Raw genomic sequence first — 115,343 nt, 5'->3', positions numbered from 1 at the left:
TGTAGCCGCCGGTGCAGCAGGGTCAGCTCCCCGGAGGGGTCGGCGAGAATGCCGCCGCGGGCCAAGTCGGCCAGCGGCTGGAAGTCGGGCAGCAGATGCACGTGGCCGGGATCGAACTCGAAATGGTGCTGTCCGTTGGTGACCTGGAGGGCCAGCCGATGCATCTGATCCAGGTCTCGGTACGCCCAGTCCAACGGTGCGGGACGGGTCACCGGCCGCAGCCGCCGAGGCTCACCGGGAATGGTGCGGTCGCGGCCTCCGTGCTCGAGCAGAATCTGACAGATCGCCAAGTGGCTGTCGGAGCCGACCGGTCCGCGGTGGTAGACGATCAGGTCGAGGCCGTCGACTGGGTCGGTGTTCACGTGGACGCCGAGGATTCGGTCGAGCTGGGTGAGCCGGGTACCGAGGTCGGAGGGAGGCTTTCGGCCGCGAGTCATGGTTGGCTCCGTTCGGTCGGTGGGGTGACGGTTGGCAGGTGGAGGCGGCGGGCGAGCAGAACTGCGACGACGGCGACGATGGCGAAGCCGGCGACATCAGTGAGGGCGTCGGCCCAGGAGAGGCTGCGGACCGCGCGGAGGTCGGCGATCGAGGAGGTGAACGCCGCAAGGGTGTAGGCGCCGACGTTGTTGACGATGTGCGCGGCGATCCCGGCTTCCAGGCCGCCGGTGGCCAAGACCAGGGTGGCAGCGAGCAGCCCGAACGCGAGCCGGTTGACGAACAGGGGCAGGTTCTGGCTGCCGTGCAACGCGGCGAACAGCAGGGACGAGAAGATCACCCCGACCCACGGGCTGGGAAAGAAGCTGCCCATCGTCTGCAGCAGGTAGCCGCGGAACAGGTACTCCTCCGCCGCTGACTGCAGTGGGGTGACCAGGGCCACCACCAGCAACACGGCGACGATCCCGGGTTGCGGACGCCATACGATGGGAACACCCGCCGTGAGCGCGGTGACCGCGACGATGCCGTACAGCACCACCGCGGCCATCAGCAGGCAGAGCCCAAAGTAGCGCCAACGCAACCGAGGCCGGACCGAGGACAGCCATCCCAGCGGCAGCCGGTGAAGCCACCGCATCAACGCCCAGCACATCAGCAGCAGGGCTGCGATGCTCAGACTCTGCGCGAGAAATCCGACCGGGTTCTGGTAGCTGGCCGCAGCTGCACGGTCGTCCGCGAGGGGCAGATTGGGCCGCTGGATGAGGTAGCCGAGGCCGACGACTGAGGCTGTCACGATCGAGGTGATCAGCACATATCCGCTGAGCGCCAGCGCGATCCCGAGCCCTGCCTGCCAGCCCGGCTGGGCCGACAGCACTCTTGGGTAGCTGACCTCGGGTGGCACTGCCGCCCATCCCGGCTGCCTGTGATGGGCGGGACTGTGGTCGGCGGCCGGGGCCGGTGCGCGGCGGCGGCCCGTCTGTCGGCGGCTCATGTGGCGAACAGCAGCCACAGGCCGCCGAGGGTGTAGCCGATCATGATCGCCAGCATCGGGATCTGCCCTACCACCGCCTTGGTTGGTGGGGCGATGGCCAAAGCCCGGTCGTGGGCGGCGATGACGCCGAGGATGTGACCGACCACAACAGCGCCGGCCTGCAACATAGCGATCAGCGTGGTGTAGGCGAAGAACCCCATGCCGACCTGCCAGTGCGCGGTGCCGAGCACGTTCCAGCCAGCGTTGATCGGGTCACTGAACAAGATCAGCGTCCGCTGTCCCTCGAAGACGATCAGCGTGAGGTAATGCGCCGTCACGTAGCCGAGCACGATCGGCACCAGCGAGTGGATGTAGGTGCCGAGCTGGCCGGCCGGGTCGACCCCGGTCAGCCGGCACGACAGGTACACCGCCACCTGGTAGCTGACCACCACTAGCGTGATCATCCCGACCATGGCAACGGTGGCGATCCACACCGCGGGCTTGTCGCCCGCCTGGATCCAACGGATCCAGCTAGTGGAGTTGGAGAATCCGTCGAAGGCTGTGGAGCCGAGCAGCACGGCGACGATTCCGACTGTGCCCGGCACCGGGTTCAATGTGGCCAGGTTCGCCAACGGTGACCGGGCCACGATGAGCCGGTCTTGACCGCGGCCCCACACCGACAGCTTCGCCATCAGCAGCGCGTACACCTCGAACGGGTCAGCGGCGGCGTACCAGCCGGAGCCGAACAGCAGCCCGCCAACGGCCTGCACGGCGACGTAGACCGCGATCCACATCATGATCATCGCGATCGTGGTGCGGTTGGGCGCCACCAGCTCCAGCCACACGAAGCTGACCAGCAGCACGACGGCCGGCCACACTCCGCCCGCCGCGGGGAACCGGCCCCACGCACCGACATCGTGCGGGATCTTGGTCAGGCGGGCGAGGACGAGATGCACGGTCCGGAACGGGTTCAGCGTTCGCCACACTGGCCCGAACAGCAGTGAGATCGGCACCAGCCCGACCCACACCCACACGTACACGTATCCGAAAATGGGGTTGATCAGCTCGTCGGGCCCGGCCAGCAGAGCCAACAGCGCCCACCCGGCCAGGCCGAGACCGATGGCCCGGACCAGCCACCGCAGCGCCGGGGAATCCAGCGCAGCGGTGAGTCGGGGCAACGGGACGCCACCGACCGTGGCGTAGCGTGCGGCCGGCCATCGCCACCACAGCACGAGGAACGAGATGATCAAGGTCGCGGCGGCCGCGATCAGCACTACCGAGAACGGCAACGGCAGGTCTTGGCGGCCACCCAGGCCGTGGAGCGGGATCATCGCCGATCCGCCGGGGCGGGCCGCGTACGGGCATTGGCCACGTCAGGACACGATCAGCTTGGCGGCCAGCTTGGCCGACTCGTGAGTCTCGATCTCGAAGACGCCTTTGACGTCGGCGGTGAACGTCACTTCACCGGGTTCGCCGGGGCTGGCTTTGGCCGTCTTGTCGTAGCCGTGCACATGGATTGACTCGTCGACATCGCTGCGGATCGTGACCCGCACCGTTTGACCCTGCTTGACCTTGACATCCTCAGCGTTCGGGCGCACCTTCCCGTCGGCGATTGTCACCGCGATCGTCGCGTCCGCCGCCGGCGATGCTGCCTTGCTGCGCGCCGTGGCCGCTGACGGCCGAGGCGACGATGGCGCCGACGGCGCCGACGGTGGGGTGGCCGCCGGGTCCGGGGTGGCGGCCGCGGTTGTGGTGGCGGTGGCGGGCGGCGGAGGCACGGTCGGGGAACCGGCGGTGCTGTCGGCCTGGCAGCCGGTCAGCAGGACCGCGGCCACTGCCGTGGCAGCTACCGCGGTGGGCAGGCTGAACCGCCTCAAGGCGACACCGGTGGACGGCGGGATGCGGCGTGGCGGCGCAGGGCACATCGGGGTGGAAGGGTCCTCTCGCGGAAAGTGTGCTGGTGGTGCGGTTCAGGCGTGTTGGCTGTGCTCGTGGGCGCTGTGACCCTCGGGTTCGAGCTGAAAGGTGCAGTGGTCGACGTCGAAGTGCTCGTCGAGGCATTCGCCGAGCCGGTCAAGCACCTCTCCGGCGCGTCCGTTGCTGAGCGCGGCGCTGTCGACGACAACATGGGCCGACAGCACCGGGACGCCGCTGGTGATGGTCCAGGCGTGCAGGTCGTGGACGTCGATCACGCCGTCGACGTTGATGATGTGTTGTCGGATCTGGTCCAGGTCGATGCCGCGGGGGGTGGCCTCCAGCAGCACGTCTACCACGTCGCGGAGCAGCGAGAAGGCACGCGGGATGATCATGACGAAGATCAGCAGCGAGGCGATCGAGTCGGCGCGGGTGTAGCCGGTGAAGGTGATCACGATCGCGGCGGCGATCACGGTCAGCGAGCCGAGGAGGTCGCCGAGTACCTCCAGGTAGGCGCCGCGCAGGTTGAGACTCTCGTCCTTACCGCCGCGCAGGATCAGCAGTCCGATGGCGTTGGCGACCGCACCCACCACGGCCACCACCAGCATCAGGCCGCTGGCGATCTCCACCGGCTGGTTCCAGCGTTCAATGGCGCGGACCAGCACCCACACTGCGATGCCGGTCAGCAGAAGTCCGTTGATCATCGCGGCCAGCACCTCGACCCGTTGGAGACCGAAGGTGCGGGCCGGTGTCGCTGGACGGGTCGCGAGGGTTGCCGCGATCAGAGCGATGATCAGCCCGGTCGAGTCGGTCAGCATGTGCCCGGCGTCAGCGAGCAGCGCCAACGACCCGGAGATCAGTCCACCGATGACCTGAACGACGAAGATTGATCCAGTGATCGCCACCACCAGCACAAGCCGGCGACGGTGCTTTCCGGTCGCGGTGACCGGGGCATGGGAGTGGGCGTGGCCGCCGGTCATGCTTCACCACCAGCTGTGCGGTGCGGCGCTGGCACCGGCCCGAGCGGCCGGAGGCGTCCGCACCCGGGAACGAACCGGCCCGTCTGGGCGCCGTAGCCGCGGTAGCTATCTTCGTGGTGACGCAGCAGGTACGGCTCCTCAACCAGTCGGGTCTGGACCTGACAGGCGGCAAACATCAGTGCCGCCCCGAGCAGTGACAACCACGTCAGCGCCATGGCCGCAGTCCCGGCTTGCAGCATCATCAAAGCGGTGAAGATCGGGTTGCGGACCAGCCGGAACGGCCCGTCGACCACCAGGTTGGTGGATTCGTTCTGGTCGACCCCGATTCGCCAGGAGCGGCCCATCGCACGCTGCGCGGCGACCCCGAGTTGCAGTCCAGCGGCTGCGACGACGATGCCGAAGGCGCCCACCATGATCGGCAGAGGCCACGCGGGCAGCGTTCCGGTCGCGGTGAGCCACGGCGCGCCCAAGCCAATCAGCACCGCCATGACGAAACCGATCCCGGCGAGCCGGGCAGCCAGATCCTGAGTCGCCCCGCGGAAGCCGTTGAAACCGGTCGATCCTGTCGCCCGATGCTGCCGCCAGGTCTGCACCACCAGCAGCACCAGCACTGCCGCCGCGTAGACCAGCCCGGCCGCAGCCCCGGCAAGATCATTCATGGCGCGCGGCCGCGATGTCAGAGCCGGTCGTCTGCGGCGCATCGTCAGCGTCGTCGTCGGGACCATGGTTGGCAGGACACAGGGTCACCGCGTCACCGGTCACAGCCAGCAGCCGCTCGGCTGACGCAAGGAGCCCCATCAGCTCCTGCGGCACGGCCAGCGAGTACACCGAGGCGCGGCCGACCGTGCGGGATGACACCAGCCCGCAGTCGCGCAGGCACGCCAGATGAGCTGAGGTCGTGCTTTGCGCCAGCCCGAGGTGCGCGGTCAGATCCACCACCCGATGCTCACCGAGTGCGAGGTGCCGCAAGATCGTCAACCGTGCCGGATCGGCCAGGCTGCGAAACAGATACACAGCCGCCGCCGAACCGGACTCGGCACACGCGTCAGCCTGCTCGGCCAGTCCTTCGGCGACCAACCCACCCTCATCCATCGTCATGGACCGATAACATCGGATCTGATAGCTTGTTGTCAAGAGGTGGGATTTGAACCATGGAACGTGCCACCTGATCTAACAGTTCCCAGCCGCCGCGTTTACGCCACGGAGGTCCACGATGGTCGAGCAGCCGCCGCCCGACGACCGTGCTGCCGCCAGGTCGCACGATCCGGCGGTCGTCGGATCGAGTTGGCGACCTCGGGGATCGTGGGCTCGATGGGCGATGGTGGCCGTGGCGGTGCTGCTCGTCGGTCTTGCCGGCGCCGGCGCCTACCAGTCGCGCGGTACCGCCGGATCGCCGCTGGCGGAGTCGCCCGTGCTGCGGCCGGACTCGTATCGGCTGTCGGTCGCCGCCGACGGGAAGGTGACCCTGGTGGCGTTCGTCGACTTCGAATGCGACGACTGCGCGGACCGTTCCACCGGCCTGGAGGAGGTGCTCGCCGCCTACGACGGCCGGGTCACATTCGCGGTCCGCTACTTTCCGTCCGAGTCCCATGTCAACGCTCAGCGCGCCGCCCGGGCGGTGGAGGCGGCTGCGCAGCAGGGTCAGTTCTCTGCCATGTACAACCGGATGCTCGACACCCAGTCCGACTGGTCCGGGACGCAAACACCGCAAGACGACCGGTTCCGCGGTTTCGCTGCCGACCTCGGCCTCGACCTGGCGGCCTGGGACGCCGCGTACGCCTCCGACGCCACCTGGGAACGCATCCAGACCGACATCGACGACGGTCTCGCCCTCGCTGTGACCTCCACCCCCGGCTTCTTCCTCAACGGCAACCAGATCAAACCCAAGTCCCAGGCCGAGCTGACGGCCGCCCTCGACGAAGCCCTGTCCCGATGACCACCCCGGCAGCTCGAATCCCACCGTCGACAACCCAGGCACAAACCAACCCGCCAAGACAGCAACGGACAGCCATGGAAGGACCGAAGGTCTGAGATGGGAAAGAGCCGCAAGCCCAAGCCTGAAGACACCAACCCGCCGGGCCGACCAGAAAGTCGACGAGCCCGGCTGGCCGCGCAGCAGGCCGCTGCCGCCAAAGCCCGCAAACGCAACCGGATCATCACCCTGGTCGCGGTCGGGGTCGTGGTGATCATGGCGGCGATCGGCGCCACCCTGCAGATCCGGTCGCAGCCCACCGCCGCCCCGACCCAGGCGTCGACCGCGGGCGCGGACATGGTGGTACGGGACAACTCGCACCGGCTGTCGCAGGCACCCGACGGGAAGGTCACGTTTGTGGAGTTCCTCGACTTCGAATGCGAGGCCTGCGGTGCCGCGTTCCCCCTGATCGAGGAGCTTCGGGCGACCTTCGGCGACCGGGTCACCTTCGTGGCACGCTATTTCCCACTCGAAGGTCACTTCAACGCGCAGCGCGCCGCCCGAGCCGTCGAAGCTGCCGCCCAGCAAGGCCAGTTCGAGGCCATGTACAAGAAGATGTACGAAACCCAGACCCAATGGTCGGAGCAGCAAGTTCCCAAGGACGACCTGTTCCGTCAATACGCGCAAGAGCTTGGCTTGGACATGGCCCGCTGGGACGCCGACTATGCCTCCGACGCCACCTGGGCGCGGATCAAGGCCGACATCGACGACGGCACAGCCCTCGGCGTGACCGGGACCCCAACGTTCTTCCTCAACGGGCAGCGGCTCGAACCGAAGTCGGCCAACGACATCACCACCGCCATCGAGCAGGCACTCGGCCAATGACGGGCACTGATCGTCTGCAGATCAGCGACGAGATGACCGAATCCGGCGCAGCGGCGGCATCGGTGTTGGCGTCTCGGACCGTGGGCTGGGTGTTGCTGGTGGCGGGCCTGGTCGGTTTCGCGGCAGCATTCGTGCTGGCAGTGGAGAAGTACTGGTTGTTGACCAACCCGTTCTACACGCCGTCGTGCAGCATCAACGCCACCGTCTCCTGCGGGCCGGTGATGACCTCACCTCAAGCGGCAGTGTTCGGTTTCCCCAACCCGTACCTCGGCATCGCCGGGTTCGCGGTGGTCGCCGCGATCGGCGCCATGCTGCTGGCCGGGGGCCGGCTCGCCGGCTGGTACGCGGTCGGCCTGCAGCTGGGCGCGGTGGCCGGCACCGTTTTCGTTGGCTGGCTGATGGTGCAAAGCCTGACGGTCATCCATGCCCTCTGCCCCTACTGCATGGCGGTGTGGGCGGCGACCTTCGCGACCGTCTGGTATGTGACCTTGGACAATCTGGGACGCGTCAGGGATCGGCTGCCAGCGCGTGCCGCTGGTGCCGTGGAAGTCGCTCACCGCAACCACAGCGCCCTCCTGGCTGGCTGGCTGGCCCTCGTCGCGGTGCTGGTCATCATCGCCGCGTGGCGGTTCTGACGCATGGCCGGGCAATCAGCAGCACCGGCGGGCCGTCGTTCTGCGGCCGCCATCCCCGCTGTCTTGGTGGTATTGGTGGTCGCCGCAGTGTTTGCCGGCGGCTGCGCGCCAGCGGATGGTGAGTCGGTGACCCGCACCGGCGACCGCAATCCAGGCAACAGCGCCTCCGCCGAGCAGGTGGCCAAGTCGCTGACCTGGATTCCGCCCAGCGAGCGGGAACCCGCGCCGGTCGCCTCCGGTCCGGCGCTGGACGGCAAAGGCACCGTGTCCAGCGAGGACTACCCGGGCAAGGTGGTGGTGATCAACGTCTGGGGGTCGTGGTGTGGACCCTGTCGTGCGGAGGCGCGCGACCTGGCCGACGCCAGCCGCGCCACCATCAAGAAGGCTGCCTTCGTCGGCATCAACATCAAAGACAACAACCCTGACACCGCCCGCGCGTTCGTCCGGGCCTTCGACGTGCCCTACCGCCACATCTACGACCCGGACGGCAAACAGCTGGTCCGATTCGCCGGCACCCTGCCACCCAACGGGATCCCGGCCACCTTGATCATCGACCGCGAAGGCCGCATCGCCGGCCGGGTCGTCGGTGTGGTGGACAAGAACACGCTGCTCGGGCTCATCGACGACGCCTACACGGGCCGGTAGCCATGGTGCCGCTGGAGATCGCCGACTGGGCACAGAACGCCGTGGCCGGGTCGATGCTGGTCGCGTTGCCCGTGGCCCTGCTGGCCGGACTGGTGTCGTTCTTCAGCCCATGCGTAGTGCCGCTGCTGCCCGGCTACCTCGCCTACGCCAGCGGGATGGGCGCCGCCGATCTCGTCGCCGGCCATCACCGTCCCGGACGGGCTCTGGCGGGCACCGCGCTGTTCGTTCTCGGGTTCGCCGCCGTCTTCGTCGCCGCTGGTGTCGTGTTCGGCAGCCTCGGACAGGCCCTGCTCACCTATCAGACGCAAATCAGCCGAGTCGTGGGGATCCTCACCATCGTGATGGGGCTGATCTTCACCGGGCTGCTGCCCATCGGACGTCGTGAGATCCGGCTGCAACGGCTGCCGGCCGTCGGCATCGCCGGCGCGCCGTTGCTGGGTGTGGTGTTCGGTCTCGGCTGGACCCCGTGCATCGGACCCACCCTCAGCGTCGTGCTGTCCCTCGCCCTCACCGAAGGCAGTGCCACCCGGGGCGGGCTGTTGGCGTTCACCTACGCCCTCGGCCTCGGCATTCCGTTCCTCGTAGCGGCCGCTGCCTTCGCCACCATGGGCCGCGCTGTCGACCTGCTGCGCCGACACCAGCAGGCGGTGCTCCGCGTCGGCGGTGCCGCCATGATCATCCTCGGTCTGCTGCTGGTCAGCGGATGGTGGGATCAGGCCACCGCCGTCCTGCGCCAGTGGGCAGCCCAGTTCACCACAGCGCTATGACCTCCGGTGCACCCCAGGCCGCCGCGGAGCAGGCGACTCCCGCCGGTTCGACCCACCCCGGCCATCAGCTCACCGGCAGCCCTCAGCTCACCGACTGTCTTCCTCGGCGGCCTGGATCGATGCTGCGTCTGGGCTGGGCTGTGCCCGTAGCAGCGGCCGCTGGGTGGTTGCTGGACGCCGCGTTTCCCACGATCGGTTGGTGGCCGTTGGCCTGGGTCAGCGTGATCGTGATCTTGGTCTGTCTGGTCGGCCGCAGCATCGGCGGTGCTTTGCTGGTCGGAGCCAGCTACGGGGCCGTCTTCTACCTCGCACACCTGCAGTGGGTGGCGTCGTTCCTCGGTCCGCTGCCATGGCTGGCCCTGGTCAGCGCGCAGACCGCTTTGGTCGCGGCCGGCTCGATCGTCATCACCCTGCTGTACCGATGGAGCACGCAGGTGCTGCCCGGTCGCCGACCGCAGCTGCTGCTGGTCCCGGTCCTGGTTGCAGGAGCGTGGACGCTGCGGGAGATCGTCATGGGCTCCTGGCCATACGGCGGGTTCCCGTGGGCGCGGCTGGCCGTCAGCCAGGTCGACGGTCCAGTCGCCGAGTCGGTCTCTTGGACCGGGGCCAGCGGGCTGTCCTTTCTGATGGTGGTGGTGTGCGCCGCCGTCGTCCAAGCCGTCCGGGCCGCCGCCATCACCATCCCTGCCGTTCTGCTGCCGTCAACAGCACTGATCGTGTTGCTGGTCGTGCCGGCGTTCCCCACCGCCACGGCCGGCGGCCTGAGGGTCGGCTGGGCGCAAGGCAACGGGCCGACCGGCTACTTCGACGACCGGTCGCCGGGTGACGTGCTGGTCGCGCAGACCGCTGCCAGCGAACCGATCCTGGGCCAAACCATGGATCTGTTGGTGTGGCCCGAGGGTGGGGTGGACTCCGATCCGCTGAACCGGCCGACGACGGCGGCGGCGCTGCATGACCTGGTGCGACGGGCCAGGGCGCCGCTGCTGGTCAACGCCGCCACGGCACGCGGCGGGCAGAGTTTCAACACGTCGCTGTTGTGGACACAAGCCGGCGCCAGCCAGTTGTACGACAAGGTCAACCCGGTCCCGTTCGGCGAGTACGTCCCAGATCGCTGGCTGTATGAGCGACTGGTCCCCGACCTGGTCGGTTTGATCAAGCGCGACTACATCCCCGGCACTCGTCCGCCGGTCGTGACCGTGAACGGCACTGTGCTCGGCCTGGCGATCTGTTTCGACGTGATCTATGACGACGTGATCTGGGACGGGGCACGACGCGGCACCCAGGCATACCTGTTCCAGACCAACAACGCCGACTTCCGAGGAACCGACGAGAACATGCAGCAGCTCGCCTTCGCCCGCCTGCGCGCCATCGAGACCGGACGATCCGTGGTGAACATCTCCACCGTCGGGACCAGCCAAGTCATCAGCGCCGACGGATCGGTCACCGACCAGGCCGGTGTCGACCAGGTCGCGGCACGAGTGACCAACGTGCCGCTACGCACCGGTCTCACTCCCGCCGTCGTCGTTGGTCCCGCCCTGACCCAGACCCTCGGCTGGGGTACCTTGCTCGCCTTCGCGGTCCTCGGAGTGGCCGCCCGGCGCCATCGTCGGGCCGGCACCTCAGGTGTTGGGCGATGACGATGAGCCACTCCGACACCGGGCAGCAGGCCCCCATCGCCGCCACCGATTCTGTCGGCGACGGCAGACCGCCGCGCCTCGGGGCCGCCGGCTGGCTGCGTTGGCTGTGGGCACAGCTCACCTCGATGCGGACGGCGCTGCTGCTCCTGTTCGCCTTGGCCGTTGCCGCGATCCCGGGATCGTTGCTTCCGCAGCGTGACGTGGGACCGATCAGGGTGAGCGACTTCATCGCCGAGAATCCGAACCTGGGCCCGATCTACGACAAGCTCGGACTGTTCGGCGTCTACACCTCGCCCTGGTTCTCCGCGATCTACCTTCTGCTGTTCGTGTCACTGATCGGCTGCATCCTGCCCCGCGCGGCTGTGTATGCCCGCGCCCTGAGGCGGCCGCCGCCCCGGACTCCGCGAAACCTGTCCCGGCTGCCCGTCTACACCGTCAGTGAGCTGCAGTCGGACACGTCCGGACCGGTGGTGCTGCGTAAGGCTGCGGCTGAGTTGCGTCGCCGCCGGTATCGGGTTGTCGAACACGAAGGCTCGGTCGCCGCCGAGCGCGGCTACCTTCGGGAGGCCGGCAACCTGGTCTTCCACTCCAGCCTGGTGGTGCTGTTGATCGCGGTGGCGGTCGGCGGCCTGTACGGATTCCGGGGATCCGCCGTCGTGGTCGTCGGGCAAGGCTTCGCCAACAGTCTCACCCAATACGACGACCTGACCACCGGAGGATGGTTCACCGAGCGACAGCTACGCCCGTTCTCCATCGACATCACGGACTTCCGCGTCGCCTTCGAGACTGGGCCGGTGCAGACTGGGGCTGCGCGATTGTTCGAACTGGACACCATGGTCACCGACCAACCCGGCTCGACCCCGTACCCGAAGACGGTGGAAGTCAACAGGCCGATCCGCGTCCAAGGCACCACGGTCCACCTCATCGGCCACGGCTACGCGCCGGTCGTCACCGTCCGCGACGGCACCGGGGAGACCGCGTTCGCCGGGCCGGTCGTCTTCCTCCCGCAAGACGGCACCTTCACCTCCCTCGGCGTGGTCAAAGTGCCCGACGGCCGTCCTGAGCGGCTCGCCTTCGAGGGGATCTTCGCCCCCACCGCCAAGGTCGACGAAAAGGGCCCACGGTCAGTCTTCCCGGACCTGATCGACCCGGCCCTGTACGTCAACGTCTGGTATGGGCCGCCGAAGACCGAGACCGGGCGACCAGAGAACGTGTACTCCCTCGACACCACCGGACTCACCCAGCTGAAGGAAGCCGACGGTGAGCCGATACGCGTCCTACTGCGGCCCGGCACCAGGTACACCTTGCCGGACGGCAAGGGCAGCATCGAGATGACCGGGGTGGTGCGCTGGGTGAAACTGCAGATGAGCGACACCCCCGGCTTGCGGCTGGTATTGGGAGCGATCGCGGCCGCAGTTCTCGGGTTGTGCCTGTCGTTGTTCGTGAGACCGCGCCGGATCTGGGTCCGCGTCGTCGACACCACCGACGGTGCCCATCAGTTGGAGGTGGGTGGCCTCGATCGAGCAGACGCACGGGCCGGGCTAGACACCGACATCGCCGACCTATCCACCCAATTGACCACATCGAACAGGACGACGATGTCATGAACCTCGAATACGCTTCCAACGCTGCACTGGTCACCTCAGTCGTGGTCTACCTCCTGGCGGTGACAGCGCACGCGGCCGAATGGGCTGCGGCACGAAGAACCCCCCTCGAAGAGACCGTCGCTGAGCGCGAGTTGGCACGCGCCCACATCGGCTCGGGCGCCGTACAGCTGCCTGCAGCGTTACCGGCGCCAACGGCCGCCGATGCGGCTCTCGACCAGCGCATGAGTGAGATGAGAGTTGAGCTGTGGGGCCGGATCGGCGTTGCGCTGACAGTGGTCGGGCTCCTGCTCAGTTTCGTCGGAACAGTGCTGCGAGGGCTGGCAGCCGGGCGACCGCCCTGGGGCAACATGTACGAGTTCACCATCACCGCGATGACGCTGATCGTCACTGCATATCTGGTGATGGTCTGGCGTACCGGTAGCCGTTGGCTGGGCTTGCCCGTGACGATGCTGGCCGCAGTCGGGAACGGGTTGGCGGTGACCGTCTTCTACGTGGCCGTTGCGCCGCTGGTGCCAGCGCTGCACTCCGTCTGGTTCGTCATCCACATCGTGGCCGCCGCGATCGCCGGGGCCGCCTTCAACATCGGTGCCCTGCTGTCGATCCTGTTCCTGATCCGGCAGCGTGCCGAGCGGAAGAGCACGCTCAACGGATACCTGGGCCGGATTCCCGACTCACGCAAGCTCGACCTGTATGCGTACCGCTTCCACGCCTTCGCGTTCCCGCTGTGGACCTTCACCGTCGCCGCGGGCGCGATCTGGGCCGAGTACGCCTGGGGCCGCTACTGGGGTTGGGACCCCAAAGAGACCTGGGCACTGGTCACCTGGATCGTCTATGCCTGCTACCTGCACGCCCGCTCCACCGCCGGCTGGCGCGGCACCCGAGCCGCAGTGATCGCCCTGATCGGGGTGGCGTCCTTCTGGTTCAACTTCGTCGGCATCAACCTCCTCGTCTCCGGGCTCCACTCCTACGCCGGTGTCTAGCCGCAGCGGTCACGTCGGAGTTCCTTGTCGTGGCCAGGTCACGAGACCTGCGTCACGGCGGCAGACACGAGTGGACGCGCACCCGTGATTGTCGCTGCCTGCATGACTCGGCCTGAATCTGGCTCGATCACTGACAGTCCGACAACACCCAGCGGAACACAGACCCCCGTCAGGCGGCGACCTCTCCGAGAACGTAGATCAGGAGGAACCCGATGAAAAACATTGCACCAAGGACCGGCGTCTCCCGCTCCTCGTGGGCTTCGACCAGCAGTTCCTCGACAGCCAGGTAGAGAAGGGCGGCCGACCCGAAAGCCAACACCCCCGCCAAGACCGCAGCAGAGGCATCCCCGAGAAGAGCTGCGCCACCGATCGCGCCGACAGCGGTCGCTAATCCCAGCACGATGCAGATGATCGCTGCCCGCGACCTGGGCACTCCCTCGTCGACGAGTTCACCCACCACCGACAGTGACAAGAACAAGATCTCGATCGTCAACGCGATCGTCAAGATCAGCCCCTCGCTGGAACCGAGGGTGACCCCCAGGCCGACCAACAGACCCATCCAGAACCAAATCGATGCCGACCGCAACCAGTAATCCAACCGGCAGCACATACCCGACCGTTCGCGCTACTGACCGTTCCCCACTCTCCAGCCGTCGGCCCCACGCACCCAGTGACAGGACGACCGCGACACCGATCACGAACCCCCCGACAGCCCACGGCAACTGCCCCTCGCGGCGAAGGTCCGGCATCACTTCCCCAACTAACGCCGCCATCACCACACCGGCCGCGAAATGCTGAATGCCGCTGATCAGACGCGGCCCTGGACGTCTGATCAGGGCAAAGAGTGACCCGACAATCGCGGCCGACACCGGGAAGCTGACCAAGACCGCAGCACGGGCAACAAGTGTCATCCACGATTCCGTTCGACTCTCAGCTGACGCACTGAATCGTACAGGTTCGATATCATCGTGGCTAGACGATTGGTTGCTGGAGGTGCCTGCGACTGGCAGGGAATGCCAAGCACCCGGCGTCATCGTTGCCGGTATCGTCCCAAGAGAGAATCAAGATCGTGCCTGTCGATCCAGACCGCCGCCGAAACCCACCAGCCAACACCCGCGCCGAGGTAGCCAAACAGGTGCGGCTTTGGCTGTTGTCGCTCATCTGCGCCACCGCGGGCGCTGCTGTTGTGTGGCGCACGGGCGCCGTGCTCCCAGGGGTCAGCGCATTCCTGATCACGCTCGCCGTGCTCGGACCGTGCCTGTGGGCCTACGAGCGGCGGAAGCGCTGACGACGAATCGTGAGGATGCTGCTTCCCTGGAACAGGTGTCGAGACTGGCATCAGGCCGTGCGATATGCGAGATTCTCTCGTTCGGCAGGGTTCTAGGCGTTGAACGCGTCCCCGTTGGTGAGGGTAAGGGGGCGCGGGTCAATGCGTCAGCCACACCTTCGCGACAACGAGCAATGCTGTCATTGCGACGATCAGCAGCGTGATCAACACCAGTCTCCATCCGCGCAGCCCGTGCAGATAGGCGCCGGGAAGCGCGACGACGACCAGCAGCCCTGCGGCGGTGAAGACGCCAATATTCGTTGCTTGGTCGTGCTGAACGCCAAGAGCTTCGAGCACCAAGGCCACGATGAGCGGGAGGAACGCTGCGCTGATCATCGGTGCGGCAACGCGCGCGTGGCGGGCAGCGATCCGATGGAGGTGCTGGCGCTCCAGGTCGGGGTCGCCGATCGAGTAGGCCAGGACGTGGGTCCCGAAGTAGACCAAGTTGGTGGCAACGACCAGCAACGTCAACTTGCCGGTCGGCAACTCGGCCGTGCCCGCCAGCGTCGACGCGGCCACAATCGCTCCATAGCATCCTGCGCTTACCCGTTCAGCAGCTTCCCTGCCAAGTTCCCTTTGGCTACGCCGCTCAAGCCAGTTCACTTCGCAGACCTTCTCAGACGCGGACTGTGGCAAGAACCTGTCATTGTCTGACCCCCAGCTGTCCTGAGCGTGCACGAAGCTGTTCGTAACGGTCGCGGGGTTCAGCGGTTATCGGGTTGATGCCATGCCGCAGACACCAGGCGAGATGGAAGACCCCACCTACGGTTGGCAGCCCGATCACCCAGACCAGCGTCCAGGGGCGCCCGACCGTGGCCCCGAGGAGACCCGTGACGCCCAGGTAGGCCAACCAGCGCAAGATCCGCACCCAGGTAGGTCGAACGGTTTCAAAGTGCCCGAACAGTGGTGTGGCGATCGCGATGACCACCGCCGACAACAGCCATTCCAGCGCCATCGTTCAGCCCCGTCGCTCAGCTGCGGGCTGGCTGACGCAGCCGCCGAGCCTCTCCTCAGACGCACCAGCTTTCATCGTCGCAACACGATGTTAGCGAGCACGCGGATCGCCCGTTTCGAACATCCGCTCGGTGACACCCGTGGGCACATAGAGTCGCCGACGTTCGGCCCAACCGTGCTCGAGCGGGTATGCGCAGAGGCCATCCGGGCGGGCAAGGCCCGCCATCAGTGGCCGTTGGCAGTGCGTATCTTGCTTGCCGTGAGGCCACCGACCACGGCCGCGTCCTCAACGGGCTCGCGTTCCTCGCAGGAGGGTGAGACGCGCCAATCGACCGTCAAGCGGAGGTGAGGTAGCAGGTGAGCACCACGCCGCGGTGATTGTCCTGCTGGGGCCGCGTTGTTCTGGGACATTCGGTCAGGATTGGCCTGGACTCGGGGCCGCACTCCGGGGTTGGGGCACAGTTCTGTGGACAGCGCTGACTGAATTCAGCAGCTTCTGTATCATCTGGGCTATGGATGACGAGATGACCGCGGCGCCCAGGGTGGTAGTAGATGCGGAGGCGTTGGGCAGGGTGGGAAAGGCGCTGGCTGATCCGACACGCCGGCGGCTGCTGCTGAGCTTGGTGCAGGGTCCGACCTTCCCGTCGGACATGGCCGACGATCTGGGTCTGACACGGGCCAACGTGTCGAACCATCTGACGTGTTTGCGGGGTTGTGGTCTGGTGTCCACGGTGCCGGTGGGCCGGCGGGTGCGGTATGAGTTGGCGGATCCACGGCTGGCGGGGGCGTTGGCGCAGCTGGCGTCGCTGGTGCTGGTGGTCGCCGATGGTGACGAGCCAGGTGAGCCGTGCGGCCCGGAAGACTACGACTGCGACGACGAGTTGGATGTCCTGACGGCCGATCCGTCAGCGGTCGTGGTGGGGGTGTCTTATGGCTGACGCGTGCTGCGGGCCGGACGAGGTCGACGAAGAGCACACCGGAGTGTCGGAGCCGGTCACGGTGACGCCGGTGTGGCGGATCCGTGAGTTGCAGGCTGCCGCCTTGGCGGGTCTGCTGCTGCTGGCCGGGCTGATCACCCCGGCGGACACGCTGGTCGAGACGGTGCTGTTCGCGGTCGCCGCCCTGGTGGGCGGGTCGACGTTCGTGCCTGGCGCGTTGCGTGGCCTGGTCAAGGGCCGGCTCGGGGTCGGGTTGTTGATGACGATCGCCGCGGTTGGCGCGATCCTGCTGGGCGAGGTCGCGGAGGCAGCCACGCTGGCGTTCCTGTTCTCCATCGCCGAGGGGTTGGAGGGCTACGCGCTGGCCCGGACCCGCAACAGTCTGCGGGCCTTGTTGGATCTGGTGCCGCCGACGGCGACAGTGCTGCGGTCAGGAACTGCCGAGACAGTCCCAGCCGGCGATCTGCGGGTGGGTGACCTGCTGCTGGTCCGCCCGGGCGACAAGGTCGCCACCGACGGGGTGGTCCGCAGCGGCCGGTCAGCGATCGACACGTCGGTCGTGACCGGGGAGTCGGTGCCGGTGGAGGTTGGGCCGGGCGCGGAGGTGTTCGCCGGGACAGTGAACGGCACCGGTGCGGTCGAGGTCGAGGTGACAGCCACGACGGCGGACAACTCGCTGGCGAGGCTGGTACACGTCGTGCAGGAAGCGCAGGAACGCAAGGGCGCCAGCCAACGGCTCGCCGAACGCATCGCACGTCCGCTCGTGCCGGGAGTGTTGATCCTCGCTGGTCTGGTTGCCTTGATCGGCAGCCTGGTCGACGACCCGGCCGTTTGGATCCCACGGGCCCTGGTGGTGCTGGTCGCCGCGGCGCCGTGTGCGTTCGCGTTGAGTGTCCCGATCGCTGTGGTCGCCGCGATCGGCGCTGCCTCGAAGGGTGGGGTGCTGATCAAGGGCGGCGCCGCGGTCGAGCAGCTCGGCTCGGTGAAAGTCGTCGCCGTCGACAAGACCGGCACCTTGACCCGCAACGAGCCGTCGGTGATCGAGATCGTGCCCGCCGGCTCCATCCCTGCTGACCAGGTGTTGGCCGTGGCTGCCGCCTTGGAGGCCCGCAGCGAGCATCCGCTGGCGGCGGCGATTACCGCCGCAGCCGCTGATCTTCCGGGTCTAGACGGCCGGGAGGTGGAGGCCGTCCCGGGGCAGGGCTTGACCGGGATCGTTGCTGGTCGGCCGGCGCGGCTCGGCAAGCCCGGGTTCGTCGCGGTCGGCGATCTCACCGCTGACGTAGTTCGGCTGCAGGACGCCGGCGCCACTGTGGTGCTGGTCGAGCACGATGGCGAATTGTTGGGTGCGGTGGCTGTCCGGGACGAGATTCGCCCGGAGGCGGCGGAGGCAGTCGCACTGCTGCGTCGTCAGGGGGTGTCGGTGGTGATGCTGACCGGCGACAACGCCCGCACCGCCGCCGCCATCGCCGCCCAGGCCGGAGTCACCGAGGTCCGGGCGGGGCTGTCGCCGGAGGACAAGGCTCAGATCGTAACCGAGCTGCAGGCCCGCGGTCCGGTGGCGATGGTCGGCGACGGCATCAACGATGCCCCGGCGCTGGCCACCGCAGACGCCGGGATTGCGATGGGTGCGATGGGCAGCGACGTCGCCATCGAGGCCGCCGATGTCGCGTTGATGGGAGAGGATCTCCGCCGGCTCCCGGATGCGATCGCTCACACTCGGCACGCCCGGACGATCTTTACGCAGAACCTGGTCCTGTCCGGTTTGATCATCGTCGTGTTGATCCCTCTGGCCGGGTTGGGGATCCTCGGTCTGGCCGCCGTGGTCGCTACCCATGAGCTCGCTGAGGTCCTGGTCATCTTGAACGGCATCCGCGCCGGCCGCCGTCGTCTGTTGCCGAGCCGGCCCGCCAGCGGCCCTCCGCGGCCGGCGGCGGTCCGCGAACACGATCAACTGAAGGCAACCCGCACAGCATCTCCGTCGCCCGAGCCGCTGAGCGTGATGCCCCGCGGCGAGGTCCAGACCCTGACCCTGGCAGCGCCGCCGTCGGCGACCCCGGCCACCGCTCAGGGGGCAGACCGTCCCGGCTGCGACTGCGAACCCGGCTGCAGTTGCTGCGCCGACGACGGGCACAGAAAGTGAGGATCATCCTGACGGAGGGTTCAGCCTGTTGCCGGCGCCGCGCACCACAGCGCCAGAGGACGCGGCGAGTCGGGCGAACGTGAGATCGACGTCCACCACTACAGGACGCCGGCGGTAGCTGGCCGCGCAGCGGGAGGTCGCAACGTTCCAATCCCGTCGCCCCGGCCAGTGTCGCCCCGGCCAGTGGTGATGTCTCTGGACATCGGAATGGGCTGAACCTACGAGTTGTGGGCTCAGCCCTTCTTGGTTGGTCCGGGGTGGCCGGCCGGTGGGTTGGTAGTCGCGGCGTGGATCGATGGTGTGGTCGCGGAGGATCTCGTCGATGGCGGCATCGATGGCGGTGACGTGGAGGTCTTGGACGAGCAGGATGACGTCGGTTAGGTGTAGGTACGGCCGACGCCGACGTGTCGTAGGCGCCCGGGCGTCGCGGAGGCTGCTGGGCGTGGCCTTGGGGCAGCGCGGTGAGATCGTGGCGGGGTGGCGCGCTGCGCGAGGGACCGGTGTGGGCGATGCAGTTGTACTCGGTGGCGAAGTCCACGAGGTGGCGTACTGGCTGGAAGACCTCGACCTGGAAGATCGCCTCGCGCACGACGCGGCTGCTGTACGAGCGGAACACTGCGATGTGATGTCCTGCACGTGAAGAACTGCGACTAGACCGCTGGGTCACGGTTGATTTCGACGCGATTCGACGGCGGCAAGCCGCGGGAGATCTGCTCAGCCGAGTGCGGCTGCGACCAGGAACAGGACGAACGCGAGAGTTGCCGTTCCAGCGCGGAAGGTGTCGATCTGCTCCCAGCGAACGACCACTTTTCGCCAGTCCGCGGGCGGGTTGTCGGGCGACCAAGTGTCGTTGACCGTGATGTTGATAGGGACCGTGCCGAGGAACGACAGGAGGAGGAAGGCAACGAGACTGGCGACACCGGCGCATCGGAGGGCGAAGCCCGCGCCGGTGCCGCTGAACACGAGCACGGCCGCCCCCACTAGCGCGGTCGGGATCATGAGTGCAGGCACGACGATCATGAGTCGTCGGACCAAGGACACGCGCGCCTCGATGTGTGCGTGATCCTCGAGGCGACGGAGTGCCGGTTGCACGCCCCAGCGTACGACCAACTCTTCGCCCGCGAGGAGTCCGCCGAGGAACAGCCCCAGAAGCTCCAGCACGGAGATGGCCACCTGGCGAGCGTAGGCCGCGATCGCGAGCGACCAACGGAATGACGGGTGCTGACGTGCGTTCCCTGCTCCTTAGCAAAGCTAGCTATTGCAGGGTGCTGGGCGACTCATCGCGGCGCTGGGCACATCATCCGGCCGGCCGAGTCTGGAAGTTGCCCATCATGTCTTCGTGTTCGAGGTTGTGGCAGTGGAAGACGACCCTCCCGCCCAATCCTCGAGCAGACAAGGATCGCGGCCTCTTCGGCAGGTCGTAGATCGATCGTGTCCTTCCAGCCGTGATCGCCGGGACCGGAACCGCGGGTGCCGCGGGAAAGCACTTGGAGAAGGGGCGCAGGTGGAGGTGGATCGGGTGGTGGAAGTCGCTGACCAGCCGCCTCGGCGGCCGACCCCCTGCTCCACCCGGCAAGAAGTTCGCCGCCGCATCGGCATCAATCAGTCCAAATGGGCCGACCAAATGCAAGGCAGCGTCGTCGACAAGCCGATCTGCGAAGGTCACTCACGCCGGGGCCTGGGGCATCATCGCAGCGCCGGTAACGTCCCTGAACTTGGCGGGTCGCGGATCACCAGCCTGTCCAGCCGGGTGGGCTGCCACCCGATGGGACCTCACGTTAATGATTATGCTCAGAACTGACCCTAGTCAGATGTAGTTCCCGGGAGGAGACCACCATGTCGATCACGCCCTCGCCGATGTCCTCTTTCGCCTCGACCGGTCGCCGCGAGCGCAACAAACAGGCCAAGCTGCAGCGGATCATCGCTGCCGCCGGAGAGTTGTTCACAGAGCACGGCGTCGACGACGTCACCACGCAGCAGATCGCTGATCGGGCCGACATCGGCGCCGGGACCTTGTTCCTGTACGCCAAGACCAAAGGTGAGCTGCTGCTGCTGGTCCAGAACGCCCACTACGCCGACGCCTTGCGGCGAGGGCAGGCTGCGGCGCAGGCCCAGACCGACCCGCTCGAAGCTGTCATGGCCGTTGTGACACCGATCGTGGAGTGCAACCGGTCCCAGATCGACAACGGTCGCACCTACCTGCGCGAGATGGTGTTCGGCGACCCCGCCGAGCCGCACCACGCCGCCGCGCTGGCCATCGTCGCCCAGACCGAGGACGCCCTGGCCGGCATCTTCGGCCGCGACCCGCGCCTGACCGCCGCGGATGCGGCGACCCTCGCGAGGGTTGCATCCGCGGTCATGTTCTTGACCATGGCGGCCAGCACGAGCCTGGCCCGCGGTGTGAACGAGATCACCGCCGACATCGGTCACCAACTGGCGCTGCTGCTGCGCTGACGACCCTCCCCGGCTCCTGGTTGGAGTCGGCTCACCCGAGAAGACAACAGATGCGCTACCTGCGCAAAGCACGGAAGGTCGGCTCAGTGACTGGGGCCGGCTCGTGCACCGGGAGCCCCAGGAGCAGGGGACCGGATCGTGGATGCGAGCATCCAGATCGCCGACGAGGTCGAACGCGCTGAAGCCAAGTCGGCACCGCCTGAGCGAGCGAACGCTCCCATGGGTTGGCGACCTCTGGGCTACCGCTCATCGGCCCGCGACGTCTGTCTCAGCTCGATGACTCTCGCCGCCTTGGACTTGCATCTGACCGACGGGCGGTACGACCTACCGGACGACCTGAGCCCGGCTCGATCTGGGCCGTCCCGCACGACGCCAACGCACGATCGCTGGACGGACTCCCGGGCGGCAAGGCGGCCTCGTTCGGCAGCCTGGCCCGTACCTGTCACCTGACCCCATCCCACGCTCCCGCTGTCGGAAAGTGGTGTACATCACCTCGACAATATTACTGAGTATACTCATGATTGAGTACAGTCGGTTACGTCGGTTGTTGAGGCTCCCGTGGACCGCGACGGGAGGGAAGAGTCGTGATGACGTCGGAGCATGAGACAGGGCCGGTAGACGAACACCGCCCCGGCGGTCACCGTCTGGGTCGGCGCCTCCATGAACCGTGCCGGCGCCGGAGCTGGGCGTCGGCCGCGTTCACGGTATCGATGGTCGAGATGCCCCGCTGGTGCGTTAACGAATCTGGACAGCGGTGTGGGCGGCTCCAGCGGGGCGGTGCCCGATCGGTTCGAAGACATGGCCTCCGACGCGGTCGCGGTGATCGGTGCCCGCGGATGTCTCACGTGGACCTGTTCGGGCTGTCGATAGGCGGCATGGTCGCCCAAGAGACAACCCGACAGGCCCCTGACCTGATCGACCGGCTGATCCTGGCCGGGACCGGCCCGCAGGGCGGACCGGGGGAGGCGGCGATGACAGGGGTCACGGTCCGCGCGATCCTGCGCGGGCTCGCCACGTTCACGAACCCGACCACCCTGCTGTTCTTCACCCGTACACCCACCGGCAGCCAGGCCGCGAAGAGCTACCAGGCGCGGCTGAAGCGGCGCAGCGCCGGCCCGGACAAACCCGTCACGGCGGCGGTGATCCGCGCCCAGCTGCGCGCCGTGAACCGGTGGGGTCACCAGCAGCCGGGACCGAACAAGTTCACCGGACCGGTCCTCATCCCGCACGGTGACAGCGACCGGATGGTCCCGGCCGGCAACGCCGACGCCTTGCTGACCCGACTACCCGACGCGGAGGTGCGGATCTTCGCCGACTCCGGCCACGGTGTCGTGCCCCAGAACCATCGAAGCGTCACCGAACTCACTAGCGGATTCCTGCGCCGCTGAGCCTCGGCCGGCGTCTCTCGGACTCATTCAACTAGACCCTAGGAGGAACACCCGTGCGAGCGTTCGTGTTCGACAACTACAAGCAGCCCATCCACCAGGCGAACGTGCCCGAACCCATCGTCGGTGCACATGACGTCTTGGTCAACGTGGCCGCAGCGGGTCTCAATCAGCTGGACGAGAAGGTCCGGGAGGGCGAGTTCAAGGCCATCCTTCCCTACCGAACCCCGCTGATCTTGGGTCACGACCTGGCCGGCACCGTCATCCGCACCGGCGCACGAGTGCAGGGCTTTCAGCCAGGAGACCAGGTCTACGCCCGCCCGCGGGACCACCGGATCGGGACGTTTGCCGAGCGCATCGCGGTCGATCAGGCCGACCTCGCCCCCGCCCCGACCACGATCAGCCTGGGCGAGGCCGCCTCGATGCCGCTGGTCGCACTGACCGCATGGCAGGCGCTGGTGGAGAAGGGTCACGTGCAGGCCCGTCAGAAGGTCCTCATCCATGCCGGCGCCGGCGGAGTCGGCACCATCGCCATCCAACTCGCCAAGCATCTCGGCGCGCACGTCGCCACCACTGTCTCCGCGGGCAACGCCGAGTTTGTCACCGGCCTCGGCGCGGACACGGTTATCGACTACCGCAGCCAGGACTTCGAAACGGAGCTGACCGGGTACGACTTCGTGCTGGACAGCTTGGGCGGGGAGAACCTCGCCAAGTCGCTGCAGGTACTGAAGCCCGGCGGCAAGACTGTCGGGATCTACGGCGTCCCCGATCCCGCGTTCGCCAAGGAGCTGGGCCTGAACCCCCTTGTGAGGCTGGCGATTGCCGGCCTCAGCCGCAAGACGCGGGCCCAGGCCCAGAAGCTCGGCGTGAGCTACGAGTTCTTGTTCATGCGCGCCTCCGGGAACCAGCTACGCCAGATCACCCAACTCGTCGACCGCGGCGCCATCCGTCCCGTAGTGGGTGCCACGTTCCCGTTCGACCAGACCCCGCAGGCCCTGGCGTCCCTCGCCCACGGCGGTGTCCGCGGCAAGACCGTCGTCACCGTCCCCTGACCACCACCCACCCACCCGACCGCGCACATCCAGCGATCAAGAAGGAACGCACCATCATGAGCAGCAACGACCCCGTCATCACCACCTACGCGCAGGCGCCGGCCAAGACGATCGCCACCGACGGGAAGACGTTTGCCTACCGCGAGCTCGGCCCTGCCGAGGACATCCCGGTGGTCTTCTTCGTCCACCTCGCCGCGACCCTGGACAACTGGGACCCCCGCATCGTCGACGCCATCGCCGCCACCCGGCACGTCATCACGTTCGACCAGCTCGGCGTGGGAGCCTCCAACGGCCAGGTTCCCGACACCCTTGAGGAAGCCGCCGACGACGCCTACACCTTCATCACCGCACTCGGCTACGACACCATCGACGTCTTCTCCTTCTCCATGGGCGGCATGATCGCCCAAGACCTCCTCGTCAAACATCCCGACCTGGTCCGCAAGCTGGTCCTCACCGGGACCGGCCCCCGCGGCGGGAAGAACATCGACAAGGTCGTCGGCGTCACCTACTACGACATCCTCCGTGCCACCTTGACCCGCTCAGATCCCAAAGAGTTCCTCTTCTTCAACCGCGACCAGGCCGGCAAACAGGCGGGGAAGGCCTTCGTCGAACGGCTCACCGAACGCATCGTCGACCGCGACCAGCCGATCAGCAACAAGGCGTTCAGCCGGCAGCTCAAAGCCATCCAACGGTACGGGCGCTCCACCCCGGCAGACTTGTCGATCATCACCCAGCCAACCCTGATCGCCAACGGCGACAACGACCGCATGGTCCCCTCCGCTCTGTCGGAGGACCTGCACCAGCGCATCAACGGCAGCGAGCTGATCATCTACCCCAACTCCGGCCACGGCGGCATCTTCCAGTACTGGGAACAATTCGCCCCCGTCGCCGCCGAGTTCCTCGCCTCCTAGGCGCATCCCGACCGCAAGGACTGAACGATGCACGCCGCGAACCCGGCGTCGCCAAGCAACCTCACCTCCTTGATCTTGTTGAGGATGCGCACCGACTAGGGCCCGTCAGGCCGGGCATGGACCGGTAGGAGGGCCGCACTCGGGCACCATCGTCACTCGGGGATGTCGGGTCAGCGGCGAATCGGCAGGGAACCGACCGAGCCTGCGGAACACGGCGCTGGGCCGCGGTCCCTCCGGCGATCTCAGCGACTGCGGCCGCCAGTGTGAACGAGGCACCGTGATCCGAACGCCTGTCGGGGCACCGTCATACCCAAGATTGAGAGGCCCCGCACCCGCTCTCGTCGTCCCAGGTGCGCGGCTGACCTCGAATCGGGGGCAGGTCGACGACCAGCGATACGCCTTGTTTGGTCACAGGTCTTCGGCATGGTCAGCGCCGCCCACACTCACGAGATCGCGGGCGACCCGGTCGCCGTCTGACATGGCCAGGCCGCTGGTCGACAAGGACCTTCCCCGTGAGACTTTGTCCGGGCCTATGTGGTGGGCACGTGCCGGGGCATCGGACCGTCATAGACTGGCAGAATCTGTGGCGGTAGGGGACCTTTGATCCGGCGTCCGCCCTGCATCTCCTCCCAGGCGTGTGCGAGCACTCCGGCGGCACGGGATAGGCAGAACAAGCCGCGCGCAAGTGGTGCGGGGAGTCCTAGTTCACAATAGACAAGTGCGATCAGGCCGTCGACGTTGATCGGGACAGCCTTGCCAGTGGAGGTTGCCAGGGCACGCTCTAGCCGCTCGCCGCAGTCCAGATAGAGACCTTCGATCTCGCCAATGTCTGCGGCCTCGTGCAGCAGTGCAAGGAGTGGGGCTCGGCGTGGGTCTTGAGGATGGAACCGGTGACCGAAGCCAGGGACGTAGCCGCCGTCTACGCGGAGGCTGGCGACGGCCTCGGCCACGGTATCCTCACCACCTCCCGACTCCACAAGCCGCTCTAGCAGCTCCATGCATTGCTGGCCCGCGCCGCCGTGTGTGTCCCCGAGCATCGCTACTCCGACAGAGACAGCGGAGTTAAGAGGGTTGCCGCAGGTTACCGACATGCGGGCGGCGGCGATCGAGGGTGCCTGGGGCCCATGGTCCACCCCGGCCACCATCGCGGCGTCAAGCAGACGCAGCTGGGTTCGTGTCGGACGTTCACCAGTGATGAGGAGCCAGACCGCTCCTGCGTACGATGTCGAGGCGATCAATTCCTCGATCGGGTAGCCTCTGAGCCGCAGCTCGCCGGGTTGGACGTCGGTGATCGAGGTCCGCCACCAGCAGCGCACACCGTCGAGGTCGGCGTCTGACTTGCCGCCCATGTGTGCCTTCGATCCTTACGTTCTAGACATCCACTGGAGTTCGGCCGTTGGGCACCACGAGGTTGGTGCCGTCAGGCCCGAGGTCGCGCAGGTAGCGGTGGTACATCTCTGGCATGCTGGCGACGGCCTCGTGGATGGGAATCGCGGTGCGGGGCGCGACGGCTCGCAGGTAATCGACTGTCTCGGAGGCACGCATCCAGGGTGCGACGGCAGGGATCGCAAGGACCTCGATGCGCTCGTCGAGCACCTCGATCGCGTCGCCTGGATGGAAGAAGGAATCGGCTAGGAGATACCCGACATTGCCGATCGGCCGGATGTCAGGGTGGATCGGTGCGTGACCGGTGCCCAGGACTTCGACCGGCACGCCGGCATCGAACCTCGTGCCGGCTGCCACGACGGTCGCCGCAATTCCGGCTGCGCCGAGGTCCTGGGCAGCACCTTCGTCGGCGTAGACCTGGGCGCTTGGGTTTGCATCGAGGAGCTTCGACACCTTCTCGGCGTCTAGGTGGTCAGCGTGTTGATGAGTGATACACACTGCGGTTAGGCCAACGAGTGCCTCAAATCCCGAGGACCACTTACCAGGGTCGAAAAGGACTCGGGCCGAAGCCTCCTCGACCAGGAGACAGGAGTGCCCAAATTTCGTGATCTTCATGTTTGTTCCTCTTTCGCTGCCAGTTGCGGCGGTCCATTCACTCCAGTACTCCAAGCTTTGCCAGTCGCGCCACCTCTTCGGTGTCAAGGTTGAGCACCTCGCCGAGGACCTCGACGGTGTGCTCGCCGACCTCGGGAGCCATGGCCATTTGTCCGCGAGCGAGCTGGGCATCCCGCCATGGGAGTCCGATCACGTGGAATCCGGGAGCGGCCTCGGCGAACAGGCCACGACTCGCGAACCCGGGTTCCTCGAGTAGCGACCAGAGCGAGTGGCTGCGCGCGCACGGCACCCCGATACGAATCAGCCGATCGACGATTTGGTCGGCGGACTGGGGCTTTGTCCAGGCAGTGATCGCCTCATCGACGAGCGCGAGGGAGCGCTGCCGCGCCGTGTGATCGGTCAATTCCTTCGACAGGTCGTCGCGCCCAATGACGTGTGCCAGAGCCTGCCACTGAACCTCGTCGTAGGCGGCGATGGCGACCCACTCGTCATCACCCGTGCACTGGTAGCAGCCGTGGGGTGCTACGCGCGACGAGGTGTTGAGTCGGCTGCCGAAGTCGACGCTTGAGTCGGCAAGATCAGCGAGACCGACGGCTTGGCTGAGCATCAAGGACTCCAGCATCGACAGGTCGAGGTAGACCCCACTGCCGTGGCGGCCTCGATGATTCAAGCTCGCGAGAATCCCCAGGGCTCCGGCTGCACCGGCTGACTGGTCGGTCCAGGCAGGTCGGATTCCTCGCGGTCGCTCACCGACAATCGAGTCATTGGGTAGCACCATGCCCAACTCGGACAACCATCCGCCGTAGGCCTGCAGTAGCGATCCGTATGCGACGAAGTCGGATCCGGGACCTGAGCGGCCGAGTCCAGACATGGACAACATGATGAGTCCAGGGTGGTTACTGGACAGGCTGGCGTAGTCGAGTCCTAGGCTCCGCATGACCCGTGCTGAAAAGTTCTCGACCACCACGTCGCTGCTATCGATGATGCAGTGCAACGGGTCCGAGCCGCCTGCGAGGCGAGACGCGACGCAGACCTTGTGATCATTGCTCGCACCGACGCGTACCTCGTGGAAGGACTTGAACGCACGATCGAACGTGGTCATGCGTATCTCGGGGCGGGGCGGACGTGGTATTCATCGAAGCACCCTGGTCTGTGGAGGACCTGCAGGCGATCGGCTGTCAGCGGTCGCGAGAAACTGAACGGAGACGGCCATGGAGTTGATCGTTGGCGGCCATGAGAACTGAACGCTGACGGTCACGGGATCTGCCCGACACGACGTCGTCTGCCTCGCCGAGTTCCACGGTTGAGGCCCCTTCCTCGGGTGCGATGAGCGGTGCTGAAGCGCCCGGATCGCTGCCCGAGGAAGGGATGAGTTGAAGTCTGCCGAGGAGATCATGAAAATTCTGGATGCCTACGACCTGACTAGGTCGTTGCGTGATGCTGCGGAGTTGGCGGGGTGTTCGCCGAACACGGTCAAGCGTTATGTCGATCAGCGCGCCGCTGGTGGTGTGGTGGAGGATGCTGCGGTCCGGCCGCAGCTGATCGATGAGTTCCTGCCGAAGGTAGAGGAGCTGGTCGAGCGTTCCCACGGCAAGGTCCGTGCCGATGTGGCTCACGACAAGCTCGTCGCGATGGGCTATACCGGCTCGGAACGCACCACTCGCCGCGCGGTCGCGCAGGTGAGGGCGGCGTATCGCGACGGCCGGGTGCGGGTCCATCGGCCTTGGGTTCCCGAGCCGGGGATGTGGCTGCAGTACGACTACGGGCAGGGCCCGTTGGTGGCTGGGGCGGCCACGGTGTTGTTCTGCGCGTGGCTGGCCTGGTCCCGGTTCCGGGTCGTGCTCGCGTTGCGCGACAAGACCCTGCCGAGCGTGTTCGCAGCGTTGGACCAGACGTTCCGGCTGCTGGGCGGGGTGCCGACTTATGTGTTGACCGACAACGAGAAGACCGTCACCAGCGAGCACATCGCCGGGATCGCGGTCCGTAACCCGCAGCTGGTCGCCTGGGCGGGACATTACGCGGTCACCGTGCACACCTGCCTGCCGGCGGATCCGGCGTCGAAAGGCGGCAGCGAAGCCAGCGTGCGGGTCAGCAAGGCCGATCTGGTGCCCACCGACGCGAACCTGCTCGCCGAGTACCAGACGTTCGCTGACCTGCAGAAGGCGTGCGAGGCGTTCCAGGTCGAGGTCAACACCCGCCCGCACCGGATCACCCGCCGGCCACCGGTGCAGATGTTGGCCGAGGAGCGTACCCGGCTGCACCCGGTCGCGGCTATCCCTTACACGGTGGCGTTCGGCACGACCCGAACGGTGCCGCCGAACACCCCGATGATCACCTTCGAGGGTGGTCAGTACTCGGTGCCGCACCGGCTGCCCGGCCCCGATGGGGAGGCTTTCCGTGGGATCAGCATGCTGGGCAAGACGGTGTGGGTTCGCGGCTACGGTGTCGGCGGGATCGGTGAGCAGGTCGTCATCACCTACCTCGATCCTGCCCGGGGGCCGGTCGAGATCGCCCGCCACGACCGCACCACCCCGGGCAGCCCGCGGGTCGACGACACGCACTTCCCGCCCGCACCAGCTGGCCCGCTGGACCGGGTGCCGAAGGCCAAGAATGCTGCGGAGGCAGCGTTCTTGGAGCTCGGCGACGGGGCGGTGCTGTGGTTGCGGGAAGCAGCAGCTGCCGGAACGGGCAAGATGCGGGTCAAGATGGCCCAGGCGGTCGACCTGTCGCGGTTGTTCGATCCCCGCGACGTGGACTGGGCACTTGGGCATGCCGCCGTGCATGGCCGGTTCGCCGAGGCTGATCTGGCCTCCGTCCTCGACCACCACGCCCGCCACCCCCGGCCCGGGCAGCCCCCGACAGCTCGTCATGCCGGCGAGACGCACTCACTGGCCCAAGGCACGACCAGCTGGGCACGACTCGGCCAACCCACCATCCCCGTCACGAGCAGCTCCGTCACGAGCAGCTCCGTCACGAGCAGCCGGGAGATCGGCCGGTGACCACCGCGCCGAGTGTGTCGGTCCCGAAGTCAGGGGTGCCGACCCCGCCGCCGCTGCCGGCCGAAGTCGAGCAGCTGTTGCGGCGGATGAGGCTGCCCCACATCCGCCGGGTCGCGCCTGAGGTGATCGCCACAGCCCGCTCGCAGCGGTGGGAGCCGGTCGAGGTGCTGCGGGTCCTGCTATCTGAGGAAGTCGCCGGCCGGGAACGCTCAGCACTGGCCACCCGCCGGTCCACGGCCGGGTTCCCCACCGGCAAGACCTTCGGCGCCTGGGATCCTTCCCTGTCCTCGATTCCGGCACCGACCCAGCAGGCCCTCCGCACCCTGGAATGGGTCGGTCGCCGCGAGAACCTGGTGATCTGTGGCCCGTCCGGAACGGGGAAGACGTTCCTGCTCGAAGCACTCGGCCAACAAGCCGTCGAACAAGGACTGCGAGTCGCGTGGTTCACCCTGGAAGACCTCGGAGTGCTGCTGCGTCGCCACCGCGCCGACGACACCGTCACCAAAGCCATCGCCAGGGTGCTGCGGGCCGATCTGGTCGTCGTCGACGACATCGGGCTACTCCCCGTTGCCGTCGACGCCGCCGAGGGCCTGTATCGGCTGGTCGACGCCGGCTACGAGAAACGCTCCATCGCGATCTCCTCGAACCTGCACCCAGCAGCGTTCGACGAGCTGATGCCCAAGACCCTGGCCACCGCCACCGTCGACCGGCTGCTCCACCACGCCCACGTCTGCCAGACCACCGGCGACTCCGTCCGCCTCACCCAAGCACTCGCCGGACAAGGGGTGAGCCCGTTGAACACCTGACCCACCAGCCGGACGGTGGCCAGGCCCCCGGGCAGATCCGCATGGCCACCACCGCGCACTTCTCGTGACCGCCACCGATCAGGTCTCACGACCGCCAGTGGTCAAGTCCCGATGTCCCTTGACAATCGGCGCGGCCTTTGATTCACCGCTGCTCTATGGAATGGGTGGTTCGGGAACGAGCCCATATCTCTCTGCAGACGAACTGGCTACGCTAGGGCCTTATCGACTCATGATCTTCCCGAACTTCGTGCTCCGGGCTACCCTTGCTGCCGCGCGTCAAGTCCTGCAGACCGTCTATGCGACCGGTTCGGCGGCTTCCCTTGCCGATGCAGGTTTCTCGTGGGTGGAGAAGCAAGAGCTGGCCCGGCTCGACGAGTGGCAAGCCATCGAGCGCCGCTACGGCGTTGAGGATGCCGCGCTCACCAAACTTCAAGACGGCGTCAGAGACGTTCGGAGTTGACGGTCAGCGATGAGCCCGACCCATCCAATCGACGCGGCCCCCGTGCTCGCAGCCGATTGAGCGTTTGCCGGGATTGCTGAGTCAAGGTACCGCTGCCCGTTTGAGCCCACACCACCCCTCGAGGGTTAGTTCCCTCATCCTGGACGATCTGGAAACGCCTGGTGTTGTTTGGCTGCTCGTGAGTTCGGTCCGACTCGCAGTTCAAACTCGCCGGATTCGACAACCCGGCTCCGTCGGCGGAGACGATGCTGCATGCGGGGGTGGGGATCGCGATGGTGACGGCGATGGTTTTCGCCGGGGTCGATGCCGACCTGCTGGAGGCCCTTGAGCTCTTGCTCGGCCCAGGTGACGCTGGTGACCAGGTCGCTGATGTAGGCCAGAACGGTTTCGACCGCTGGGCGGGATCCGATGGTTGAGTCGAGGGCTTTCAGCATCCGCTGCGGTGAGGCGTGCAGGATCGACCCGGCGAGCCGGTGGCTAGCGATGTCTCGAGCGGCTACCGGGCATCGAGCTGCAGCATCTGCGATTTTCTCCGACAGCGTCATCTGCGCCAGCAGGGTCAGCGATGTGGTCCTCCACCCCGGCGGAGGGATCCTGACACCGTGTCTGACTCATGAGGCGCGGCCTCTCTGGAAGGTGGAGGTTGATGGGCCTGTGATCGACCGTTCTGGGGCCGTGTCGAGCAGGCGGGCGCTGAAGGTGTGATGGCCGCCGATGACGGACACGGCCTGCTCGCCTGGGAGGCAGATGTCGGCCGGCAGGTCGGGCGGCAGGTCGACGGTCACGGTGAGATTGTTGTGTCGGTGGATGGCCCAGGCGACGGCGACGGGCCCCTGCGGGCTGTGGAGGCTGGCCCGGGCCCATGTGAGGTCGCCTCCGGGCTGGGGGGCGATCCGGACGCGTGAGTAGCCGGGCTCAGCCGGTGTGATGCCGGCGATAATGCGGTGCATCCAGTCGGCGACGGCGCCCAGGGCGTAGTGGTTGAAGCTGGTCATGTCGCCGGGGTTGATGGTGCCGTCGGGCAGCATCGAGTCCCAGCGTTCCCAGATGGTGGTGGCTCCCATGGTCACCGGGTACAGCCAGGACGGGCAGCTGGTCTGCAGCAGGAGCCGATAGGCGATGGCGAGGTGTCCGGTGGCGGTGAGTGCGTCGCAGATGTAGGGGGTGCCGGCGAAGCCGGTGGTGATCGTATAGCCGCTGGACTGGACCAGGTCGGCGAGCCGGTCACCGGCCCGAGCCCGCTGCTGCTCGTTCAGCAGTCCGAACGCGACGGCGAGGGCGTAGACGGTGGCGCAGTCGCTGACGATGAGGCCGTCGTCGTCGACGTAGTGCTGCTGGAAGGCGGCGCGGGTGCGTTCAGCGAGGCGGGCGAAGTGGCCGGCGTCGCGGTGATGCCCGAGGATGCTCGCGGTCTGGGCGGCGATGATGCTGCTGCGGTACAGGCAGGCGGTGGCCACCACCCCCGGGTCGGCTTTCGCGTCGGCGGGACGGTGGGGTGGGGCGTCAGGGTCCAGCCAGTCACCGAACTGGAATCCGGTGTCCCACAGGCCGGTGGGTGACAGCAGCTGCTCGATCCGGTGCAGGTGGGCGACCATGGCCGGGTAGGTGTCGGTGAGCAGCTGCCGATTGCCGTACGCCTGCCACAGCGCCCACGGCACCCAGACGGCGGCGTCGCCCCAGATGGCCGTGGTTCCGCGAGGAAACCCTGGTTGTTCCGCGGTGTACTTCAACGCGTCCGGCACCACGAACGGCACGGTCCCGCTGGCGTGCTGCTGCTCGGTGGACAAGTCGAGCAGCCAGTCGTGGAGGAAGGTTTCGACGTCGAACAAGAACGCGGCCGTCGGCGCGAACACCGCGATGTCGCCGGTCCATCCGAGTCGCTCGTCGCGTTGCGGGCAGTCGGTCGGCACGTCCAGGAAGTTCCCGCGCACTCCCCACACGACGTTGCGGTGCAGCTGGGTGAGCATCGGCTCCGAGCAGGCGAACTCGCCGATCCGGGCGAGGGCGGAGGAGACGACGACGGCGACCAGGTCGTCGGCGGTCGGTGTTCCGGGCCAGCCGCTGATCTCGGCGTAACGGAAGCCGTGGAAGGTGAAGGTGGGCTCGAACACGTCCTCGGCGCCAGAACAGATGAACCGGTCGGAGGCCTGGGCGCTCCGCAGGGGGCGGACCCCGAGCTCGCCGTCCTCGAGAACTTCGGCGTGCCGGACGGTGACGGTCTGGCCGGCGGGGCCGCGGACCTGCAGTTTCAGCCAGCCGACCAGGTTCTGGCCGAAGTCGACCAGCGTCTTCCCGGCCGGTGAGGTCCAGATCGCCACCGGCGGAAGCTGTTCGTGCCGGACCACGGGCGGCCCAAGATAGGGCGTGAGGCGGGAGGTGTCGAAGCTGATGGTCTCGGCCCCGGACCATCCAGGGCTGGTGAACCCGGGGTGTAGCCAGTCGGTTGAGTGCAGTCGGGCGTCGATCGTCTGGCCGCGGTACAGGTCGTTGTCGAGGGTCGCGGAGGGACCGGCGGTCCAGGTCTGGTCGGTCAGGATGCGTTGGCGGTGGCCGTCAGCGAACCTGATCTCGAGCTCGGCGATCGCTGCAAGGCGATCGCCGTACAGGTGGGAGATGCCGAACCAGGTGAGGGCTCCGCGGTACCAGCCGTTGCCGAGCGCCACCCCGAGCACGATCGGCCCGTCGGCTCGGCGGAGCTGGTCGGTGACGTCGTAGTCGCGGTACCGCAGCCGCCACTCATAAGCTGACCAGCCGGGGCTGAGCACGTCAGCGCTGACCGGCTGGGCGTTGAGGTAGGCCTCGAAGACGCCGAAGGCACTGACCAGCCAGCGCGCCTCGGCGACCTCGCCGTGACCGGCGTCGAGGCTGAACTCGGTCCGCAGCAACGGGGCCGGATGGTCCTGCCTCGGGGCGATCATCGTCGCTGACCAGGTGCGAGACATGGTGTCGTCCTCCTGGACAAGGTTGCAGGAAGTGGTGGGCAAGGATCGACCGCCCCGGGGTTGGGAAGCCTCCCGGGGCGGTCGACGTCGAGTGGGTCAGCCCTTGACGGCGCCGGCGGCCATGCCTTCGACGATCTTGCGGTTGAAGAAGATGAACATGATCAGGGGTGGGATCGTGATCAGCAAGATGGTGGCGAACAGCAGGTTGTATTGGGTGAGGTACTGGCTGCTGAAGTTCAGCACGGTGACTTGGATGGTCGGGGTACTCGGCAGGAAGTAGAGCGGGTTCTGGAAGTCGCTGTAGACGAACACGGACTGCAAGATGATGACGGTGATCATCACCGACCGCAGCACGGGGAAGATGATCTGGAAGAAGATCTGCAGCGAGTTGGCTCCGTCGACGGTGGCTGCCTCGTCGAGCTCGCGGGGCACACCGGCGAGGAAGGCCCGGAACAACAAGATGCAGAAAGGTAGGCCGTAGGCGATCTCGATCAGGATCAGACCGGGCATGGTCTTGAACAGGCCGATCTGTTGCAGCACGTAGATGGTCGGCACGATCGCCGGGGGCACGATCAGTCCGGTCAGTACGAGTGCGTTGATGGCGACTCCGACGCGGCCGGCGCGTCGTTGCCAGATGAACGCGACCATCGCGGCGAAGATCACCATGCCGGCGACGCTGACCACAGTGAGGACGACGCTGTTGATGAACGCGATCACCATCAGGTAGTCGCGGGCGGCGAAGGCCTGTTGGATGTTCTGCAGCAGGACGAAGTTCTTCGGCCAGCTGAACTGCAGCAGCGCTGACTCGGCCTTGTCTTTGGAGGCGGTGAGGAAGATGAACGCGAACGGCACCAGGAAGAAGACGGCCGTGATGATGATGCCGGCCAGGCCGACGACGACTCCGCGGGGGTTTTTCATCAGACCTCTCCTCGGTTGAGCCAGCGAGTCAGCGGCACCATGATGATGGTGACGAGCAGAAACAGCACGACGCTGCCGGCGGTGGACAGGCCGTAGAAGCCGGCCTGGTACTGCTTGTAGATCACCGAGGCGATCACGTCGGAGGCGAATCCTGGTCCGCCTTTGGTCATCGACCAGATCAGCTCGAAGGAGCGGAGTCCGCCGATCAGGGACAAGGTGATGACGGAGGCGATCGCTGGCCGGGCGAGCGGCAGCATGATGTTGCGGATGACGGCGAGCTTGCCGGCGCCGTCGACCTCGGCGGCCTCGTAGTACTCGCCGGGGATGGAGACGAGTCCGGCGATGAAGATCACGGTGGCCAGGCCGACGCCTTTCCACACGTCGACGAGGGCGATGGAGATGATCGCCAGGCTCGGGTTGGTGAGCCAGCCGGGTCCGTCGATGCCGATCTTGGCGAGGGCGACGTTGATCAGGCCGGTCTCGGGGTTCATCAAGATCGTGAACGTGATACCGACGCCGATTGCACTGACCAGGACGGGGAAGAAGATGACCGAGCGGAGGTAGCCGCGGGCGATGATCTTCGAGGTCAGGAACAGGGCGAGCAGGAAGCCGAGCACCACCTTGAGTCCGGAGGTGAGGACGGCGTAGATCAAGGTGTTGCGCAGACCGATGACCAGCGCCTGCTCTTGGAAGAAGGTCTGGTAGTTCTCGATCCCGATCCAGGTGGCGGTGAACAGGTCCCACCGGGTGAAGGAGTAGTAGAACGAGGCCAGCGTGGGCACGATGAAGAAGATGAAGTAGATGATCCCGGGGATCAGCAGGAACCACAGCGGGTAGGGACCCTGCCGCTTCCGGGGCGGTTTTCGGAGGCCCCGCATGGCTGGCGCCAGCGGAGTCGCCTTCGACGTGCTGAGTGTGTTCGCCATGGCGAAGCCCTTTCGTGTAGTCCTGCCGCCGGCACCGAATGGTGCGGCCCGGATGGTGCGGCACCGGATGGTGTCGGCGCCGGCGGCAGGACGCGTCGTCGTTGACTGTGCGGTCCCGTGGGTCCGCGGGTGGCTACCAGCCAGGCAGACCCAGCTGCTGCGCCTGCTTCTTGACGTCCTGGTCGTACAGCTCGGCGCCCTTCTGGGCGTCGACCTGGCCGGTGCCGACCTGGACACAGATCTGCTCCAGCGACGGGCCCTTGATCGGGGACTTGAACTCCAGGGCAGGGGTGGCCTTGCCGGCGTCGAAGTAGGCCTGGGTGTCCTTGGCGACCTGGGAGACGTCGGTCGGCAGCTTGCACGCCTTCGACATGAACGGACCCTGCGGCGGGGAACCCTGCGAGTAGGCGTCGCAGCCTTCCTGGGTGGTGGCGAAGGCGATGAACTTCTTCGCCGCGTCCAGTTTGGCGCCCTCGGTCGTCTTCGGGATGTACATGCCGCTACCTGGCCACACCGTCATGCCGTTGGAGGAGGCGTCGGCGCCGGGGAGGGCGAAGAAGCCGACGTCGTCGGACTTACCGGGGGCGACGGTCTCGATGTTGGGGGCCACCGCACCGATCTGCGGGTACTGCGCGGCGGTGCCGGTAGCGACGGCCTTGACCCCGTCGGTCATCTTCGCCGACGCGAAGTCCTTGTTCAGCAGACCCTCGTCGGCGACCTGCTGGATGTGCTCGAACCCGGCGCGGGCCTCGGGCGTGGTGGCGAACTTGATCTTGCCGGCGGTGTACTGCTCGGCGAAGTCGGGGATCTGGGCCTCGACGTTGTGGTAGTCGGCCAGCACCAGCATCTGGGCGGTCCAGGAGTCGCCGTAGGTCTGCTCGACCGGGGCCGCGGAGCCGTCATCCTTGATCTTCTTGCTGTTGGCGATGAACTCGTCCCAGGTCTTGGGGACCTGCAGGTTGAGCTTCTTGTACAGCGGGATGTTGTAGAGCACGCCGCCGCCGAACGAGCTGCCCCAGGGGCCGCCGTACAGCTTGCCGTCGGAGCCCTTGGTCGAGTCGACGAACGTCTGCTCGAGCTGGCCGGCCCACGACTGGTCATCCAGCGGCACCAGGTTCTGGGCGGGCTTGAGCGCCTGCAGCAGCGAGCCGTTGTTGTAGGCGAACACGTCGGCCATGTCGCCGGTCGACAGCTTGGTCTTGACGATGTTGTCACCGTCGGAGCCGCCCGGTCGGGTGTCCATCTTCACAGTGATGTCAGGATTCTTGGCCTGGAAGGCCTTGATGATCGCGTTGGCGCTGGCGACCGTCTGGTCGCCGCTGTCGACGAGGAACGTGATCGAGGTGGCGCCCTGGGCTCCGCCTCCCTCGGCGCTGCCGAGACTTCCCGCGCTGCAGGCGCTGAACGCGAGCGGGGCGGCCAGCGCAGCGGTCAGCGCCCCCAGGTACCACTTGCGGCGAACTGCCATCAAAACTCCATTGGTCGTGGCCACGCGGGGCGGCCTTCGGATAAGGGCCGATTGTGACGTTTCAATCGGCGTCGATGTGCGTAAACGTAGACTGATCTACGCAACGTGTCAACCGGTCTACGAAGCTTTTGTTACGCTGGGCCCGCGGGTCCTGGGGCAACGAGGCGAAAGGGGGCTGCGGTGACCGCTCAGAACCAGTCCGAGTCAGCAGCGCTGACCAAGCGACCGTCGATCTCTGACGTCGCGGCCGCTGCCGGCGTCTCCCGGGCTGCCGTGTCGAAGGTGATCCGCAACGCCTACGGTGTGAGTCCGGCGATGCGGGAACGGGTCGAGGCGGTGATCGCTGAGCTGAACTACCGGCCGCTGGCCGGGGCGCGGGCGCTGCGTGGGTCCGGCTTCACCATCGGCTTCGAGATCCCGCACCTGGGCAACGACTACTTCAACCAGGTCGTCTCCGGAGCAGCCACGAGGCTGGCCGAGTCGCGATACCAGCTGATGGTCGCCCCCGGGCTGGGCTACTTGAGCGCGACGGCTGTGCTGGACGCGCTGCTCGACCGGCAGATGGACGGCGTCATCGCCATCGCCTCCCAGGTGCCCGCCGAACAGTTGGAGAGCCTTGCGGCCAGGGTTCCCCTGGTGCTGCTCGGCCGGCATGAGCAGTCAGCCTTCTACGACACCGTGACCGGCGATGACAAGGCGGGGGCGACCCTGGTGATGGACCATCTGCTCGACCTCGGCCATCGGCGCATCTCCCACCTGACGATGCGGCCGCCGACGCCGCAGTCGCCGCATGCCGCGCGGCTGGCGACGTATACCAGCCGGATGAAGCAGGCCGGCCTGGAGCCCGACGTGACCTTCGTCGAGTCCGAGGAGGAGGCCTATGATGCGGCGGTCCAGCTGCTCAGCCGCGGTCGGCCGTTGCCCTCGGCGATCTTCGCCGGCCACGATGCCTTGGCGATTGCGGTCTTGCGGGCGGTCAGCGAAGCAGGCCAGTCTGAGCAGATTGCAGTGGTCGGCTATGACGACGTCGAGCTGGCCGGGCATCCGGCGATCTCCTTGACCACGGTTGACCAGTTCGGCCACGCCATGGGTGGGGTCGCCGCCACGTTGCTGCTGGAGCGGCTCCGGGACGGCAGAACCGATCCTCGACATATCCAGCAGACGCCGGAGCTGAGGGCTCGCGGATCCACCCGCCCGCTCAGCCCCCGGAACTAGCCCAGACAAACAGGTCCGCGTGGGGATCGACTGGGCCTAGTCGAGCCCGGGAAGCACTCAGTCGGCAATTGCACCTACAGGGGGACCCTAGGTGGGCGTGCGTGGATGGGCTGACGCCTCCCGTAGACCGATCTACGCTCACAGGGTTAGCCGGAGATCGGGACCCGGAGTCAGCCGTCCACCAACGGGTGCTCGCAATGCCGGTCGATCTAGCCACCCGGTCGGCCCTGGACCAGGGCGAAGGTGCACAAGCTGCTCGAGGATGGCTTCTGACCGCGATCCGCTGACTCACGCGGCCGCCCATCTCGTCTGGTTAGTTCGGCTTCGTGATCAGGAGGGCCTTACCCCCGGACTTTGGACACGGGGTGGGTTTCATGCCGCTAGGGGAAGCCTAGCGGTTGTCTCGTAGGTGGTCGGGGCCGTGTGGCCGCAGTAGGTGTGTCGGCGGCGGGTGTTGTAGCGCACGATCCAGCGGAACACCTGGCGGCGGCAGACCGCCTCGTCGGGCCAACTGTGGTGATCTTGCAGGATCTCGCGTTCAGGGTGGCGTTGAACGATTCGGCGAGGCTGTTGTCCGCGCTGGTGCCGACCGCTCCCATCGACTGGATGACGCCCAGGTCGGCGCAGAGCCGGGCGTAGGCGGCGGAGGTGTAGACCGAGCCGTGGTCGGAGTTAACCCGAAATCGGGTTAACTGCGATTATGCCGAGGTTGGCGTTATGCCGCGGATTCTTTGTTGTGCTTGCGGTTGAGGGGTTGTTGGTCTGATTCCTCGGCTTAACGTCTCGGTGGTGTTCAGCGGAGGCTGTAGAGGGTGCGCAGTCTGTCGTCGGTGAGTGGCGCGCTGGTGGTGGTGATCGCTGGGGTGGCGGCGTTGATGGCTTGGCGCATCATGTCGAGGGTCGCGAAGGCGTAGAAGGCTGCGGTGGTTGAGGCGTTCTCGTGGCCGAGGAGTCGCATGATGATGGGCAGCGGGATCCCTTGCTGGTAGAGGTCCATCGCTTTGGTCTTGCGCAGCATGTGGCAGTGGATGTTGGCCGGGATCGAGGGGCAGGCGGTTCGTGCCGTGTCGGCGGCCTGTTTCAGCACGGCGGAGACGGTGTCGACGGACAGCTGGGTCGGTGTTCCGGCGTGCAGGCTGTAGAACACCGGCCTGGTGGCCGGCAGAGTGCGGTGGCTGGCGTGGAACTCGTCGAGGTAGATGTGCAGGTGTTCGATCGTTTTGCCGGTCAGGGGAACGGTGCGGGTCTTGTTCCTTTTGCCGGTCAGCGAGATGCGGCCCGGCGGGTTGAGCTGGAGGTCTTGCAGGGTCAGGCTGGTGATCTCGCTGACGCGGGCGGCGGTGTCGTAGAGCAGGATCAGCAGCATCCGGTTGCGGCGTGATTTGGCGGTCCGGCCGGTCGGGGCGTTCAGGATGGCCCGGGTCTCGGCTTCGTTGAGGTAGTCGATGGGTGCTCGGGGGCTGGCTGGTGCCTTCAGGTTCTTGGCTGCTTGGCTGAGCGCGATCAAGGTGATGTCTTCTCGTGATGCGTAGGCCAGGAACGCTTTCACGGTGCTGAGGCGCAGCGCGACCGTCCTCGGTGCGTAGTGCCGCTGCTCGCTCATCCAGACCAGCCACGCTTTCAGGTGGGCGTACTCGAACTGGTCGAAGGTGACGTGTGATCGTTCGACGTGTTCGATCTCGTGGAGGTAGTCCAAGAAGCACTCCAGGCTGATCCGGTAGGCCTGGATCGTGTGCGGTGAGAGTCGTTGGACCTTCGGCATGTAGCCGTGCAGGTAGTCCCGGGCGAGGCTGAAGAAGTCCGGGGCGTCGGTGCTCGGGTCGCGTCGCATCAGAACCCGGCCTCGGGCAGCACTGCCGCGGAGTTGGCGGTGAGATGGGCGTAGGCGTTCAGGAAGTCCGGCGAGGTGTGGACGTAGTAGTAGGTGGACTCCAAGCCGGCGTGGCCCATGTAACGGGACAGGTAGGGCAGCAACGCGGTCACGTCCTTGCCCTGGGCCATCCAGCGTTCGAGGTTGGCGTAGGCGAAGTGGTGACGGAAGTCGTAGGGCCTCGGCTGGGTGCCACCGACGGGTCTGGGCAGTCGGGCCTGGTCCCAGATCCGGTGGAAGATGGTGCCGACCGTCGCGGCGGTGACCGGGTTCCCGGCCGCGGACACGAAGAAGGTCCGACGCTGCGGAAACCGCAGGTGCGACTCCTGGTCGCAGGCGGCGAGCACGGCGAGGATCGGCTCGGTCAGCGGGAGCCGGCGACTGCGGTTGGCCTTGGACCACACGATGTCGAGGTTGCCGCGACGCAGATCCACCTGCTCGGTCAGCAGCGCACGAGCCTCACCGGTCCTGATCCCGCAGCAGTGCATCAGCGTGAAGAACGCCACCGCCTGCCATCGCCACGGCGACTGCGCGTGCAGCTGAGCTGCGGCGGTGAAGAATGCGTCGATCTCAGCGGTGGTCAACAGGTAGGGGTGAGACGGGACCACACCTGCTATCCACTGATCGGAGAGGACGTAGGCGGCGGGATCGTCGTGGACGACCAGCCATCGGCCGAAGTCGCGGATGTAGGACATCCAGGATCGGTAGCGGCCCGAGTGGGCCGACTGCGCGATCACCCAGCCCTCGACGGTGGCCCGGTCGAAGACCTGGCGGTCGTGGGCGTCACAGTAGGCGTCGAACTTGGTCAGGTACCAGATCCTCGACAACCCGTGGAAGCCCAGCTTCTCCTTGAATGCCAGGTACTGCTCGATCTGGGGTCCGAACACGCTGGTGAACGCGTGGCCGGTCATGACCGGGCACCGGCGGGAACGGGGAGGACGCACTCGAGCAGCCGGTCGTGGTCGACGCTGAGGTAGATGTTGGTCGACTCCGGGCTGGCATGTCCCAAGACGGCCGAGATGGTGGGCACCGCCACACCCGCGCGCAGCAGCCGTGAGGCGGCGTTGTGGCGCAGCAACCGGCTCCCGGCCTTCACGTCCGCGACTCCGGCCTTGGCGAAGATGTTCGCCGTGACCCGGTGGATCGCGGCATGATCACCAAGACGGGTGTGTGGTGCCTTCACCCGCAGGAACACATGATCATCGGCCGAGGCAGGCCGTTCGTCGAGGATGTAGTCGGCGAGTCTGGACGCGACCAGCGGCGCCAACGGCACCGTCAACGGGTTGTGCGTCTTCTGCTGCACGATCGCGATCGTCTGCGTCCGCCAGTCGACGTCGACCAGGCGCAGACTGACCAGGTCGCAGGCCCGCAGGCCGGTCGTCACGGCGAGCAGCGTGATCGCCGCATCCCGAGCACGGACCTGCTGTGACCCGCAAGCTCGGACAACCGCCTCCAGGTCCTGGTCGTCCAAGACAGGAAGGATCGTGTGGTGGCGTCTCACCCCGGCCAGAGCCAGCGCGTCGACCAGATCGGTGCGGCCAGTGAACTTCAGGAAGGGGCGGAAGTTGGAGATCAGCCACGGCAACGACGACACCGCCCACCGGGCTCGCAGCGAGGCCAGGAATGCAAGCACACTGGCACCATCGGCTTCGGAGAGACAGGACAAGCCGCGCGACTCCAGGAAGACCAGGTATGCCCGGGCGACGCGACCGTAGGCGTCGCGGGTCGCCGCTGCCAGACCCCGCTGAACCATCTCCGCCGCCCACGACCGGGCCAGCGCCGCCAGCTCCTCCGACCCGGGCCAAGCGCCGCCACCGCCGCGCTTCTGCGTCGCCAGATCCACCTGCCCGGTCGCCATGTAGCTGTCGAACAACCTCACCAGCCGGCAGAAGTCGAAGCGGCGCTGTGCGCTGAACCGACCCGTGCGAGGACTGGTCGTCATCGCAGCGAACACCTTGCCCAGCGAGACCGTGTAGACACCGCCCCCGGGCTCAGCGAGCACGCTCAGCGCCTTGATCGACTTCTGATACTGGCCGATCGTCGACTCCATGTAGCCAGCCGCCCGAAGCTCGGCGATGACCACCTCGCCGATCTGCTGAACCATCTCCCGCATCGTCGTCTCCTCCCGCGAACTGGTGTGTGGACACCGCGGACGCTAACCACGAGACGACGAGACGTTAAGCCGAGGAATCAGACCAACAACCCCTCAACCGCAAGCACAACAAAGAATCCGCGGCATAACGCCAACCTCGGCATAATCGCTGTGGAAGATCGCCCCAGCCAGGCTGCCCCGGGTCGCCTCGGCGGCCTTGAGTGCGTCCTCGACGAGCTCGGTGCGCATGTGGTCGGCGACGGCCCAGCCGACCAGCCGGCGGGAGTAGCAGTCAATCACGGTGGCCAGGTACAGGTTCTCCCCGTCCGACAACGGCAAATAGGTGATGTCACCGACATAGCGGCGGTTGGCCGCGGGGGCGGTAAAGTCGCGTCTCAGCAGGTCGGGCACCTTCTGGTCAGCGGGCTCGGGGATCGTGGTGCGGACCCGGCGACGGCGCCGATAGCCGGCGATGCCCCGCTCCCGCATCACCCGGGCGACGCGCTTGCGGTTGACCCGATCCTCGGCGCCGACGCCGTCGTTGAGCTCGGCGGTGATCCGTGGCGCCCCGCACGTGTTGTCGTCATCGTGCACGGCCCGGATCCGTTCCTCCAGCTCGGCATCAGCGGCGGCCCGCTGTTCTCGGGTCGGTGCAGCGTCCTGCCAGGCGTAGAACGAGGAACGGTTGATCTCGACGACTTCGCACAACCGCTTCACCTCGAAGGTGTCTTGGTGGTCGGCGACGAACTGGAAGCGGTTCACCAGCCCGTCTCCCCGGCGAAATACTTGGCCGCCCGGCGCAGGATCTCGCGTTCGGTGACCAGCTTGGAGGTCTCCGATTCCAGCTGCTCCACCCGGGACCGGAGCCGGGCCAGCTCCTGCTCCGGTGTCTCCCCCTCAATCGGGCCCGGCGCGGGCGTCGACTGTTTCAGCGGGCTGCGGGTCACAGAGCCGTCGGCGGCGGTCTTCTTGCCAGTCCCGAACGTGTCACACCAGTCTCGCAGGGTCCCTCTCACGACGCCCAGGTCATCGGCGATACCACGCAGCGTCGCGCCCGGGGTGGACTCGTACAAGTCAACAGCCTGCCGACGAAACTCATCGGTGTAGTGCTTGCGGACCATAGTGGAAGATCATCTCGCTCTCTCCCGCTCAACTGCGGGATGTGGCTTCACGATGCGTTGCGGCGCACCGTCGGGTAGCTCTGGTGGCGTATTCGTAACCGCCCGAGGTGACTGCCGCCTTGTGGCTTTCTCCTCCTCGACTTCCGGTAACGGTTCGCGGAGAGGGCGCTGCCAGCTCGGTTCGGCAGCCGCGGACCGGGCTTGCTTCGCCGCCAGCATGACGCCCTCCCGCGCTGTCAGTGGGGTACTCCCCGTGTTGGTGGAAGTAGCGTCCAGTGTCGGTTGGGTTCGCCGTGTAGCGTCCACCTCTCTTCGAGACGGTCGCCAGCCCGCGCGAGACCAACGCCGACATGGACGCCTTCCAGTTCCCGGGTGGAGGTTCGGCCTGGGGGGTGGTGCAGATCCAGGACAGGACGGCTGCCTGCGCGTCATTGAGGGACCAGTCCATGGAGACATGGTCGTACCGGCGCAGCGCGCCGAGCACAAGCCGCAGACCACCCGGGGCGCGGCACCTGCCGCTGATATGCCGCCCGAGTAGGCGATGCGCGGAGCGCGGGTCAGCGGCGGTCCCGATCGGTCGCTAGATGACGAGCCGGACGGTGTCTCCGCGCTCCGAACGGAGCAGCTTCTTGGCTTCGAGACTGTCGAGCACCTTGTCGATGTCGACTGCGGCGTCCTGGTAGGCAGCTTTGACCGAAGCCTCCGCCACGGAAGTGTCGTAGGGCCGTCGACCGGCGAGGCCCATGATCACTCTGACAGCCTCGGCTTCGTCGTCTTCGAGCACCTTCAGGGTCTCGATCAACTTCTTGACGAGAGCGACAGCACCAGCCACGGGGAGGTTGGTGGTGAGCAGGTAGACGGTTGCCGCCACGGCGGCGTCGCCCCAAAGTTTGCGGGCTTCCGTCAGATTGAAGAAGATCCGGGTCTTGAGCAGCTGCAGACCGAGCATGGTGCCGTCTGTTCGGCCGACTACCTCGGTCCGGGTCATCCACCACAGCTCTGAGTCGGGGATCCGCATCAAAGCCGAGTACAGATCGTCGGTGCCGACAACGTCGGTGTCCAACAGGTCGGCCAGCGTCTCGGCTTCGGTGACTTCGATCCATCCGTGGTCCACGGCCCACAGGGTGTCATGGGGTCAGGCACGATGAGCAGCGTGTTCCGTTGCGAGGACGACAGCCCGGCTGGTGTGGTCTTCGGCGCCTTCGACGGGATCCGTGACTGGAAGGTGAACGCGTTCACCGTAACCACGGACATCATCGAGCAGGAGCTGGTGAGCGCGCACGAGGAACGCCACCTGCGTCTCCAGCAAGGCACGCCGTACGGCGCGGCCCTGGCAGTTCTCGGTGCTGCGGTGCGTTCCGGCGCGTACCCGGTGAGCAGTTGGGCCGCCGACGTGGATCGAGTTCGCACGACCCATGAGGTGTATGCGACGTTCATGTCGGTGGCGCACGTCGACGGTGGGTTGGACGTGTTGACCGGAAATCTGCGCTACCTGGAGTATTGGCGCACCGGCAACGTGATCTTCCGAGCCTTCGAGGCCGCGCCGGAACCGCTGATGCTGATGGAGTTCTTGTTCCACCAGATCATGTCGCCGCAACCCGTCGGGGCGACGTCGGACAGCCGCTTCATGGAGCCCACTGTTGCGCTGGTGCGCGGTGAGAAGCCCGACGACCGGTTGCAACGCGTGATGCTCCTGCTAGCCGACGACCGAGGGTTCGTCGATGCCGTCGTCGAGGCCGTCAGAGTCGGCGACGAGGTCGACGACAATCTCACTCGACTCGCCGCGGTCCTCACCAATGGCGGGGTAGCGACGATGGACGCCGTGCTGCAAGAGCAGGTGTCGCGTCAGATGGTCAATGCGTTCAATGCCGGCGACCACGACCACATCGGCGCCCTCACCCTGCGATCACGCCCCACCAGCCTCGAAGACCGGCTCGACTACCTGGCACGCGAAACTGTGCATCTGCATCATGAACGACTGCCGGTGCTGGTCGGACACCGGAGCTTCCCGCCCGGCATCAACCCCTACGTGCTGCTCAAACGGGACGGCGACCGCATCGGATCCCACCTGTGGACCGTCCTGATCTCAGGTGCAGAACTCCAACGCCAGTTCGACGGTGACGTCGATGCCGACGAGATCTATTTCGGATTCCTCAGCTGCGACCGTCGCGAACCGCCCGGGATCGCCTATCTCCTCCCGGTGACGGACTCACCTAAGGACGCCACTCTCGGGCTGGCCGAGCTTGGGCTGAGAACGTTGACGATGACCACCTTGTTGACGTACGCCCGGGTTGCCCGGCGGGTCGAGTTCAGCGACACCGAACCGCTGTTCGTGCTGGTCGATGCTGCCGTCCGACCCTTTCTCGTCGGGTTGAGGGACAAGGGTCTCGTGGAGTGGACGACGGTAGCCGTCACCGGCGATCGGCTGCTGCATGCCGTTCTGCTGACGGCCGGGAACCAGCAGCTCCATTTCGTGTGGATCGGCACGATCTACGCCTTGAAGCCGCTCCTGGAATGGCTACGCCGCGAAGCCGACATCTTTCAGTTCGTAGGGGAGGACTATCCCGACGTCAGCGGCGAGACGTTCGCGCTGCTCAGGCACGTCGTCGGGACATTTGCGTCCCTCGGCCCGCGGTGAGGGGCCAGCGGTCTCGCAGCCACGGGTCACGCCTTCGACGCCGACGGCTTCGGACGCGCATCCACGAAGATTGGTGCGATCGTCACCTGCCCGCGGCGGCTGATCGCCGCGCAAGCGTCCGTGACGAGACCGAGGCGCTCATCGGTGAAGTCCTTATCGCTGTAGCCGACGCACAGGTAGATCCCGAACGGTGCCTGCTCGCCTTTCAGGTAGATCGGCAGCTGCGTGTCGGCACCGTGGGTGAACTGGCTGCTGGCGATGAGCTTGATCTCGATCAACCCGCGCATCTCCCATCCTCTACTGAACTTGAAGTCGACCGGTCCCCGGCCGCAGTCGGCTTCGCGGGTGACGTCGATGTTGCTCGCGCGGCAGTGCTCGATCCACGTCGTCCGTGCGATGACCTGGACGATCTTCTCCGCACGGTGCTGGGTGTAGCCGTCGTTCCACAGCGCAGGCCAGAGCCCGTTGTCTTCCACCGCGGTCTTGAAGGTCAACGCAAGATCTGTTAGCCACTGCTCAAAGTCAGCCTGCGTGGCGGGTGCGGCGGGGGCGACGCTTGCGCTGGCGATCTCGCGGCCCGCTTCCTCCCACCGCACCAGACCTTTGGGGTCGTCGGTGACGTTGTATGCGGTGGGGTCGCTGGTGGCTTCGTCGACGTAGCGTTCCAGCAGGTCGACGGCCCGGTGTGCGAGTTCGCGGCCGAGACGCGCCTTCTCGCTGCGGGACAGCGATTCGGCCAGGTCATAGTTCAGGTCGAACCGAAGGGTCTCGTTCTCGTTGGTCTCAGCCCAAGACCAGAATCCTTCGGGTGTGACGCGAGGGATGTCTTTGAGGAATCGGTGGGGGGTCAGCAGGACTGCGCCGTCGAAGACCGGGCTGGTGGGTAGCTGGATCGTGCTCGATGTCCAGCGGTAGTGGTCGGTCGACCATCCCGAGTTCGCCACGATGACGTCGCCGATCGGCACACTCAGCTCTGCGCAGATGGCTTGGGTGTAGGTGATGAACCTGGCCTTCCAGATGTTGCACACCATGTCGCTGATCCGATCCACGCCCAGGCCACGAACCAGGACCGCCATCATCGCCAGCAGCCGGTCGTCGGCGCCTCGGCCATGGTCCAGGAAGAACTGCAGACCTTCGCACATGTCACCGGCGAGTTCAGGGCCGATCCCCGAGCCTTCGGGGTGGCCCATCGACAGACCGAGCGCGAACTCTTTGGGTTCACGGAACTGCAGGAAGCGATGGGCCTTAGTCCAGTGCATCGACGAACGCTGTCCCTGAGCGCGACTCAGCAGATCGAGCGTGGCGTCGAAGAACCCGACGAGGTCGTCGTGTGCGTCCTTCCACAGCGGTTCCTGGTCATCGAACACGAGAAATGGGTCAACGTACAGCGGGCTGTCCATCTCCACGTTGGTGTCGAACCAGTCGGCCCCTTCTGGCCGCGTGATCTGGTGCTGCACTGAGAACCGCATGGCACATTGTCCCTGCCTGGGGTCACACGGCCGCACCATGGCGGCGTCGACTACACGCAGCCTGTCTCAACATCACCTGGCCGACCGTCCTGCTTGTGTGGACGCGCCCAGCGGATCCGGAGCCGAACCTGCGCTAGTCGCCGAGCCTTCCCCGAGGTTCGCGGCGGGACCCGGCGGATCCCGACCGAACCGCCCAGCGGAGGCTGTCGATGTCGAACGACGTCAGCCACCTGGCTTCGTCATCGACGATCTCCTCAGGCCGACGGAGAAGCTACGGCGCGGGTTTGCCTCGCTCCTGGTAGGTGTCGTAGAGGAACGAGGCGAGTGTCGCGGTCGAGCCGACGACAAGCCGGGCGTGCCGCGGACCGAGGCCGCCGGTGGACTGTCCTGGGCGTCCGTGCCCGGTGCCGTAGCTGTTGCGCAGTTCCGCCGTGCCTTGCGCGATCTGGGCGAGGCTGCTCAAGATGCGGCGGATCGTGTCGGCCGCCGCAGCGGCGGGGTCGACGTCGTCCCTGCTCAGCTGCAGCGCCGCGGTGGTCTTCTTGACCAACGCCAGGACGTCGTCGTTCTTGCCGTACGCGGTGCCGGTGCCGTCCAGGATGGTCTTGCAGACGGTTTCGAGGAACTCCTTGGCGGTGCCGATCGCCAGCTCGGGGTCGGTGTCGACCGCCTGCTCCATGCGTGTCACCTGGCGGGAGATGTAGGCGGTGTCGACGGTGGCGGCGACGACGTGGGCGTAACCGATAGCGGTGGCGGCGCCGTGGTGGATCCGGGCCGGCTTGAACACGGGTCTGCCGGAGATCTCAGCGGCCTGCGTGAGTTGCCACCCGTCGGCCCGGAGGAGCGCGTTCAGGTGGTCCACGATCTTGCGGGCTTGGGTGGCGTCCGGTCGGACGACCGGGTGGACGAGTTGGGCCAGGAACTCCAGCAGTATCTCGTCGGGTCCACTCCCGAGCTGCAGCCGTGAGTCGGTGAAGATCCAGTCGTCCTCCCAATCGTCGTTGTTGACCCGATGCTGTCGAATGTCTCCGCTGGCAGAATCGAAGCGCGAATCCTGCGACGGGAGTTGCTCCAGGTCGTACAGGCGGCTCAGGAACGGCAACTCGTCCAGACGGCCGTAGAGATCAAAGTCGGCCGTCAGCAGGTAGTCGAAGACATCCCGGCGCGTCACGACGGACAAGGCCGCCGCCGGCGCGGAATCCGGACGTGCGTCGGAGTTGGGTCGCGTCTGAGCCACACCCCAGGATGGCCTACGACGCGACTTCGCCACGCCAGCGTTCGCGCAGGTGCATGATCAGCCCATGGCCATCAGAGGGAAGGACCGCAAGATTCTGTGGGGCGATCGGGAAGCCGATGCGCGATCTGCCGCCGTCCCCTGGTGGCGGCCAAGACCACGCAGGACGGCGAGGCGGTCGTCGGGGACGAGGCGCACATCGCAGCCCAATCGGACGGCGGGCCACGGTTCGGCGACCTTCCTGACGGTGTCGGCGTGGACGCCTACGACAACCTGATCTTGCTGTGCCGCGTCGATCACAAGAAGGTCGACGATCAGCCCCGCCACTTCACCGGCGAGAAGCTGCGCCAGGTCAAGCGGGAGCATGAGCATTGGGTTGCCGGCCGGCTCGACGAACCGGACATTCCGGGCTTGTACGACCCAGTCCGGGGGCCGTTGCCGATGGCGCCGCTGACCACAGGTGCCCTTGTATGGCGGTACATCGTCGGTGCTGAAGCCTGGTATTTGGATGGTCCACATGATGCCGCTGCGGAGGCTGTCGACCTGGCAGACGAGTTCCTGCAGGTCTGCAGCGACTATCTGGAGATCGCGACCACCATCAATGAGCAAAGCCGACAAGCCGTCAGGGACGCAATCCGTCATCTGCAGGAGTACCTCCCGCGGCTCGCCGAGCACGGACTGCTCGTGTTCGGCGCGAAGCAGGTCCGCTCCGCGTCGGGTGAGCCGCCAATCCTGTTCGATGTCGTGATCCTCAAGGTGATCCGTGCGGATGATCCTGGCATTCGGTTGGCGGAGCACGACGGCTGAGCCCAACGGCTGACCTGCGAGTCAGGCCGCGGTACGGACTGTGTGAGCGCCGCCGATTGGGTGGGTCACCACCTTGTGGCGGATTGGCCACTCTGCGTTCCCGTGGCTGGCTACGAGGCACTGCGGAGTTGGGCGCGGTCGAGCACTGACCGACCGCGCCGGTCCACTGACCTCGACACCAGACCAGGACTTCGAGTGGCCCGACGTGAACGTCCCGCCTAGAGCCGAGCGCAAGGGCGCCGCGGCCGCCTCGGCGACGACACGCGCCTGCGCGGTACGACTTGAAGGCCACCGCGCTCGCGACTGATGTTGCAGAGAGCGCCGCCACGTGCGGGCATGAACCATGCGGCTGTGGAAGGTCCCCTGTGAGGTCGTCTACGGCGGCCAATCCCCCGGTGAGCCGGGACGGTCACAGTCAGCCGGCTCCCGAGACGTACGAGCGCGAGTCGGTCGCTAAGAATGGGGGCTGTGTAGCAGGCACGACGAGAAGTGCCGCGCTTGTGTGGCCGGCCCATCCCGCACCCAGGGTCAATTCAAAGTTGATTCTGTTGTGACTGGTGTGACCTGGGCGTGATCGATCAGGTCGAGCAGTTGGCCGGTTTGGCGACCGAGGCTGCGGGTCGCGGCGGCGATGTTGGTGTGTTTCCCGCGGAGTCGGAGGAGTCCGATCGCAGTGTTGCGCAGGGTTGCCATCAGCTGGGGCAGGGTGCCGGTGCGCACGGTGGAGTGGTCCTCGTCGAAGGTGAGATCACGCACCCAATGCACCTTGTTCTCGATGCTCCAATGACCACGGACCAAGGTCGCGAGGTCGGCCGGGGCGATGTCTGACCAGCCGAGACTGGTGACCACATAGACGATCTCCTGCGTGGTCTCGCCGGTGGCGGTCTCGGTCCGGTTCCGCACGATCCGGCCGGCGAGCCGGGCGTGCGGGAACCCGATCCCGGCCCGGACACCGGTCAGCTGCAGGGTACGGGACTCCCGTCGCCCATGCCCTTTCTCCACCACACGATGAGCGACCGGCACCTTGCTCCACGGGAGCCCGGCGAGCTGGTCGTACAAGGTGGGCTGGTTCCGTTTCACCACGAAGACGTACCGGCCGCCGTGCCGGTGCAGATAGTGGGCATGGCCACGTTGCGTGTGGAGAGCATCGGCGGTGACGATGACGCCGTTGAGGTTGATCCGGTCCAACACCGCCGCGAACGCGGCGATCTCATGATCTTTCCCGCCGGCGTTGACCTGCCCCAACGGCACCCCGGTGGCATGGTCGACGATCGAGAACAGATGCACCCTCGACCCATCCACACCGCGGGCGCCGCGGCAGGTCTTGCCATCCACCGCGACCGCCCGCCACCGCGACGAGACCGGTGTCAGCGTGGCCAGCCAGGCGTGCAGGACCGCGTCCACCACCTCCGGGTCGACCCGCAACAGCACCCGGCGGATCGTCGACAGGCTCGGCGGCCGCCGGGTGATCCCCAACCGTGGCCAATGCCAGGTGGGCAGATCCGCTGCCCATCCGGCGATCGAAGCCAGACTCCGTGATCCGCCGACCACCGCGGCCAACGCGACCACCAGCACGGTGGCCAGCTCATACCGGCGGCCCCGCCGGCCCCGCGGATCGGTGATGATCGACAACACCTCCCACACCTCGACCGGAACACCGTGACCGGGTTCGACCTGATGGGCGCGCAGCGCATCAGCGGCCGGGATGAGAGAAGATACGGGTGCGGGCACGGCAGGACTCCGATCGATCGGCAGTGGACGTCAAGCACCCACCACGATCCCGGTATCCACCGTGCCCGCCCGGCTTATACCTCACCCATGGCGTGTCAACCCGACACCACGCCGCAACCACGACTTTGAACAAGCCCTGATCCCGCACCCCAGGGTCAATTCAAAGTTGATTCTGTTGTGACTGGTGTGACCTGGGCGTGATCGATCAGGTCGAGCAGTTGGCCGGTTTGGCGACCGAGGCTGCGGGTCGCGGCGGCGATGTTGGTGTGTTTCCCGCGGAGTCGGAGGAGTCCGATCGCAGTGTTGCGCAGGGTTGCCATCAGCTGGGGCAGGGTGCCGGTGCGCACGGTGGAGTGGTCCTCGTCGAAGGTGAGATCACGCACCCAATGCACCTTGTTCTCGATGCTCCAATGACCACGGACCAAGGTCGCGAGGTCGGCCGGGGCGATGTCTGACCAGCCGAGACTGGTGACCACATAGACGATCTCCTGCGTGGTCTCGCCGGTGGCGGTCTCGGTCCGGTTCCGCACGATCCGGCCGGCGAGCCGGGCGTGCGGGAACCCGATCCCGGCCCGGACACCGGTCAGCTGCAGGGTACGGGACTCCCGTCGCCCATGCCCTTTCTCCACCACACGATGAGCGACCGGCACCTTGCTCCACGGGAGCCCGGCGAGCTGGTCGTACAAGGTGGGCTGGTTCCGTTTCACCACGAAGACGTACCGGCCGCCGTGCCGGTGCAGATAGTGGGCATGGCCACGTTGCGTGTGGAGAGCATCGGCGGTGACGATGACGCCGTTGAGGTTGATCCGGTCCAACACCGCCGCGAACGCGGCGATCTCATGATCTTTCCCGCCGGCGTTGACCTGCCCCAACGGCACCCCGGTGGCATGGTCGACGATCGAGAACAGATGCACCCTCGACCCATCCACACCGCGGGCGCCGCGGCAGGTCTTGCCATCCACCGCGACCGCCCGCCACCGCGACGAGACCGGTGTCAGCGTGGCCAGCCAGGCGTGCAGGACCGCGTCCACCACCTCCGGGTCGACCCGCAACAGCACCCGGCGGATCGTCGACAGGCTCGGCGGCCGCCGGGTGATCCCCAACCGTGGCCAATGCCAGGTGGGCAGATCCGCTGCCCATCCGGCGATCGAAGCCAGACTCCGTGATCCGCCGACCACCGCGGCCAACGCGACCACCAGCACGGTGGCCAGCTCATACCGGCGGCCCCGCCGGCCCCGCGGATCGGTGATGATCGACAACACCTCCCACACCTCGACCGGAACACCGTGACCGGGTTCGACCTGATGGGCGCGCAGCGCATCAGCGGCCGGGATGAGAGAAGATACGGGTGCGGGCACGGCAGGACTCCGATCGATCGGCAGTGGACGTCAAGCACCCACCACGATCCCGGTATCCACCGTGCCCGCCCGGCTTGTACCTCACCCATGGCGTGTCAACCCGACACCACGCCGCAACCACGACTTTGAACAAGCCCTGTCCCGCACCCGCGTCAGACGAGCCTGATCGCGATAGGAATCTGCCTCACGACGAGTTCTCGAATCCATTTCCGTCGGGGCGTACATTTTAGCGGTCATATCCCTGGAAGCGAGTCGTGTCGCGATTTAGCTCACACCGCTCTCGCGACGAGCTGATCGCCAAACCCGCGTCAAGTGAACGCTGCGCGTCCCACTGCCGATATTCGCAGTTCCCGTGAACTCATGTATGGAAATCCTCGTCCAGGCGCCAATATCTCGGTTCAGATCAGTGTGCGTCGAGGGTTCTCCGTCAGACATTCGCTTAGGTGATCGCCAGCATTACCTACTGCTAGAGGCGCTTCGGATCGACGAGAGAAATGACCTCCGTTGGCAAGGGAGTCGCTGATTGGCATATACCTAACGCCTCCCAACCAACGTCCCGATGGATAAACTGCGGGGGGAGTATTGCCGTCAAATAGGACGACGTGCTACTGAAGCCGTCCTTGGCTGTAGGCGACTGGCTTGCGTCTGCATCCGGCGCGTGGTCGCCCGAGCTTCAGGAACATGATCACAACCGATCGCGGTCGATGAGTCCTGACGTCTCCCGACGGTCCTAAATGATCTTGATCTTGCCCGTGCAAATGAGCAGTCTAGTGAGTAGAGATGTGAAGCGACACGCGGATATCGGCGGTCATCGACCGATTCGTATGTCGAATGCACCGTGATCTACGTGACGCAGTGGGCGGCAGACGATGCAGCGATCCTGCTGCTACTCGCGCGCACTCGGTGGTTCGCGTTCAGCCTGTACGCGGCCTCGATCGGTCGGCGCGGCCCGAGGGTCGCTTGCACTCTTCTCTCGGGGCAAGAGGGGAGATTCCTGGCGTACGCACCAGGGTTTCAAGATGCTGTGCCACCGCACTCGACCCCTTCATTATTCGCTATTTGGCAGGCAGCAAGAATGCCTGGTTGGTATTTCGTATTCACATCGACGGAAATGCGCCGAGAACACGTCCTATGCCGGAGTATCGCTCAATCAGATTTCGCTCCTTTGCGTGGAGATGACGAACTCGCAAGGAATGGCTCCGCTGCGCGTGTGTGCGATGCTCCCTTGGAGAAACTGGGTGCGGTCTGCGGTGACGATAGCCGCTGGTCGAAGGTGCCGTATAGAGCTGGATTTGGTGTCACGCTGAGACAAATAGCCAGTCGGCGTTCAAAGGCTAAAGGTTTATCTAGCCACTGTCTGGAACCTGACGAGGGATTCAGACGGCAGTTTTCTGTGCTCAACCCGGGATATTGCTCACAGTATTTGTCTGTGCGCGTCGTTTTCAGGGTCTATGAGCCAGGAAGACGCGCAGACCGGATGGCCGCCTGCGGGCTGCTGCGCCGCCCTGCTGTCGCGAATCGCTGCTTGTGCATCTCGTTGAACGTTCGCGCCAGCACAGGTCTGCAGAGTTCGCCAAGACGCCTGTCTGGGCCAATCGCAGCCGCGCTGACGGAGAAAGGAGAGGAAATCTGACCGATCGAACCACCTGCGTGTAAAGGATCGGCTACATTCGCCGCTAGTCACGCCACAAATGACTGTGGGACGCCCCGCCAAGGACGCCCCACACAAATCAGTCGCGCCGGTTGCCGCCGGCTCGCCAACCCAACACTCCGAAAGGATGACGATGTCATCGTATCGCCTGTTTGCCGTGCCCGAAACTCGCCCCGTCGGCGTGTCCCATCGGACGGTCGCCTGATGGGCCGCCACAAGAAGTTGCGTTCCGCCAAGCCGACGCTCGCCGAGGCTGCAGTGGTTACTACGACACCCTGCGGTGTGCCGCCAGCACCGCAGATCGCGGCCCAGCCGAGAAGAGCGATGCGTCGGCCGTCGCGTGCGCCGGCGGTCAACGAAGAAGAGCGACTCAAGGCGCTCTTCTCTTACAGGCCGCAGAGGGCACGAAACTTCTCGGCGGCGGTGATCGCGGCCGCTGCCCCGATTGTGGCCCTGCTCCCATACGTCGGATGGAATGCCGACAGGGAGCGGACCGGCCATCTGTGCAACCTCCTGAATGCCGACGAAGCCATCCACGGAACCGTCGACGCTGCCCGAGCTTTGCGCCCCGAGAACGTCGACTACTTCTTGTCTCGTCGTAGCTACCGGACCGACAACACGTTCAGGACGTTGCGCTCGCTCTACTACCGGTTCGGTCGTGCTGTGCACCCAGCCCTGTACCCGGAGCAGCGGATCCAAGCGCCTAGGGCCAAGGAGTTGCAGCCGCCTTACAGCGCGGACGAACTGGGTCGGCTGTACGACTTCGCGTTGGCGACGTCGCCGACGCTGTCGCGGCGGATGCTGATTGTGCTGGATGTGATCAGCGGTGCCGGGGCACTCACACCCGAACTCGACCGGCTTCGCGGTAGTCATATCCGGCCGCTGGTAACGGATCCTGGGAGGGCTGTCGTCACACTCATTGACCGGCAGGGGGTCGTCCGGGAAGTCCCGTTGTCCGACCGGACCAGGTCACGACGGCTCCTGCGACTCGCCGTCGAATCTGGCGACTCTCGGCTGCTGCCGTACAGCAAGAAGCAGGTGATCTCCCATCTGCAGCGGCAGCTGGCCAAGCACGGCCACGGCCTCCAATTGAACGCGGTTCGGTTGCGGCACACCTGGCTCGTAAACCTCCTCAACCGGCGGGTGCCGGTATCCGCCGTGATGCAGCTCGCCGGGATCGGAGACGCCCACACACTCGCCGGCCTCCGGCGCTGGATGCGCACCTATGACACCACCGAGATGGCTGCTCTGCTGGCGGAGGCAGCCCGATGACCGTCTTCGACAGCGGTGACACTGTCAGCGCTGCGGTCTTCAATCAAGTCGTCAAGTGGATCAACTTGCGTCCTGCGGTCGAATACGCCGAGACGGTCATCGCCGCGCACCGGGGACACGGTGGACGCAAACCAGGCCCGATCACCTACTCCCTTCATGGGGTTCTGGTTGCTGCAGCGTGCCTGATCGGCGAAGGCCGCACTCCGTCGCTGAAACGCATTCACCGGGTGTTGCTGGTCGGTTTCACTGACGACCAGCGGACGAAGGTCGGCATTGACGCTACAACCGACGTCGTCTCCCAGCTCGGGTCATCCAAGAAGGAGCGAGAGAACGAGTACAAGAGGTTCTACGGGTGGCTTGACCGTTGCCTCCGGTGGTTCGATCCGCATTTTGACATTCCGGCACGGAAGATCACCAACGGCGAGTTCCGGCGGTTGATGGCGGCTCGAACGGAGGCAGACCGGGAAGCCGCCGCGGCAGCGTTCGACGCGGCCCATACGTTCGTCAACCTCATCGTGGCGGGCTCGGTGAGGGAAACGAACCCGGCGGGTTACGTCGGTGACCTGGTGGCCGACGAAACCATCTACGACGTCGCGGCCATCCGCTACGGCGACGGTATGAGGGACGACCTCCGCCGGTCCGCCGTCCCGATGGCTGCCTTCTACCGGAGGAAGGACGGCACCGTGAAGACCGGGCCGTCCGCGGGTGCTAGTCGCGACAAGATGGCCTTGGGGATCGGGGTCACCGTTGCGTCCCGCGTCGGTGCCCCCGGAAGCATTCGGTGCGTCCCTCCGGCCGCTGTCGCCGTCTCGTTCGGCCCACCGACATCCGGGTCCGTCGCGGCCGTCGAGGAGTGCATCAAGCACGCCAGCGCCAACGGGCTCATCCCCAAGCTGAAACAGGTCAGCGCCAACACGCTCGGTCCCGAGCAGGATGCTTGCGACGGGCTGATCCCCGCGCCGAAGCAGGACAGGGCTGACGGCAAAGACGCCGAGCAGGAGGCTCGTGACCGGCGCTCCCGAAAGCGAGCGCCGTACTTCACCGCGGATATGGGGTACAACGCACACCGCGGCTGGGCCGACCTCATGTACCGGTGCGGGTACCACCCGATCGGGCGGTACCCAGAGCACTGGAATGTGGTCTCGCACCTCGAACCGACCCGCGCCGGCGACATCAGTCCCGGCCCAATCCAAGCGCATGGCGCCCTCTACTGCCCGGCCGCGCTCGAACTTGCGACTCCACGTTTGGCCCGAAGGTCTAGCGACATTCGAGCTGACGGCGGCAACGACAGACACGATGAACGCCTGAGCCGGCTCCTTCCAATGCTTATGGGGACCAACAGCACGCTAAGGAAGGCAGCAGCGAACCCAGGGCGGCCGAAGAAGGACGAGAAGCGCACCCAGGTTTACAAGATCGACTTGGTCTGCCCAGCCGTACATGGCCGAGTGCGCTGCCCGCTCAAGCCTGATTCGATGATCACCGCGACGTCCGATGCGCCAACGCTTGCGCCTACCTGGGACGCGGACGCGAAGAAGTGCTGCGCCAAATCCCACGTGTCGGTCACGCTGACGGATCGCCAGTTCGCGCAGATGCAGCCAGGGCTGCCGCCAGGATCCTGGGAGCACACCTTCTTGTACGAGGCCTACCGGTCGCTGACGGAGCGCGTGTTCTCGATGCTGAAGTCGCCACACATGAGCAACACACAGGCCATGAACTGGGGGCCGCGACGAGACCCGATGATGATGATCAACATCAGCCTCTGCATCGCTGTCACCAATGTGCATCTTCAGTGGTACGGAGCTGAGAAGGTGATCGACTCCGTCGAGGAACGCTTCCGGCAGCTCGACAAGGAACTGGGACGACGCGCCACACGGGTGCCAGCCCGAACGTAGATTGATCGGACAAGAGGGGCCTTCAGCCGCTAGCTGGAGGCCCCTCAAGCATGCCCGGACACGATCGAAATGTTCGGGAGGTTTCGAGCCCTCTGAACGGCAGCACCGCTCAGGCGGCATCAAGCCCTCGAAGAGCCAGATCCACTCTGTTGATGCGTCATCAGTTCCGATGGCCGCAGCGGGCCGCGCAGACCCTCGGACCACCGCGCGAGGCAGCGCTCAGCGACCCCAGATATTCTCGGGAGGTACGCGGACAATCCTCTGGAGCGCTTTCTCGGAACCTTGATCTGACCAGGGATCCTGATCCGCTCACAACAGAGCGGTTTCGGGAAACTGAACCCTCATTCTTCACAAACTCCAATGGCTACCTGACCAGGGGTTTTGTCAGTTCTGAGCCGTACGCTGGAGACGTGGTGAGCGGAATGCTCCTCCGATCAGCCACGGCTGCGTTTTCCGTCACTCGATGACTTCCGCGGCACCTTGCCACCAAGGCACGGTGAGATATATCAGCCCCGACCTGAAACCTGACTGGTGTTAGGTTGGGTTCAGAGGGCTGGTCGGGGCACGTTTCTGTCAACAGACTGGTGCCTCACCGCAGACCGGCTCGTTCCGGGCGGGCCTGATGCGGAGTTGGTACCGGCGACGGCTTCCGGCGGTCCACAGGGGTGGTATGGGGCAGGTCGGAGCCCGGTGGGCCTATGCCTGGTGCGGCGTTTCCCGACGCAAGTCGGCTTCCGTGACGGTGAAGAGATCACCGAGGCCGAGGCCCTCACGGCCGTCGGCGTTCTCCAGTCAGCCTGACCTCCGCGACTGGACCGCCTTTCTCCGCCAACTCCAAGGTCCGCCTGACAGGAGGACGGCTCGATAGCCTGAGCCGATGAAGCTCGGCCTGTCGCAGTTGATCGACCCTCGCCTCCTTCCGCTGGTCGACACGACTCGCGCCTTCTATGAGAAGTGCGGTCCGGGCCGAGGTCCGAGCACCTGGGACGAGCTACAGTCGGCCCGCGATGTGGCTAGACCTCCCGCGCCGTCAAACCCTCCCGCGGTCACTGAAGTTGTCGGCTGCGGCGACCGCACGGTCCCGGTGAGGATTCACTCCCCGACGCCAGCCGCCCCCAATCGCCGTGCGGAACCGGACATCTCCCCGATCTACGCTGACCTGGCGAATCTGCCTCCGGTGCTGATCGTCGAAGAGGACATCCTGTTGGATGACAACCTCGCCATGGCCGCGCGACGCTCCGCAGCAGGTATCGACATCGATCTACGCGTCTACCCGGCCGCGCCTCATGGCTTCACCGCTCACGAGACATTCGTCGCCAGGGCGGCACTCGAAGACATACACCTCTGGCTCGGTAGCCGATTCGGTCGGAATGCCAGTTCGGTCTCCTCGATGGAACCTGAGGCGAACGGACTGGTTCTGCTTCCCGCAGTTCCGGGGCAGGTCATCACCGACGAAATGGTTGTGGAAGCACGCCTTGACGGCTGACACCCGCAGCCGTCATGACGGCGGGCACGACCATGCCGGCGACCACTGTGAACAGCCATGGGGCAGAGGGATGTTCCGGGTCGTTGTGGAATGACACCGCCAGCACGATCCACAGCGCCACCCCCGGAGCCCAGCACAAGAGGACGGCTGCGGCACCCAGTCCGCGGGACCGGCCACGCAGATCTGCCGTCCCGGCCGCAACGAGAGCGGCGGCGCCCACCCATGCGACCAGCCCGACAAGTGCGACCAGGATCGCCGGACCCACGTGCTCAGCGCCGGCAGCCAGCGCTCCCAGACCAACCACAGCGAGCGTTGCGCACATAAAGAGGATGCCAGCGCCAATCGCGCAGCGGCCGGCTGGCGTAGGTGCGCGATTCAATGTCCGCGCTGCGGCCGCGTGGCGATAGGTCGGGGTGCTGTGCGCTGCCGTATGGATGGTTGACGCTCTGGATGCTGCTAGAGCTGATGCTTGCTCCGCGGCCGCCATGACTTCGGCTACGAAGCTCCACTCAGTTGGGATCGTGATCGACAAGGAACGCCGTCACACGACAACGTGTCGAGGGCGACTGGCAGAGTCGAGTGCGGCGAACTCGAGGACAGCGAGCATGTCGTCTCGTTCAAGTTCGTCGTAGTCAGCGAGGATCTCGTCATATGCCATGCCGGAGGCCAGCAGTTCGAGAACGTCTTGCACCCGCAGGCGCATTCCGCGGATCGTCGGTGCGCCGCGGCAGATCAACGGATCACTGGTGATCCGGTCGAGATGGCCGACGGCTTCGCGCATGACCGGAAGCCTACGTACTGCGAGGGACTCTTCGTGCTCGGGAGAGTGCGAGTCTGGACTGCACGACCTCCCTAGAGAGCCAATCTGATGCGCGATGCGTGATGCGACGTATCATTGGTGCATGAGAACGACCCTCGACTTGGACCCGCGAGTCCTCACTGCGGCACGCTCCCGGGTGAACGCAGGCCAGAACAGGAGTATCGGCGAGGCTGTCTCTGCCTTGGCGCTGACTGGCCTGGCCACATCGAGCTCCTCGGCGACTACCGAGGCCAACGGACTGGTTCTGCTTCCGGCAGCTCCGGGGCACGTCATCACCGACGAGATGGTTGCCGAGGCACTCCTTGACGACTGACCTCGCCGGCGAACTCGATGTGCTCCCTGAGCCCGCGCCTCCTGCCCTGCTAGACCTGCCAGACGTGAACTTGCTTGTCGCGCTGTTGCATCCGGCTCACGTCCATCACCTCCAAGCGCAGGCATGGTTCACCTCGGTTGAGCGGTTTGCCACCACGCCGATCACCGAGTCCGGGTTCATCCGGATGGCACTCAACCCCGCAGTCGCCGGCCAGGTCACCTCCCTTGATGACGCCATGTCCTCGCTGAACTCCGTACGAGCCGACAAGCGAGTGGAGTACGTTGCCGATGACACCTCGCTCGCCCTACCGACAATCGATCTCGTCGGACTCGTCGGATTCCGTCAGGTCACTGATTTCCACTTGGTCAATCTGGCTGCCTGCCACTCTGCTCGCCTGGTCACCTTCGATCGGAAGCTTGCCCCGACCCTCGCACCTGAGGACCGTCGGTTCGTCCACAGTCTTTAGCCCAGGTCTCCGTGGCTGAGGCTCTCAAAGCCGTCGGCGTTCTTCAGTCCGCCTGACCCAGGTCATTCCCCGGGACGAGACCTATGTATTGCGGTTCGCACCCGGTACGACTTTGGAGGCACGCCAGGTCACCAGAGCGGATCCTGTCCTTGGTGGTTGTCCCGACCGGCGAGCATCCGGCGGAACTCGGCGTCGATGTCGTCGACGGAGTCCGAGGTGGCCACAGACTGCCCTACCGACCGTTCTACCGAGGGCTGTTGGTCGGAGTCGGACGCGAGAGCGGATCGGGCCGCCACCGCTGGGACCACCGGTACGCGCAGGTCATCGACAGCCACGCGGTCGAGGATCGGATCGCCGTCGGCAGCGTCCTGGACGGCCCGGTGCCAGCCGCGTACGAGCCCGGCGGTGACGCGACCGGCGGCCCATTCCTGTCGACCGGCCATCCAGGCGGCCTCGCGGCGGGCGATCATCTCGGCCTGCAGAGCCCGGTCGACAGCCCGGCGGGCTCGCCGCCGCGCCCGCCGATGCTCGCCGTTTGCCCATTCGAACTCCCTGGCGCCGGGACGGTGCTGACGGGCGGCGAGCGCGACGGCCCCGGCCCCCTCCATCAAGACCACGGCACCGAACATCATCGCCGACGACACCATCGAACTGGTCTCGCCGAGCGGCGTCAGGGTGCCGATGATCATCGACTTGATCGCGATACCACCGACCGCGGCGGCGAAGGCCAGCAACTGCGCGGGGACCAAGACCCGGGCCAGGAGCCGGCGGGCGCGCCGCTCGTTGTCGACCTGACCGAGCCACCAGCCGACGTAGGTCTTGATCGACATCACGAACACCGGACCGAACGCGGCCGGCAGCAGCCAGGACTCCAAGGGAGGTACGTCGGCGACGGCCAGGATGGCATGCAGGGTGAACAGGCCGGCGCACATCAGCAGCACGGTGATCGTCGCCGACAGCCACGCCGGCAGGTCACGGAGCACGCGCGGAGTGTTGTCCAACGTGGTTCGAGTGGAGCGTTCGATGCTCATGGCAAGAACCGCGAGGGCCTTGAGCCGGTCGGCGTCGGCCTGGGCTTCCACGGCCCACGACCGCCACCGGGCCCAGGCTCGCGGTGGCCGACCGCCGTCGGTCGAGCGTCGCAGGCCGTGGACCAGGGCGGTCAGCTGTTCGGAGCCGAGGGCCGGCAGCTGCTCCGGCGCGGTCACTGGAGCTCCCCGGACGTGACGGTCAGCCCGTCGGCGGGGGCGCCGTGTTTGGTCAACCACGTCCGCCACCGGTTCACCAGGGCCGTGGTGGACTTCGTGTCGGCGGCGCTGGCGGCGACACGGCCGACCGAGAACATGCTCACGGAAGTGAAGCCGGAGAGATCGACGGCGACCTTCTCCTGTTTGCCCCGGCCGTCGGAGAGCATCACGGCGTGCCGTTGCTCGGCCAACGGCGCGGCAGCAGCCAAGAAGGCCCAGCCACCGACGATCGAGGAACCGCGCCCGCCCGCGCCTGGAGCGGTGTCGCGGACCGCGGCCCACACCTGATCGCCGGCGACCTGCCGCAGATGGGCGGTCCGCTTCTCCCGGGCGGCCGGGTTGTTGTACTTGGCCGCGAGCACCGGGCACGCGAACACCACCCGGACGGTGGCCACCGAGCCCGTGAACACCGACACCCGCAGGGCTTGTGCCTGGTCGACTGCCTTGGCCGTGGCTGCTCGGACCTGGGCTTCCAACCTGGCCTGGGCATCGGGGGAGTCGATGAACGACTTCGTCTTGTCGACCGCCAGATTGACCTCGGCGCTGGCTGTCTTGCTCGGATCGATCAGCCGGGTGATCGTCTCCGGGCAGGAGGTCCCGACGGGCCTGGTCTGGCTGTCGCCTGCCTGTTGGGCCGAGCAACTGGCGACCAGGACGCCGAGCGCCGCCGCGGCAATGCCGCGTCGGATGAACGGGCCGCGCCGGATGTGTGGGCCGGGACCGCTGGTCCTCGTACCCTGTGTGGACTGGTGTATGGACATGTTCGCCTCCTCACTGGTGGTGTTGGTGGATTCTGACTACTCGTGGGAGGTAGTGGTTAGTACTTACAGATACTTACAAACAGAGAAGACGCCCAGCAATTGACGTCGTAGCGCATGAGTGTTAGTACTCGCAGGTATGCCCAGCCAACCGACGGCAGTCTCGGCCCGGATCGATCTGCTGGTGGAGATCTGCCAGGCCACCGAGGTCTTGGACCAGCTCAAGAAGCGGCCGATGTTCCGGCCGCCCGGCGAAACGGTCAAGGGAGTCTTCGTCCCGAACAATCGCCTGCTGGCGTTCGTGATGCTGATGGGTGCGGCCGGGATTCGCGCCGACGACGAGCCGGCCGTCGCGGCCCTGGAGGAGTCCTGTCGGCGGGCCGGCAAGGGTTCGGCGCCGCTCGCCAACCGCGGCAAGCGCGTCGGGGCAGCGCTCCGGCGCGACGGCGGTGATCTCCCGGCGGCTCCGTTGGGGGCGAACTATCTGCGCGAGTTGGCCGACGGCCTCGCCCTGTCCGACCGGCAACGGTCCCGGCTGTCGATGCTCAACGAGCGGTTGGCGAAGGAGCCGGCGAACGAGCCGATCAGGGCCGACGAGGTGGCTGCCGAGGTCCGGAGTCGCCGGGTCGACAACCACTCATTGCGATCCGCTCGAAACCTGGCCGACGATCCGCCCCTGGCTCGGACGACCGTCGATCGCCGGCGGCTGCGGGAGCAGTGTCAGGCCGAGCTGGCCGACGGCGGCCGGAACCGGCGACGTCCGTTGGTGCTCTGCGGGCCAAGCGGCGCCGGTAAGACCTCACTGGTCATGCGGCTGATCGATCAGGACCTCGGCGAGCGGGAGAACGAGCAGGGGATCTGGATTCATGCGACCAGCAGGGAAGCGATTCTGGACGGCTTCGCCCGGGCCGGCAGGCGGGTCCAGGGGAGTCGTCGAGGAGCCCTGCCGCTCGGCCGGCACAACCCGCTCAGCAGTTCCGATCCGCTGGTCGTGGCGAACACCGTCTGCGAGATCATCGCCACGTCTTCCCGACCCTGGTACGTGGTCTTGGACGACCTCACCGATCCTGACCACCTGAGGGGTCTCAAGCTGCCGACCGGCACCGGCGGCCGCACCTATGTCACCTCGCGGCTGGAGGGCCTGGACAGCCGGCTGACGGCCGAGTACGCCATCGTCCGGGTCGGCCCCTTCACCCCTGAGGAGGCGAAGCTCTTCCTCCAACTGCGGCTTGCTCCGAGTGTCGAATCGGCGCTGATCCCGTACGACGCGCTGGATGCCGGTGATGATCTCGCCGCGCAGCTGCACTATCTGCCGTTCAGTCTCGACACCGCCGCCACGACGATCCTGCGCGAGTCCATCACCTGTCGTGAATACTGCCGACGGCTCGACGGCAGAGTCGACATCGACGGGGTCCCCGCCAACGAACGGATCGCCGCCGCCAACTGGATGGAAGGCCTGGCGCGCACCATCTACCGGCCGCCGGCCGGGCTCGAGGCGCGGATGGTCCTGCTGGTCGCCCTCTGCGGGCCGACGGTTCCGGTGAAATTGTTCATGGACGATCCGGCGCTCAGCTATCTCGGGCACGGCGAGCCGATGACGGCCGATGATGCGCGGCGGTGTGCGGTCCGGCTCTCGACCCGAGGTCTGTTGTGGTTCAGCTACAGCCAGCAGGCCGATCCCGCGCCCTACCTGGCCCAGGGCACCGTACGCATCCACGACATCGCCAAGCGCGTCGTGCTCGCGACCTACGCCGACCAGATCCCCGAAGCGGCGTCGGTGGCGGCTCGGGCCCTGCGGCGGCTCTGGGGTGGAGCCGAACCCAACCCCGGCCGCAACGCCTTGCTGCGGACCTGCGCGCAGGCACTGGAACGGAACTCGCCGGAGACCATCTGGCGCGACGCGGCCGCCAAGAACCACGTCACCGAGTTCATCATCCGATCGCTCGAGAGCCTCGGCCAGAGTGGCCAGTACGCACTCGCCGCCGAGCACTATGCCGCCTTGGCGGCCGAGGCCGAGCGACGGTTCGGCGCAACGCATCTGGCCACCCTCGAGCTCCGGGGCCGGGCAGCCGTCTGGCATGGCAGGGCCGGCGACATCGCCACCGCCATCCAGCTCTTGGAGGATGTGGTGCATGACTACGAGCAGCACCCGCAGAGGAATCTGAGATTGTTCCGAGTCTTCCGACAGGATTTGGCGAGCAACTACGGCTGGGCCGGGGACGCGGAGCGCGCCATCACCGACCTGGAGGTCGTGATCTCGGAGTGGGCCGCCGAAGCAGGCTCGGAGGAGGAGACGCTGCGTGGCCGCTATGTCAGAGCGCTCTGGATCGGTCGTGCCGGCGATCCGCGGGCTGCCTTCGAGGAACTGGAGCGGTTGCTGCCGCGGCGACGGGAGTTCATGTCGGACAACAGGCTCGGCATTCTCCGCACGCGGCTGCAGCTCGAGATCTGGCGAGCCCGAACGGGCCTGTCGGAGAACCGGCCCGACCTGCGTGAACTGGCCATCGAGAACCTCTCGTCCCTCGTGGCCGATTGGGTCCGGGTCGCCGGCCGGGAGCACCCCGACACCTTGCGGGCGCGCCGTCATCTGGCCGTGCTGCGCACCCGGACGGGTGACGCGGCTGCGCTCGCCGACCTGGCGGAGCTCCAGTCCGCATCCCTGACCCTCTTCGGACCGTCGAGCCCGGACACTCTCCGTTGCACCGAGGAGTTCGCCCTCGCGCACGGCCGCCTCGGCGATTGGGAGGCGGCGCGGACCATGCTGGCCAGCCTGGTGGACAGCGCCAGCGAAACCACACCGGCACCGGACCGACTCCGGATCCGTTACGACCATGCCTGCGCCCTGGCTCAGCTGGGCAGCACCCGAGAAGCTGTCGCCGAGCTGCGTACGATCCTCGATCAGCAACGCGCCGTCCTGCGACCGGCGACGCATCTGGACATCCAAGACACCGAGGCAGCCCTGCATGAGCTGACCGGGACAGCCTCGTCGGCTGGCAATAGCTAAGTCGTCGGGAAAGTCACGGCATGAGCGCGATCGGGCGGCCAAACCATAACTTTCTCGATTGGATTTCTCGGCACGGCCATGCAGGCGGCTTGCTTGGAGCCCTACCTGGTCTGTCTCGGTGTCAGGCCGGAACGTCGACGTTCATCGCTTCCGATGATCGAGCGTGATTCGACCAACTCGGCAACTGCGACCAGTTCGTTCCACGCGAAGTCGGCGCGCGGCTGATAGTACTGCGGCGCGCGCGATCCCGGGATACCCTCGTGGTATGAGTTCTCGGAGCGTGGAGCCGATCCGAAGGGACCCGGGACTCGACCGTTGGATCGGTATGTGGGTCGCCGTCAAAGATGGCGAAGTGATCGCCGCTGCACACAACTCGAATGAGCTTGTGAAGATGGTGATCGAGTTGGGTGCGAGGGGCAGCGGTGCCGTTGCGCAATTCGTCCCGAGTCGCCAGGACAGTATCGTCATCGGTGTCGGCTAAACGTCGCCTCGTCTCGGGTCATCTCTTCCCGTACCGTGAAGAAGGCAATCCGCCAATCCTCCGCCCATCCTTGGACGTGCGGTTGACCTTCGGACCGCACGGTGATTGGACGTGCAGGGCCTTGGTCGACACGGGCGCCCCAGTCACCTTCTTCGACCGCGGCGTCGCGGATGCGCTCAACGTCAAGATCCGGCCCGCCGGCGCCGAACTGGGACGGGTGACCATCCTCGGCGGGACCTGGCAGGTCCAGTACGAGGACGTTGACCTGTCTGTGCCCAACAATGATGGGCTGTCGTGGACTGCGCGCGTTGCGTTCGTGCTTGACCAGAGGCTTCAGATGCCCTTCCAGGGGGTCCTGGGCTCGCGAGGCTTCCTTGATAAGTTCGCAGTTCTGTTCAACCAGTACTACGACTACTTCATCGTCGACATCCCCGATGTGGCCGATGAATTGCATCGCCCTGAGAGCTGACGTTCCTCGATCCTGGACCTGCGCCGTCGGACAATTGCATCATCCTTACGCGCATGTTGGGAGGATCTACGCTCGTGCCATGCCGGTCCTGGCCACGAAGCTCCACGTACCCGAGCTGCGTGCCGACCTGGTGCCCAGGCCGCGTCTGCACGACCTCTTGGCTGCCGCCGAACACGATGCGACGCGGCTGATCCTGGTCTCGGCTGCTGCCGGGTTCGGCAAGACGACGGTGCTCACCCAATGGCTGACTCGTCCCGAAGCGGGTGAGCGCAACCTCGCCTGGCTCTCGCTCGACGCTGGCGACAACGATATTCGGCGGTTCCTGACCCACCTGATCGCGGCCCTGCGGACCACCCACCGCGACCTCGGCCTGGATGCACAAGTGATGGTGGACGAGACGCCGGAGGTGCCCGCCGAGTTGGTTCTGACCAGCGTGGTCAATGATCTCGACACGTACGCCGGGCCGACCGTCCTGGTGCTCGACGACTACCACGTGATCACCGCGCCGGCGGTCCACCGAGCGCTGACCTTCCTGCTCGACCACATGCCTCGGCAGCTCCGGATCGCCATGGCGACCCGGTCCGACCCACCGTTTCCTCTCGCGAGGCTGCGCAGCAACGCCTGCCTGGTCGAGTTGCGGGCGGCTGACCTGCGGTTCACGACCGATGAGGTCGAAACCCTGCTCAACCAGGTGTTGGGCCTGGCCCTGGCCCCGGCTGATGTCAAAGCGCTGGGCGAGCGGACCGAAGGCTGGGCTGCGGGTCTGCAGCTTGCGGCGTTGTCGATACGTGACCGCGAAGACGGGGCCGCGTTCGTGGCAGCCTTCGCGGGCAGCCACCGCTTCGTACTCGACTATCTGATGGAGGAGGTCCTCGATCGCCAGTCCGAGGAGGTCCGCGCCTTCCTGCTCGACACCTCGGTGCTGCGTGAGCTGACGGCGCCACTGTGCGACGCGGTCACTGGCCGAGTCGACGCGCGCGAGCAGCTCGAGAAGCTGGCGAGGGAGAACGTGTTCGTGATTCCGCTCGACGACGAGCACCGCTGGTATCGCTATCACCACCTCTTCGCCGAGGCATTGCGTGCCAGGCTCGCCAGTCGGCACCCCGACCGCCTCGGCATTCTCCACGAAGCTGCTGGTCAGTGGCTCGCCGGGCACGGGCTGCTGGCCGACGCCATCAGGCACGCCGTCGCTGCCGGGGACCATGAGTATGCCGCCGACCTGGTTGAACTCTCCCTGTCCGGTCTCCGTCGCGGTCGACAGGACCGCACCATCGTGGAGTGGCTCTCGGCGCTGCCCGAGGACATGGTGCGCCGACGGCCGCTGCTCGCGACGTCCATGGGATGGAGTCGGTTGGCCGCCGGTGACCATGAGGGAGTCGAGCCATGGCTGGACGATGCGGAGGCCGCGCTCGCCAGTCCGCGAGGGATCGCCGCCGGGTTGACGGCGGCGGTTCCGCTCGTTGAGGCGGTCAAGGCCCGCGACAACGAGGTACGCGAGTTGCCGGCAATGATCGCGGTCTATCGGGCCTCCGTCGCTCAGGCGCGCGGTGATGTCGACGGCACAGTCAGGCATGCCCAGCGGGCACTCGACGTGGCCGGACCGACGGATCATTTCTCGCGGGGCGCGGCGGCCGGTTTCCTGGGTCTTGCGGCGTGGGCGGCCGGCGACCTGGTCGCCGCCGTTGACACTTTCAGTGCAGCGGTCGCGAGTCTGCGCGCGGCCGGCATGATCGCCGACGAGTTGGGTGCCACGGTCGTGCTCGCCAGTCTGTCGCTGGATCTCGGTCGACCGATGGAGGCGCGACGACTCTATGAGCGGGCACTCGCCGCTGCCGACAGGCATCCTGGCCCGCCCCTGGCTACGGTCGGCGACCTGCACGTGGGTCTGGCAGACATCCTCCGCGAGCAGGGCGAGCTCGATGCGGCCGCGCTGCACCTGGAGATCGCCCGCGAGCTCGGTGAGCAGGCATCGCTGCCGGAGAACCGGCATCGCTGGTACACGGCGTCGGCCGGTCTGCTGCGCGCTCGGGGCGACCTGGATGGCGCGATAGCGATGCTCGACCGCGCCGAGCCGTTGTCCTTGCCCGGGTACTTCCCGGATGTCCGGCCGATCGCAGCCACCCGGGCCCGCGTGAACATCGCCCAGGGTCGGCTCGAGAACGCCCGCGCCTGGGCACGAGAGCGTGGGCTGGATTCGGTGGGCGAACCCGCGTACCTCACCGAATACGACCATCTCACCCTCGCCCGGCTGCTGGTTGCCGAAGGCTCAGCCACCGAGGCGATCGGGCTGCTGGAGCGGGTCATCCAGGCTGCAAAGAGAGCCGGGCGCGATGGCAATCTGACCGAGGCACGCCTGGTCCGAGCGCTTGCTTGGCGGGCGACTGGCGATGCCAACGCTGCGATCGCCGACCTCAGCGCGGCACTCAGCAGCGCGGTGCCCGCCGGATACCGCCGACTGTTCCTGGACGAAGGGCCAGCGGTGACCGACCTGCTTGCCGAGATCACGAGTGTGGGAGCGGACGACGTAAGGGCTTGCGCCCAGGCGCTGCTGGTAGGCGCGCCACCAGCGCCGGAGCCCGTGTCCGCGGCGGCAGCATCGCCTCCTGACGCGGTCCTCAGTGAGCGGGAGCTCGAGGTCCTGCACTTGCTGGCGACCGAACTGACCGGTCCGGAGATCGCGCGGCACCTGTTCGTGTCGGTGAACACCCTGCGTACCCACACCAAGCACATCTTCACCAAGCTCGACGTGAACACCCGCCGCGCCGCAGTCGGTCGGGCCAGGGACCTCGGTCTGCTCTGACCAACTGTTGCCCTGGGCGGCCCACCACGGCCCAATCACCACCTCAATCACATCACTTGGTGATGTGCCCTCACCACATCGATTCCTAACGTCTCGAGCAAGACCGGGGAACCTCCGGCTGGCCGAGAACCAAGGAGTCCGACATGACCCTCACCATCAACCGCATCACCGCTGCGGCCGGGCTCTGCGCCGCCGTCGCGGGCGCTATCTACATCGGCGTTCAGATCAACCATCCGCCGGCCGAGGTCGCTCAGGTCGTCACCACCGAGTTCGTGGTCCGCGAGACGGCGAAGGCCCTGATGGCAGTCCTGGCGTTGGCCGGATTCGCTGGCATGTTCCTGCACAACCGGCGCCGATTCGGTCCGCTCGGCGTCATCGGCTACGTACTGGTGAGCACCGGCTATCTGGCGATGTTCGCGAACCAGTGCATCGTCGGCTACGTCCTTCCGGTCGTGGCGCGCACCAGCCCCGGCTACGTCCAGGACTATCTCGATGCGGCGATGGGCGGCAGCCCGAGCGGCGACATCGGCCATATCCAAGAGCTGTTCCTGGTCACCGGTATCGGCTACTCGCTGGGTGGCCTGCTCTTTGGCATTGCTCTCTTCCGGGCCGGCATCCTCGCTCGTTGGGCGTCGGCGCTCTTCGCCGTCGGCACCGTGTCCGCCTTGGCGCTGTCCGCGCTGCCCGAGTCGTTCAGCCGCCCGTTCGCGGTGCCGGTAGGCGTCGCCCTGATCGGCCTCGGGATCTCGCTCTACCGAAGCAGCCGTACGACGGCCGACCCGGAGCCTGTCGTGGATGCGACCGAGCAGGCAGCCGTCAGATGATCATCCGGGAGCCCATTCACCGTCCGGCCCGTCCTCGGCCGGATGGCCGGAGCGGGTGGTCTGTCGCGGTCGGCCTGATCGTGCTCAGCGTGATCCCGCTGACGGCCGGGGCACTCCGGCTGATCCAGCTCGCCGGTGGTCCTGCGGTCCGACCGGCTGATCCACGGTTCGACGCGTTCCCGACCGCCCTCGTGTTGCACATCGGCGGCTCCGCGGTCTTTGCTCTCGTCGGGGCGTTCCAGTTCGTGCCGCGGTTCCGGCGGCGGCATCGCAACTGGCATCGTCGTGCCGGACGGATACTGGTCGTGACCGGCTTCCTCGTGGTCGCCTCCGCCCTATGGCTGACATTGTTCTACGAGGCCCCACCCGGCACTGGTCGAGTGCTCTTCGTTGTTCGGCTCGTCGTTGCACCTGCGATGGCGGTCTGTCTCGTCCAGGGCTTCCTCGCGATCCGCCGCCGTGACGTCGCGCGCCATCGCGCCTGGATGATCCGTGCGTACGCGCTTGCGCTAGGCGCGGGCACCCAGGTGGTCACCGAAGGAGTGGGTGGCCTTGTCTTCGGCACCGGTGTGCTTGCCGGTGATCTGGCGAAGGGTGCCGCCTGGATCGTCAACCTCGCGGTTGCCGAATGGGTGATCCGACGTCAGCGCGTACGTCGTTCCGATCGGGCTGGAGCGACAGTCGGAGCCGTCCGATGAGCACCAGGGGCCCGGTCTACGAGTTCCGCGTCCAGGGTCATCTCGACGGTCATTGGGCAGATTGGCTGGCTGACCTGACCGTCCGTCACAACGACGACGGCACCTCGACGCTCACCGGGCCGATCACCGATCAGGCGGCGTTGCATGGGCTCCTGGCGCAGGTCCGAGACCTCGGTGTCGTGCTGATCTCGGTGGCACCCGTCAGCCCGGGGTGACCTCGACGGCGCAGGTGCCATTGTCGAGGTAGACAAGGAGTGAATCCCGAGGATCCAGCGTGAGGCTGTGCCGCTCGTCGTTCAGTTCGCCGACGTCCGGGACCGCTCCCGTGGCGACGTCGTGCAGCGCGAGCTCGCACCGCTGGTTGCCATGCAAGTCCACCTCGTACCCGTTGGACCAGGTCTCTTGGGTGTCACTGTTGACCAGCGTGATCACGCAGCCGGGCGCTGGCCCCATCATCGCGAATGACGAGTCGCCACGGTGCGTCTTCGGTGATCTCGCCGGTTACGGACGATTGCGTGTCACCGTTGCCTGGGGACGCCGTGAGTGCCGGTACGAGGAACTGGATGGTCAGGTAGCTCACCAGAAGCGCCGCCAGCGGCCCACCGATCATCAAGGCACGGCGGACCGTTCGGCGCCGGTTGGCCCGCTTCACCGGATCGCCCTCGGCCACCGCGAGTCGGGCCGTTTCGCCGGAGGTTGGCACGTCGCGCGACATCGCCGCCTCGATCTCCAGCCGGACGAAGTCCTCGGGGTCATCGAGGCGCCGCCGCCCCTGCTCATTGGTGGCAGTGAGCCCACTGGGCCCCGATCAACGCCAGCAGCACGTCGCAGGATGCGACCGCCCTGGTGATCACGTGGACGAAGTCGTCGCCCGGCTTGATCGAATCGATGTCCTTGAAGACCTGCGCGCTGCCGTACTGACCTGCGAGTCGGTCGTAGAGCCAGCCGGCCGGATACGCGGCCTCATCTCGCCGGTAGCTGATGAAGATTCGACCGGTCGATCGTGCAGCGGATTCAGCCATTGCCCCCACCTTGACCGGATATATCGTCACGCCGCCAAATCGGCTGGTCAAGTGGGTGTGGATCGGTACCGTCGTGGGCCCTGCCCACGATGAAGGGCGCCCTACATTTCCTCAGCCCGGCGGCGCGAGGCGTACGAAGCTGGCGTCGAGTCTGCGATCGCTCGTGGCCCCTGGGCGCAAGGCGTACGCGGTGCACGCGAGGTTCACGATCGTTCTTGGCCCGTGGGCGCAAGACGTACGCGGCGCACGCCTGGCCCGCGGTCGTTTGTGGCCCGTGGGCGTCAGATGCGCGGGCCGGCAGGGAGCTCGTGGCCGGATCTGTACAGCAGCCCCTGCGAAGTCGAATCTCATAGCGAATTCTCAGGTCATATGGGCCATTCTGATCGAACGTAGAGCCGAAAGTGTCAGTGGTCCCGTCTACCGTCATGGGTATGAGTGCAGCGGCGGTGTTGGAGGCAGGCGAGGAGACTGACCTGCCCGACACCGTCCTGCCCGATCCTGCCGCGCCCGACGATGCCGCTGCCGCCGAGGATGCGCCGACGGCTGCCGCGGCTGATGATGTGACGGTTCGGTTGGATGAGATGTTGGACTGGCTACACCGTCTCGTCTCGGCGCGTGGCGTGGATCAGGGTCTGATGTCGGATGCGGCCCGGATTGATCGGATTGCGGTGTGCGAACGCCTCCAAGCCAGTCTCGAAGCCGTCAAAGCCGTGGAGATGGTCGCCTTCGCGCAATCCCAGTCCACCGAACAGATGCGGCTCGGGGTGCATCCGAGCAAGATCGGCAGCGGGATCGCCGACCAAATCGCGCTGGCCTGCAAAGTGTCGCCCACCGAGGGATCGCGCCGGTTGAATATGGCCAGGGATCTGGTGTTGGACATGCCCCACACTCTGGATCTGTTGGCCACTGGGGAGATCGGTGGCTGGACCGCCCGGCTGATCGTCGGCCAGTTCTCCCACCTCGACCGTCCCACCCGCAGCCGACTCGACGCCGAGTTGGCCGGTCAGGACCTGGGGTCGATGGGATCCCGGCAAGCCGAAACCACGGCGAAGCGACTCGCCTATGAGGCGGATCCGGCCGCCGCGACCGAACGAGCGAGGAAAGCGCGCAAGGACCGCCGGGTGACGTTGCGGCCGGCGCCGGACACGATGAGTCTGCTCACCGGCCTGCTGCCGGTGGAGCAAGGCGTCGCCTGCTACGCCGCCCTCGACGCCGCCGCCAAATCGGCGAAAGCGGCCGGTGATCAACGGAGCAAAGGCCAGATCATGGCTGACACGCTGGTCGCCCGGTTGACCGGGCAGGAGAAGGCGGAGGACACCGGGTTCGAGGTCGGGCTGATCATGCCGTTGGGCACACTCCTTGATCCGGGTGATCAGCGACCGACGGAGATCATCGGCCACGACCTGCTCCCCGCCGATCTGATCCGTGACCTGATCAAAGACGCCGAAGCACGCTGTTGGTGGCGCCGGCTGTTCACCCGCCCCACCGGTGATGGCGGACAGTTGATCGTCGATGCGGACAAGCGCAAGCGTCGGTTCAGCAGTTGGCTGGCCCACTTGATCCGCTGCCGCGACCGAATCTGCACGGATCCGCATTGTGGGGCGCCGATCCGGCATCTCGATCACATCCACCGGCATGCCGACGGCGGACCCACCACCGGGATGAATGGGCGTGGGGTGTGTGAACGCGGCAACTACATCCGCGAACTCCCCGGCTGGACAGTCCGAGTCGTCGACACCGACAGCCACACTGTTGAGATCACCACCCCCACCGGACACCACTACCGCAGCCGACCACCCGAACCACCGTGACATTGCCCCTGGGTGAGGTCGCCGACGACGCGACGCAGCGCGGCGACGACCAGGCGTACGGAGCGGCGCCGCAGTGTCTCCGGTCGAGCGAGTACGTCGATGCTGCGTGCGGCGGCGACGTCGGTCAGTGGACGCAGCACGATCCGATCGTCGTGAGCGGCGGGCGAGGTGAAGCGGGGCAACAGACAGATGACGTCGCCGGCGGCGACCACCGCCGATGCGGCTCCATAGTCGTTGATCCGGTGCACCACCTCGAGGCTGCGGTTGGCAACCGCGGCGACCGCATCCAAGACATCGTCGGGGGAGTAGCCGTGCCTGCTCGTCACCCACCGTTCGCCGGCGACATCCACCGAGGTCAAGGTGGTTCGCTCGGCCAGCGGATGGTCGGCAGCGAGGGCGACGTCCAAGGGCTCGCTGAGCAGCGGGACCACCCGCAATCCAGTGGTCGGCCAGGGCGGACTGTGCTCCAGCCGATGCGCCAGCACCAGGTCATAGCGAGCGGTCAGGCGCGGGAAGTCGTCCTGCGCAACGTCCTCGTCGCTGAAGTACAGTTCCGGTCCAGGCGGATGGGCAGCCAAGTCGCGGATCAGACCACCGAACAGGGCCTGACCGGCGCTGTGAAACCCACTCACCGTCACCTTGCCCACCCTGGTCTGCTCGAACTCCTCGACGGCTGTCCGAGCGGCGGCCATCGCGTCGACCACGCTTACCCCGGCCGCTGCGAGCACCGCCCCAGCCTCGGTGAGGACCAAGGTGCGGCCCTGCTTGCGGGTGAGCGGAGTCTGGAACCCGCGTTGCAGTGACGCCAGATGCTGTGAGACCGCTGACGGACTGACCTCGAGCGCCTCTGCTACCGCAGAAACGCTCCCCAGCGCACCCAGCTCCCGCAGAATCTGTAGTTGGTGGATCTCCATCTCGCCGCCGCCTTACTGTGAAGCATTTACTTACATAACAGTACAGAAAGATGCGCTTGATCTTCACCAAAGCCCGGTCGTCTACTGGTGGTTGTGAAGGCGCTCTTCAAGCCGACTCCGGAGCCAGGGCTGGCACTCGTGGACCGCCCCGACCCTGTCGCCGGTCCCGACGAGGTGATCATCCGCGTCCATCGGACCGGTATCTGCGGCACCGATCTGCACATCCAGCGTTGGGACGACTGGGCTGCGTCGGCGGTGACTACGCCGCTGATCCCAGGTCATGAGTTCTACGGCGAGGTGGTCGAGGTCGGGCCGTTGGTCCATGACGTCGCCGTCGGCGACCGCGTCTCCGGCGAGGGCCACATCGTCTGCGGCACCTGTCGCAACTGCCGGGCCGGTCGCCGCCAGATGTGCATCCGCACCGTCGGCCTGGGGCTCCAGCGCGACGGAGCGTTCGCCGAGTATCTGTCGCTGCCCGCCAGCAACGTCTGGGTCCATCACGCCGACATCGATCCCGATCTCGGAGCGATCTTTGATCCGCTCGGCAACGCCGTGCACACCACGCTGGCGTACCGCTTGGCAGGCGAGGATGTCTTGATCACCGGCTGCGGCCCGATCGGCCTGATGGCCATCGCCATCGCGCGGCACGTCGGCGCCCGGTTCGTCGTCGCCACCGACGTGAGCCAGCCACGGCTGGCAATGGCGCGGCGCCTTGGCGCGGACGCGGTCATCGACGTCTCCACCGGCCGGGTCAGCGACGCCCAGCGTCAGCTGGGCATGCGCGAGGGCTTCGACGTCGGTCTGGAGATGAGCGGCTCGGCGAGTGCACTGCCGGACATGATCGACAACATGCACCACGGTGGACGGATCGCCATTCTCGGTCTGCCGAGTCAGCCGTTCCCGATCGACTTGGGCAAGGTGGTCACTCACATGCTGACTATCCGCGGCATCTACGGTCGGGAGATGTTCGAAACCTGGAACGCGATGGGCGCGATGCTGCAGACCAGCGCCCAGCTGCGCGAAGACATCGGCTCCATCATCACTCGCCGGATCCCTGCCGCCGACTGGGAATCCGGCTTCGCCGCGGCGGCTGCCGCGGGCACGGGCAAGATCATTCTCGACTGGACGGAGTTGTGATGTACGGGGCACTCAAGGACCACCTCGAAGCCGAGCTCGCCGGCATCGAAGGCGCGGGGTTGCTGAAGCGGGAACGGGGGATCGCCGGCCCGCAGGGCACCGAGGTCGACGTCGCAGGTAACCGAGTGCTCAACTTCTGCGCCAACAACTACCTGGGTCTGGCCGACGACCCCCGGCTGGTCGCAGCGGCTAAACAGGCGCTCGACGAGTGGGGCTACGGGCTGGCCAGCGTACGGTTCATCTGCGGCACCCAGGATCAGCACCTGGAACTGGAACGGCGCGTGTCGAGCTTCCTGGGCACCGAGGACACGATCCTGTTCTCCTCCTGCTTCGACGCCAACGGGGGAGTCTTCGAGACCTTGTTCGGACCCGAGGACGCGATCATCTCCGACGCCTTGAACCACGCCTCCCTGATCGACGGCATCCGGCTGTCCAAGGCACGCCGATTCCGCTACCGGAACCGTGACCTGGCCGACCTCGAAAGCCAACTCCAACTCGCCGCCGATGCCCGGTTCCGAGTGATTGTCACCGACGGGGTCTTTTCCATGGACGGCTACATCGCGCCGCTGGCGGAGATCTGCGACCTCGCCGATCGTTATGACGCCTTGGTGCTGGTCGACGACTCCCACGCCGTCGGGTTCATCGGCGAGCACGGCGCCGGTACGCCGGAGCTGTGCGGGGTCTCCGATCGGGTCGACGTCTACACCGGCACCTTCGGCAAGGCGCTCGGCGGCGCCTCTGGTGGCTACGTCTCCTCACATCGGGAGATCGTGCAGTTGCTGCGGCAGCGATCCCGGCCATACCTGTTCTCCAACACGCTTGCCCCGGCCATCGTGGCCGGCACCCTGGCTGCGCTGGACCTGATCGAGGGCTCCGGCGAACTGCGCCAGCGGCTGCAGAGCAACGCAAGGCTCTTCCGGTCGCTGATGGAGGCCGAGGGCTTTGACTTGCTGCCTGGAGAGCACCCGATCATCCCTGTCATGTTCGGCGATGCTGCGCTCACCGCCCGGATCGCCGCCGAGATGCAGCGCCACGGGGTCTATGTCACGGCGTTCAGCTTCCCGGTGGTGCCGCGCGGCGCGGCCCGCATTCGGGTGCAGCTGTCCGCAGCTCACGCCGAGGACCAGATCCGCCGGTGCGTCGCCGCCTTCGTCCAAGCTCGCGACAGCGCCGGGTCGCCGGACTGACTCCCGCCCTGCGATGATGGGCCGCCATACCCGTACGCCGGGTCAGGCCGAGGAGGCCGCCGTTCGAAAGGATCGACCTCATGCGCGTCTGGACCCGCCGCACCGTCGCCGTGATCGTTGCCGTGTTGGCGCTGCTGGCGTCGACGATCGCGATCAACCCGCTGACCACCACAGCCGCTGCCTCGACCGCGACGGAGACCTGCGCTCGGGGTGATCTGGTCCGGGTCAAGACGGTGTCCTTCAAACGCGACGGCAAGGTGCTCGACTACGCCACGATGCAGGTGTGGCGGGTCCCCGAAGGGGGCATCTACTGCCTGTACGTCGGCAGCGAATACCAGCGGACCGTCTGGCTGAGCGGAGCGAGCTGCAAGTACGTCACGAAGACGAAGAAGTGGAACTGTCAGACCGGGTTCGACTACTACTCGCTCGGCACCAAGTACGCCTTCGAAGAGAAGATCACGGTACGCAGCGACACCCGGCAGTCCTTCACCTTCCGACTCAAGACGGCCGCCGGAAACTACTACTACGCCAAGACCGGCTGGCTGTATTCCTGACGCATCGCTGACCTCTTCCTGCCCGATCGGGCAATCTGCTGCCCCGTAGTCTGCCCATTCGGCCGTACTCGCCCCCTAGCGCGCGGCTCTTGCGCGGAGTAGACCTTTGTAACCGGGGGGCGATGTCAGATGGGTGAGCCGGATCCACGTGACAGAGAGTCTCAGGTCGATGTTCGGTTGCTGCGGGTACGCGACCTGATCGACCTCCGCCTGGAGGCGCCGGGCTGTCACCTCGAGCCGACCGAGAATGGCGCCGAACTGGTGGCCGGTCCGGATGCCCTGCTGATCGTGCACTTTCCGCCGCAGCATCTCGGTGAGCAGGTCTGGCAGGCCGGCGCCATCCCGCCGCCACCTGTGCCGAGCGGACCCTCGGGTCACGTCGCGGCCGGGCCGACCCGGTTGGCGTACGAGATCCCCGACGGCACCCGGATCGACTACGACCTCGGCTCGATCCTGACCGCGCTGCCCACCCTCCGGCTCCGGGTCGCGGCCAATGCCACGCCCGCGGGTGAATCCAGTGGCAGCGGCGGCCCACGTCCACCGGCCGCCGACGAGACCGCGATCGAGGCGCCGTACCACCTGATCGTCTCGCCCAGCAGCCAGAACGCCTTCCGCCACTCCCCGACACCGGTCGGGCCGGCTCCGGACCGGACCGAGTTGTGGCGCAGCCACCTGACCGTACGCCGGGACGACGGCACCCTGGACGACACCGACGAGAAGCAGCGCATCGTCCGTGGCCTCTGGAACGCCGACAAGGACAGCCCGCCACCGGGCTTCACCCAGCCGCTGATCTCCTCCGATCGGACCGCGATCGTGGCGCAGACCCACGGCGGTCTCGCCGCCAACGCCGACAAGCCGCTGCTGGTCAGCAACCTGGCGCTGTCCAGCCTCGGCGCCTGGCTGGACTGGAAGCAGTCCTGGGAGCTGCCGGCCAGCATCGTCGACTACCGGCATCAGGCCTTCATGGGTCGCGACGGCTACGTCCGAGTCGTCTACCCGGGCTTCCTGTTCCCGTTCGGGCACCGCGCCTACCTGGTCAAGATCAGCGAGCGGGAGATCAAACACCGCGACCGGCCGATCGCCTATCTGTGGCAGCGCTGGTTCATCATCGTGCGGCAACCGACCCGCGGGTACGGCGCCGATCGCGACAATCCGTTCGCCCAGGTGACCCTCAGTCCGCTGGTCACCCCCGACCTCGACGTGCCGGCCGAGGACGGCGACCAGAGCCCCTTCATCCCGCGTCGTGCCGGCACGCCCTTCACCTTCACCCTGACGACGGTGGACCGGGCCGGGGAGGTCCGGACCTGGGCGGCGCCGCTGGTCTTCGTCCAGGCCGGAATGAGCTTGCGGCTGCGGCGTCCGATGCTGATCAACGGGGACCAGGCGCCCGGGCTGTACGAGGCTGTGCAGCAGATCCCGGGCCGCGGTCAGACCCTGTCGGTCGCCCCGCCGGTCGAGGCCGGCGACACCGCCGTGGAGACCACTCACTTGATCTTCACCGGCGACCTGGATGCGGCGAACATCACCTCGCGGCCGCGTCTGAAGCAGGTGCGCGCGGTGCTGCCCTCGATGCGACACCTCGCACCGCAGGCGCCGGCGGTCGATCTGGTGCTGGCCAAGCCCTATCTCGACCACGGGCTGCCGAGCCGGACGATCGATACCAAGCCCGGTCCGGGCCATCCGAACGCCGGCGAGCTGATCTTGTCCCTCGCCAGTTCTCCGCCGGCCGTGGACTTCACCTCCGGCTCCGACCGCTCGGGCGGCTTCGTGGCACCGAATCTGGTGGTCAACGCCGTCTCGCGCGGCCTCGGCGCGGTGGGGGACAAGGGCACCGGAGGCTCACCGCTGCAGACCGGCACCTTCGATCCGACCGCCTTCCTCGGCGCCGCGATGCCCAAGCTGTTCGGCTTGTTCAGTCTGCTGGAACTGCTCGAGGCCGCGGGGCTCGACGAGGCACCGGCCTTCGTCTCCGACGCGCTGGACGCCGTCACCAAGCTGCTGACCGAAGCCCAGCGGTTGAAGGCGGCGCTCGAGGAGGCGCAGCAACGGCTGGCCGCCGAGGTCGCCGACGGAGCCCACGACGGAGCGAAGGCCATCGCGCAGCAAGCCAAGGATGCCCTCGACGCGCAGACCACGGCCCTGACATCGCACGCCGACGCGCTGATCGCCGCGGTTCACAACCTGCCCGACCAGCCCGAGGCCGTCAGCGCGGCCGCCGTCGCCTTGGCCGGCGATCTGGACCCACTGCTGACCGCCATCGGACTTCCCGGGGTGCCGGCGGCGGTCCGCTCCGCGCTCAGCAAGCCGGTCCAAACGCTCAAGACGCTGACCGAACTCGCCTCGGATGCCGCCGGGTTGGCGCGGCTGCTGCAGGGTCTCGCCGGCGGCCAGGTCACCGCCCAGCTGTCCTGGCGACCCAAGATCAAACCGTGGGGGCTGTCCGGCGTACCGAACATCTTCTTCCCGCACAGCGATCACCCGCTGCACCTCGACGTCGAGGTCCGGGCCTCGGCGAGCGCGCCGCCGGCCGTCGACATCCTGGCCGAGATCGTCGACTTCGACCTCAATCTGATCGGCACCGGTTCCGGCGGGCTGATGAAGCTGATGTTCCGCCGGATCGGGTTCCGCGCCGGCTCGGCCGGCAAGGCGGAGGTCGACGTCGTCTTCGGCGGCATCGGCTTCCTCGGTCCGCTCTCCTTCGTCGACCGGCTGCGGGAGCTGATCCCGTTCGACGGCTTCGCCGACCCGCCGTACGTCGACGTGGCGCCCGGGGGCGTGACCGCGGGCTTCGACTTGACCCTACCGAATGTGTCGGTGGGCGTGTTCAGCCTGGAGAACATCTCGCTCGGTGCCGATGCCCGAGTGCCGTTCCTGGGCGATGCGCTCACGGTCGGATTCCACTTCTGCAGCAAGGATTCGCCGTTCCGGCTCACCGTCATGTGCATCGGCGGTGGTGGTTGGCTGGCGCTGCGGGCCTCACCCAAGGGTCTGGTGCTGCTGGAACTCGGCCTGGAGGCCTGTGCGTGCCTGTCGGTGGACCTGGGCGTTGCCTCCGGCTCGGTGTCCATCGCGGTCGGGGTCTATCTGCGGCTGGAGTCGGACAAGGGGCTGCTGACCGCCTACTTCCGGATCCGCGGTGAGGTCGACGTGCTCGGGTTGATCAGCGCCTCGATCACGCTGGAGCTCTCGCTCACCTACCACTTCGAGACCGGCAAGCTGATCGGCCGGGCGTCCTTGGTGGTCGAGGTCGAGGTGCTGTTCTTCTCCGCCTCGGTGGAGATCTCGGTGGAGCGGAAGCTGGCCGGCTCCAAGGGTGACCCGACCCTGAAGGAGATCATGCCGCCGTCGGAGACCGATGGCCTGAACGCCGACTGGGCGCTCTATTGCGACGCCTTCGCTCCCGTCCCCGCGGAGGTGACCCCGTGACCACAACGATTTTGGCGACCGCGCTGCCGTACTCGCTCGCCGACCACGCCCCGTTCCAGCTGACGGTGTTCCTCACGCACAAGCTGGCCGGGGACGGTGTGCAGCTGTCGGACTACCCGGCCGCGGCCGATTGGCTCACCACCCTGGCCGGGTGCTCGCTGAGTCTGACCACCTCGCTGAACCCGGCCGCCGAGTTGCCGTTGCGGATCGTCTCGCCGCTCGCGACTCCCGAAGCGTGGGCGGCGGTGCTGCCCGATCACACGCTGGTCGCGCCCTTCCCAAGCCCGAAGCTGTCAGAGAAGACCTGGCGGACCAACCCGGCCAGCCGGATGAGTGACCACGCCGTCGATCTGCAGCTGGCCGCGATCACGGCCGCGCCGGCCGCCCGGCCCCGGCTGGCCGGGAACCCGCTCGCCGAGGATCTGCTTACCAGGTTGGCCGAGCTCGACCCGAACGGGCCAGGACGGGTGCTGCTGGCGGGCGCCGACCAACGCGCCCGCCGGTTTGCGACGGTGGTCGCGCAACGCGTACGGCAGGGGCTGGCCACGCTGGGTCCGCTCACCGAGCCGCCCGACTGGGAGAGCGACCGGCGCCATGACCGGGAACTGCCGCCGCTGACGCCCTACGACAGCGAGATCTCCGACGTGGTGTCACCGATCCAGCAGCTGCTCGACGATCGCGATGCCGACGCCCGCCTCACCCGGCAACTGGATCGGCTGGTGGGCGGTGGCCCCCTCCGCGACCCCACACTTCAGTTGATCGCCGATGCACACGCCATGCGCCGCTACTACGAACGGCCCGAGCATCCACAGCCCGATCCGCCGCCGGACTTCGATCCCGATGCGAGCCCGCCACCGCGGCCGGACCGACCCGAGCACGACGTGCACGCCAAGCTCGCCTCCTTCGGCGCCACACCCGCGCTGTTGCGTCGGCTCGGGCTTGCCCTCGATGTCGTCATCGACGGGATGGATGCGGCCGAGGCCCGCGCGGCACTCGCCGGGGCGACCTGGGTGAGCGTGACCATCACCTCCACCCACCCGGATCTGGAGGTGCTGCCGCCGCGCCGCACCGCCGTCGAGGTCCGCGACACCGTGTTCGCCGCCCGCTCCAGCGACGCCTGGGTGGGAGGTGCGTTGCCGCTCGGCGACCAGGAGTGGGTGGTGCTGGACGCGGATCCGGACGCCTCCGGTCTGAAGCTGGATCAGTATCATCGCAACCTGCTCCGCCAGTACGCCAGTGAGGCCAACGGTGATCCCGCGACCTCCGCGCCGGGCACCGTACGCTCGACCGGCTTCGCACTTGCCCGGGCCGGTCGGGCGGGTGAACTGCGGGCCCGGGTCCAGCAGGCCGAGACTCTGGCAGCGGACGATGGCACCCGCGAACTGCTGCTCGATGACCTGGTCCGCGGCATCCGGGTCGAGGTGTGGGACGACAAGACCCGGCAATGGCACAGCCTGCACCGGCGGCGGGTCACCGTCACCGGTCAGCCGGCTGGCGTGCCGATCCTGGACGACGACCCCGATGTCGGATTCCTGCAGCTCTCGGCGCTCAACCGCGTACCCGATGCACCGACCGAGGACTACTACGTCCACGAGGTGGTGGCCGGTTGGGACGGTTGGAGCCTCTCGGCACCGCGGCCTGGACTGACCATCGTGCACGTCTCCCCACCGGGTCCCGACGGCAAGACCGAGCAGGTGGTGCAGACCCCGCCCGACCAGCCCATCGACGGTGCACAGACCCAGACGAGGGTGGAGCCGGGCTCACTGCCGCGGCTGCGGTACGGGACCTCGTACAGCTTCCGGGTGCTGGCGGTCGACCTGGCCGGCAACTCGGTGCCACCGGCTCCGCGCAGGCCGCTGCCGGTGGATCCACGGCTGGACGCTGAGGCCCGCGACCGCGCCCGGCAGCATCTAGACCGACTGCGGGAGCAGTACCGCCAACGGGACAGCTCGGGCGTCGCCGCGCGCCAACGTGACCTGGCGATCGAGCGGCTACGGAGGGCCGAGCAGCCCGAGGGACCCGGGCAGCGGCTGCCCGCAGAGCTGCTCACCGGCTCGCCCGAGCTGGACGAGACTCTGCGGACGCTGGTGGACCGGGCCGCTGCCGGCCGCCCGGTACGTTCCGGCGCGCAACGTCAGCTCGACCGGCTGCGGGAGGCCACCGACGTGCTGGTCGCGGCGCGGGACGTGCCGCGGGTACGCCCTCAGTTGAAGATCGATGCCGACCAGTTCGCCGAGCTGGCCCGTCAGGACGATCTCGCGCTGTCCGACGAGGTCCGGGCTCTGGCCCGGCCGACCGTGACCACTCCGCGGCCCTATCTGCGGTGGGAGCCGGTGCCGCCGCCCGCCCTGGTGCCGCGTCAGCAGCTCGGTACTGGTGAACAGCCGGCAGTGCTGGTGGTCCGGACCGGTATCGGCGAGGGACCAGACACCGACACCAGGTCGACATCGGAGCGCCATCTCGCCCCACCCAAGTCGACCCAGCTGGAGGCCGAGGCGGCCGGCCGGTTCGACACCGCGATCGGCACCGGCGATGCCGCCGAGATCAGCCGTCTCTATGCCGTCGCGCTGGCCGAGCGCGGCACGCTGCTCGATCAACAGGCGCCCAGCCTGGCCGATGCCCGCGCGAGCGTCGAGCAGCCGGGGATAGCGCTGGTCGACCGCCCGGGCGCGGACACCGGTTCGCCGCACCGGGCCACGCTGGAGCAGATCGCCGAGGACCGGGGGAGACCGATCGGCGAGGGCCAATACGTCATCCACGACACCGATGCCCTCCGGTTGCCCTATCTGCCCGACCCGTACGCCCAAGGTGTCTCACTCGTCTTCTATGAAGCAGGAGACCCGCACCAACTGCCGGAGCCGCGTGCGCTGCAGGCGGTCAGCGTGCCCTACCCCGGCGACTGGCCGACTCGACAGCCGCTGCGGCTGGTCGTCCAGCCGGGAACCGAGCTCGACGCGCAGGTCAACGGACACGAGGTGGTCGTCACTCTGCCGCCCGGCGAGCAGGTCCGGGTGGCGCTGGCGAGCAGCGTCGACGCCCAAGAGTTGGACCGATTCGGTCTGTGGCGCTCGCAGCTGGCCAGTGTCGTCGACCCAGCCGACGGCTACACCCCCGACGAGCTGTCCGCGATGGTCGCGCTGACCCGCGCCGCGTCCTCGGGCTGGTGCTGGTGGCTGACGCCGGCCACCGACCTGCGGCTGGTGCATGCGGTACCAGTGCCGGTGATCCCGCCACAGCTCCGTGGGCTCGCCGTGGCGCAACGACCGCCCGGCCGTGGGGTGGCGCTGCTCAGCGGACTGGTGGACGTGCACGGACCGAGCACCGATCTGCTCACGGTCACCGCGACCTGGACCGAACAGGTGGACGATCCCACCACGGCCGGTCCGGAGCAGGTCAGCAAATCGGATGTCGTGGTGCGCTCCGCAGTCGGGGAGCGGCAGCGTACCGGCGTGCTCTTTCTCTACGACGCCCAGCCGTTCGGCCCGTACGCGGGCGAGCTCGGTGGACTCGGCTTCCACCGGGCGCTGCAGACCTTCGCCGACACCCACTATCGGCGAGTCAGTTACCTGCCGGCCGGGAGCACTCGATACGCGGAGTACTTCGCTCCCGAGCAGATTCCCACCGACCCGCCGGCCGGTGAGCAGGTGGTGCTCGACATCTTGTCCTCGGCCCGCCCGGCGGCTCCGGTGGTGCTCGATGCGGTGCCGCTGCTGCAGTGGGAATCCGGTCCGGAGCCGGGGGACCCGTTCGCCTGGCGGCAAGTGCGACGCTCCGGCGTACGGGTCTGGCTGGCTCGGCCCTGGTTCTCCTCCGGCGACGGCGAGCTGCTCGGCGTCTGCGTCTTCGACACCAACGAATGGGTCCGCAATCCCGCCACCGGCCGAATGGAATCGAAGCCCAAGGCTCAGCAGGCGCCGGACGGGGCGACCAGTCTGTGGGCCGCCGATCCGATCGTGCGCCGCGGCGCCGCGACCAACGATCCCACCGTGCCACCGCTGCTCGGGCTCGACCAGCTGCTGCAGGATCTGGCCGATGGAGGCACCGACAGCCTGCTCGGCATCAGCCCGCCGCTGGGGGGCCGGCCGCTCGGCAGCCGGGACCGCGGCTGGCGCCGAGTGCCCGGCTGCCCGGTCACCGTTGCGGAGTCGGTGCCGCTGCGCGACGCACGTGGTCGGCCGGCGGTGCGAGTCTTGGGCTATCAGCCGGAGTACGACACCGACTCCGGTCGCTGGTTCGTCGACGTCGCCGTCCAGGAGACCCCGGCGCTGTGGCCGTTCCTGCGGCTCGCGGTGGCGCGCTACCAGCCACACTCGATCGACGGCTGCTCGCTGTCGCCGGTCGCGCTGACCAGCTGGGTGCAGCCGCTGCCGACCCGGACGTTGACGGTGGGCCGACCTGACACCGAGCAGATCCAGGTGACGCTGACCGGGGTGGTCAACTGGCTCCGCTTGCCCGAGGTGCCGCCGGAGGTGCCGGGTGACCAGCTGGGTGCCGACAGTCCGACCGGCGGCGCTGCCATCCGGGCGATGCGACTGCAGCAGACCCGGACCGTCCGGGCCAGTGTGCAGACGCGGCCCGCCGGCTGCGGTGATCTGGACTGGCAGACCGTCACCACCGCCCTGCTGCTCGCGGTCAGCGTCGACGAGTCGGGTGGCTACCGGGCGACCTGGACCGGATCGGTACGACTGCCCGATGGGCCTGGACTGCGTAGGCCGGGCACGGCCATCGCCGAGGAGGAGGACGATCCGCGACAGACGGCCTGGCGGGTGCTGGTCGAGGAGCATGAACTGCTGGACGGTGACCCGGTCGCCGTTGGTGCCGGGCCGTCGCTGGTGCCGCGGCTGGTCTATGCCGATACGGTGATGCTCTGAGCAGGCGGGCTGGATTCGCGCTGCCACCCGGACATCTGGAAAGGTCGGTCGATGGCCACGTCTTCGAACCCCCGCTACAAACCCGAGCAGCGTTCCACGACCTCGGTCCCGACCGTGGTGCTGACGCTGGCCGGCATCGTGATCGTGTGCGCGGCGATGAAGATGACCGCCGCCATCATCGCCCCGGTGTTGCTGGCCTTCTTCCTGATGATGATCTTCCGACCGCTGATGGCCGAGTTGGAGCGGCGGCGAGTCCCCAGGGGTGTCACCATCGTGCTCAGCATGCTGCTGGTCTATGGCGTGATCGTCTTTCTCGGCGTCTGCGTTTATCTGGCGCTCGCCCGATTCGCGATGATCGTGGCCGAGAACGGTGACAAGTTCACCGAAGTGGCTCGGTTGGCTGCGCAGGTCGCCGCTCAGTTCGGGGTCGATCCGACCAACGTGCAGCAGATCTTCACCATCATCTCGCCGGCCCGGCTGGTGAACCTGGCGAGCACCCTGTTGTCGGTGTCTGCGTCGGTGCTGACCATGTTGGCCTTCCTGGCGGCCTTGGTGTTCTTCATGGCCCTGGACGCCGCGGACTTCTCCGCCCGGCTGCGCCTGGTCGTCCGGATGCGCCCGGCGACCGGTCGGGCCTTGGCGAATCTAGGCATCTCGACGCGCAGCTATTTCGCGGTCGCAGCGACCTTCGGTGCCATCGTGGCCGTCCTCGACTGGATCCTGCTGCTCGCCCTCGACATCCCGTACGCCTGGCTGTGGGCGTTGCTGGCCTTCGTGACCAACTTCATTCCCAACATCGGCTTCGTGCTGGGTCTGGTGCCTCCGGCGCTGGTCGCCTGGCTGCTCATCGGCTGGGAGACGGCGGTGATCATCGTGATCGGCTACTCGGTGCTGAACGTGGTGGTGCAGACCCTGATTCAGCCGAAGGTCGTCGGTGACCGCGTCCAGCTCAACACCACACTCACCTTCCTCGCCCTGATCGTGTGGACCTTCCTGCTCGGCGGCCTCGGTGCCATCCTGGCGATTCCGATGACATTGCTGATCCGGGCGCTGTTCGTCGACTCCCAGCCGCAGCACCGGTGGGTACGCCTGCTGTTCTCCTCCGGCCCGCCACCCGGGACCGCGCTGAAGAAGAAGAAGCCGACCTCGGCGACCCGTGCCGAGCCACCCGCCGCCGACGAGCAGCCGTCGGCAGCGACCTCCTGAGGCGGTGACTTCGTGACCGGACGGAGAAGGTCACTGGCTGCCGCGATCGCGGCGGGCCCGGTGCTGATGGATGGCGGACTGGGCACTGAGCTGGAGTCGAGCGGCTGCGATGTGACCGGGATTCTGTGGTCGGGTCAGCTGCTGCTGGACGCGCCCGAGGTCGTCGAGGCAGCCCACCGGCGGTTCTTCGCGGCGGGGGCCCAGGTGGCGATCAGCGGCTCCTACCAGCTCTCCTTCGAAGGACTGGCCGCCGTCGGCGTCGACCGGGCGGCTGCCGAGACCATGCTTCGGCGGAGTGTGGCCGTGGCGTCGGCGGCCCGGGAGGCGGCCGTCGACCCGGACCAGACCTGGGTGGCTGCCTCGGTCGGCCCCTACGGGGCGACGCTCGCCGACGGTTCTGAGTTCCGCGGTACGTATGGCAAGACTGTCACCGAGCTTCAGCAGTGGCACCGGCCGCGACTGACGGTGCTGGCGGAGGCCGGGGCCGACGTCTTGGCGATCGAGACCATCCCCTGCCTGGCGGAGGTCGAGGCGCTGCTGCGCGATATCGACGGCAGTGGGGTGCCGAGCTGGCTGTCGCTGACCTGCGCCTCCGCGACGACCACCCGAGCCGGCGAGCCGGTTGCGGAAGCGTTCGCGATGGCGGCCGACGTCGCGGAGGTCATAGCGGTCGGCGTCAACTGCCTGCCGCCCGGGGATGCCCGGGATCTGGTGGCGACCGCCGCCCGGTCCTCGGGGAAGCCGGTGGTGGTCTATCCGAATAGCGGCGAGGAGTGGGACGCCGTCCACAAGTCCTGGTACGGCGACGGGTCGCTGCTCGCCGGTGAGATCGCCGGCTGGCTCGCGGACGGTGCCCGGCTGGTCGGCGGCTGCTGCCGGGTCCGCCCGGCCGAGATCGAGAAGCTGGCAGCCGAGCTCAGCGCCGCGGAGTCCGGCGCGGCCTAGCTCGCCAGCTCAGATCGGCCAGCTCAACTGCTGGTAGGCAGCGTCCCAGAACATCCACTCATAGCGGGTCGTGACCGCGAAGTGCTCGTGGCAGCGGACCCGCTCCGAGGGGCCGATGTCGCTGCCGAGTCCGTCGGTGACGGCCAGGACGGACTCGACCACGGCGTCGAACTCGGGTGAGCCGTAGCTGGCGATCCACTGCGCATACAGCGGGTCCGGGGAGGAACGTGTCAGCAGCTCCCGGCCGACATCGCGATAGACCCAATAGCAGGGCAAGACCGCGGCGAGAGCCTCCGCATACGTACCGGTCGCGCAGACGCCCAGCAGATATGAGGCGTACGCGGTGGTCGTCGGTCCCGAGCCGGCGGCGTCGACGGCCGCCGCGGTGAGCCCGAGCCCGTGCAGCAGACTGACGTGCAGTTCCTTCTCCACCGCGATCGCGTCCGAGGCGTGGCCCGCGAACAGCGCCACGGCCTCCGGGTCGGTCGCCCGGGCCGACACCAGCGACAGCGCGCGGGCGTAGGCGCGGAGATAGTGACTGTCCTGGATCACGAAATAGCGAAAGGCGTCCTTGCTGAGCGTCCCGTCGGTCAGCCCGGTGAGGAACGGATGGCGCAGGATCTCGGCGTACGTGGCTGCTCCGGACTCCCATAGCTGCTGGCTGAACGAGAGGACTGCGGTCGAGTGGCTGGCGATGGTCTCGGCTTTCGTGGACACGAACCCGTGTCTACCAAAGTCAGCCCACACGGAGCGATCCAGCCCGGCCTGTAGACCCGACCAACCGGTAGCTGAGCGTCCGCACAGTGAGTTCAAAGGAAAGTGTGATCTATTTCATGGACTTGCGATGCATTCTTGACACATGGACATCACACAGTTCGTCGTCACCGGCATCGCCGTCGTCGGCATGCTGGTCGTCGCGCTGCTGGCGATCTTCCCGACGCTGTCCGAGCTTCCGTCCAGCCATCGCCACGATCAGCGCAACACCGACCAGCGTCCGATCCGGTCTGTCAAGGTACGTCACCCCTGAACTCGGAGCTTTCGACGCCGAGCAACAATCGAGTAGTGCCTATCTTTCACCGCTACGTCGCGATCGGAGACTCGAGTACGGAGGGTCTGGTCGACCCGGACGGGCAGGGCGGCTACCGAGGCTGGGCCGACCGGCTCGCGCAGCTGGTCGCTGACGCCCAGGATGAGCCGTTGGAGTACGCCAACCTGGCCGTTCGCAGCCTCCGGCTCAACGAGATCCGCAACCGCCAGTTCGATGACGCGATTGCGCTGCAGCCGGACCTGATGACCATCTTCGGCGGCGGCAACGACCTCATCGCGGTCGGCTGGGATCTCGACACGATGCGCGCCGACCTGGCCGCCATGTATGGCGAGGCGCGCGCCCACGACTGCACCGTGCTGACCTTCACCCTGCCGGATCCGACCTCGATCAACCCGTTCGGCAAGCATCTGAAGGACCGGATGTTCCGGTTCAACGACATCGTGCGGGCGGAGGCCGAGCGCTACGGGGTCTTGGTGATGGACTTCCAGAACTACCCGATCGCCGAGGATCCGCGGTTGTGGTTCGAGGACCGGCTGCACGGCAACGAGCTCGGCCATCAACGTACGGCGGCTGCCCTCGCCTGGCGGCTGGGGATCGACGGTGCCGACGAGTCCTGGGCCGAGCCGCTGGACGACGAGCCGGCCCGGCGGCAGTTCCATCAACAGCTCGCCTCCGACGTGGACTGGATCCGCCGCTATCTCGGACCCTGGCTGGGCAAGGGGATTCGAGGGGTGCCGCACGGTGACGGTGTCGACCCCAAGCGCCCCGTGCCCACCGTCGTGCCCCGTTCCATGACGCGAAGTCGCTCGGGTTCGTAGGAGTCGCTCCATCTGCAGACGACGCGACAATCAGCAACCCGAGCGGCTTCGACGGGGAAGGGAGCGCCCGCTGGGAATGACCTCTCGGCGGACGGAGTTGGACGAGCCATGAAGAAGATCGGCTTCCTGTCGTTCGGGCACTGGACGGACTCGCCGCACTCGATGGTTCGTTCCGGCGCTGACGCGCTGTTGCAGTCCATCGAGCTGGCGGTGGCGGCAGAGGAGGTGGGGGCTGACGGTGCCTACTACCGGGTGCACCACTTCGCCCAGCAGCTGGCCTCACCATTCCCGCTGCTCGCGGCTGCCGGCGCCAGGACGAGCCGGATCGAGCTCGGCACGGCGGTCATCGACATGCGGTACGAGAATCCGCTCTACATGGCCGAGGACGCCGGTGCGGCCGACCTGATCTCCGGCGGCCGACTGCAGCTCGGCATCAGCCGGGGATCGCCCGAGCAGGTGATCGACGGCTTCCGCTACTTCGGACACATCCCGCCGGAAGGTAGCTCGGATGCGGACATGGCGCGCGAGCATGCCCGGGTCTTCCTCGAGGTCCTGGGCGGTCAGGGCTTCGCGAAGCCGAATCCGCGGCCGATGTTCCCGAATCCGCCGGGTCTGTTGCGGGTCGAGCCGTACGCACCTGGTCTGCGGGAGCGGATCTGGTGGGGTGCGGGAACCCGCGCCACGGCCGAGTGGACCGCGTCGCAGGGAATGAACCTGATGAGTTCGACCCTGCTCACCGAGGACACCGGCGTACCGTTCCATCAGCTGCAGGCCGAGCAGATCCAGCTGTTCCGGGACGCGTGGAAGACCGCCGGTCACGAACGCGAACCGCGGGTCTCGGTCAGCCGCAGCATCTTCCCGATCGTCAGCGACCTGGACCGGCAACTGTTCTGGCGGGAGCAGAAGTCCACCGACACCGTCGGTTGGCTGGACGGCGGCAACGCGCGATTCGGTAAGACGTACGCGGCCGAGCCGGACAAGCTGATCGCCGACCTGGCTGCTGACGAGGCCATCGCCGCCGCCGACACGCTGCTGTTGACCGTGCCGAACCAGCTGGGGGTCGACTACAACGCGCACGTGTTGGAGAGCGTGGTCAAGCTGATCGCCCCCGAGCTCGGCTGGCGTTGAGCAGGGTCAGGTGAACAGTGCCTGACCCACGTACTCGCCCTGCTTGACCCCTGGGGGCACGGCGAACAATGCCGACCCGGTGTGCTGGAGGTACTCGCTCATCGCGTCGCCGATCCCGATCTTGGTCTGGATCGGGATGAAATGGGTCCGCGGATCGACCACGTACGCGATGAAGAACAGGCCGGCGTCCAATCGGCCGAGACCGTTCGAGCCGTCGACGAAGTTGTAGCCGCGGCGCAGCATCTGGGCACCGTCGTTGTTGTCCGGGTGCACCATCGCCACGTGGGAGTCCTCGGGAATCAGCGGCAGCTCCCCACGCCCCAGCATCGCGAAGTCCGGCTCGGTGAACTCCTCACCGCCGGACAGGGGGGCGCCCTCGGCCTTGGTCCGCCCGATCACGGCCTCCTGCTCGCGCAACGACTGCCGGTCCCAGGTCTCGATGGTCATGTTGATCCGGCGGGCCACCAGATAGGAGCCGCCGGCCAGCCAGCCGGCCGCCGGGTCGGCGCCGGCCGGCACCCAGACATGCTGGTCGAGCAGCGCCGACTCCTCGGCCTTCAGATTGGCCGTGCCGTCCTTGAAGCCGAAGAGATTCCGGGGCGTGGTCTGCGACACCGACGTCGACGAGGTGCGACCGAAGCCGAGCTGTGACCAGCGGACCGCCGCCCGCCCGAATGCGATCCGGGCCAGGTTCCGCACCGCGTGCACCGCGACCTGTGGATCGTCGGCGCACGCCTGGATGCACAGATCACCGTCCGACCTGGTCGGATCGAGGTTGTCGGCGGGGAAGTGCGGCAGCCGGCGCAGTGCCGCCGGCTGCCGGTCGGCGATCCCGAACCGATCCTTCCCCCGGGCGCGAAACAAGGAGGGCCCGAAGCCGAAGGTGATGGTCAGCCCCGACGGAGGCAGTCCGATCGCCTCCCCGGTGTCATCGGGTGGTGCGTCGTAGGCTCCGGACGTCGCTCCGATCTCGCCGGCATCCTGGCCGGCGGTCAGCCGTGCTGCGGCGGCCGTCCAGTCCCGCAACAGCCCGATGAGCTCTTCCCGTGAAGATGTCGTGACGTCGAACGCCGCGAAGTGCAGTCGGTCCTGGGCGGGAGTGATGATGCCACCCTGGTGGTCGCCGTAGAAGGGGTACGCCCGATCGATCGGACTCGGTTCCGCCGAGCCGGCCGGCTGGCGATTCCGCACCGCCATGCCGGCTGCCCCGAGCCCGATCCCCACGACACCGGCACCGGCTGCCCCGAGGAGTCCGCGCCGCGAGACGCCGCGCGGACGGTCCCCGGATGCGACCTCCCGGCCGAGGGTCTCGCCGTCTTCCGCGGCTCCCTCGGCTGGAGGATTCGGCACCGATGTCGACATCTGAACCCCAGGCTGCTAGATCACGGCCGCAGTGAGCTTGGACAGGGGCTCGGACAAGGCGTTGACCGCGTTGGAGAGCTCCTTGACCTGATCCGGCGTGAGCTCGTTGTAGTAGACGAACCCGTCACCCTTCTTGTGCTGATCCAGCAGCTCCTGCAAGGCGACGAACTTGGTCTCGATCTGGTTCTCCAACTCGGTCTCGCCCCGCGCTTCCAGCAGCGGCTTCAGCCCATCGAACGCGACCCGGGCACCGTCGACGTTGGCCTGGAAGTCCCACAGGTCGGTCCGCGACCAGTACTCCTCCTCGCCCGTGACCTTGCCGGTCGCCACCTCGTCCAGCAGCCCCTTCGAGCCGTTGGCGATCTGGTCGGCGGTGAACGTCATGTCCCGGGTGCGCTCGTACAGGGTCTTGGTGTTGGCCAGCAGATTGTCCGCGTACTCCTTCCGCTCCGCAGGCGTCATCGCGGTGTAGTTCTTGGCCCGCTCCGACCACAGGTCCTTCTCGATCCTGTGCCAGCCCGTCCACTTCTGGCCCTTCTCCAGGTCGGCCTCGCGGGCGTCCATCTCCGGGTCGAGGTCACCGAACGACTCCGCGACGGTCTCGACTCGCTCCCAGTGCACCCGGGTCGGGGCATACAGCTCGCGGGCTCGGTCGTCGTCCCCGGCGATGAAGGCCTTGGTGAACTCTTCGGTCTTGACCAGCAACTGCTCGGTCTGATCGCGTACGTAGGCCGCGTAGAGCGCGTTGGCCTGCGCGACCAGCTCCTTCTCGTCCTCGTTCGGCGCCAGCGTCTCGCCGGAGTCGGAGACGGCGAACTCGGCGCGGATGCCGTCGCCGATCATGCCCGGCTTGCAGGCGGTGAAGTAGGACCCCGGGGGAGCCTGCAACACCAGGTCGCGGGTCAGCCCCGGTCCGATGTTCTCCACCTCGCCGACGATCCGCAGGCCGTCGGAGGCCAGCAGATAGAACTCGTTGACCTTGCTGCCGTTGTTGGTCACGCTGAATCGCAGATTGCCCGAGGGTGCGGTGTTGGTCGAGACCTCGCAGGTGGTGTCGGTCGCCGTGACGGTGAGCGCACGCGGATCGGCCGAGGCGTCGTTTCCACCCGCTGCGGGGGCGTTGTCGGTGCAGGCGGCCAGCAGAGGCAAGGCGAGCGCGAGCGACGCCGTGGCGGCGAGCGTACGGCGGCCTGGGCGGCGGCAGAAGGACAGGGTCATCAGTGGCTTTCTGGAGCGGGGACGGTCGTGGCGGCCGTCTTGGCGGGTGCACTGCGGCGCCGGATGCGCCGCAGGAAGATGATCATGGTCGGCACGACGTAGAGCACCCAGACGGTCGCCTCGAGCCAGGTGGTGGCCGGGGAGAAGTTGAAGATGCCCTTGAGCAGGGTGCCGTACCAGCTGGTCGGCGGGATGGTCTCGCTGACGTCGAAGGCCAGGTTGTGCAGTCCGGGGAGGATGCCGGCCTCTTGCAGGTCGTGCACCCCGTACGCGAGCACGCCGCCGGCGACGACGATCAAGAAGGCGCCGGTCCAGGTGAAGAACTTCGTCAGGTTGATCCGCACGGCGCCCTTGTAGAACAGGTATCCCAGGATGACGGCGGTGATCAGGCCGAGCAGGGCGCCGAGCAGCGGCACCCAGCTGGCTCCGGTCCCGCGAGTGCTGGCCTGCGTGGCGGCCCAGATGAACATGGCCGTCTCGAGACCTTCACGACCGACGGCGAGCAGCGCCACCACCATCAGCGACCACGGCTTGGCGTCGGCGGCCTTGTCGATGGCGGCCTTCAGCTCGCCGGAGATGCTCTTGGCGGCGGTCGCCATCCAGAAGATCATCCAGGTGACGAACCCGACGGCGATGATGGACAAGGCGCCGCCGATCGCCTCCTGGGCCTCGAAGGTCAGTCCCTTCGGGCCGAAGGTGAGCAGGGCGCCGAACAGCAGTGAGATGCCGACCGCCACGCCGACACCGAGCCAGATCCGAGGCAGCAGATGACGACGGTCGGTCTTGACCAGATAGGCGACCAGGATGCTGACCACGAGGGCCGCTTCCAAGCCCTCGCGCAGGCCGATCAGATAGTTGGCCAGCATGCGTATCCCTCGTGCTCAGTGGATGTCGACAACCCCCGCGGCGTCGGCCGATTCTGCAACTCATCCTAGGTGAGCCTGACCTAACGTAAGTCGGTCTTGGGTCGAACAGCAAGCCTCTGTGATCCAGCAGACAGCAGAAGGGACCTTCGTCCCGGAGCGATCGGCAGCGGCAGCGGTGAATATAGGGGCGCTATCCGACGATCGAGCGACGGATGACCAGCTCGGACTTGGCGTACTTGCCGATCTGGTGGGTGGCGATCCCGTCCATCACCGCGCCGACGCCGCCGCCGAGGATCGGCACCCGTCGGGTGACCGTGAGAGCGAGGTTCTTGCCGCCGACGCGCTGGATGAGGTCGCTCAGCACCTCTTCGGCGACGCGCTGGTCGAGCTGTGGGTCGAACATCGGCGCGGTCGCAATGGCCAGCGGCGAGGTCGGCAGCTTGCCGGTGACGATCCGTTTCGCGACCTGCTCACCGCCCAGCAGGCACATGATCAGGGCCGTACGGACGCGGTTGTCATCGAGGTCGTAGCCGCGCAGATGGGCGATCGCGGCGACCATCCGGGTCTGCACCACCGCAACGCCGGCGAGGTTGGCGGGCAGAGACACCGGGAGGGCCGCCAGCCCGCCGAGATTGGTGACGAAGCCCTGAGCACTCGCGAGCCCGACGTGGAACTCGATGACCGCCTCGGTCGCCAACTCGGCCGATCCGCCATGACGTTGCAGGTGTCGGCTCGCGGCCGCCTTCGCACCCGGCAGTTTGGCGGTTCCGTCGATCGCCAACTCCAGCACGTGCCGCAACGCGCCACCGGCGACCTGTGGGGTGACCCGGCCGGCCACCGGCAGGCCTCGTGCGAACAATCTGCCGACATCTTGGGCAGACGGCATCGGACCTCCCGGGCTTCGGCGCGTCGTGGGGCGACGCTCCCGACCAGCGTACGTTGCGCGCCGGCCGCGGCACCCCGGTCTTCCCCTGGACCGCCCCTGAACCACCGGTCGCGAACCACCGGTCGCGAACCACCGGGCGTGGAGCGAGAGACTGGACTGGTGGAGTCCTCCCCGTTCGGATCGTCGCGGAGCTGGCGAGACGACGACCTGATCGCGGCGTCGCGGGAGCTGGACGCGGAGATGGTGATCGACGCCTACCGCGCCGGGGTGTTCCCGATGCCGCTGCGGCCGGGGCTGATGGGCTGGTGGTCGCCGTTGGATCGCGGGATCCTGCCGCTGGACGGGCTGCGGGTCACCCGGTCGCTGCGCAAGATGATCCCCCGGTACGAGATCCGGATCGACACCGCGTTCGACGAGGTGCTGGACCGCTGCGCCGATCCGGAGCGTCCGGGCGGCTGGATCGACGACGACATCCGGCTGATCTATCGGGAGCTGCATCGTGCCGGGGTGGTGCACTCGCTGGAGGCCTGGACCCACGACGGGCAGCTGGCAGGCGGTCTCTACGGCGTCAGCATCGGCGGGCTGTTCGCCGGCGAGTCGATGTTCCACGACCCCGAGATCGGCCGTGATGCGTCGAAGGTGGCGCTGGTGGCACTGGTCGAGCTGCTGCGTGAGGCTGGGGGAGCAGGCCGGCTGCTGGACGTGCAGTGGCAGACCCCACACCTGGCATCGCTCGGGGTGATCGAGATCGACCGCGAGGACTATCTGCGCCGGCTGCGTCGCGCGCTGCGGCTGTCCGCGCCACTGTGGACAACTCGCTGAGCTGCCGCGGACAACGCTGGGTCCCCCGGACAACGCTGAGTCCCCCGGGACAACGCTGAGTTGCACGGACAACACCTGTCTCAAACGGACAACACCTCTGGTGTGTCGGCAGACACCCCTGCCAACACCGTCCGGGCATCGTGAACGGACCAACGATCACGAGGGGCAGGAGCACGGATGTCATGGGGTGGAAGGGCCGGCGGCCAGCACCGGATCATCGCCGATCTCAACCGGGAGTGGGAAGCGCTGCGCGCCCGAGACGAGGTCGAGCACTGGGCCGCCCGGCATCAGATCCTGCGGGATTGCCAGGATCTCCATGCCGTCCTGGCCCGGATCCCGGCCGGACCGGACGAGGTGCTGAGGGTCCTGCTCACCGAGGTGCACGCGGGCTCGATGGCTGCCGCACGCACCGTCTTGCAGGCGATGCTCGGCAAGATCGTGCTGATGGCGAACGCAGATCATGCGCACGACATCGACTGCTATCTGCTGGCGATGTGGGAGTGCATCCGTCGCTATCCCGTCGACAGGCGGCCACACCACGTCGCGGCCAACTTGGCGCTCGATGCCCGCAAGTTCGCCAAGCGGGAACTCGCCGGCTCACCGAGCGTCGTGCTCTGGCCACCAGGTCCGAGTTTCGCCGATGCCGTCGATCGTCAGTTCGCGCGAGACCATGCCGATCACAATCGCGACATCGCCGTGCTCACGGCCGGCGATGTGCTCAGAGCCGCGGTGGAACTGGAACTGATCGATGCGGATGCCGGTGCGCTGCTCAACAGCGTCTACGCCGAAGGCATCCGCACCGCCGAGGCGGCCAGTCAGCGTCAGATCTCGCCCGACGCCGTCCGCCAGCGGTGCAGTCAGGCCTTGCGGCGCCTTGCCGTCCACTCGGCTGAGATCGCCAACTGCGCATGAGCCAGCATGGTCCAGCGGTGTGTGAACTGCCGCGTCAGACACTGCGGGTCAGGAGCGGTTTCGGCAGCCGCAAATATTCAGCTTTTCAAGCACGACACGGTAACGGGCATCGTGATGTTTATCACATTTTGTCGCATTCAGGTCAGAAATGGCCATCATGACTGGCCGAATCACACCGACGGTGCGTACATTCTCTCGCCAATTGCCGTCCCATTCAGGAGGATCCCCGATGAAGTTCTCCCAGATCGCGTACCTGCTGATTGGCCTGGTGATCACGCTCAAGGAGCCGACGGCTCGCGACGAGCGCGGTCTCAGCCAGTCCGCGGAGAACGCGATCTTGATCGCTGGCGCGGTGGCCGTGGCCGTAGCCATCGTGGCGGCGATCAGGTCATTCGTGCTCAGCCGACTTCCCTGAGGAATGTGAACGCCCATGACCCGGCGGCCGGCCGACGAACGAGGCATCACCGAATCAGCGCAGTATGCGCTGATCTGGCCGGTGCTGTTGTTGGTGACGCTCGGCGTCATCCAGGCCGGTATCTGGATTCACGGTCACAACGTCGCCAACAGAGCGGCGAATGCCGGGGCTGACGTGGCGAGTGGCAGTCATGGCAGCACCGGCGAGGCCAAGCAGGTCGCCGCCGGCATCGCCCGGAGCGGGGGTCTGCAGGAGGTGGCGGTGACTGTTTCCACGAACGCCAACCGCGTGGAGGTCACCGTCGCCGGCCGAACTCCGATGATGCTCGACCTGCCGCTGGGCCAGATCCGTGAGACCGCATCGGCGCCAGTGGAGCGGGTGACCCGACCGTGATGCGCTCAGTAGCCGACGAGCGTGGCGCTGCCTCGGTTGAGCTTGTGGTCATCGTGCCGGCGCTGGTGCTGATGCTCGGTCTGTTGATCGCTGGCGGGCGGCTGTGGTTCGCACGAGCGACGGTCGTCGAGGCGGCGCAGTCCGCCGCACGCGCGGCCAGTCTCGAAAGATCGGCTGGCAGTGCGCACCGAGCCGGGGTCAGCGCCGGTGCCAGAGTGCTCGCCACCGATGGACTGCGCTGCGCGGGGGACTCGATCTCCGTGGACACCTCCGCGTTCGGGGTTCCGGTCGGGACACCGGCCACCGTGAGGGCCGCGGTGACCTGCCAGGTGCCGTTCTCCGATCTGGCCATCCCGGGTATGCCGGGCAGTGTCACCGTACGCAGTTCCGGCTCCGCAGCGCTGGACACCTATCGGGCCCGATCGTGAGCCGCCGCGCTCTGGGCTCGCTGGCCCCCGGATCCGGCCTACCAGGGCGGGACGAACGCGGCCAGTCCGTCAGCGTCTTCGTCACCGTCGTCTTCGCTGCGTTGATCATGACTGCCGGACTGGTCATCGACGGTGGTCAGAAGATCACTGCTGCCAGCCGGGCCGAGGCGGCTGCCGCGGGCGCCGCTCGGGCGGCAGCCAATGCCGGCGTGACTCAGACCATCGCGGGTCGGAGCCCGGGCGACGCCTCGCTGCGGGCCGCTGCCGCATTCCTGGCAGGTCAGCCCGACGTCTCAGGCCACGCGACGGTCAACAACGGGGTCGTCACCGTCCGCACCCATGCCAGCGAACGCACCATCTTCCTCACCCTCATCGGCATTCGATCGGTCTCTGCCACGGGCCATGCCACATCGAACGCCGTCGGGCCTGACGAGTCGCGCTGACCGAGAAGCACAGGAATCCTCAATGACGATAGACAGCCCACCCCGCCCAGCGCGAAGGCTCGCCCTTCCCCGCCGTCGGCCGACCGCGCCGAAGCAGCAGCGTCCGGTGACTCCCGAGCCACCGCGGCCACCCGTTCGGCGCAATCCCCGATGGATCGCCCTCGGGGTCGTGGCCGTCTGCCTTGGTGGTCTGCTGTCATACGTCATCTACGCCAAGGTCGCCACCGAGCGCACGGTCGTGGCTCTGGCCGCGACGGTTTACCGCGGAGAGCTGGTCGAGGCTGCCGACCTGACGACCGTCACTCTCAGCGGTGACCCGAGCGTGCCGACTGTCGCCGCCGATCAGGCACCGGAACTGATCGGGCAACGTGCCGCGTATGACCTGGTCGAAGGCTCGCTGCTGGCCCCGGCAGCTGTGACCGCAGCGACCATCCCGGCACCCGAGCGAGCTGTGGTCGCGATCAGGCTCAGCGGCGGTCGGGCACCGGCGGATTTCCTGGTTCCCGGATCACCGATCCGCTTGGTCGCGCTCCCACCTGCGGATGCCCAACCGGGTCAGAAGGACCCGCAGGCTGGCAAGACGTTCGTCGCGCGGACCGTTTCCTCGGTGCCTGGGCCTGATGCCGGATCCCTTTTCGTCGACGTGGATGTGCCGGCGGCTCAAGCAGCGGTCATCGCGACGCTGTCGGCTCAGGAACGGTTGACCATCGTCCGCGATGCGGTGCGGTGACTCGAGATGGGGATTTTGCTGCTGACGTCGGCCTCCGGGGCACCGGGGGTGACCACTCTCGGGGTCGGACTGGCGCTGACCTGGCCGCGGCCGGTGCTGCTGGCCGATTGTGACCCTGGTGCTCATCAGGCTGTGCTGGCCGGATACCTGGCCGGCACCAGCGCTGAGGGGAAGGGACTGCTGAGGGTCGCCGAGGCGCATCGGGACCGTCGGTCACTCACCGAGGTGGTGATCGACCAGTCGGTCCCGCTGGTCGAGGATCAGGCAGTCAGCCGACTGTTCCTGCCCGGATTCGGCCGGCCGAGCAGCGCGGCACTGTTCGGCGGAGTCTGGCCGGACCTCACCGACGTATTCGTCGCGCTCGATGATCATGGGTTCGACGTGATCGTCGATGCCGGTCGGATCAGTCACAGCGGTCTGCCCTCGCCATTGGTGGAGCGAGCGAGCCTGACCGCGGTGGTGCTGCGCAGCAGTCTTCGTTCGGTGGTCTCGGCCCGAGTCCACCTGCTGGCATTGCGGGAGCATCCGCGGCTCCAGGCGCACCAGCGCGGCCTTGGTTTGATCGTGGTGGGCGCCGGCCAGCCGTACACGGCGCGGGAGATCGGCAAGTCGCTCGGGGCGCCGGTCGTCGCCGAGATCGCCCACGATCCAGCGATGGCCAAGCACCTGTCCGATGGTGAGCCGCAGTCCCGCAAATTCGACAGCTCCAGACTGGTCCGGTCCCTACATGCCGCTGCTGGGCAACTCGCGACTCGCGTGGATCGAGCTGATCAGCTGGTGCGGGGGTGACCATGGACAACGTCGCGAAGCGGCCCCGACGATTGAGCGAGATTCCGGTCCTGGCCGACCTGGAACCTGCAACGGCACCGAAGCGGTCCCGGCGGCAGGCAGGCTCTGCGCCGGCCATCGACTCCGAGAGGCTCGCCCTGTTCAGCCAGGCGGAGGTGCGCGAGTTCGAGGACCGACTTGCCGGTGATCTCATCGATTGGCCACAGGTGGTCGAGCTGCGGCGCCGGGCGTCGGAGGCGATCACCGACGAGTCCGAGGCTGAGGCTCGTCGGTCGGGGCGCCCTTTGACAGTCGAGGATCGGCGGTTGCTCGGGCGGGCGATCATTCGGCGCGTCGTCGGTGATCACGTCCGTGCACTGCATCGTGATGGCGCCGATCTCTGGTCCAGTGAGCGGGAACTTGCCTACGTTCGGGCGGTCGAGAACGCCGTCTTCGGATACGGACGGTTGCAGCCGCTGCTCGATCTGCCGGACGTCGAGAACATAGAGATCCACGGCTGGAGCTCAGTGGTTGTCCAGTATGGCGACGGCCGGCGCGAGAAGATGTCGCCGGTCGCGGACAGCGACGAAGAACTGGTCGAGGCGATCCGGTTCCTCGGCCAGAACAACCTCCCCTCGCGTCCGTTCGACGACACTCATCCCACGATGACCCTGGCGCTCGGCGAGCGGTTCCGGCTGCATGCCATCGGTTTCGGTCTTTCGCACCGGCCGAGCGTGGTCATCCGGCAGCACATCCTGACCGATGTCACTCTGGCCGATCTCGCGGAGGGCGGTCTGATGCCGACGGAGGTCGCGCAGTTTCTCGACGCGGCAGTGCTGGCGCGGAAGTCGATGGTGATCTCCGGCGACCAAGGTGCGGGCAAGACGACGCTGCTCCGAGCCCTGATCAATGCCATTCCCGAGAACGAGCGATTCGGGACGATCGAGACCGACTACGAACTGATGACGCATCTGCAGCCCGGCCGGGAGAACATTCTGGCGTTGCAGGCGCGGGTGGGCCATGGCGAAGTGAGTGGCGGGACCACGGTCGGCGACTTCTCCGTCGCCGACCTGATGCCGGAGGCCCTGCGGCAGAACCTCTCCAGGCTCGTGGTGGGCGAGGTCCGGGGCAGCGAGGCGGCAGCCATGTTCGAGGCGATGCAAGCCGGCACGGGCACGTTGAGTACGACGCACTCGCACTCGGCCGAGTCGACCATTGACCGGCTTGCTTCGCGGGTGGCTCAAGGCGGCGTGCTGACCGTGGAGGAGGCATATCGGCAGATCGCCCACAACATCGCGCTCTTCGTCTTCGTGAAGCTCGAGGACGATACCTGGAAAGGCGGGGTCCGTCGCCGATTTGTCTCCGAGATCCGCCAGGTCACTCGGGCGATCGAGAACGGACGTCCGGTGACCCATCTCGTGTACCACGCGAGCGGTAGTTCCGGCCGTCCGGCGGGGTTCTTCCCCGATGCCGACTTCGAAGCCGAGCTGCTGCCCTTTCGTCGAGATCTCTGGCCTGGTCCGCGGGGCAGATCGTGACCGCCGAGGTCGCAGCAGCAGCAGGCGTACTCGTTGCTGGCGGGATGGTGCTGGTCGTTGCCGGCGCAACCAGACGGTGGGGCCCACGAGTGCGGGTGCGACGCGTCGATGGCCGCTCGGCCTGGGCCCGGCTGACCCGCCGACCCTCGGGGTCACGCGGGCGGCGCCGTGATCTGATCCTGCTGGCCAGCACCGCGGTCGGGATCGCGGTGGCCGCCGTGACCGGCTGGATCGTCGCGATTGTCGTCGCTCCGTTGCTGGCGCTTGGTCTGCCCTACCTGCTCAGTCTCCCGCCGGCGCACGACATCCAGCTGCTGGAGGCTCTGGATCGGTGGGTCCGTGGGCTGGCGGCGACCCTGAGCACCGGGCGCTCGGTGACCGACTCGATCCGGCTGTCCCGGCAGAGTGCACCGCCCCTCATCGCCGATGAGGTCGGCATGTTGGTGAGCCGACTCGACAATCGCTGGGACACCCACGAGGCGTTGCAACGGTTTGCCGATGATCTTGATGCGGCGGACGCCGATCCCGTGGTCGCCGCCCTGATCCTGGCTGCCGATCGGGGCGCGGTGGGCGCGTCGACGACCCTGCGCGAGCTCGCCGAGTCCATCCAGGATCAGTTGCGGGGCCGACGCTTGATCGAGACCGAACGCAGCAAGCCGTACGTCGTCGTACGCCAGGTCACCGTCATCACGATGGTCACGCTCGTCGGGGTGTTCCTCTTGTCACCGAGCTTCTTCGCCGCCTATCGGACTCCCCTTGGCCAGCTCGTGCTGTCGATCCTGCTCGTTGCGTACGTCGGTTCCCTGATTCTGCTCAGGCGCCGGGCCAAGCAGCCCCCTCGGGCTCGGGTGCTGGTCAGGGAGGGAGCAAGCAGATGAATGACTCACTGATCTTGCTGGCCGGCATGTTGACCTTGGGCGGCATCGTCACCCTGGTTGCCGCGGCGCTGCCGGCCCCGCCCAGACTCCAGCCGGCGCTGGACCGGATCCTCGGCGAACACTCGGCCGGCGAACACGACCAGGTCCTTGTCGCCGATAGCTCCCGGTCAGAACGGCTGGGCGCCTTGCTCTACCGCCGATCACCGATCCCGTTGAGCGGGCGGCAGCGCAAGCTGCTGCGGCTGCAGAACAAGCCGATCGCGGAGTTCTACGCCGACAAGCTTGTGATGGCGATCGTCGGGGCCGTCCTGCCGGCACTGATCGGCTTCGCCTGGGGCTGGATGACCGGTCAGCCGTCGTGGTGGCCCGCCGGTCTTGCCCTGGCGGGGCTCGTGCTCGGCTTCTGGGTTCCGGACGTGCTGTTGCGCCGCTCGGCGAGGGTCAGCAAGTCCCGGGCCGTCGAGTCGCTGCTGGTGTTCATAGATCTGGTGACTCTCGAACGGCTGGCCAATGCCTCCGCTGCCGAGGCCCTGCAGTCGGCGGCGATGCTCAGCGACGTCCCGCTGTTCGTTCAGATCAGGACCGCCCTGGAGCGGGCCCGACTGGAGCAGCAGTCGCCGTACGGTGAACTGCGTCGCCTGGCCGAAGAGCTCGAACTGCCCGAGTTGAGGGACCTCACCGACATCATGCAGCTCGATGAAAGCGGCGCCGCGCTGTCCGGCACATTGCGCGCTCGGGTGAAGGAGCTGCGCAATGCCCACTTGACTCGAGAGCAGGTCGCAGCCGGCGCGGCCGCGGAGGGAATGACCATCTACATGACGATCCCGGCATTGATCTTCGGCATGATCTTCCTGGGAGCCGCAATGCTGACCCTCCTGTTCGAGGTCTGAGCCGATGGCTGGCCCCGGAAAGATCAACGGACTCGGCCTGATCAAGGGACTGGGCGCCGTGGCGACGCTGATCGTCGCCATGCTCGGGGTGCCTGCCTTCCTGGTGATCTTCGTCGGGAACCCGTTGCCGGCCTCATTCCAATGGTCACTGATCGTCTCCGCGCTGACCAGGCCGGATGACGGCACGATCTTGGTGAGCCTGATCGCCATCCTGGCCTGGCTCGCCTGGGCGGTCTTCACGGCGTCGGTCGTGGTCGAACTGCTGGCTCTCCTGTCGCGGCAGCGTCTCCGCATCCGCATGCCTGGACTGGGCGGGCCGCAGCGACTCGCGTCGGCGCTCGTTTTGACTATTGCATCGTTGGCTGCGGCCGCGCCGCAGGCGAGTCATGCCGCTCCTGGCCATTCCGCGCCTGCTCACGCCGCCCCGGAGATCGTCCGGCCGCAGATCGATCCCACCCAGCTGGAGACGGTCGCCGAAGTCACCCAGACGATCCGCGAGGAGGGCCACCGTGAGGTGGCGCTTCCGTCCGGCACGACTGAAGCCACCAGCGGCAGGAGCTACGTGGTGCAGCGGGGCGATGATCTGTGGACACTGGCTGAGCGCTTCTACGGAGAAGGCCGAGAGTGGCGACGGATTGCGGCAGCCAATCCGAACCTGCTCACCGGCGGTCCGGATCACCTCGAGGCGGGCTGGCGCTTGCAGATCCCCGACGGATCTCCAGGTCACGGGCAGACGCACGAGGTCGAGCGGGGCGAATCGCTCTCGTCGATCGCGAATCTCGCCTACGGCGACCCCGAGCAGTGGCCGAGAATCTTCGAGGCGAACCGCTTCCAGCTGGACGATCCCGATGAGCTGCCCGTCGGGCTGCGCCTGGTGCTGCCTGGAAAGCCGTCGGCGTCGGACCGCGGCGCCGTGAAGGCGGCGGCAGACGAAGGGGCGGCAGCCAACAGCCACGGTCCGACGGGGACAGGCAAGCAGTCGGTCGAAAGACCGGCGAAGGACGCAGATCCGACTCCGCTGCCGACGCCGGTGCCCCCCGCACCGCCACAGTCAAGCGAACAGGCATCACCGGTGGAGGCGCCGAGCGAGCAGGCGGTGGAGGAGTCAGTGGCGGATCCGTTGCTGGCCGGCCTCGCGGGGGTGGGCGGTCTGCTGGCCGCCGCGGTGGTGTCGGGGACTGCGGTTCGCCGCCGACGGCAACTGCAGCTCCGACCGTTGGGTCGGCGGATCTCTCAGCCGACGCAGGCCGCCTGGCTGGTCGAGTCGCAGTTGGGCAGTCGACAGCAACCGATGGGATTGCGCACGCTCGATCTGGCCACCAGGGCGATCTCCGCCTACTGCCATCACGCCGGGCATCCCTTACCGATGCTGGAGGTCGCCACCGTCACCGATGACGTGCTCCTGTTGCAGATGAGCGATCCCGGACTGCTCGGTCCGGACGGCTTCCAGATCGACGGTACTACCTGGCGCCTCGCCGGAGCGGATGTCGACAGACTGCGATCGACGCCGGGGCTCTCGGACGCGGTGCGTCCCTATCCTGCGCTGATTACGGCAGGTGCCACTGCGGACGGAGGGCAGGTCGTTCTCGATATCGAGGCTGTGCAGTTGACCTCAATCGAATCCGCCGATCGGGCATCGGCAGCTGCGTCGCTTGCTGCCATCGCGGTCGAACTGTCCTGTTCGCCCTGGGCCGAGGAGCTGGAGCTCATCCTGATCGGAACCTGTGCGGCGCTGCCGGCCGCACTCGGGCAGCACAACGTTACGTATGCGGAAGACCTGGACTCGGTGCTCGACCGGCTGGAGCGTCGCGCGAGCGCGCAGCGCAACCAGTCGTCCGCACACTCCGTCGCCGCACACCGGATCGACCCGGACCTGGCAGACCCCTGGGTGCCCACCATTCTGCTCGTCAACACGCCGCTGTCGGCGGTCGAGCAGCGTCGGCTGCGTCAGCTGGTGCTCAGCGAACCGCCCGCCAGCATCGCCGCCGTCGCGGTAGGACTGGATACTGCCCCGTGCCGCCTCGTGCTGAGCGAGGCTGATGGTGGCTCCGCAGGTGACGGCCCCGTAGCGCGGATCGAGCCGTACGGACTTGCCGTACGGCCGCAATTGCTCGCAGAGCGGGCGGCCGATGCCGTCATCGAGCTGGTCGAGACCACCGGCCGGACCGACACCACCCCGGCGCCCTGGTGGTTCGACGAGGAGACCGCCGCCGAGCCCGACCCGCCCGACAACGTCACCTACCTGGGCAGGAGGTCCGGGGGATGGCGAGCACGAGACAACCAAGGCGATGAAGGGAAAGGAGCAGCGATGGAGCGACAAGACCACACCCGCGGGATGTCGTCGAGCCACCCGGTGCTCCGGCTCCTGGGCCCGATCGAGCTCCATGGCGCCGCTGGTGTGGCTCCCGCGCGGGCCGCCAGGCAATGCCTGGAGTACTGCGGGTGGCTGCTCGAGCATCCAGGCACGACAGCGGCCGAGATGGGGACCGTGATGGGGGTAGCCGAGGGCACCCGACGTTCGAACGTGAGTCGGCTGCGGAGCTGGCTGGGCTCCGACGAACTCGACCAGCCCTATCTCCCCGACGCCTACAGCGGGCGGATCTTCCTCCACCCAGCGGTCAGTTCGGACTGGCAGCGGCTGCAGATCCTTACGTCGCGTGGCATCAATCGGGCGAGCACGAGTGGCCTGGAGGCGGCCCTGCAGTTGGTCCGCGGCGCGCCGATGGCCGACGCGGCACCCGGCCAGTGGCACTGGGCCGAGGGACTGCGGACCGACATGCTGTCTGCCATTCGTGACATCGGCGTTGAGCTGACCGGACGGGCGCTCGCCGAGTCGAACCTGGACTTGGCTCGCTGGGCGGCCTCGCGAGCGTTGCTGGTCGCACCTGGCGACGAGTTGCTGTTGGTGGCGAGGATCAAGACCGAGCATCGCGCGGGCAACCATTCAGAGGTCGAGCGGCTCACGCTGCAACTTGCGGCACATGCGCGACTGCTGGAGGTCGATCTGCTCCCGGAGACCGTCGATGTGCTGCAGGAGATGATGGAGGGGCAGGTCCGAGCGAGGCTGGCCTGACCTCAACTGAGGGGGCGGCAGTCGTTGACGCAGTCCGCGGCAGCTCCGGGTGCTGGTGGGCCGTCGGCGTGGGCAGCCGGTCGATGGCGGACCGCGGTGGTCGGTTCCATCGTCAGCGTCCCCTCGACCACCGTGCCGGTGCCGTCGATCAGCAGCGTATAGCCGTGTCGCTCGGCAGGCGGGAACATCAGCGTGCACTGTGGATTCTCGACCAGGTTGGCGGTCGAGCCGTGCCCCACCCCTTCGGCGACGATGCGGTTGCCCGACACCACAGCTTCCACGGTGATGACCTTGGTACGGCCGGCGCGATTGGTCAGCAGGTAACCGGAGTCGTACTCCGCCAGCGCCTGTGCCAGGTCCTCGATCCTCACCGGAATGCTCACCCTCCGAGCGTACGGCCGACGATTGGCTGTCCGGCCTACGTCCCGGAGCCGCCTTGATCGGGTTCTGAGCTGAACGAGATCTCGCCCCGTCTGACGAGGTCGAGGACGGGCGGTGACACGCCGAGCCTCGAGGCCGAGGTGAAGACGCCCTCGCGAAGGTAGGGGTAGACGACCATGATCCCGACCTGATTGATGAACTCGCCGACCGCCTCGGCGGCGACCTCATGGCCCTCGGATGAGGAGAACACCGCGCCCACGTCTGAACGCATTTCGGCATCCCGCGTCCTGACAGTCATCCGGAACCGAGTCTCCAGCACGCCTGCCTCACGTCTGACGAGAGCACTCATCTCTTGCTCAGACTCTGCCTCAAGCGCCGGCGATTCACGACGCCCTGAATGCTCGTAGGCGATGACCTCGACCAGGCGATAGGCACTCGCAATCTCCGCGAGGTCGGAGAGAACGGTCGTCACGCGGCTCGCTCAAAGCGGGCCAGCAACTCCGAAGGCTGATCGATCCAGTTCCTGCTGACCTCGGGTGGACTCTGTACGCGGATGCCGACCTCGGAGCGCAGGCTGTGCGATTCCCACTCGCACCTGGCGTTACCGTCATCTCTAGTCACAAGGTGCTCGATGACGACGCCAACCGCATGCGCGTACCGCCGGATCGTCGACAGACGCGGATCGTTGTCGTAGCGCTCGAACGCCGCGACGGTCGGCTGCGAAACGCCCATGATGTTGGCGATGTCCTGCTGTGACAACCCGGCAGTCTTCCTGGCTGCCAGGAGCCTGGCATGCAGCTTCTCGTCCGCCAAAGCGAGCGCGTTCGCCCGCCTCTGAGCGGGCGATTCGGGGTTGTAGACAAAGCGTTGCTTTCCACCCATAGACTTAAGTCTATGGGTGGTGTCAAGCTTGTCGACTCCAGGTGTCAAAGCGAGTGACCGCAATGCTGATCTCTGCGTTCTGAGCGGCGGTTACCTCGGCGTAGCCGCCAACAACCGACTTCACGTGGAAGTGCAGTGCCAATAGAAGTTCTGGTCGATGCGCTGGCTCAGCGTGGTAGAGGCGCAGCGGGGTGGAACCTCCATCCCATTGCCACCGCATCTCCCAGATAGTCGGATGCTGGCTGATTGGTCCCAGCTCGCTCGAGTCTTGCGCGAGGGCCCCTTGCTCGGCGCGTCTCATTCGCTGACGAACCTCGGCCTGCCTCATCTCATACTCGGATTGGGTCGTACAGCAGTCGTTCAGGCAGTTGTCCAACTCCGTGTCGACTGTGCGCGCCACGCCATCGCGGTACCACTCCCACAGATAGGGCGCACCCGCTCGGTTGACGCATCGTGAATGTCGAGACCCAGTCATCGAGCCGAGGGTAACGATCGCCTACGACAACGTACGTCTCTGCAGAGTGGTGATGCGCTCACCGCAGGACGGGCAGTATTGCTCGGCGCGCTCGTGGGTACACGCGGCGCGCGCCAGGTGCGTACGGACGGTGTCCACGACGAACGCCAGGTGCGCCACAGCACCGTCGCCGAGCTCGGACTCGTCCCCTTGGGCGATGACCGGTCCCGAGGTCAGCTCGATCCGTTCGGTGAGCATCTCTCCGTCGGCGGAGGTGCCGACGACCCGGTCGGCGAACGTTCCGTCGGGCTCGAGATCGAGCTCGATGCGCCAGGAACCATGGCGCTCGCGGAAGAAGAACGAATGGCCGTCGATCGTTCCCTCCCAGACCTCAGGACAGGCGAATACGGTGCGGTCAGCCGTCACACCTGGGTGCGCAGTGATCCACGCCTCGATCGCCGCTGACTCGGCGTCCCGGGCGCGCCGCCGGGCCTCGGCTTCCGGGCTGGCCTGAAACTCCTCCCACTTCGCCTTGGCGGTTGCCTTCTCGAGTTCTCGTCGACCTGCGTCCCAGGTGCACGGGCAGTCGAACCCGGCGTCATGGCTCCACTCGCCGTCATCGGGAAGCTGTGGGTGATTGCCGCGCCTGCACTCCTCGCCCCGATCGTCGAAGTGGTCGAACAACGCGGCCATCACTAGGTCGGCGGTGATCTCGTCCAGACCGGCCTGACTGACGATCCGCTGGGCATAGCGCGCCCGCACCAGGGCGCGGCGCTCCGCGCGCTCGGCTTCGCGCCGAGCCCGCTCCTCCGGACCACCGCCCGGGTCGGAGATGTACAGGTCAGCCACTCGGCAACGGTACGAAGCGCTGCAACTGAGTTTCCGGGAAAGGCGACTGAGGCTCATCGACTGGTGCCCTGTTGTTGCTTCGCGGCAATCCAAGCAACGACAGCGCTCCAGTGAGTACGCACTCACTTCGGCCGCACCGACCCTGATGCGTGGGCCGCATAATGGGCGTATGCCGGAGATGCCAGAGGTCGACTCGCTCCGCGTCTTTCTCACCGACAAACTGGTCGGGCGGACGATCACCCGGATCGACGTGGTGGCGTTCAGTGCGCTGAAGACCTATGACCCGCCGCCGTCGGCGCTCTACGGGCTGGAGATCTCGGGGGTGGCGCGGCATGGCAAGTTCCTCGACATCGATGCCCAGGGACTGCACCTGGTCTTCCACCTGGCCCGGGCGGGTTGGCTGCGCTGGAAAGAGCAGCAACCGACCGTGCCGCCCAAGGCAGGTCGCGGTCCGCTGGCGGTGCGCGTCCACCTGGACGACGGCACCGGGTTCGATCTGACCGAGGCGGGTACGCAGCGCAAGCTGGCCGTCTATGTCGTGGACGACCCGGGACTGATCCCGCACGTTGCCACGCTCGGCCCGGATCCGTTGGCCGATGGCTTCGACAAGGCAGCCCTCAGCGCACTGCTCCACAAGGCGGGGCGCGCGCAGCTCAAGGGGGTGCTCAAGGACCAACGGGTCATCGCCGGCATCGGCAATGCCTATTCCGACGAGATCCTGCATGCGGCCCGAATGAGCCCGTTCAAGCCTGCCTCGTCGCTCACCGACCAGGAGTTGACGACGCTCTATGACGCTATCCAGTCCGAGCTGCGCGGTGCGATCCAGCGTGCAGAAGGACTTGCGGCCAAGGATCTGAAGGGGGAGAAGAAATCCGGGCTGCGCGTGCACGGCCGCAAGGGCGAGAAGTGCCCGGTGTGCGGGGACACCATCGCGGAGGTCTCCTTCTCGGACTCGTCGTTGCAGTACTGCCCGACCTGCCAGACCGGCGGAAAGAAGCTTGCCGATCGCCGAATGTCTCGCCTGCTCAAGTAGCGGCGGGACTACCCTCAGGAGTCATGTTCGAGACGACCCCGACCATCCATCCCGCCGACGTTGCAGGCAAGCAGGCCGAGGGCTGGATGCTGCTCGACGTGCGGACCGACGAGGAATGGGCACAAGGCCGAATCGAGGGCTCGGTGCACATCCCGATGGACCAGATCGTCCAGCGACGGGATGAGATCGGCGAACAGGTCGTCTGCATCTGCGCGGTCGGCGGACGCTCGGAGCGGGTGACGCAATATCTCAATCAGCAGGGATTCGAGGCCGTCAACCTGGAGGGCGGCGTCTATGGCTGGCACGCAGAGGGGCACCCGATCGTCAGTTGATCGACCAAGGTGTGACAAAGCTGCGGCTCAACAGTTGCCAGAGCCCCGACACGCCGCTTCGCGGGGACTGAGCCTCGCGGATGTCACGGTCCGCCCTGGTCACCTGGTGGGCCGCCGATGGTCCGTGCCGCCTTCGACGCGCTAGGTTGGGCAGCGACAACTTCGGGAGCTCACACCAGATGGTGGGCTGAGAGGGCGGAGTGCCGGTCCGACGGGGCCGCGGGTCCGCCGACCGACCGAACCTGACCGGGTAATGCCGGCGTAGGGAGGTTTATCGCCCATGACCACGTCCACTGCCTCAGCCAGCGGCGCAGCCGCCGCGGCCAGAGCCGCCAAGGCCGAAGCGCCGATCGTCCTGACCACCGAACCGCCACGACCACTGCGGTTCTTCGACCAGTTCGCCATGTGGGCGAACCTGGGCATCAGCCTGTTCGGCCCGCTGACCGGTGCGCTGATCGCCGCCACCACCGGCTCGGTGCCCCTTGCCATCGGCGCCATCGTGCTCGGCTGCTCGATCGGCGCACTGCTGCTCGGCACCTCCGCAGTGTTCGGCGCCACCACCGGCGCACCGGCCATGGTGTCGCTCCGGGGCCTGCTCGGCCGCCGCGGCTCGATCGCGCCGACCATCTTGAACATCGGCCAGAACATCGGCTGGGCCACGATGGAGATCATCGTCATCGCGACTGCGGCGTCGGCGATCCTCGGTGACAGCTGGCGCTGGCCGTTCGTCATCCTGGCCGGTGGTGTCGCCACCGTGATGGCGGTCCGGCCGCTCGGCAGCGTACGGATGCTGCGCAAGGTGATGGTCTGGCTGGTGCTCGTCGCCTCGGTGGTGCTGTTCGTCCAGGTGCTGCTGCAGCCGCGCCAGCCGATGCCGCAGGACGCCGTCCTCGGATTCTGGCCGGCGGTCGATCTGGCCGTCGCCGGTGTTGTCTCCTTCGCACCGCTGGCCGCCGACTACAGCCGGCACAGCAAGACCCGCAAGGCCGCGTTCTGGGGATCCTCGTTGGGCTACGGTCTCGCCGCGGTCGCCTACTACACCCTGGGTGTGTTCGCGGTCGCCCACCTCGGCGCCACCGACGTCATCGCCGCCCTGGTCGCTTTGCCTGCCGGGGCGGTCGCCCTGGCCATCTTGTTGACCGACGAGGTCGACGAGGCGTTCGCCAACATCTACTCGACCACGATGTCGGTGCAGAACCTGTTCGGCACCGTCGACCGGCGGATCGTCGCCGTGGCCATCGGCGTGATCGCGACCCTGCTCGCCGGGTTCTTGGACTTTGGTCAGTATCAGTCGTTCCTGTTTCTGATCGGCTCGGTGTTCGTGCCGCTGTTCGCTGTTGCGGCCGCTGACTTCCTCTTCGTCAGTCGGCAGCGCTGGGATGTCAGCGCCTCGTCCCGGCTGCGTTGGCCTCCGGTGGTGGCCTGGGCAGGCGGCTTCATTGCGTACCAGCTGATCTATCCCGGCACGGTGCCCATCTGGTCCGACTTCTGGCTCCGGTTCGACGCCGCCATCGGCTTCACCCCGCCGACCTGGCTGGGTTCCTCGGTCGCCGCGATCGGCGTCGGCGCGCTGCTGATGACCATCCTGGGCCGGCTCGCCCGTCGTTGACCGTCGTCGCGCAGCGACCCCACGCGAAGTCTTGAGCGCGGAGCGAACAGTGAGTGACGACTTCAGGTGGCATGCGGCAGGCTTCGTACCGTGGTGATGATCTATGCCCACCGCGGCTATGCGGCCAAGGAGCCGGAGATGACCTGGGCGTCCTACCGGGCAGCCATCGACTGGGCGGAGCGCACCGGGCAGCCGCTCGGCCTGGAATGCGATGTCCACTACTCCGGTGACGGGCACTTGATCTGCCTGCACGACCTGACCGTCGACCGCACGTCGACCAGCCACGGCAGGGCGTACGACCGCTCCCTCGCCGAGCTCCGCATCCTGGACTTCGGCTCCTGGCGGACCCGCCGGCCGAGCCCCGATCAGCGGCGACTGATCACGTTGGCCGAGCTCATCGAGCTCACTGCCGTCGCGCGGGCCAGAGGAGTCGACGTCTCGCTCGCGATCGAGACCAAGCATCCCAATCCGCGCGGCACCGAGGTCGAGGACGGAGTCGCGGCGCTGCTGGAGCCGTACGGCTGGACGACCCTGGGCAGTCCGGTCCGGATCATCTCGTTCTCTCTTCCGGGACTGGAGCGAGCAGGGGAGCTGATGCCGGAGGTGCCGCGGACGTTCCTGATCGAGAAGGACTTCGGCGACTGGTGGGACGGCCGGCTCCCGGAGGGGATCACCACGGTCGGACCGGACTACGAGCTGCTGCTCCAGGAGCCGGACTACCTCGCGCGAGCCCTGGAACGCGGCCACGGAATCGACGTCTGGAACCCCAACACGCCGCAGGAGGTCACCTGGTGCCTGGACCGCGGGGTGACCGGAATCACCACCGATGACCCCGCGATGGCTGCCCGAACGATCGCTCGCTGGAGCAAGCGGCACAGCGGCATCGCCTAAAGTTCTTCCCCGTGAGTTCTGTCCCCGCCGCCCGCGTCGTCCCTGCCTGGGAAACGACCGGCGGGCGCCGCGGATGAGCACCCGTCCGGACGTCGGGACCGGCTCGGCGAAGGGACCCCGCCCGCATCACCACGTGACTGGCCGCAATCCGGCCCATCCGCCGATCCGGCGGTATGCGCCGAGTGTGTGGCATCGCGACCATCGCTATGGGATCGGGCTGATCATCGCTGCGACCGTGCTCACCCTCATCACGGGGTTCCTCGGCCCATCGGTCGTCACCTTGACCCTCGGGCGGCGTGATGGCCTGCTGCCACCGTGGTATCTGCCGAGTGGGATCCTGCACCCGAACGAATGGGTCGTCACGGTCCTCATCTGGGCGGTCATCCTGGTGGGCGCGCTAGGGCTGTGGGTCGGCATGCGCGCCCTGGCCGGTGGCTGGCTGCCCAGCCCGCGACGCCTGTTCGCGTTGGGCTCGGGCCTGAGTCTGGCCACGATCCTGGTGCCGCCGCTGACCAGTGCGGACATCTTGATGTACGCCGGCTACGGCCGGTTGCAGATGATCGGGCGCAACCCGTACGAGATCACGCCCGCGGAGATCTTCCGCGGCCAGTTCGACCCGGTGCTGCGCTGGACCGAGCAGCCCTGGTGGGACACGCCCAGCGTGTACGGGCCGATTACTTCGTGGCTGCAGTGGCTGGCCAACTATCTCGGCGGCGAGAACATGCATGACATCGTGTTCTGGCTGCAGGTGATCACGGTCGTGCCGTTCATCGTGGCCTGCGCGGGCATCGTCCAGCTCGCCCACGGCGACAAGCGCCGACAGGCGCGCGCCGCGCTGCTGACGATCGCGAACCCGATGCTGATCTGGGCGGTCGTGGCGGCGGGGCACAACGAGGCGCTGTCGGTGATGTTCGCGGTGGCCGGGATCATGATGATGCGCAAGAGCGCGTTCGGAGCCGGCATCGGTATCGGCCTGGCGGGCTGCGCAAAGCTCAGTATCGGCATCTGGGGTCTGGCCATGCTGTGGGCGTACCGGCGACAGCCGAAGAAGGCGCTGTTGCTCTGCCTGGGCACGGTGATCCCGATGGGCCTGGCGTACCTCTGGTGGCAGCCGACCGCCTTCGTCCAGGTGCTGCGCAACGGCTCCTATGTCTCGGTCGGATCTTGGGCGAACCCGGTGTTCTTGCTCCTGGACCTGTTCTTGGACGAGTGGCAGGCCAAGACCGTCACCGGGATCATCTCCTACACCGGCTTGGTGGTGATCGCCTGGATGCTGTCCAAGGTGGTGCCCTGGACGGCGGCTCCCGGCCTGCCGCGGGGTGCCGATCCGCGGCGAGATCCGTTGACAGTGGCCTTGCGCACCTCGCTGGTGCTGTCGGTCGCCTGGCTGGTGACCGCCATGTACACGTTGTCCTGGTACGACCTGATCGCCTGGCTGCCGTTGGCGGTGCTGGCGGCGAGCAAGCTGGACCGACTGATGCTGATGCGGATCACGCTGCTGTCCTTGGCATATGTGCCCGGCCGGGCGGTCGAGCTCGGGCCGGCATTGGAGGCGGTCTCAGGTGTGGTCCGCTACGGGATCTCACCGATCGTGCAGGTGGCCGTGCTGGTCGGGATCGTCTTGTGGTGGCGCAAGCCCGACCGCGAGGAATTGTTCCCCATTGGTAGTCACTCGCTACTCACTCCGCGCTGAAGTCTCCGTCTTCGCTCCTCCCTCGCAGACAAAGAACGCGTCTGCTCGCTCGTCACTCCAGACGGAGCCGGCGCTACGTTCGCGGTCGCTCGCGACGGGGTGTCGTTCGTTGCGACGGGAGCCGAGGATCAGCACCGCGGTGATCAACGTGTACGCGATGCTGAGCGCGGCCGCCAGCGGATCGACCGAGGTGGCGTCCAGATCGGCGCCGGTGAGCAGGGCCAGGATGAAGGCGCCGACGTTGTTGACCACATGCAGGCCGATGGCCGCTTCCAGCCCACCGGTACGCCAGGTCAGATAGCCGGCCACGGCGGCGAAGACGGCTACGCCGGCCATGCCGTACCCGTCGTAGTCGTGGCCCACCACGAACAGCGGCAGCGGCAGCAGGATCGCCCAGGCAGGGTGTCGCAGCCAACTGCCGACCGTTTGAAGCAGTAGGCCGCGGAAGACGACCTCCTCGGCCGCGGCCTGCCAGGGCACGATGAGGAGGACTAAGATCACCTTGGTCACCAGCCAGCCGAGGTCCTGGGCGGGGATGGCCTTGGTCGGTGGTTCCATCAGCAGGATGACACCGGTGAAGACGCTCAGGACGACGGTGGTGATGGCGGCTGCCCGGCCCACCAGTCGCCAGCGCAGTCTGCCGGTGACCGACAGCAGGGTGCCGGCCCGGCGCCGACCCACGAGGCGCACCGCCAGCGTCGCCGCCGGCAGCATGAGCGCGATCAGGATCAGGAGCACCGCGAGGCCGGCCGGATCGTTGAGACTG

The 115,343-nt window shown here is 67.1% G+C and carries 107 protein-coding genes, 2 pseudogenes and 1 riboswitch (2 of these 110 cut by a window edge); of the genes and pseudogenes, 62 read left to right on the top strand and 47 right to left on the bottom strand.

All coding sequences use genetic code 11. The annotated features are described in order from the left end of the window. The 7 genes in view from MLP_RS28405 to MLP_RS25245 are tightly spaced (at most 45 nt apart) and all read right to left on the bottom strand, a layout consistent with a single transcriptional unit that may run on beyond the window. Positions 1–437 carry the 5' portion of a hypothetical protein gene (locus MLP_RS28405; protein ID WP_013866074.1) on the bottom strand. It extends 367 nt beyond the left edge of the window, so only the first 437 of its 804 coding nucleotides appear in the window; it begins with the start codon at positions 435–437; the stop codon falls past the left edge of the window. Continuing rightward, entirely contained in the window at positions 434–1,423 is a 990-nt protein-coding gene (locus MLP_RS25270; protein ID WP_156821300.1) for a CPBP family intramembrane glutamic endopeptidase, read from the bottom strand. Before MLP_RS25270 ends, MLP_RS28405 begins: the two co-directional genes overlap by 4 nt. Continuing rightward, positions 1,420–2,733, bottom strand: coding sequence for a hypothetical protein (locus tag MLP_RS25265; RefSeq protein ID WP_013866072.1), 1,314 nt, complete (start codon positions 2,731–2,733; stop codon positions 1,420–1,422). The genes MLP_RS25270 and MLP_RS25265 overlap by 4 nt, the downstream gene beginning before the upstream one ends. A 42-nt stretch (positions 2,734–2,775) precedes the next feature. Next, the gene (locus tag MLP_RS25260; RefSeq protein ID WP_013866071.1) at positions 2,776–3,327 is read right to left on the bottom strand and encodes a cupredoxin domain-containing protein; all 552 of its coding nucleotides are present in this window, start codon (positions 3,325–3,327) and stop codon (positions 2,776–2,778) included. Positions 3,328–3,372: 45 nt separating this feature from the next. Beyond that, positions 3,373–4,296: a cation diffusion facilitator family transporter gene (locus tag MLP_RS25255; RefSeq protein ID WP_013866070.1), complete on the bottom strand. Its 924-nt coding sequence runs from the start codon at positions 4,294–4,296 to the stop codon at positions 3,373–3,375. After that, positions 4,293–4,955: a methyltransferase family protein gene (locus MLP_RS25250; RefSeq protein ID WP_013866069.1), complete on the bottom strand. Its 663-nt coding sequence runs from the start codon at positions 4,953–4,955 to the stop codon at positions 4,293–4,295. Before MLP_RS25250 ends, MLP_RS25255 begins: the two co-directional genes overlap by 4 nt. Continuing rightward, positions 4,948–5,394 (bottom strand): ArsR/SmtB family transcription factor, encoded by a 447-nt coding sequence (locus MLP_RS25245; protein WP_013866068.1) that lies wholly within the window; start codon positions 5,392–5,394, stop codon positions 4,948–4,950. The genes MLP_RS25250 and MLP_RS25245 overlap by 8 nt, the downstream gene beginning before the upstream one ends. Positions 5,395–5,509: 115 nt before the next feature. On the opposite strand from MLP_RS25245, the gene MLP_RS25240 reads away from it, so the two are divergent. From MLP_RS25240 to ccsB, 8 genes are all read left to right on the top strand, one after another. After that, positions 5,510–6,232, top strand: coding sequence for a DsbA family protein (locus MLP_RS25240; RefSeq protein WP_013866066.1), 723 nt, complete (start codon positions 5,510–5,512; stop codon positions 6,230–6,232). 96 nt (positions 6,233–6,328) lie between these two features. Beyond that, a complete protein-coding gene (locus tag MLP_RS25235) occupies positions 6,329–7,093 on the top strand; it encodes a DsbA family protein (RefSeq protein ID WP_013866065.1) in 765 nt (254 codons plus the stop codon). Further along, entirely contained in the window at positions 7,090–7,728 is a 639-nt protein-coding gene (locus tag MLP_RS25230) for a vitamin K epoxide reductase family protein (RefSeq protein ID WP_013866064.1), read from the top strand. Before MLP_RS25235 ends, MLP_RS25230 begins: the two co-directional genes overlap by 4 nt. Positions 7,729–7,731: 3 nt before the next feature. Further along, positions 7,732–8,373: a TlpA family protein disulfide reductase gene (locus tag MLP_RS25225; RefSeq protein ID WP_013866063.1), complete on the top strand. Its 642-nt coding sequence runs from the start codon at positions 7,732–7,734 to the stop codon at positions 8,371–8,373. 53 nt (positions 8,374–8,426) lie between these two features. After that, a complete protein-coding gene (locus MLP_RS25220) occupies positions 8,427–9,140 on the top strand; it encodes a cytochrome c biogenesis CcdA family protein (RefSeq protein ID WP_049804824.1) in 714 nt (237 codons plus the stop codon). Continuing rightward, positions 9,137–10,777: an apolipoprotein N-acyltransferase gene (gene lnt / locus MLP_RS25215; RefSeq protein ID WP_013866061.1), complete on the top strand. Its 1,641-nt coding sequence runs from the start codon at positions 9,137–9,139 to the stop codon at positions 10,775–10,777. The genes MLP_RS25220 and lnt overlap by 4 nt, the downstream gene beginning before the upstream one ends. Before the next feature lie 125 nt (positions 10,778–10,902). Then, positions 10,903–12,384 (top strand): cytochrome c biogenesis protein ResB, encoded by a 1,482-nt coding sequence (gene resB / locus MLP_RS25210; RefSeq protein ID WP_407939020.1) that lies wholly within the window; start codon positions 10,903–10,905, stop codon positions 12,382–12,384. Continuing rightward, positions 12,381–13,364 (top strand): c-type cytochrome biogenesis protein CcsB, encoded by a 984-nt coding sequence (gene ccsB, locus MLP_RS25205; RefSeq protein WP_013866059.1) that lies wholly within the window; start codon positions 12,381–12,383, stop codon positions 13,362–13,364. Before resB ends, ccsB begins: the two co-directional genes overlap by 4 nt. A gap of 169 nt (positions 13,365–13,533) precedes the next feature. Here the strand turns inward: ccsB and MLP_RS28720 are convergent, their stop codons facing one another. Further along, positions 13,534–13,923 (bottom strand): ZIP family metal transporter, encoded by a 390-nt coding sequence (locus MLP_RS28720; RefSeq protein ID WP_013866058.1) that lies wholly within the window; start codon positions 13,921–13,923, stop codon positions 13,534–13,536. A gap of 510 nt (positions 13,924–14,433) precedes the next feature. On the opposite strand from MLP_RS28720, the gene MLP_RS28220 reads away from it, so the two are divergent. After that, a complete protein-coding gene (locus MLP_RS28220; RefSeq protein WP_156821299.1) occupies positions 14,434–14,652 on the top strand; it encodes a hypothetical protein in 219 nt (72 codons plus the stop codon). Positions 14,653–14,790: 138 nt separating this feature from the next. Here the strand turns inward: MLP_RS28220 and MLP_RS25195 are convergent, their stop codons facing one another. Together MLP_RS25195 and MLP_RS26900 are read right to left on the bottom strand one after the other, a co-directional pair. Continuing rightward, positions 14,791–15,294 (bottom strand): hypothetical protein, encoded by a 504-nt coding sequence (locus tag MLP_RS25195; protein ID WP_156821298.1) that lies wholly within the window; start codon positions 15,292–15,294, stop codon positions 14,791–14,793. A gap of 40 nt (positions 15,295–15,334) precedes the next feature. Further along, positions 15,335–15,646, bottom strand: coding sequence for a hypothetical protein (locus MLP_RS26900; RefSeq protein ID WP_013866054.1), 312 nt, complete (start codon positions 15,644–15,646; stop codon positions 15,335–15,337). 511 nt (positions 15,647–16,157) lie between these two features. Between MLP_RS26900 and MLP_RS25185 the strand changes: the two genes are divergently transcribed. From MLP_RS25185 to MLP_RS28215, 3 genes are all read left to right on the top strand, one after another. Further along, entirely contained in the window at positions 16,158–16,583 is a 426-nt protein-coding gene (locus MLP_RS25185) for an ArsR/SmtB family transcription factor (RefSeq protein WP_013866053.1), read from the top strand. After that, positions 16,576–18,726, top strand: coding sequence for a heavy metal translocating P-type ATPase (locus MLP_RS25180; protein WP_013866052.1), 2,151 nt, complete (start codon positions 16,576–16,578; stop codon positions 18,724–18,726). The genes MLP_RS25185 and MLP_RS25180 overlap by 8 nt, the downstream gene beginning before the upstream one ends. A gap of 461 nt (positions 18,727–19,187) precedes the next feature. Beyond that, positions 19,188–19,352 (top strand): hypothetical protein, encoded by a 165-nt coding sequence (locus MLP_RS28215; protein ID WP_156821297.1) that lies wholly within the window; start codon positions 19,188–19,190, stop codon positions 19,350–19,352. A gap of 88 nt (positions 19,353–19,440) precedes the next feature. On the opposite strand, the gene MLP_RS25175 is transcribed toward MLP_RS28215, so the two are convergent. After that, positions 19,441–19,899, bottom strand: a complete 459-nt coding sequence (locus MLP_RS25175; RefSeq protein WP_013866051.1) for an anthrone oxygenase family protein — start codon at positions 19,897–19,899, stop codon at positions 19,441–19,443. Between the two features lie 663 nt (positions 19,900–20,562). Here MLP_RS25175 and MLP_RS25165 point away from each other — a divergent pair. From MLP_RS25165 to MLP_RS25145, 4 genes are all read left to right on the top strand, one after another. Continuing rightward, on the top strand, positions 20,563–21,180 hold the full coding sequence (locus tag MLP_RS25165; RefSeq protein WP_013866049.1) for a TetR/AcrR family transcriptional regulator: 618 nt from the start codon (positions 20,563–20,565) through the stop codon (positions 21,178–21,180). Positions 21,181–22,016: 836 nt separating this feature from the next. Beyond that, positions 22,017–22,568, top strand: a complete 552-nt coding sequence (locus MLP_RS25155; RefSeq protein ID WP_172641635.1) for an alpha/beta fold hydrolase — start codon at positions 22,017–22,019, stop codon at positions 22,566–22,568. A gap of 53 nt (positions 22,569–22,621) precedes the next feature. Further along, positions 22,622–23,617, top strand: a complete 996-nt coding sequence (locus tag MLP_RS25150) for an NADP-dependent oxidoreductase (RefSeq protein WP_013866046.1) — start codon at positions 22,622–22,624, stop codon at positions 23,615–23,617. A gap of 56 nt (positions 23,618–23,673) precedes the next feature. Continuing rightward, positions 23,674–24,528 (top strand): alpha/beta fold hydrolase, encoded by an 855-nt coding sequence (locus tag MLP_RS25145; RefSeq protein ID WP_013866045.1) that lies wholly within the window; start codon positions 23,674–23,676, stop codon positions 24,526–24,528. Between the two features lie 530 nt (positions 24,529–25,058). Here the strand turns inward: MLP_RS25145 and MLP_RS25140 are convergent. The 3 genes from MLP_RS25140 to MLP_RS28715 are packed head-to-tail and all read right to left on the bottom strand — an operon-like array spanning position 25,059 to position 27,631. Then, on the bottom strand, positions 25,059–25,877 hold the full coding sequence (locus MLP_RS25140; RefSeq protein WP_013866044.1) for a citryl-CoA lyase: 819 nt from the start codon (positions 25,875–25,877) through the stop codon (positions 25,059–25,061). 22 nt (positions 25,878–25,899) lie between these two features. Beyond that, a complete protein-coding gene (locus MLP_RS25135; RefSeq protein WP_197536473.1) occupies positions 25,900–26,616 on the bottom strand; it encodes an MBL fold metallo-hydrolase in 717 nt (238 codons plus the stop codon). Then, positions 26,567–27,631: a CoA transferase gene (locus MLP_RS28715; RefSeq protein WP_013866042.1), complete on the bottom strand. Its 1,065-nt coding sequence runs from the start codon at positions 27,629–27,631 to the stop codon at positions 26,567–26,569. The genes MLP_RS25135 and MLP_RS28715 overlap by 50 nt, the downstream gene beginning before the upstream one ends. Here MLP_RS28715 and MLP_RS29615 point away from each other — a divergent pair. The 4 genes from MLP_RS29615 to MLP_RS25115 all read left to right on the top strand — a co-directional run bounded on the left by MLP_RS29615 (position 27,518) and on the right by MLP_RS25115 (position 30,794). Next, positions 27,518–27,766 (top strand): isocitrate lyase/phosphoenolpyruvate mutase family protein, encoded by a 249-nt coding sequence (locus MLP_RS29615; protein ID WP_197536472.1) that lies wholly within the window; start codon positions 27,518–27,520, stop codon positions 27,764–27,766. The genes MLP_RS28715 and MLP_RS29615 overlap by 114 nt on opposite strands. Before the next feature lie 136 nt (positions 27,767–27,902). Then, positions 27,903–29,528: an IS21 family transposase gene (gene istA, locus MLP_RS25125; protein WP_013866041.1), complete on the top strand. Its 1,626-nt coding sequence runs from the start codon at positions 27,903–27,905 to the stop codon at positions 29,526–29,528. Next, on the top strand, positions 29,525–30,334 hold the full coding sequence (gene istB, locus MLP_RS25120; RefSeq protein ID WP_013866040.1) for an IS21-like element helper ATPase IstB: 810 nt from the start codon (positions 29,525–29,527) through the stop codon (positions 30,332–30,334). The genes istA and istB overlap by 4 nt, the downstream gene beginning before the upstream one ends. A 229-nt stretch (positions 30,335–30,563) precedes the next feature. Then, a complete protein-coding gene (locus MLP_RS25115; protein WP_041790621.1) occupies positions 30,564–30,794 on the top strand; it encodes a hypothetical protein in 231 nt (76 codons plus the stop codon). Between the two features lie 134 nt (positions 30,795–30,928). Here the strand turns inward: MLP_RS25115 and MLP_RS27715 are convergent, their stop codons facing one another. The 5 genes from MLP_RS27715 to MLP_RS25095 form a co-directional block, all read right to left on the bottom strand. Further along, positions 30,929–31,339 carry a fibronectin type III-like domain-contianing protein gene (locus MLP_RS27715; protein WP_013866038.1) on the bottom strand — a complete coding sequence of 137 codons (411 nt, stop codon included), beginning with the start codon at positions 31,337–31,339 and terminating at the stop codon, positions 30,929–30,931. Between the two features lie 66 nt (positions 31,340–31,405). Then, the gene (locus tag MLP_RS25110; RefSeq protein WP_013866037.1) at positions 31,406–33,736 is read right to left on the bottom strand and encodes an alpha-L-rhamnosidase; all 2,331 of its coding nucleotides are present in this window, start codon (positions 33,734–33,736) and stop codon (positions 31,406–31,408) included. Positions 33,737–33,832: 96 nt separating this feature from the next. Then, positions 33,833–34,654: a carbohydrate ABC transporter permease gene (locus tag MLP_RS25105; protein WP_013866036.1), complete on the bottom strand. Its 822-nt coding sequence runs from the start codon at positions 34,652–34,654 to the stop codon at positions 33,833–33,835. Continuing rightward, positions 34,654–35,580 (bottom strand): carbohydrate ABC transporter permease, encoded by a 927-nt coding sequence (locus MLP_RS25100; protein ID WP_013866035.1) that lies wholly within the window; start codon positions 35,578–35,580, stop codon positions 34,654–34,656. Before MLP_RS25100 ends, MLP_RS25105 begins: the two co-directional genes overlap by 1 nt. A 133-nt stretch (positions 35,581–35,713) precedes the next feature. After that, positions 35,714–37,048, bottom strand: coding sequence for an ABC transporter substrate-binding protein (locus tag MLP_RS25095; protein ID WP_013866034.1), 1,335 nt, complete (start codon positions 37,046–37,048; stop codon positions 35,714–35,716). A gap of 180 nt (positions 37,049–37,228) precedes the next feature. On the opposite strand from MLP_RS25095, the gene MLP_RS25090 reads away from it, so the two are divergent. Further along, positions 37,229–38,263: a LacI family DNA-binding transcriptional regulator gene (locus MLP_RS25090; RefSeq protein ID WP_013866033.1), complete on the top strand. Its 1,035-nt coding sequence runs from the start codon at positions 37,229–37,231 to the stop codon at positions 38,261–38,263. Between the two features lie 372 nt (positions 38,264–38,635). On the opposite strand, the pseudogene MLP_RS28210 reads toward MLP_RS25090, so the two are convergent. The 6 genes and pseudogenes from MLP_RS28210 to MLP_RS25060 all read right to left on the bottom strand — a co-directional run. Further along, positions 38,636–38,937, bottom strand: a pseudogene (locus tag MLP_RS28210) (integrase core domain-containing protein); the annotation flags it as partial. Positions 38,938–39,056: 119 nt separating this feature from the next. Further along, entirely contained in the window at positions 39,057–40,094 is a 1,038-nt protein-coding gene (locus MLP_RS25085) for a tyrosine-type recombinase/integrase (protein WP_013866030.1), read from the bottom strand. Then, positions 40,094–41,044: a tyrosine-type recombinase/integrase gene (locus MLP_RS25080; RefSeq protein ID WP_013866029.1), complete on the bottom strand. Its 951-nt coding sequence runs from the start codon at positions 41,042–41,044 to the stop codon at positions 40,094–40,096. The genes MLP_RS25085 and MLP_RS25080 overlap by 1 nt, the downstream gene beginning before the upstream one ends. Beyond that, entirely contained in the window at positions 41,041–42,246 is a 1,206-nt protein-coding gene (locus MLP_RS25075; RefSeq protein WP_013866028.1) for a tyrosine-type recombinase/integrase, read from the bottom strand. Before MLP_RS25075 ends, MLP_RS25080 begins: the two co-directional genes overlap by 4 nt. 132 nt (positions 42,247–42,378) lie before the next feature. Then, a pseudogene (locus MLP_RS27705) lies at positions 42,379–43,346 on the bottom strand (IS3 family transposase); the annotation flags it as partial. A gap of 580 nt (positions 43,347–43,926) precedes the next feature. Continuing rightward, positions 43,927–44,460 (bottom strand): hypothetical protein, encoded by a 534-nt coding sequence (locus tag MLP_RS25060; RefSeq protein WP_013866025.1) that lies wholly within the window; start codon positions 44,458–44,460, stop codon positions 43,927–43,929. Positions 44,461–44,490: 30 nt separating this feature from the next. On the opposite strand from MLP_RS25060, the gene MLP_RS25055 reads away from it, so the two are divergent. Then, on the top strand, positions 44,491–45,984 hold the full coding sequence (locus MLP_RS25055; protein ID WP_156821296.1) for a hypothetical protein: 1,494 nt from the start codon (positions 44,491–44,493) through the stop codon (positions 45,982–45,984). A gap of 26 nt (positions 45,985–46,010) precedes the next feature. On the opposite strand, the gene MLP_RS25050 is transcribed toward MLP_RS25055, so the two are convergent. Both MLP_RS25050 and MLP_RS25045 read right to left on the bottom strand, forming a co-directional pair. Further along, positions 46,011–47,453 (bottom strand): hypothetical protein, encoded by a 1,443-nt coding sequence (locus MLP_RS25050; protein ID WP_041790618.1) that lies wholly within the window; start codon positions 47,451–47,453, stop codon positions 46,011–46,013. A 271-nt stretch (positions 47,454–47,724) separates the two neighbouring features. Then, complete coding sequence (locus MLP_RS25045) at positions 47,725–48,690, bottom strand: abortive infection family protein (RefSeq protein WP_013866022.1); 966 nt, start codon at positions 48,688–48,690, stop codon at positions 47,725–47,727. A 141-nt stretch (positions 48,691–48,831) separates the two neighbouring features. Here MLP_RS25045 and MLP_RS26895 point away from each other — a divergent pair, with 141 nt between their 5' ends. Further along, on the top strand, positions 48,832–49,494 hold the full coding sequence (locus MLP_RS26895; RefSeq protein ID WP_049804680.1) for a hypothetical protein: 663 nt from the start codon (positions 48,832–48,834) through the stop codon (positions 49,492–49,494). 528 nt (positions 49,495–50,022) lie between these two features. Here the strand turns inward: MLP_RS26895 and MLP_RS25035 are convergent. Together MLP_RS25035 and MLP_RS25030 are read right to left on the bottom strand one after the other, a co-directional pair. After that, positions 50,023–51,225, bottom strand: coding sequence for an ISAs1 family transposase (locus tag MLP_RS25035; protein WP_013862866.1), 1,203 nt, complete (start codon positions 51,223–51,225; stop codon positions 50,023–50,025). A gap of 155 nt (positions 51,226–51,380) precedes the next feature. Then, positions 51,381–52,583 (bottom strand): ISAs1 family transposase, encoded by a 1,203-nt coding sequence (locus tag MLP_RS25030; RefSeq protein ID WP_013862866.1) that lies wholly within the window; start codon positions 52,581–52,583, stop codon positions 51,381–51,383. Positions 52,584–54,438: 1,855 nt separating this feature from the next. On the opposite strand from MLP_RS25030, the gene MLP_RS26890 reads away from it, so the two are divergent. The 3 genes from MLP_RS26890 to MLP_RS25010 all read left to right on the top strand — a co-directional run bounded on the left by MLP_RS26890 (position 54,439) and on the right by MLP_RS25010 (position 58,884). Beyond that, positions 54,439–55,506 (top strand): hypothetical protein, encoded by a 1,068-nt coding sequence (locus MLP_RS26890; RefSeq protein ID WP_013866019.1) that lies wholly within the window; start codon positions 54,439–54,441, stop codon positions 55,504–55,506. Continuing rightward, a complete protein-coding gene (locus MLP_RS26885) occupies positions 55,503–57,398 on the top strand; it encodes a hypothetical protein (RefSeq protein ID WP_013866018.1) in 1,896 nt (631 codons plus the stop codon). Before MLP_RS26890 ends, MLP_RS26885 begins: the two co-directional genes overlap by 4 nt. 877 nt (positions 57,399–58,275) lie before the next feature. Further along, on the top strand, positions 58,276–58,884 hold the full coding sequence (locus MLP_RS25010) for an alpha/beta hydrolase (protein WP_013866017.1): 609 nt from the start codon (positions 58,276–58,278) through the stop codon (positions 58,882–58,884). Here MLP_RS25010 and MLP_RS27700 read toward each other — a convergent pair. After that, positions 58,844–59,206, bottom strand: a complete 363-nt coding sequence (locus MLP_RS27700) for a hypothetical protein (RefSeq protein ID WP_156821295.1) — start codon at positions 59,204–59,206, stop codon at positions 58,844–58,846. The genes MLP_RS25010 and MLP_RS27700 overlap by 41 nt on opposite strands. 219 nt (positions 59,207–59,425) lie before the next feature. Continuing rightward, the gene (locus tag MLP_RS25005) at positions 59,426–59,665 is read right to left on the bottom strand and encodes a DUF433 domain-containing protein (RefSeq protein WP_013866015.1); all 240 of its coding nucleotides are present in this window, start codon (positions 59,663–59,665) and stop codon (positions 59,426–59,428) included. Between the two features lie 121 nt (positions 59,666–59,786). On the opposite strand from MLP_RS25005, the gene MLP_RS25000 reads away from it, so the two are divergent. Further along, entirely contained in the window at positions 59,787–60,017 is a 231-nt protein-coding gene (locus MLP_RS25000) for a hypothetical protein (RefSeq protein WP_041790612.1), read from the top strand. A 64-nt stretch (positions 60,018–60,081) separates the two neighbouring features. Next, the gene (locus tag MLP_RS24995; RefSeq protein WP_172641634.1) at positions 60,082–60,483 is read left to right on the top strand and encodes a TA system VapC family ribonuclease toxin; all 402 of its coding nucleotides are present in this window, start codon (positions 60,082–60,084) and stop codon (positions 60,481–60,483) included. Between the two features lie 128 nt (positions 60,484–60,611). Here the strand turns inward: MLP_RS24995 and MLP_RS24990 are convergent, their stop codons facing one another. Continuing rightward, the gene (locus MLP_RS24990) at positions 60,612–61,691 is read right to left on the bottom strand and encodes a hypothetical protein (RefSeq protein WP_013866012.1); all 1,080 of its coding nucleotides are present in this window, start codon (positions 61,689–61,691) and stop codon (positions 60,612–60,614) included. After that, positions 61,688–62,491, bottom strand: a complete 804-nt coding sequence (locus MLP_RS24985) for a hypothetical protein (RefSeq protein ID WP_013866011.1) — start codon at positions 62,489–62,491, stop codon at positions 61,688–61,690. Before MLP_RS24985 ends, MLP_RS24990 begins: the two co-directional genes overlap by 4 nt. A 136-nt stretch (positions 62,492–62,627) precedes the next feature. Here MLP_RS24985 and MLP_RS24975 point away from each other — a divergent pair, with 136 nt between their 5' ends. The 6 genes from MLP_RS24975 (at position 62,628) to MLP_RS24945 (ending at position 70,979) form a co-directional block, all read left to right on the top strand. Further along, on the top strand, positions 62,628–65,492 hold the full coding sequence (locus MLP_RS24975; RefSeq protein WP_013866010.1) for a hypothetical protein: 2,865 nt from the start codon (positions 62,628–62,630) through the stop codon (positions 65,490–65,492). Positions 65,493–66,094: 602 nt separating this feature from the next. Next, the gene (locus tag MLP_RS24965; protein WP_041790600.1) at positions 66,095–66,442 is read left to right on the top strand and encodes a hypothetical protein; all 348 of its coding nucleotides are present in this window, start codon (positions 66,095–66,097) and stop codon (positions 66,440–66,442) included. Between the two features lie 79 nt (positions 66,443–66,521). Next, positions 66,522–69,242 (top strand): LuxR C-terminal-related transcriptional regulator, encoded by a 2,721-nt coding sequence (locus MLP_RS24960; RefSeq protein ID WP_013866007.1) that lies wholly within the window; start codon positions 66,522–66,524, stop codon positions 69,240–69,242. A 143-nt stretch (positions 69,243–69,385) separates the two neighbouring features. After that, positions 69,386–70,066 carry a hypothetical protein gene (locus MLP_RS24955; protein ID WP_013866006.1) on the top strand — a complete coding sequence of 227 codons (681 nt, stop codon included), beginning with the start codon at positions 69,386–69,388 and terminating at the stop codon, positions 70,064–70,066. After that, positions 70,063–70,764: a DUF2306 domain-containing protein gene (locus tag MLP_RS24950; protein ID WP_013866005.1), complete on the top strand. Its 702-nt coding sequence runs from the start codon at positions 70,063–70,065 to the stop codon at positions 70,762–70,764. The genes MLP_RS24955 and MLP_RS24950 overlap by 4 nt, the downstream gene beginning before the upstream one ends. Further along, positions 70,761–70,979: a hypothetical protein gene (locus tag MLP_RS24945; RefSeq protein ID WP_013866004.1), complete on the top strand. Its 219-nt coding sequence runs from the start codon at positions 70,761–70,763 to the stop codon at positions 70,977–70,979. Before MLP_RS24950 ends, MLP_RS24945 begins: the two co-directional genes overlap by 4 nt. On the opposite strand, the gene MLP_RS24940 is transcribed toward MLP_RS24945, so the two are convergent. The 3 genes from MLP_RS24940 to MLP_RS24930 all read right to left on the bottom strand — a co-directional run bounded on the left by MLP_RS24940 (position 70,966) and on the right by MLP_RS24930 (position 71,786). After that, on the bottom strand, positions 70,966–71,196 hold the full coding sequence (locus MLP_RS24940) for a hypothetical protein (RefSeq protein ID WP_041790597.1): 231 nt from the start codon (positions 71,194–71,196) through the stop codon (positions 70,966–70,968). The two genes, MLP_RS24945 and MLP_RS24940, sit on opposite strands and share 14 nt — an antisense overlap. Further along, positions 71,174–71,479: a hypothetical protein gene (locus MLP_RS24935; RefSeq protein WP_013866002.1), complete on the bottom strand. Its 306-nt coding sequence runs from the start codon at positions 71,477–71,479 to the stop codon at positions 71,174–71,176. Before MLP_RS24935 ends, MLP_RS24940 begins: the two co-directional genes overlap by 23 nt. A 61-nt stretch (positions 71,480–71,540) precedes the next feature. After that, positions 71,541–71,786 carry a toll/interleukin-1 receptor domain-containing protein gene (locus MLP_RS24930; RefSeq protein WP_013866001.1) on the bottom strand — a complete coding sequence of 82 codons (246 nt, stop codon included), beginning with the start codon at positions 71,784–71,786 and terminating at the stop codon, positions 71,541–71,543. A gap of 401 nt (positions 71,787–72,187) precedes the next feature. On the opposite strand from MLP_RS24930, the gene MLP_RS24925 reads away from it, so the two are divergent. Beyond that, the gene (locus MLP_RS24925; protein ID WP_013866000.1) at positions 72,188–73,597 is read left to right on the top strand and encodes a DUF222 domain-containing protein; all 1,410 of its coding nucleotides are present in this window, start codon (positions 72,188–72,190) and stop codon (positions 73,595–73,597) included. On the opposite strand, the gene MLP_RS24920 is transcribed toward MLP_RS24925, so the two are convergent. Further along, positions 73,567–74,511, bottom strand: a complete 945-nt coding sequence (locus tag MLP_RS24920) for a LysR family transcriptional regulator (protein WP_013865999.1) — start codon at positions 74,509–74,511, stop codon at positions 73,567–73,569. The two genes, MLP_RS24925 and MLP_RS24920, sit on opposite strands and share 31 nt — an antisense overlap. Positions 74,512–74,604: 93 nt before the next feature. On the opposite strand from MLP_RS24920, the gene tdh reads away from it, so the two are divergent. The 7 genes from tdh (at position 74,605) to mmuM (ending at position 87,837) form a co-directional block, all read left to right on the top strand. After that, positions 74,605–75,648, top strand: coding sequence for an L-threonine 3-dehydrogenase (gene tdh, locus MLP_RS24915; RefSeq protein ID WP_041790594.1), 1,044 nt, complete (start codon positions 74,605–74,607; stop codon positions 75,646–75,648). Continuing rightward, complete coding sequence (locus tag MLP_RS24910) at positions 75,648–76,835, top strand: glycine C-acetyltransferase (protein ID WP_013865997.1); 1,188 nt, start codon at positions 75,648–75,650, stop codon at positions 76,833–76,835. Before tdh ends, MLP_RS24910 begins: the two co-directional genes overlap by 1 nt. An 80-nt stretch (positions 76,836–76,915) precedes the next feature. Continuing rightward, positions 76,916–77,389, top strand: a complete 474-nt coding sequence (locus tag MLP_RS24905; RefSeq protein ID WP_013865996.1) for a hypothetical protein — start codon at positions 76,916–76,918, stop codon at positions 77,387–77,389. 129 nt (positions 77,390–77,518) lie between these two features. Beyond that, positions 77,519–80,815, top strand: coding sequence for a hypothetical protein (locus tag MLP_RS24900; RefSeq protein ID WP_013865995.1), 3,297 nt, complete (start codon positions 77,519–77,521; stop codon positions 80,813–80,815). Further along, positions 80,812–85,686 (top strand): hypothetical protein, encoded by a 4,875-nt coding sequence (locus MLP_RS24895; protein WP_013865994.1) that lies wholly within the window; start codon positions 80,812–80,814, stop codon positions 85,684–85,686. Before MLP_RS24900 ends, MLP_RS24895 begins: the two co-directional genes overlap by 4 nt. A gap of 51 nt (positions 85,687–85,737) precedes the next feature. Next, entirely contained in the window at positions 85,738–86,892 is a 1,155-nt protein-coding gene (locus tag MLP_RS24890) for an AI-2E family transporter (protein WP_013865993.1), read from the top strand. A 12-nt stretch (positions 86,893–86,904) separates the two neighbouring features. After that, positions 86,905–87,837, top strand: coding sequence for a homocysteine S-methyltransferase (mmuM, locus tag MLP_RS24885; protein ID WP_013865992.1), 933 nt, complete (start codon positions 86,905–86,907; stop codon positions 87,835–87,837). A gap of 9 nt (positions 87,838–87,846) precedes the next feature. Here the strand turns inward: mmuM and tenA are convergent, their stop codons facing one another. Next, positions 87,847–88,554 (bottom strand): thiaminase II, encoded by a 708-nt coding sequence (tenA, locus tag MLP_RS24880; RefSeq protein ID WP_013865991.1) that lies wholly within the window; start codon positions 88,552–88,554, stop codon positions 87,847–87,849. Positions 88,555–88,696: 142 nt separating this feature from the next. On the opposite strand from tenA, the gene MLP_RS28400 reads away from it, so the two are divergent. The 3 genes from MLP_RS28400 to MLP_RS24870 all read left to right on the top strand — a co-directional run bounded on the left by MLP_RS28400 (position 88,697) and on the right by MLP_RS24870 (position 90,831). After that, complete coding sequence (locus MLP_RS28400) at positions 88,697–88,864, top strand: hypothetical protein (protein ID WP_013865990.1); 168 nt, start codon at positions 88,697–88,699, stop codon at positions 88,862–88,864. Positions 88,865–88,899: 35 nt separating this feature from the next. Next, complete coding sequence (locus tag MLP_RS24875) at positions 88,900–89,703, top strand: SGNH/GDSL hydrolase family protein (protein ID WP_013865989.1); 804 nt, start codon at positions 88,900–88,902, stop codon at positions 89,701–89,703. Positions 89,704–89,811: 108 nt separating this feature from the next. Beyond that, the gene (locus MLP_RS24870) at positions 89,812–90,831 is read left to right on the top strand and encodes an LLM class flavin-dependent oxidoreductase (RefSeq protein ID WP_013865988.1); all 1,020 of its coding nucleotides are present in this window, start codon (positions 89,812–89,814) and stop codon (positions 90,829–90,831) included. A 6-nt stretch (positions 90,832–90,837) separates the two neighbouring features. Here the strand turns inward: MLP_RS24870 and efeB are convergent, their stop codons facing one another. From efeB to MLP_RS24850, 4 genes are all read right to left on the bottom strand, one after another. Then, positions 90,838–92,193, bottom strand: coding sequence for an iron uptake transporter deferrochelatase/peroxidase subunit (gene efeB, locus MLP_RS24865; protein ID WP_013865987.1), 1,356 nt, complete (start codon positions 92,191–92,193; stop codon positions 90,838–90,840). 15 nt (positions 92,194–92,208) lie between these two features. After that, complete coding sequence (gene efeO, locus MLP_RS24860) at positions 92,209–93,411, bottom strand: iron uptake system protein EfeO (protein ID WP_013865986.1); 1,203 nt, start codon at positions 93,409–93,411, stop codon at positions 92,209–92,211. Next, positions 93,411–94,277: an iron uptake transporter permease EfeU gene (gene efeU, locus MLP_RS24855; protein ID WP_013865985.1), complete on the bottom strand. Its 867-nt coding sequence runs from the start codon at positions 94,275–94,277 to the stop codon at positions 93,411–93,413. Before efeU ends, efeO begins: the two co-directional genes overlap by 1 nt. A 190-nt stretch (positions 94,278–94,467) precedes the next feature. Continuing rightward, on the bottom strand, positions 94,468–95,163 hold the full coding sequence (locus MLP_RS24850) for an EcsC family protein (RefSeq protein WP_041790591.1): 696 nt from the start codon (positions 95,161–95,163) through the stop codon (positions 94,468–94,470). A gap of 159 nt (positions 95,164–95,322) precedes the next feature. On the opposite strand from MLP_RS24850, the gene aat reads away from it, so the two are divergent. From aat to MLP_RS24790, 12 genes are all read left to right on the top strand, one after another. Further along, positions 95,323–95,985, top strand: a complete 663-nt coding sequence (gene aat / locus MLP_RS24845) for a leucyl/phenylalanyl-tRNA--protein transferase (protein WP_041790589.1) — start codon at positions 95,323–95,325, stop codon at positions 95,983–95,985. Between the two features lie 177 nt (positions 95,986–96,162). Beyond that, the gene (locus MLP_RS24840; protein WP_013865982.1) at positions 96,163–96,897 is read left to right on the top strand and encodes an RNA polymerase sigma factor; all 735 of its coding nucleotides are present in this window, start codon (positions 96,163–96,165) and stop codon (positions 96,895–96,897) included. A gap of 229 nt (positions 96,898–97,126) precedes the next feature. Then, positions 97,127–97,312: a hypothetical protein gene (locus MLP_RS24835; protein WP_013865981.1), complete on the top strand. Its 186-nt coding sequence runs from the start codon at positions 97,127–97,129 to the stop codon at positions 97,310–97,312. A gap of 15 nt (positions 97,313–97,327) precedes the next feature. Further along, on the top strand, positions 97,328–97,705 hold the full coding sequence (locus MLP_RS24830; protein ID WP_013865980.1) for a TadE/TadG family type IV pilus assembly protein: 378 nt from the start codon (positions 97,328–97,330) through the stop codon (positions 97,703–97,705). After that, positions 97,705–98,133 carry a TadE family protein gene (locus MLP_RS24825; protein WP_013865979.1) on the top strand — a complete coding sequence of 143 codons (429 nt, stop codon included), beginning with the start codon at positions 97,705–97,707 and terminating at the stop codon, positions 98,131–98,133. The genes MLP_RS24830 and MLP_RS24825 overlap by 1 nt, the downstream gene beginning before the upstream one ends. Beyond that, positions 98,130–98,576, top strand: a complete 447-nt coding sequence (locus tag MLP_RS24820; protein ID WP_013865978.1) for a pilus assembly protein TadG-related protein — start codon at positions 98,130–98,132, stop codon at positions 98,574–98,576. The genes MLP_RS24825 and MLP_RS24820 overlap by 4 nt, the downstream gene beginning before the upstream one ends. A 106-nt stretch (positions 98,577–98,682) precedes the next feature. Further along, on the top strand, positions 98,683–99,306 hold the full coding sequence (locus MLP_RS24815; protein WP_172641633.1) for an SAF domain-containing protein: 624 nt from the start codon (positions 98,683–98,685) through the stop codon (positions 99,304–99,306). 6 nt (positions 99,307–99,312) lie between these two features. Continuing rightward, positions 99,313–100,095, top strand: coding sequence for a hypothetical protein (locus MLP_RS24810; RefSeq protein ID WP_013865976.1), 783 nt, complete (start codon positions 99,313–99,315; stop codon positions 100,093–100,095). Between the two features lie 2 nt (positions 100,096–100,097). Beyond that, a complete protein-coding gene (locus MLP_RS24805; protein WP_013865975.1) occupies positions 100,098–101,612 on the top strand; it encodes a CpaF family protein in 1,515 nt (504 codons plus the stop codon). Beyond that, positions 101,609–102,490 (top strand): type II secretion system F family protein, encoded by an 882-nt coding sequence (locus MLP_RS24800; protein WP_013865974.1) that lies wholly within the window; start codon positions 101,609–101,611, stop codon positions 102,488–102,490. Before MLP_RS24805 ends, MLP_RS24800 begins: the two co-directional genes overlap by 4 nt. Beyond that, positions 102,487–103,380 (top strand): hypothetical protein, encoded by an 894-nt coding sequence (locus MLP_RS24795; protein WP_013865973.1) that lies wholly within the window; start codon positions 102,487–102,489, stop codon positions 103,378–103,380. Before MLP_RS24800 ends, MLP_RS24795 begins: the two co-directional genes overlap by 4 nt. A gap of 4 nt (positions 103,381–103,384) precedes the next feature. Next, positions 103,385–106,453, top strand: coding sequence for a LysM peptidoglycan-binding domain-containing protein (locus MLP_RS24790; protein WP_013865972.1), 3,069 nt, complete (start codon positions 103,385–103,387; stop codon positions 106,451–106,453). Between the two features lie 2 nt (positions 106,454–106,455). Here the strand turns inward: MLP_RS24790 and MLP_RS24785 are convergent, their stop codons facing one another. The 4 genes from MLP_RS24785 to MLP_RS26875 form a co-directional block, all read right to left on the bottom strand. Beyond that, complete coding sequence (locus MLP_RS24785; protein ID WP_013865971.1) at positions 106,456–106,836, bottom strand: hypothetical protein; 381 nt, start codon at positions 106,834–106,836, stop codon at positions 106,456–106,458. 35 nt (positions 106,837–106,871) lie between these two features. Continuing rightward, positions 106,872–107,105: a hypothetical protein gene (locus tag MLP_RS28205; protein ID WP_156821293.1), complete on the bottom strand. Its 234-nt coding sequence runs from the start codon at positions 107,103–107,105 to the stop codon at positions 106,872–106,874. A 197-nt stretch (positions 107,106–107,302) separates the two neighbouring features. Beyond that, complete coding sequence (locus MLP_RS26880; RefSeq protein ID WP_013865969.1) at positions 107,303–107,716, bottom strand: helix-turn-helix domain-containing protein; 414 nt, start codon at positions 107,714–107,716, stop codon at positions 107,303–107,305. A 496-nt stretch (positions 107,717–108,212) separates the two neighbouring features. Beyond that, a complete protein-coding gene (locus tag MLP_RS26875; RefSeq protein WP_013865968.1) occupies positions 108,213–109,019 on the bottom strand; it encodes a hypothetical protein in 807 nt (268 codons plus the stop codon). A 169-nt stretch (positions 109,020–109,188) separates the two neighbouring features. On the opposite strand from MLP_RS26875, the gene MLP_RS24760 reads away from it, so the two are divergent. From MLP_RS24760 to mptB, 5 genes are all read left to right on the top strand, one after another. Beyond that, on the top strand, positions 109,189–110,052 hold the full coding sequence (locus tag MLP_RS24760) for an Fpg/Nei family DNA glycosylase (protein ID WP_013865967.1): 864 nt from the start codon (positions 109,189–109,191) through the stop codon (positions 110,050–110,052). A 23-nt stretch (positions 110,053–110,075) separates the two neighbouring features. Next, on the top strand, positions 110,076–110,384 hold the full coding sequence (locus MLP_RS24755) for a rhodanese-like domain-containing protein (RefSeq protein WP_013865966.1): 309 nt from the start codon (positions 110,076–110,078) through the stop codon (positions 110,382–110,384). 152 nt (positions 110,385–110,536) lie between these two features. Further along, positions 110,537–110,669, top strand: a riboswitch (TPP riboswitch). Further along, a complete protein-coding gene (locus tag MLP_RS24750) occupies positions 110,665–111,993 on the top strand; it encodes a purine-cytosine permease family protein (RefSeq protein WP_013865965.1) in 1,329 nt (442 codons plus the stop codon). (Overlaps the previous riboswitch by 5 nt.) 96 nt (positions 111,994–112,089) lie before the next feature. After that, positions 112,090–112,884 carry a glycerophosphodiester phosphodiesterase gene (locus tag MLP_RS24745; RefSeq protein WP_231851509.1) on the top strand — a complete coding sequence of 265 codons (795 nt, stop codon included), beginning with the start codon at positions 112,090–112,092 and terminating at the stop codon, positions 112,882–112,884. Between the two features lie 73 nt (positions 112,885–112,957). Then, positions 112,958–114,577 carry a polyprenol phosphomannose-dependent alpha 1,6 mannosyltransferase MptB gene (gene mptB, locus MLP_RS24740; RefSeq protein WP_013865963.1) on the top strand — a complete coding sequence of 540 codons (1,620 nt, stop codon included), beginning with the start codon at positions 112,958–112,960 and terminating at the stop codon, positions 114,575–114,577. On the opposite strand, the gene MLP_RS24735 is transcribed toward mptB, so the two are convergent. Then, on the bottom strand, positions 114,560–115,343 hold the 3' portion of the coding sequence (locus tag MLP_RS24735) for a CPBP family intramembrane glutamic endopeptidase (RefSeq protein ID WP_156821292.1). It continues 215 nt past the right edge of the window; the window shows 784 of its 999 coding nt (coding positions 216–999); its start codon lies beyond the right edge, outside the window; it ends in the stop codon at positions 114,560–114,562. The two genes, mptB and MLP_RS24735, sit on opposite strands and share 18 nt — an antisense overlap.

This window comes from Microlunatus phosphovorus NM-1, assembly GCF_000270245.1.
Lineage (GTDB): Bacteria > Actinomycetota > Actinomycetes > Propionibacteriales > Propionibacteriaceae > Microlunatus > Microlunatus phosphovorus.
Note: the sequence above shows the minus strand (reverse complement) of the source record. Positions and strands in the feature narration are given on the sequence as shown.

Bases quoted from the DNA above. Each gene is read 5' to 3' on its own strand.
- MLP_RS25270 (WP_156821300.1), bottom strand. From the start codon at position 1,423: ATGAGCCGCCGACAGACGGGCCGCCGCCGCGCACCGGCCCCGGCCGCC.
- MLP_RS25265 (WP_013866072.1), bottom strand. From the start codon at position 2,733: ATGATCCCGCTCCACGGCCTGGGTGGCCGCCAAGACCTGCCGTTGCCG.
- MLP_RS25260 (WP_013866071.1), bottom strand. From the start codon at position 3,327: ATGTGCCCTGCGCCGCCACGCCGCATCCCGCCGTCCACCGGTGTCGCC.
- MLP_RS25255 (WP_013866070.1), bottom strand. From the start codon at position 4,296: ATGACCGGCGGCCACGCCCACTCCCATGCCCCGGTCACCGCGACCGGA.
- MLP_RS25250 (WP_013866069.1), bottom strand. From the start codon at position 4,955: ATGAATGATCTTGCCGGGGCTGCGGCCGGGCTGGTCTACGCGGCGGCA.
- MLP_RS25245 (WP_013866068.1), bottom strand. From the start codon at position 5,394: ATGACGATGGATGAGGGTGGGTTGGTCGCCGAAGGACTGGCCGAGCAG.
- MLP_RS25240 (WP_013866066.1), top strand. From the start codon at position 5,510: ATGGTCGAGCAGCCGCCGCCCGACGACCGTGCTGCCGCCAGGTCGCAC.
- MLP_RS25235 (WP_013866065.1), top strand. From the start codon at position 6,329: ATGGGAAAGAGCCGCAAGCCCAAGCCTGAAGACACCAACCCGCCGGGC.
- MLP_RS25230 (WP_013866064.1), top strand. From the start codon at position 7,090: ATGACGGGCACTGATCGTCTGCAGATCAGCGACGAGATGACCGAATCC.
- MLP_RS25225 (WP_013866063.1), top strand. From the start codon at position 7,732: ATGGCCGGGCAATCAGCAGCACCGGCGGGCCGTCGTTCTGCGGCCGCC.
- MLP_RS25220 (WP_049804824.1), top strand. From the start codon at position 8,427: ATGCTGGTCGCGTTGCCCGTGGCCCTGCTGGCCGGACTGGTGTCGTTC.
- lnt (WP_013866061.1), top strand. From the start codon at position 9,137: ATGACCTCCGGTGCACCCCAGGCCGCCGCGGAGCAGGCGACTCCCGCC.
- resB (WP_407939020.1), top strand. From the start codon at position 10,903: ATGCGGACGGCGCTGCTGCTCCTGTTCGCCTTGGCCGTTGCCGCGATC.
- ccsB (WP_013866059.1), top strand. From the start codon at position 12,381: ATGAACCTCGAATACGCTTCCAACGCTGCACTGGTCACCTCAGTCGTG.
- MLP_RS28720 (WP_013866058.1), bottom strand. From the start codon at position 13,923: ATGGGTCTGTTGGTCGGCCTGGGGGTCACCCTCGGTTCCAGCGAGGGG.
- MLP_RS26900 (WP_013866054.1), bottom strand. From the start codon at position 15,646: ATGGCGCTGGAATGGCTGTTGTCGGCGGTGGTCATCGCGATCGCCACA.
- MLP_RS25185 (WP_013866053.1), top strand. From the start codon at position 16,158: ATGGATGACGAGATGACCGCGGCGCCCAGGGTGGTAGTAGATGCGGAG.
- MLP_RS25180 (WP_013866052.1), top strand. From the start codon at position 16,576: ATGGCTGACGCGTGCTGCGGGCCGGACGAGGTCGACGAAGAGCACACC.
- MLP_RS25165 (WP_013866049.1), top strand. From the start codon at position 20,563: ATGTCGATCACGCCCTCGCCGATGTCCTCTTTCGCCTCGACCGGTCGC.
- MLP_RS25155 (WP_172641635.1), top strand. From the start codon at position 22,017: ATGTCTCACGTGGACCTGTTCGGGCTGTCGATAGGCGGCATGGTCGCC.
- MLP_RS25145 (WP_013866045.1), top strand. From the start codon at position 23,674: ATGAGCAGCAACGACCCCGTCATCACCACCTACGCGCAGGCGCCGGCC.
- MLP_RS25140 (WP_013866044.1), bottom strand. From the start codon at position 25,877: ATGGGCGGCAAGTCAGACGCCGACCTCGACGGTGTGCGCTGCTGGTGG.
- MLP_RS28715 (WP_013866042.1), bottom strand. From the start codon at position 27,631: ATGACCACGTTCGATCGTGCGTTCAAGTCCTTCCACGAGGTACGCGTC.
- MLP_RS25115 (WP_041790621.1), top strand. From the start codon at position 30,564: ATGATCTTCCCGAACTTCGTGCTCCGGGCTACCCTTGCTGCCGCGCGT.
- MLP_RS27715 (WP_013866038.1), bottom strand. From the start codon at position 31,339: ATGACGCTGTCGGAGAAAATCGCAGATGCTGCAGCTCGATGCCCGGTA.
- MLP_RS25110 (WP_013866037.1), bottom strand. From the start codon at position 33,736: ATGTCTCGCACCTGGTCAGCGACGATGATCGCCCCGAGGCAGGACCAT.
- MLP_RS25105 (WP_013866036.1), bottom strand. From the start codon at position 34,654: ATGAAAAACCCCCGCGGAGTCGTCGTCGGCCTGGCCGGCATCATCATC.
- MLP_RS25100 (WP_013866035.1), bottom strand. From the start codon at position 35,580: ATGGCGAACACACTCAGCACGTCGAAGGCGACTCCGCTGGCGCCAGCC.
- MLP_RS25095 (WP_013866034.1), bottom strand. From the start codon at position 37,048: ATGGCAGTTCGCCGCAAGTGGTACCTGGGGGCGCTGACCGCTGCGCTG.
- MLP_RS25085 (WP_013866030.1), bottom strand. From the start codon at position 40,094: ATGCGACGCGACCCGAGCACCGACGCCCCGGACTTCTTCAGCCTCGCC.
- MLP_RS25080 (WP_013866029.1), bottom strand. From the start codon at position 41,044: ATGACCGGCCACGCGTTCACCAGCGTGTTCGGACCCCAGATCGAGCAG.
- MLP_RS25075 (WP_013866028.1), bottom strand. From the start codon at position 42,246: ATGCGGGAGATGGTTCAGCAGATCGGCGAGGTGGTCATCGCCGAGCTT.
- MLP_RS25055 (WP_156821296.1), top strand. From the start codon at position 44,491: ATGAGCAGCGTGTTCCGTTGCGAGGACGACAGCCCGGCTGGTGTGGTC.
- MLP_RS25050 (WP_041790618.1), bottom strand. From the start codon at position 47,453: ATGCGGTTCTCAGTGCAGCACCAGATCACGCGGCCAGAAGGGGCCGAC.
- MLP_RS26890 (WP_013866019.1), top strand. From the start codon at position 54,439: ATGGGCCGCCACAAGAAGTTGCGTTCCGCCAAGCCGACGCTCGCCGAG.
- MLP_RS26885 (WP_013866018.1), top strand. From the start codon at position 55,503: ATGACCGTCTTCGACAGCGGTGACACTGTCAGCGCTGCGGTCTTCAAT.
- MLP_RS25010 (WP_013866017.1), top strand. From the start codon at position 58,276: ATGAAGCTCGGCCTGTCGCAGTTGATCGACCCTCGCCTCCTTCCGCTG.
- MLP_RS27700 (WP_156821295.1), bottom strand. From the start codon at position 59,206: ATGTGCGCAACGCTCGCTGTGGTTGGTCTGGGAGCGCTGGCTGCCGGC.
- MLP_RS25005 (WP_013866015.1), bottom strand. From the start codon at position 59,665: ATGCGCGAAGCCGTCGGCCATCTCGACCGGATCACCAGTGATCCGTTG.
- MLP_RS25000 (WP_041790612.1), top strand. From the start codon at position 59,787: ATGAGAACGACCCTCGACTTGGACCCGCGAGTCCTCACTGCGGCACGC.
- MLP_RS24985 (WP_013866011.1), bottom strand. From the start codon at position 62,491: ATGTCCATACACCAGTCCACACAGGGTACGAGGACCAGCGGTCCCGGC.
- MLP_RS24975 (WP_013866010.1), top strand. From the start codon at position 62,628: ATGCCCAGCCAACCGACGGCAGTCTCGGCCCGGATCGATCTGCTGGTG.
- MLP_RS24960 (WP_013866007.1), top strand. From the start codon at position 66,522: ATGCCGGTCCTGGCCACGAAGCTCCACGTACCCGAGCTGCGTGCCGAC.
- MLP_RS24955 (WP_013866006.1), top strand. From the start codon at position 69,386: ATGACCCTCACCATCAACCGCATCACCGCTGCGGCCGGGCTCTGCGCC.
- MLP_RS24950 (WP_013866005.1), top strand. From the start codon at position 70,063: ATGATCATCCGGGAGCCCATTCACCGTCCGGCCCGTCCTCGGCCGGAT.
- MLP_RS24945 (WP_013866004.1), top strand. From the start codon at position 70,761: ATGAGCACCAGGGGCCCGGTCTACGAGTTCCGCGTCCAGGGTCATCTC.
- MLP_RS24935 (WP_013866002.1), bottom strand. From the start codon at position 71,479: ATGTCGCGCGACGTGCCAACCTCCGGCGAAACGGCCCGACTCGCGGTG.
- MLP_RS24930 (WP_013866001.1), bottom strand. From the start codon at position 71,786: ATGGCTGAATCCGCTGCACGATCGACCGGTCGAATCTTCATCAGCTAC.
- MLP_RS24920 (WP_013865999.1), bottom strand. From the start codon at position 74,511: ATGGAGATCCACCAACTACAGATTCTGCGGGAGCTGGGTGCGCTGGGG.
- MLP_RS24910 (WP_013865997.1), top strand. From the start codon at position 75,648: ATGTACGGGGCACTCAAGGACCACCTCGAAGCCGAGCTCGCCGGCATC.
- MLP_RS24905 (WP_013865996.1), top strand. From the start codon at position 76,916: ATGCGCGTCTGGACCCGCCGCACCGTCGCCGTGATCGTTGCCGTGTTG.
- MLP_RS24900 (WP_013865995.1), top strand. From the start codon at position 77,519: ATGGGTGAGCCGGATCCACGTGACAGAGAGTCTCAGGTCGATGTTCGG.
- MLP_RS24890 (WP_013865993.1), top strand. From the start codon at position 85,738: ATGGCCACGTCTTCGAACCCCCGCTACAAACCCGAGCAGCGTTCCACG.
- MLP_RS28400 (WP_013865990.1), top strand. From the start codon at position 88,697: ATGGACATCACACAGTTCGTCGTCACCGGCATCGCCGTCGTCGGCATG.
- MLP_RS24870 (WP_013865988.1), top strand. From the start codon at position 89,812: ATGAAGAAGATCGGCTTCCTGTCGTTCGGGCACTGGACGGACTCGCCG.
- efeB (WP_013865987.1), bottom strand. From the start codon at position 92,193: ATGTCGACATCGGTGCCGAATCCTCCAGCCGAGGGAGCCGCGGAAGAC.
- efeO (WP_013865986.1), bottom strand. From the start codon at position 93,411: ATGACCCTGTCCTTCTGCCGCCGCCCAGGCCGCCGTACGCTCGCCGCC.
- efeU (WP_013865985.1), bottom strand. From the start codon at position 94,277: ATGCTGGCCAACTATCTGATCGGCCTGCGCGAGGGCTTGGAAGCGGCC.
- MLP_RS24850 (WP_041790591.1), bottom strand. From the start codon at position 95,163: ATGCCGTCTGCCCAAGATGTCGGCAGATTGTTCGCACGAGGCCTGCCG.
- MLP_RS24840 (WP_013865982.1), top strand. From the start codon at position 96,163: ATGTCATGGGGTGGAAGGGCCGGCGGCCAGCACCGGATCATCGCCGAT.
- MLP_RS24835 (WP_013865981.1), top strand. From the start codon at position 97,127: ATGAAGTTCTCCCAGATCGCGTACCTGCTGATTGGCCTGGTGATCACG.
- MLP_RS24830 (WP_013865980.1), top strand. From the start codon at position 97,328: ATGACCCGGCGGCCGGCCGACGAACGAGGCATCACCGAATCAGCGCAG.
- MLP_RS24825 (WP_013865979.1), top strand. From the start codon at position 97,705: ATGCGCTCAGTAGCCGACGAGCGTGGCGCTGCCTCGGTTGAGCTTGTG.
- MLP_RS24810 (WP_013865976.1), top strand. From the start codon at position 99,313: ATGGGGATTTTGCTGCTGACGTCGGCCTCCGGGGCACCGGGGGTGACC.
- MLP_RS24805 (WP_013865975.1), top strand. From the start codon at position 100,098: ATGGACAACGTCGCGAAGCGGCCCCGACGATTGAGCGAGATTCCGGTC.
- MLP_RS24795 (WP_013865973.1), top strand. From the start codon at position 102,487: ATGAATGACTCACTGATCTTGCTGGCCGGCATGTTGACCTTGGGCGGC.
- MLP_RS24790 (WP_013865972.1), top strand. From the start codon at position 103,385: ATGGCTGGCCCCGGAAAGATCAACGGACTCGGCCTGATCAAGGGACTG.
- MLP_RS28205 (WP_156821293.1), bottom strand. From the start codon at position 107,105: ATGCGTTCAGACGTGGGCGCGGTGTTCTCCTCATCCGAGGGCCATGAG.
- MLP_RS26880 (WP_013865969.1), bottom strand. From the start codon at position 107,716: ATGGGTGGAAAGCAACGCTTTGTCTACAACCCCGAATCGCCCGCTCAG.
- MLP_RS24760 (WP_013865967.1), top strand. From the start codon at position 109,189: ATGCCGGAGATGCCAGAGGTCGACTCGCTCCGCGTCTTTCTCACCGAC.
- MLP_RS24755 (WP_013865966.1), top strand. From the start codon at position 110,076: ATGTTCGAGACGACCCCGACCATCCATCCCGCCGACGTTGCAGGCAAG.
- MLP_RS24750 (WP_013865965.1), top strand. From the start codon at position 110,665: ATGACCACGTCCACTGCCTCAGCCAGCGGCGCAGCCGCCGCGGCCAGA.
- MLP_RS24745 (WP_231851509.1), top strand. From the start codon at position 112,090: ATGATCTATGCCCACCGCGGCTATGCGGCCAAGGAGCCGGAGATGACC.
- mptB (WP_013865963.1), top strand. From the start codon at position 112,958: ATGAGCACCCGTCCGGACGTCGGGACCGGCTCGGCGAAGGGACCCCGC.